This window comes from Mycobacterium sp. NGS58, from assembly GCF_059812385.1.
The window spans coordinates 56,640-158,045 of sequence record NZ_JCALCO010000012.1 but is presented as its reverse complement, the minus strand read 5'-3'; the positions used below and the strand labels follow the sequence as shown (position 1 = coordinate 158,045).

The following is a 101,406-nucleotide window of genomic DNA, read 5'->3' as shown; positions in this document are numbered from 1 at the left end:
TCGATTTCGGCTGCAGCCTAGCCGCGGCGTCCGCAGACCGGCCAGGCGCCGATGCCCTGCGAGTGCAACACGTTCTCGGCGACCCGGATCTGCTCCTCGCGGCTCGCGCCGGAGGGGGAACCCGACCCACCGTTGGCGCGCCAGGTGCTCGGGGTGAACTGCAGGCCACCGGAGAAGCCGTTACCGGTGCTGATCCCCCAGTTGCCACCCGACTCGCACTGCGCGATCGCATCCCAGTTCACGCTGTACGCCCGGTGGACGGGAGGCGGCGGGACGTCCGGTCCAGGCGGCGGAGCGTCCGGAGCCGGCGGCGGCGGAGCGTCCGGAGCCGGCGGCGGCGGAGCGTCGGGAGCCGGCGGCGGCGGAGCGTCCGGAGCCGGCGGCGGCGGAGCGTCGGGAGCCGGCGGCAGCGGGGCGTCGGGAGCCGGCGGCGGCGGAGCGTCGGGGGCAGGCCCGACGGCCGGTGCGTTCGGGTCGAAGCCCGCCGGCACCTCATCCGCGTGAGCGGTGGCCGATGGGATGGTCACGAGCGTGCCCGTGACCGCGGCAAGAATGAGCGTCTTTCGGACGTTCTTCAAAATTGTTCCTTTCGCGGTGCGCGCGCCAAAGCAAGCCCACGGATGTGGGCTGAAGCTGTCTGGTTGATGCCTGCTTTGAAACGTGCCGTCTGGGTCAGGCACGGCAGCGGCGGGCCAAGTCTGCCCGGCGGGTGTTACCCACCGACCACGGTCGGGCTTTCGCCGTCCGTGGCGCCGCTCGCACGCGGGTCCGTGGATTCAATTATTTGATTACTCTTCCGTAACCCGTTGTGGGCTAACAGGGACCGTAGAGAACGTCGGCGCGTTCGTCATCTTCGAAAACGGATATCTCGTTTCGATAACAGGCCGATCACGCCGCGGCCGCGAGTCCATTTATGCAGGTCATCACTGCGTTTCCAGAAGCAACGGCCGATAGAATCAGCCAAACAGATGGTGAGCCGAATCACTGGCGTTTTGTGAGCTGGCGCACGTTTATTTGCGGCACTGCGAGCCGATTCGCCAGCGCTTCAACGGATCCGGATCCCCCGCCGAGAACCCGCAAAACGTACCGCAAGATACGCCCACTTCAAGGCTTCCAGGGAAGCGCCGGACAGGGGAACACTAGGTCTCTATCGAGTTACGCTGCGCACCAGCGCAATTCGATAGCGCATCATCGTGTGACCGAGCCTTGTCTGCCGAATGGGCAGAATCGATGTATTCGCTTGATAAATAACGTTTTTCATTCAATCACTCACGACTGCAAGGCCTTTCGGCCGAGATCCCCCGTGGAGCCCTCTTCATGGGGGCAGCGTAGCGACGCCCACTTCGGATGACCGCTATCCACATGGGCGAATGCGCTCATTGCAACCCCGATTTTGCTGAGATGGCCGACGTTTCTATGTCAGAGCCCGGCCGCATCTCCCTATGTCCAAATCGGAAACGGCTCCGCTAATCGTTGAAATCACCACCGCCGCAACAGATCACGGCCAGCGGTCGCCGAGCTTTAGATTACCCGGGGCCGCTACGTCGTTGCGAAATTACGCAATGACCATTGCGGAAATAATAAGAAGCGACGGATGCCGTTTTTCAGCGCGATTTTATTCGGGGCGCCGAATTCGCCGAATTGCGACCAAGTGAAGTCCGTCGCGCGATCAGCCCGGCGCCCTTCAGCTCCGCGACTGCGCCAGAGCGAGCAGGTCGCTCTCCGTGTTGACGTTGGCCAAAAAGCGCGATTCCGGCAGCACGATCTGCTGCGCGTCCGAGGCGTCGATCAACGCGCGCATCGAGCGGGCACCGCCGGCGACCAGGCTGTCGATCCGCTCGGCCAGATCGGTGCGGTACACCGCGGCCAGGTAGTGGCTTCGACCGTCCCACGGCAGCACAATCTCGGCGTTGGTCTCGGTGGCCAGGCGCACCAAATCGTCGATCAAGTCCGCAGACAGAAGCGGCATGTCGACGGCGCAGACGAAGGCGTACCGGGCGCCCGCCTCCGCGGCCGCCCGCAGCCCACGTCCGGTCGCAGGCAGCGGCCCCTGGCCGCGCACCTCGTCGCGGATGACTTTCGCCCGGACGGCCGGCAACGGTTGCCCCGGCGCGGCCACCACGAAAACCGGCTCACAGCGCTGCGCGAGCACCCCGACGACATATTCGAGGAGCGTGGCGGCGCCCCCAGGGCCGGGCAGGGTGGCTTTGTCGCGGCCCATGCGCCGCGATTCACCGCCGGCCAGCACTACCCCTGCTAGCGACACGGCATGCTCCACTGTGTCGAGTACCTGGTCGCCCACGTCAGTCGACGGTCCAGGTGTCGCGCCCGCGCAACAGCGATTGCAGCGCGGCGGAGTCGAACGCCTTCGCGGACTGGGCCGCCTGGACCTGCGAGCGGGCAGCGTCGTCGTAGGTGGGCCGGCTGATGTTGCGGAAGATGCCCAGCACGGTGTGTTCGAGGTTCTGGTCCGACAACCGCGACAGGGCGAAGGCGTAGGCCGAGTTGTCGCTGTGCGCGTCGTGCACCACGATCTCGTCGACCGACACGTCGGCCGTCTTGGCCACCTCCAACCCGAAGCCCGACTTCACCACGCAGTATTCGCCGTTGGCGCCGAACACAATTGGCTCGCCGTGTCGAACGTTGATGACCCGCTCCTCGGCGCCTTCCTTGCGCAGTGCGTCGAACGAGCCGTCGTTGAAGATGGGGCAATCCTGCAGGATCTCGACCACGGCGGCGCCCCGGTGCCCGGCGGCGGCGCGCAGCACCTCGGTCAGCCCGTTGCGGTCAGAGTCCAGCGCGCGGCCGACGAAGGTCGCCTCGGCACCCAGGGCCAACGACACCGGGTTGAACGGGTGATCCAGCGATCCCATCGGGGTCGACTTGGTGATCTTGCCGACCTCCGATGTCGGCGAGTATTGACCCTTGGTCAGGCCGTAGATCCGGTTATTGAACAGCAGAATGGTGATGTTGACGTTGCGGCGCAACGCGTGGATGAGGTGGTTACCGCCGATCGACAAGGCGTCGCCGTCGCCGGTGACGACCCACACCGAGAGGTCCTCGCGGGCGAGTGCCAGGCCGGTGGCGATGGCCGGCGCGCGGCCGTGAATCGAGTGGAAACCGTAGGTCTCTAGGTAATACGGGAACCGGCTCGAGCAGCCGATGCCGCTGATGAACACGATGTTCTCGCGGCGCAGCCCGAGGTCGGGCAGGAAGTTGCGGATGGTGTTGAGGATGACGTAATCCCCGCAGCCCGGGCACCAGCGGACCTCTTGATCACTGGTGAAGTCCTTGGACTTCTGCGGCTGGTCCTCAGAAGACAACGTGGGGACCCCGTCGTTTTTGGTCAACTTCGCGGTCACACCGAGGTCTTTGCCCGCCAAATTGCCGATTACGTCAGTCACGAGCGTCGCTCCTCCTCATCGCTTCGCTCTCTGTTGTTGCCGGCCAAGCCCGTTGAGCTCATGCGCCGGCTCCAACCGTTGCTGCCGCCATTCTGGCGACCATCGTCTTGTCGTTCTCGACTTCGGCCAGCGTCCCGCCCAACGCGGCGCGGATGACGCGGCCGATCTCGTCGGCCAGGAAGGCGACACCCTGCACCTTGCTGACCGATTGCACGTCCACCAGATACTTGCCGCGCAGCAGGAACGCCAACTGGCCCAGGTTCATTTCCGGCGCGACCACCTGCGGGTAGCGCCGCAGCACCTCACCGAGGTTGGCCGGGAACGGGTTGAGGTAACGCAGGTGTGCGTGCGCCACCTTGATGCCCTTGCGCCGCGCGCGCCGGCAGGCTTCACCGATCGGGCCGTAGGAGCTGCCCCAGCCGATGAGCAGCAGCTCGGCGTCGCCGGTCGGATCGTCGACTTCCAGATCGGGGACCGAGATCCCGTCGATCTTGGCCTGCCGTAGCCGCACCATGAGGTCGTGGTTGACCGGCTCATAGGAGATGTTGCCCGACCCGTTCGCCGCTTCCAGGCCGCCGATGCGGTGCTCAAGGCCGGGGGTGCCGGGCACCGCGAACTGCCGGGCCAGCGTCTCCGGGTCGCGCGCGTAGGGCTGGAACGGCTCGTCCGGCTTGGCGAAGGTGTGCGTGATGCTCGGCAGCGTGCTGACGTCCGGAATGCGCCACGGCTCCGACCCATTGGCAATCGCGCCGTCGGACAACACGATCACCGGGGTGTGGTACGACACCGCGATGCGCGCCGCCTCGAGCGCGGTCTCGAAGCAGTCCGAGGGTGAGCGCGGCGCCAGCACCGCAACGGGTGACTCGCCGTTGCGACCGAACAGCGCCTGCAACAGGTCGGCCTGTTCGGTCTTGGTGGGCAGGCCGGTCGAGGGCCCGCCGCGCTGCACGTCCACAACGAGCAACGGCAGCTCGGTCATCACGGCCAGCCCGAGCGCTTCGGACTTCAGCGAGATGCCCGGGCCGGAGGTGGTGGTCACGCCCAGCGCACCGCCGTACGAGGCGCCGATCGCCGCGCAGATGCCGCCGATCTCGTCCTCGGCCTGGAAGGTGATGACGTTGAAGTTCTTGTGCTTGGACAGCTCGTGCAGGATGTCGGAGGCCGGTGTGATCGGGTAGCTGCCGAGCATGACCGGGATATCGGCCAGCTGGCCCGCCGCCACGATGCCGTACGCCAGCGCGGTGTTGCCCGAGATCTGGCGGTATTCGCCCGACGGCAGGGTCGCCCGGGACACCTCATAGGTGGTGCCGAAAGCCTCGGTGGTTTCGCCGTAGTTCCAACCCGCCTTCAGCGCCAGCACGTTGGTCTCGGCGACCTCGGGCTTGCGGGCGAACTTCTCCCGGATGAACTTCTCGCTGGTTTCGATCGGCCGCCCGTACATCCACGACAAGAGGCCCAGCGCGAACATGTTCTTGGCGCGCTGCCCGTCCTTCTTCGTGGCGCCGATCGTCTCGACGGCGCCGAGCGTCAGCGTGGTCATCGCGACGGAATGCACCACGTAATCCGACAATTCGTCGGTCTCGAGCGGATTGGTGACGTAGCCCACCTTGGTCAGGTTGCGCTTGGTGAACTCGTCGGAGTTGGCGATCACCATTCCACCGCGCGGCAGGTCGCCGATATTGGCTTTGAGCGCAGCGGGATTCATGGCGACCAGAACATCGGGCCGGTCGCCGGCGGTCAGGATGTCGTAATCGGCGATCTGGATCTGGAAGGACGAGACGCCGGGCAGGGTGCCTGCAGGGGCGCGGATCTCTGCGGGGTAATTGGGCTGGGTCGCCAGATCGTTGCCGAAAAGCGCCGCTTCGGACGTGAACCGGTCTCCGGTGAGCTGCATGCCGTCGCCGGAGTCGCCGGCGAAGCGAATGACGACTTGTTCGAGGCGCTGACGGGCAGATCCGTTGGGGGAAGCACCATGTGAGTCTGATGCGGCTCCGCTGCCGTTCGGATCCACGTCGTTGCCCTCCACTTTGCTCACCGGACAGATACTCCGCCGACGTTCCAGGTTACGCGCCGTCGGAGCGGCCCCAGCGCACTCGCGCTTTATGTCACTGCCGGTATCAATTATGGCATTTCTTTGAGGGTTGTATGGCGGTCCCTTATGCGTGGCACGCCGCCGTTTTGTCGGGAAAAGCCGAAGTCAGCACAGGGCTACTGGCCAGTACAAAACCAAACTGTGTTGTTGGTCACGTCTTGCGCGTTAGCTACTGTCGCCCATACCGTGCCGGTCTCCGGCAGCCGCGATTTCGGCGCCGGATTTCCTCGCCGCCGTTTCGGGCATCGCGATCAGATACAGCATGAAGCCGGCCGCGGCGAGGGCACCCAGGAAGGCGAACGCGGCGTTGTAGCCGGCCGCGACGACGATCCAGCCCGCGACGAGGTTCGACACCGCGGCGCCGATGCCGGTCGCGGCCGTTATCGCTCCCAAGCTGATGTTGAATCGACCGCTTCCGTGCGTGACATCCTGCACGACCAGGGGAAACAGAGCGCCGAACACGCCGGCGCCGACGCCGTCGAGCAGTTGCACACTCACCAGCCAGTAGGAGTTGTCCGAGCACGTGTAGAGGAATCCGCGGGCGGCCAAGACCGCGAATCCGGCCAGAAAGATCGGCTTTCGCCCCCACGAATCGGCCTTGGCCCCCGCGAGGTAGGCCACCGGCACCATGACGACCTGCGCGGCCACGATGCAGCCGGCCATCAGCGCGGTGCCGACGTCTTTGTTGTGCAAGGCCAGGCGCTGACCGACCAGCGGCAACATGGCCGCATTGGCGAAGTGGAACGCGATCACAATCACGGCGAAGATCATCAGCCGCCGATTGCCCAGCAGCGCGGTGAGCCGGAACGGAGTCGGGTGCGGTTCCCCCGGGAAATGGTCCATGCCGCGGGCCACGTCGTGGTCGATCGCATCACCCGGAATCCACAGTGTCGCAAACACGCTGGCGGCCGCCATGACAGCCAGCACCCAAAACACGACCACCGGTCCGAACACGTAGGCCAGTCCGCCGGTAATCGCCGCGGCGCAGGCGTTTCCGGCGTGGTTGAACGACTCGTTACGTCCGATCCGCCGGGAGAATCGACGGGAGCCGACCAGGCCCAGGGTGATCGCGGCCAATGCGGGAGCGAAGACAGATCCGGCGATTCCGGTGAGCGCCTGCAGTACCGAGATCGAATAGAACCCGGGGAACAAGGGCATCGCCAACGACGCCACGGTGATCGTCAGCGCGCCGCCGATGATCAGCGCACGCTTGGCCGTGCTCCTGTCCACCAAGGCACCGGCCGGACCCTGGGCCACGATCGCTCCGATGCCGCCGACCGCCATGACGAAGCCGATCGACCGCTGATCCCAATGATGGGTCAGCAGCAGGTAGATCGACAGGTACGGGCCCAACCCGTCGCGGACGTCGGCCAGCAGAAAATTCAGCAGGTCCAGGCCGTGCGCAAGACGCCGAGGAACGGCGTCGCTCGGGATGCCGTTGTGCTTCAGGGTCTAGTTAGGCGCTCTTGTCCCGACGCTCCGAACGGGACGGCTTGCGCGGCACGATCGTCGGCAACACGTTGTCCTGGACGGTCTCCTTGGTCACCACAACCTTGGCGACGTCGTCGCGGCTCGGGATGTCATACATCACCGGCAGCAGGACCTCTTCCATGATGGCCCGCAGGCCACGGGCCCCGGTGCCGCGGTGGATCGCCTGGTCAGCGATGGCTTCAAGAGCGTCGTCGCTGAATTCGAGCTCCACATTGTCCATCTCGAACAGTCGTGTGTACTGCTTGACCAGCGCGTTCTTCGGCTCGGACAGGATCTTGACCAACGACTCGCGGTCCAGGTTGGTGACCGAGGCGACGACCGGCAGCCGGCCGATGAACTCGGGGATCAGACCGAATTTGATCAGGTCTTCGGGCATCACCTCGGCGAAGTGATCGGTGGTGTCGATCTCGGCCTTCGAGCGCACCTCGGCGCCGAAACCCAGGCCGCGCTTTCCGACGCGCTCATAGATGATCTTCTCCAGGCCCGCGAAGGCCCCGGCGACGATGAACAGCACGTTGGTGGTGTCGATCTGAATGAATTCTTGGTGCGGGTGCTTGCGGCCACCCTGCGGGGGAACTGAGGCCTGGGTGCCTTCCAGGATCTTCAGCAGGGCCTGCTGGACGCCTTCTCCGGAGACGTCGCGGGTGATCGACGGGTTCTCGCTCTTGCGGGCGATCTTGTCGACCTCGTCGATGTAGATGATGCCGGTCTCGGCACGCTTGACGTCGTAGTCGGCGGCCTGGATCAGCTTGAGCAAAATGTTCTCGACGTCTTCACCGACGTAACCGGCTTCGGTCAAGGCGGTGGCGTCGGCGATGGCGAAGGGGACGTTGAGCATCTTGGCGAGCGTTTGGGCCAGGTAGGTCTTGCCGCAGCCGGTCGGTCCGAGCATCAAGATGTTGGACTTGGTCAGCTCCACCGGCTCGTGCCGCGAGTCCCGGCCCTTTTCACCCGCCTGGATCCGCTTGTAATGGTTGTAGACGGCCACGGCCAGCGTCCGCTTGGCAGTGTCCTGCCCGATGACGTATCCCTCGAGGAACTCCCGGATCTCGATCGGCTTGGGAAGTTCATCGAGCTTCACGTCGTCGGCGTCGGCGAGCTCCTCTTCGATGATCTCGTTGCAGAGATCGATGCATTCGTCGCAGATGTACACGCCCGGGCCAGCAATGAGTTTCTTGACCTGCTTCTGGCTCTTCCCGCAGAACGAGCACTTCAGCAGGTCACCGCCGTCTCCGATGCGCGCCATGGTGCTGAGGGCCTACTTCCTGTTCGCCGTTGGTCTTGCCTGTGCCCGGATGTATTAATCGACGCTACCCGTTCGATCGGGCCCGACGCGACCATAAGGGCCGAATCGCGTCGGTGGTATTCGTGCATGTCCGTATGGATGAAACATATAGCCAGACGGTGCCCGTCACTCGCCAAAGACGCGCTTTGCGTGTCCTTGGCGTGTCGCGGTCGTAACGCGGCCGAGGCCAACCGGGCCTACGACCCTGCTTCCGGTGGAGGTGCCAACCAACGCCAAAGATCACGCGAGGCCTGAGCGGCCCCCCAGGAAATCACCCTACAGTGGCGGCGTGGGTTTGGCTGTGGGCTTCGAATGGCCCAGCGGATCCGTGCTGCTCGACGGCGGCTTGGCCACCGAGCTGGAGGCGCGAGGCCATGACCTCTCCGATGCGCTCTGGTCGGCGAGGCTGCTCGCAGACGCCCCGCAGGACATCACCGCTGTGCATGCCGCCTACTTTCACGCCGGGGCCACGATCGCGACGACGGCCAGCTACCAGGCGTCGTTCGAGGGCTTCGCCGCCCGCGGATTCGATTCGCGCGAGACCACCGTGCTGTTACGCCGCAGCGTCGAACTCGCCAAGGCGGCACGGGACGAAGCCGCGGTCGACGGCCTGCTCGTCGCCGCATCGATCGGTCCGTACGGCGCGGCGCTGGCCGACGGATCGGAGTACCGCGGACGCTACGGTCTGTCGGTCGCGGCCTTGGCGCGATGGCACCGGCCACGCCTGGAAATCCTGGCCGACGCCGGCGCGGACGTGCTCGCGTGCGAAACCGTGCCCGACGCCGACGAAGCGCAGGCCCTCGTCGAGCTGGTCGAATCGGTCGGGAAGCCGGCCTGGCTGAGCTACACCATCGACGGCGACCGTACCCGCGCCGGGCAACCGCTGGCCGACGCGTTCGCGGTGGCGGCCGGCGTCGATGAGATCGTCGCGATCGGGGTGAACTGTTGCGCGCCCAGCGATGTGTTGCCCGCCATTGCGGGCGCGGCGGTCGTCGGGAAGCCGGTCATCGTGTACCCGAACAGCGGCGAGCGCTGGGACGCGTTGCGGCGCACCTGGATCGGTCCGTCGCGATTGAACGCTGACCTCGCGGCCGAATGGGTCGCGGCGGGGGCGCGGATCGTCGGCGGATGCTGCCGGGTCGGGCCCGCCGATATCGCCGAACTGGGCCGAAGACGCTAGGCGCTTTGCGCCGAAAGCTTCCGGTACTCCAGCACGGTGTCGATGATTCCGTAATCCTTGGCCTCTTCGGCGGTCAGGATCTTGTCCCGGTCGGTGTCCTTGCGGACCGTCGCGGCGTCCTTGCCGGTGTGGCGGGCCAGCGTGGTCTCCATCAGCGTGCGCATGCGCTCGATCTCGGCGGCCTGGATCTCCAGATCGGAGAACTGCCCCTGGATCACGCCCTGCAGCGACGGCTGGTGAATGAGCACCCGGGCGTTGGGCAGTGCCATGCGCTTGCCCGGCGTCCCGGCGGCCAGCAACACCGCCGCCGCCGAGGCGGCCTGACCGAGGCACACCGTCTGGATGTCGGCGCGCACGTACTGCATGGTGTCGTAAATCGCCATCAGCGAGGTGAAGCCCCCGCCGGGCGAGTTGATGTACATCGTGATGTCCCGGTCGGGGTCCAGCGATTCGAGCACCAGCAGCTGGGCCATGATGTCGTTCGCCGACGCGTCGTCGACCTGGACACCGAGGAAGATGATGCGTTCCTCGAACAGCTTGTTGTAGGGATTGGACTCCTTGATCCCGAAGCTGGAGTGTTCGATGAACGACGGCAGGATGTAGCGCGCCTGGGGCTGGGTTTCGGGGTTCACTGGGCTTCTCCATTGGTGATGTGTGCGGCGCGGGTGATGATGTGGTCGACGAAGCCGTACTCGAGGGCTTCCTGCGCGGTGAACCAGCGGTCGCGATCGGAATCCGCCTCGATGCGCTCGATCGACTGGCCGGTGAACTCCGCGTTGAGCCGGAACATCTCCTTCTTGATGACCGTGAACTGCTCTGCCTGGATAGCGATGTCGGCCGCGCTACCGGTCACGCCGCCGAGCGGCTGGTGCATCAGGATGCGAGCGTGCGGCAACGCGTACCGCTTGCCCTTGGTGCCTGCGGCCAACAAGAACTCACCCATCGAGGCGGCCATGCCCATCGCGTAGGTGGCGATGTCACACGGCGCCAGCACCATGGTGTCGTAGATCGCCATCCCGGCGCTGATCGATCCGCCCGGCGAATTGATGTACAGCGAAATGTCCTTGGTGGCGTCCTCGGCGGCGAGCAGCAGTATCTGCGCGCACAGCCGATTGGCGATTTCGTCGCTCACCTCCGAACCCAGGAAGATGATGCGCTCGGACAGCAAGCGCTCATAGACCGAGTCCGTGAGGTTGAGACCCTGCGAGTTTGAACGCATGTCAGTCACGACGGGGTTACCTGCTTTCTCGAGATCTGTATTCACGACACTAACCAACCGAGCCCGCTGTTTCGCGGCCGCGCACCCCTGAAACGGGCACGTTCGCTCACAGCGTCATGGCGCGGTCACTCCCCTGCGTCGACGGCTTCGGACTCGGCCTGCTCAGGTTCGCCAGCCGCCTCGGCCTCGTCGCCCTCCGAGCTCTCGCCGAAGAATTCACTGGTGTCGATGGCGTTTCCGGCGGTGTCGGTGACGGTCGCCGCCCGGATCACCTCGGCGATGGCGAGCGACCGGCGCACATCGGCGAACATGGCCGGCAGCTGGTTGTTCTCCTGCAGGTAGGCCAACAGCTGCTGGGGCTCAATGCCGTATTGCTGCGACGTGGCGGCCAGCCGCTCGGTCAGGTCGTTTTGGCCAACCTGGACCTGCAGCTCGTCGGCCAAGGCGTCCAGCAGGAGCTGGCGCTTGACGTCCGTCTCGGCGGCGGTGCGCGTCTCGGTCTCGAACTCTTCGCGCGACTTGCCCTGCTGGGCCAGCACTTCTTCGAGCTTGGACTCGTCGTGGTCAAGGCTGTGCAGGGCGTTGTGCAGGGCGCTGTCGACCTGGGCCTTGACGATCGCTTCCGGCAGCGGCACGTCGACCTGCTCGAGCAGGGCGTCGAGGGCGGCTTCGCGAATGTTTTCGGCTTGTTGAGCCCGCTTGGTGCGGCCGACCTGCTCGCGCAGGTTGGACCTGAGCTCCTCGATGGTGTCGAACTCGCTGGCCAGTTGCGCGAACTCGTCGTCGGGCTCGGGCAGCTCACGTTCCTTGATCGACTTGACCGTCACGGTCACCTGCGCGTCCTTGCCCGCGTGCTCGCCGGTCGCCAGCTGCGCGGTGAACTCCTTGGGTTCGTCGACGGACAAACCGATCAGGGCGTCGTCCAGGCCCGCGATGAGCCGGCCCGAGCCGACCTCGTGGGACAGACCTTGCGCGGCGGCGCCCGGGATCTCTTCGCCGTCGATGGTGGCCGACAGGTCGATCGAGACGAAGTCACCGTCGGCGACCGGTCGGTCAACACCCGTCAGGGTGCCGAATCGGGCTCGCAGAGACTGCAGTTCGGCGTCCACGTCGTCGTCGCTGACCTCGATCGGGTCCACCGAAACCTTGAGCGCGCCGGGGTCCGGCAGGGTGAGCTTGGGGCGGACGTCGACCTCGGCGGTGAAGGCCAGCTTGCCGCCGTACTCCTTCTTGGTGACCTCAATCTCGGGCTGGCCCAGCGGGTGCACCTCCGACTCGGCGACGGCCTGCCCGTACCGCGCGGGCAGCGCCTCGTTGACGACCTGATCGAGCATCGCCTCGCGACCGAACCGCGCCTCCAGCAACTTCGCCGGCGCCTTGCCCGGCCGGAAGCCGGGCAGTCGCACCTGCCGGGCCAGCTCCTTATAGGCCCGCTGGAAGTCGGGCTCGAGTTCCGAGAAAGGGACCTCCACGTTGATGCGCACCCGGGTGGGGCTCAACTGCTCGACGGTGCTCTTCACGGGTGTGCTCCTCAATGCTCGTTCGTTGCTCGTCATTGGCGCCGGTGGGTCCTGCTCAGGGCACCGGGCCGGTCGTGCTGGTCGGGGTGACAGGATTTGAACCTGCGGCCTTCCGCTCCCAAAGCGGATGCGCTACCAAGCTGCGCTACACCCCGCGCTGACCTCGATGATCCTAAGGCCCCTGAAAACCGGGTTGGCCACGGGCTTCGCAGCGACGTCGCAGACCTCACGGAGCGATCACAAAACCGAGTCGATTAGATTTGATCTTTGTCGCCAGCTACAGTCACGCTCGACTGAATGCATGCGGGCGTAGCTCAATGGTAGAGCCCTAGTCTTCCAAACTAGCTACGCGGGTTCGATTCCCGTCGCCCGCTCGGGCTAACTATCTGCTCGATAGAAAGGCGCCATGAGCGACCTGAAGACCGACGCGTCAATCCATGGCTCGTGCGCCTCGGACTTCGTCGGCGTTCGCGACGCGTTCGAGCGCAATTTCACCCACGGCGATGAAGTCGGCGCGGCCGTCGCCGTGTGGGTCGACGGGACTCTGGTCGTCGACCTGTGGGGTGGCTGGGCCGACGCGGCCCGCACCCGGCCGTGGCAGCGCAACACCCTGACCACCGTGCTGTCGGGCACCAAGGGCCTGTCGTCCACCTGCGTGCACCAACTCGCCGACCGCGGGGAGCTGGACCTGCAGGCGCCCGTCGCGCACTACTGGCCCGAGTTCGCCCGGGCGGGCAAACAAGACATCACGCTGGCGATGGTGATGAGCCACCGATCGGGGGTGATCGGTCCGCGCGTCCCGATGAGCTGGCAACAGGTATGCGACTGGGACTACGTCTGCGACCAGCTGGTCGCCGCCGAACCGTGGTGGGAGCCCGGTACCGCCCAGGGTTACCACATGACCACCTTCGGTTTCATCCTCGGCGAGGTGTTTCGCCGGGTGACCGGGCGCACCATCGGCCATTACCTGCGCGCCGAGATCGCCGAACCGATAGGAGCCGATGTTCACATCGGCCTGTCCCCCGCCGACCAGGCCCGCTGTGCCGAGCGCGTCAACAAGCCGCATATGCGCGACTTGCTGACGCACATCCCGGGCAGCCCGACCAGCCTGGCCGATCACCCGAAGGCCGGGCTGGCGGTCGCGATGGGATTCGCGCCGGACGACGAGGTCAGCTCCTACGACCTCGACCGCTGGCGAGCTCTTGAGTTCCCCGGCACCAACGGGCAGGTTTCGGCGCTGGGGTTGGCGACGTTCTACAACGCGCTCGCGCAGGAGAAGGTGCTCAGCCGCGAGCACATGGATCTGGTGCGGGTGTGCCGGGGCGGGCTGGACACCGATCTGGTGCTGGGGCCGCGGGTCGCCGATCACGGATGGGGGCTGGGTTACATGCTCAACCAGCGGCGCGTCAACGGGCCCAACCCCCGGATCTTCGGCCACGGCGGCCTGGGCGGCTCGTTCGGCTTCGTCGACCTCGAGCACCGCATCGGCTACGGGTACGTGGCCAATCACTTCGACGCGACCAAGGCCAACGCCGACCCCCGCAGTCTGGCGCTGTCCAACGAGGTCTACTCCGTGCTGGGAGTCATCTAGAGCTCCACGCAAACGCGCCCCGCCGGGTATGGCAGGGCGCGTTTGGTTGACGAGCTATCGGATCAGGGGTGCCAGCCGGGGGGCGGCGGCGGTCCGCCCGGACCCCACTGGCCGGGGCCGCCCGGACCCCACTGGCCGCGCGGGTGGTCGCGGTCCCAATCGGGATTACCCGGTCCCCATCCCTCGTGATGCCAGTCGTGGCAGTTGTTCCAGTCCCAGTTATTGCCCCAGCCCGGGTCCCACCACTCACCCGGGCACCATTGCGGGAAGGGTCCGGGGTGAGCCTGCGCCTCGGTTGCGACGCCCAAGCCCGCCAAACCCAGCCCGCCGATTGCGAGAGCCGTTGCGGCCAAACGTGGAAGTGTCTTCACGCGATCATTTCTACCCACATCGATGCTTCGGCTAAACAATTGACGCCGGTGTTTCGTGCCGGCAGTACCCGGGAGTCCGGATCGCGCCACGTACCACTGCGGGTGCGACGGCCCGCCGCGCGCTCACTTTTGGCATGTCGGGCACCAGAAGACATTCCGGCCCTCCAGCACCGTCGTCCGGATCGGATCGCCCGATACCCGGCAGGGTTCGCCGGTACGCCGATAGACGTAGGTGCGGGGCCGATCGGGCCGATACGACGGCGCGCCGTGGTCGTGTTCGGGCCGCACCACGATGATCTTGCCCCGGCGCAACCCGACCTTCATCAACGCGACCAAATCGGTCCAGGCCGCATCGAACTCGTCCTCGCCGACGTCGCGGCCGGGCCGGAACGGGTCGATCCGGTGGCGGAACAGCAACTCGCTGCGGTAGACGTTGCCCACACCGGCCATCACTGTCTGATCCATCAGCAACCCGCCAATGGGCCTGCGGGACTTGGCAATCCGCTTCCACGCCCACGATGGATCGGCGTCGGCGCGCAGCGGGTCGGGGCCCAGCCTCGCCAGGACGACGCTGACCTGACCCTCGTCGATGACCTCGCACACCGTCGGGCCACGCAGATCGGTGCCGTGATCGGTGCCGATCATGCGCATTCGCACCTGCCCGACCGCCTCGGGCAACATCCCGTCGGCGGGCCGCTCCCATTCGGTGAAGGCGCCATACAGCCCGAGATGCACGTGCACGATCGGTCCGCCGGTGTAGTGGTGGAACAGGTGTTTGCCCCACGCGCTGGTGCGCTGCAGCACGCGGCCGTCGACCACGCCGGCCGAGTCAGCGAAGCGGCCCTGTGGGCTGGACACCGCGACGGGAGCGCCGGCGTAACGGCGTTGGTGCAGCCGGGCCAACCGGTGCAGGGTATGCCCTTCGGGCACGCGCAGACCTTTCCGGCGTCAACCCGCCGCGCCGGGCACCGGCGGGGCTTGGTGGGTGCGTTCGTATTCGGCGAGGATGTCGATACGCCGTTGGTGGCGTTCGGCTTTCGACCACGGCGTGGTCAAGAAGGCATCGACGATGGCCAGCGCCTCAGCCACGGTGTGCATGCGACCGCCGATGCCGATCAGCTGGGCGTCGTTGTGTTCACGGGCCAGCGCCGCCGTTTCGACGCTCCAGGCCAGCGCGCAACGGGCGCCGGGGACCTTGTTGGCGGCAATCTGCTCGCCGTTGCCCGACCCGCCCAGCACGATCCCGAGGCTGTCCGGATCGGCGACGGTGCGCGTCGCGGCGGCGATACAGAAGGCCGGGTAGTCGTCTTCCGCGTCGTAGCTGAAGGCACCGCAATCGATCGGCTCGTGCCCGGATTTTTTGAGGTGATCGATGATCTGCTGCTTGAGCTCGAATCCGGCGTGGTCAGAGCCGAGGTAGACGCGCATGCCCGCAATCCTTACACAGCCACCCGGCCGGGCCGGTGGCGGCGATCCCGCGGGATCGCCGCCCGACCGATCTAGTCGAATTCAGGCTTCTCGGTGCGCGTGCGCTTGAGCTCGAAGAAGTGCGGGTAGGACGCGAAGGTGACCGAGGCGTCCCACAGCTTGCCCGCTTCTTCACCGCGCGGGATCTTGGAGAGCACCGGCCCGAAGAACGCCACATCGTTGACGTGAATGGTCGGTGTGCCGACGTCGTCGCCCACCGCGTCCATGCCGGCGTGGTGGCTCTTGCGCAGCGCCTCGTCATACTCGTCGCTGTTCGCGGCCTCTGCCAACTCCGCCGGCAGACCCGCGTCGGCAAGCGCCAGCTTGATCACGTCCTCGAGCTCTTTGTTGCCCTCGTTGTGGATCCGCGTTCCCATCGCGGTGTACAGCGGCCGCAGCACCTCGGCCCCGTGGGCCTGCTCGGCGGCGATCGCCACCCGCACCGGCCCGAACGCCTTCGCCATCCGTTCGCGGTATTCCTCGGGCAGATCTTCACGATTTTCGTTGAGCACCGCCAGGCTCATCACGTGGAAGTTGACGTCGATGTCGCGGACCTTCTCCACCTCGAGGATCCAGCGCGAGGTGATCCACGCCCACGGACACAGCGGGTCGAACCAGAAATCGGCTTTGTTCTTCGCGGCGGCGGTCTCAGGCATGGCGGATCCTTTCCTCGGTTGAAAGTCTGATCTGCACAACCGTAGGCGTCTACATCCTGTTCCCGATTTGCCCGACCCGTAAGTTGGACACGTGGCTCTCCCCAACCTCACCCGCGAACAAGCCGTCGAGCGCGCCGCCCTGATCACGGTCGCCAGCTATCAGATCGACCTCGATCTCACCGACGGCTCCGGCGCCCCCGGCGAACGGACCTTCCGCTCGGTCACCACGGTGGTGTTCGACGCGCTCGCCGGCGCCGACTCGGTCATCGACATCGCCGCGGACACCATCCGCAGCGCCACGCTCAACGGCCGCAATCTGGACGTCTCCGGCTATGACGAGGCGACGGGTGTCCCGCTGCCGGGCCTGGCCGACCGCAACGTCGTCGTGGTCGATGCGGACTGCCGCTACTCCAACACCGGTGAGGGTCTGCATCGATTCGTCGACCCGGTCGACAACGAGACCTATCTCTACTCGCAATTCGAAACCGCCGATGCCAAGCGAATGTTCGCGTGCTTCGACCAGCCCGACCTGAAGGCGACATTCGACGTGCGGGTGACAGCGCCCACGCACTGGAAGGTGATCTCCAACGGCGCGACGGTGTCGGTGAACGACGGCCTGCACACCTTCGCCACCACGCCGCGGATGAGCACCTACCTGGTCGCCTTGATCGCCGGCCCATACGCCGAGTGGAACAACACCTATACCGACGAGCACGGCGAAATACCGCTGGGCATCTTCTGCCGGTCCTCGCTGGCCCAGCACATGGACGCCGAGCGGTTGTTCACCCAGACCAAGCAGGGATTCGGCTTCTACCACAAGAGCTTCGGCATGCCCTACGCATTCGGGAAATACGATCAGCTGTTCGTCCCCGAATTCAACGCCGGCGCAATGGAGAACGCGGGCGCGGTCACATTCCTCGAGGACTACGTCTTTCGCAGCAAGGTCACCCGGGCCTCCTACGAGCGGCGCGCCGAGACCGTGCTGCACGAGATGGCGCATATGTGGTTCGGGGATCTCGTCACCATGGCGTGGTGGGACGATCTGTGGCTGAACGAGTCGTTCGCGACCTTCGCATCGGTGCTGTGCCAAAGCGAGGCAACCGAATTCACTGAGGCCTGGACGACGTTCGCGACCGTCGAGAAGTCGTGGGCCTACCGGCAGGATCAGTTGCCTTCGACGCACCCGATCGCCGCGGACATCCCCGACCTGGCCGCGGTCGAGGTGAACTTCGACGGGATCACCTATGCCAAGGGCGCTTCGGTGCTCAAGCAGCTCGTCGCCTACGTGGGGTTGGAGCACTTCCTGGCCGGGCTGCGTGATTACTTCCGCGCCCACGCCTTCGGCAACGCCACGTTCGACGATCTGGTCGCCGCCCTGGAGCAGGCTTCCGGGCGTGATCTGTCCGACTGGGGCCAGCAGTGGCTGAAAACGACCGGACTGAACACCTTGCGGGCAGAGTTCGACGTCGACGGCCCGGGCGCTGAGGGCAAGTTCACCCGGTTCGCGGTGACTCAGAGTGGCGCGACGCCGGGTGCGGGCGAGACCCGGGTGCACCGGCTGGCGGTCGGGATCTACGACGACGACGGAACCGGGAAGCTGGTGCGGACGCACCGCGAGGAACTCGACGTCGAGGGCACAGTCACGGAAGTTCCTGCGCTGGTTGGTGTTTCGCGGGGCCGGCTGGTGCTGGTGAACGACGACGACCTGACCTATTGCTCGTTGCGGCTGGACGCCGAGTCGCTGCGGACCGCGCTGGAGCGCATCTCCGACATCGCCGAGCCGCTGCCGCGGTCGCTGGTCTGGTCGGCCGCCTGGGAGATGACGCGCGAGGCAGAATTGCGCGCACGCGATTTCGTGGCCCTGGTGATGGGCGGCGTGCACGCCGAGTCCGAGGTGGGCGTCGCACAGCGGCTGTTGCTGCAGGCGCAGACCGCCCTGACGTCGTACGCCGAACAGGGTTGGGCGCACGAGCACGGGTGGCCGATGTTCGCCGACCGGTTGCTCGAGCTGGCGCGTGGCGCGCAGCCCGGCTCGGATCACCAACTCGCCTTCGTCAACACACTGTGCTCGTCGGTGCTGTCGGCCGGTCACGTTGCGACGCTGGCGGGCTTGCTCGACCGTGACCCCGCCGAGTCGGGGCTCGCCGGCCTCGAAGTCGACACGGACCTGCGGTGGCGGATCGTGACGGCGCTGGCCACCGCGGGCGAGGTCGACGCCGACGGGCCCGCGACGCCGTTCATCGATGCCGAGATTGATCGCGACCCGACCGCCGCCGGCAAGCGCCACGGCGCCCAGGCCGCAACTGCTCGACCTCAGTTGCCGGTCAAGGACGCGGCCTGGACGACGGTGGTCGAAGACGACACCCTGGCGAACATCACCGCTCGATCGATCATCGCGGGCATCGCCCCGCCCGGGCAGGCCGGGTTGCTCAAGCCGTTCACCGCGCGCTATTTCGAGGCGATCTCCGGAGTCTGGGCGCGCCGGTCCAGCGAGGTGGCCCAGACCGTCGTAATCGGCCTGTACCCGCACTGGGACATCAGCGATGACGGCATCGCCGCCGCGGACAAGTTCCTGTCCGACCCACAAGTGCCCGCCGCGTTGCGGCGCCTCGTGCTCGAGGGCCAGGCCGGAGTGAAGCGTTCGTTGCGGGCGCGCCGATACGACGCCGGCGAGGGCTGAGCCCCCACAGCAGAGGTACCGGCTAGGCCGGCGAAATCCCGGCGCTCAGCACGCGAATCGCGCTGACCAGGCCGTCGACCAGGTCACCGCGCTCGAATGCCGAAGATGCTGCGGCGACGCCCAGCGGCGCGGCCGTCTCGGCGCCGCGGCCGCGAACCTGCGTGCCGTACACCACCTCGATGACCTTCTGGTCGGGCGAGACGGCCAGCAGCACCGCGTTGTCCGGCGTCGGCACGTCGGCCAGGATCTCGCGGGCCCGCGCGGCGGTGTCGCTGCCCAGGTCGCCCAGATAGATCGCGAAGCGCGTCTTGGACGCCCGTGAGCCGAACTTCAACGCATCGTCCACGGCGACCAGGTCCTTGGTCGAAAACGGGAATTGCACCGACAGTTCACCCGGCTCGGTGACGCCGGAGATCCGTCCGCTCGTGGTGATCACCGAGCCGTGGGGCAGCTCGGCGGGCTCCTTCGTCGCTACCTCACCACGTGCCACTGGCGCCACCTCCGACTGCGAATTCCGACCTACCCTGCCCACCATGCCCGCCGTGGGCGTGGCCGACGTCTTCGCCGGTGGCGGCCCACAAGATCGGCGGATGCGTCCACTTCTCGCCCAACTTGTAGGCGGCTGGGTGGGGTCCCTTGTGGGACCAGATCAGCACCGACAGCGTAATCACCAGCAACAGCGGTATTCCGACGATGAACAGATGGACATGCATAGGGCTCACGACGCAAACCGTATCCCACGAAGCGATCTGGCGGCGCGACCGGACACCAGATTGCCGATCAGGCCGCGCCCTCGCCGAGATAGCGGGCCCACGCCGGATCCAGTTCCTTGACCGTCGACAGCAGCCGCCAGTGCTGACCGGTAGGCGGCAGCGGCGGGCGGCGCAGCGCCCAGCCGAGCTCGCTGAGCAGCTTGTCGCCCTTGCGGTGGTTGCAGGTGGAGCAGCATGCGACACAGTTCTCCCACGAATGGTCGCCGCCGCGGCTGCGAGGCAGCACATGGTCGACGGTGTCCGCCTTCGCGCCGCAGTAGGCGCAGCAGAACCGGTCGCGGTGCATTAGCGCGGCGCGGGTCATCGGGACGCGCGCCCGGTAGGGAACCCGGACGTAGGACCGCAGTTGGATCACCGAGGGCACCACGATCGAGCGGGTCGCCGAGTGGATGACGGGGCCGGCCGGGTCGTGGTGGACCACGTCGGCCTTTCCGCAGATCACCATGACGATCGCACGCCGCAGCGGCAGCGCGGTCAGCGGCTCATAGGTGGAGTTCAGCAGCAGGACCCGCCGGCGACTCCAAATGGAAGCACCCTCGGCACGGGCGGGGGGATGGATCTCAACACTATGCAGCGACGACGCGGTTGTGGGTCCGGTTGACCCTGCCGCGGCTACCTGACTGCGGTGGCTGCGGCGTCTCTTGCCCTGCGCCATAGATCCTCCGCGAACAGTCCACCATGATTCGCTGCCAAACGCACCCTATCGCAGGTGAACGCCGTGTCGATCCGGTGAACACCAGGCATGGGGCGAAGCCGCCTCCGCATGCCGCCGCGAGGATGCACCACAATGGACGGCGATGGATCAGGTGACAGAGTCCTTCTACGACGCGGTCGGCGGCGCCGAGACCTTCCACGCGATCGTGTCCCGCTTTTACGCTCAGGTTCCCGAAGACGAGATCCTGCGGGACTTGTACCCGCTGGACGACCTCGAGGGCGCCGAGGAACGCTTGCGAATGTTCCTCGAGCAGTACTGGGGCGGCCCGCGCACCTACTCCGACCGGCGCGGACATCCCCGGCTGCGGATGCGTCACGTGCCGTTCCGGATCACTCCCCTGGCGCGCGATGCGTGGCTGCGGTGCATGCACACCGCCGTTGCGTCGATCGATTCGCAGACGCTCGACGATGAGCACCGTCGCGAGTTGCTCAATTACCTGGAAATGGCTGCCGACTCATTGGTCAACTCGCCCTTCTAGATACCTCGCAACCGAACGGAGCAGCATGAGCCCCGCAGCATGGTGGTCGAACGCGGTCTTTTACCAGGTCTATCCGCGATCGTTTGCCGACAGCAACGGTGACGGGGTCGGTGACATCGACGGAGTCGTCGCCCGTCTGGATCACCTGGAGCGACTCGGAGCCGATGCGATCTGGCTCAGCCCGGTCACCGTCTCACCCATGGCCGACCACGGTTATGACGTCGCCGATCCGCGCGACATCGACCCATTGTTCGGCGGGTTGCCCGCGATCGATCGGCTGATCGCCGCGGCGCACCAGCGGGGCATCAAGATCACCATGGACGTGGTGCCGAACCACACCAGCTCTGCGCACCCGTGGTTTCAGGCGGCGCTGGCCGCCGGCCCGGGTACGGACGCCCGGGAGCGCTACCACTTCCGCGACGGCAAGGGGCCCGATGGGGCGCTGCCGCCGAACAACTGGACGTCGGTCTTCGGCGGATCCGCCTGGACGCGGGTGGTCGAGCCGGACGGCAACCCCGGCCAGTACTACCTGCACCTCTTCGACGCCGAGCAGCCGGACTTGAACTGGGAGAACCCCGACGTTTTCGAGGACTTCGCGACATCGCTGCGGTTCTGGCTGGACCGCGGGGTGAACGGCTTCCGCATCGACGTGGCGCACGGGATGGCCAAGCCACCCGGCCTGCCCGACGCCGAGGCAGACGTCAAGGTGTTGAGCCACACCGACGACGACCCGCGTTTCAACAACGCGGGCGTACACGACATCCACCGCAAGATCCGCAAGGTCGTCGACGAGTACCCCGAAGCGGTGACCATCGGCGAGGTGTGGGTGATGGACAACCAGCTGTGGGCCGAGTATCTGCGGCCCGATGAACTGCACCTGGGCTTCAATTTCCGGTTGACCAAGATCGATTTCGACGCCGGCCAAATCCGTGACGCGATCGAGAACTCGCTCGCGGCGACCGCGGTTTATGACGCCGTCCCGACCTGGACCTTGTCGAACCACGACGTGGAACGCGAGGTGACTCGCTACGGCGGCGGCGACGTCGGGCTGCGCAGGGCCCGGGCCATGGCGATGGCCATGCTGGCCCTGCCGGGCACGGTGTTCCTCTACAACGGCGAAGAACTGGGCCTGCCCGACGTGCTGGATCTGCCCGAGGAAGTGCTGCAGGACCCGACCTGGGAACGGTCCGGACATACCGAGCGGGGCCGCGACAAGTGCCGGGTGCCGATGCCGTGGTCGGGCGAGGAGCCCCCGTTCGGATTCTCGTCGTCGTCCGAGACGTGGTTGCCGATGCCCGCGCAATGGGCGGCGCTGACCGTCGAGAAGCAGAGCGGCGACCCTGACTCCACCTTGTCGTTCTTTAAGCGGGCACTCGAATTGCGAAAGCGCCGCGCGGAATTCGACGGTGCGGGCGTCGAGTGGGTGGATGCGTCCGGCGATGCGGTGATCTTCCGGCGTCCCGGCGGGCTGGTCTGCGCGCTCAACGGCGGCGAATCGCCGGTGCCCCTGCCGGCGGGCGAGCTGATGCTGTCGAGCGCACCGCTGCTGGACGGGAAGTTGCCACCCGATTCCGCGGCCTGGCTGGCGTAGCCGGCTCGGGTCACGCCGCCGAAGTCACGGTGAGCATTTCGCGGCGGACTGCTCTATATGTTGTGCATGGCTTCCTACGAGTGGGCAGTGATCGGTGCCGGGCCGGCGGGCATCGGCGCGGTGGGAAGGCTGTTGGATCACGGAGTCGCGGGCGAACGGATCGCCTGGATTGATCCGGCCTTCGCGGGCGGCGACATCGGCCAGAAGTGGCGGTCGGTTTCCAGCAACACCCATGCCGCGCTCTTCCTCGAGTACTTCAACGGCTCCAAGGCATTTCGGTTTTCCGAGGCACCGCCCATGCCGCTCAAGGAGATCGATCCCCAAGAAACCTGCGCGCTCGGCCTGGTCGCCGAACCCCTGGTGTGGGTCACCCAGCGGCTGCGTGAGCAGGTCGACGCCGTGCGGACGACCGCCACCGCGCTGTTCTTGGAAAACAGGCAATGGCGGATCGCGACGGAACAGCGCGGCGTCTTCGCCAAGAATGTGATCCTCGCCGTTGGCGCAGATCCCAAGAAACTTTGCTACCCCGACCTCCGCGAAATTCCCGTCCAGGTCGCCCTGGATCCCGGCAAGCTGGCCGAAGAACCACTCGAGGGCGCGACGGTCGCCGTATTCGGCTCGTCACACTCGTCGATGATCGTACTGCCGAACCTGCTGCGCCACCCCGTCAAGCGCATCGTCAATTTCTACCGGAGCCCACTGAAATACGCTGTATATCTGGATGATTGGATCCTGTTTGACGATACCGGGCTGAAGGGCCAGGCGGCGGTCTGGGCGCGCGAGAACATCGATGGGTTGCTTCCCGACCGCCTCGAGCGCTGCTGGGTGTCGAGCCCGGAATTCGCCGAGAAACTGGCGCAGTGTGACCGCGCGATCTACACCGTCGGTTTCGAGCGCAGAAAGTTGCCCGAGACACCGCAGTGGGGGCGGTTGGACTACAACCGGGTCAACGGAATACTGGCCCCCGGGCTTTTCGGGGTGGGCATCGCATTCCCTCAGTACGCCGAAGACCCGTACGGGTACGGGCAATTTCGGGTGGGCCTGAAGAAATTCATGGACCATCTCGACGCCGTACTGCCGCTGTGGCTGCGCTACGGCCCCTGATCTACGCGAGCGAATCCGCACCGCGATCGCTTTTAACTCAGCCTGATCCGTTCTCAAATCGCCTCCGGCCGGGCGCGTCAGCCCAGCAGCAGCGCGGGATCGCCGCGGCGGCGATACACCGAACCGAACCGGGCGTCCAGACGCAACCACGTCGGCATTATGCGAACCCGAATCAATTCGTCGACGGCGACCGCATCGGGTGACTGCGGCAGAAATCCCATCGCGGTCAACGCGAATACGCAGCGCATGGGTAGCCCGACCTGCACGCCGGCGGAGCTGACCTTGATGACCTCTTGATCGAGGAGCGAAACGGGCGGGCCATGAGAACTGCTGTGCTGCTTGGCAAGTTGCGCACCGCGTTGCGCCAGATCCAGCATCACCCGGGCCGGTATGTCCTCGAGATGGGTGAAGCCGGACTCCGGTGGCAACGCGCCGCGCCACGCCGAATCCATCGCGAACCCGGGATCGACGTAGCCCGAGGCGTCCATCGCGGAAAGACCGCGCGCCAGCGCGTCCGCGCCCACCGACAGATCGCCGGGCCGCACCTCGCCGACCACCACCCTGCTGGCCAGCACGTCGAAAGCCGTTGCGATCCAGGCCGTCAGCAGCCCCGGGGATCGGGCCCGGAACCGGATGATCGCGGCGTCGTCGAGTCGCAGCGCGCGGTCGACGAACGCGGCGAGATCCGTTCGGTGGGCGTCCCTGGAGTCGGCACCCAGCCATAGTCCTCGGTCGGCTACCTGATCCACCGTTGCAGATACTCCCGATGTTGTGGCGAGAGGCGCACCAGCCGCTCCTCCTTGATGTGGACGGCGGCCAGTTGCGACTCGGCGATGACGGCGGGCTTCGACTCTGGATCGGCGCCGACCGAGCGAACCTCGTAGCCCAGCGTGAAGTCGACCGCGCGCAGCCGCTTGGTCCACATGGTGACCTGCAGCGGTGAATCCACCAAGCGCAGTTGACCTTTGTAGGTCACCTTGACCTCGGCGATGAGCAACCCGACGGTCAAGATGTCGACCTCAAACGCCTCACGCAGGAACTGGACGCGCGCCTCCTCCAGGATCGTGACCATGGTGGCGTGGTTGACGTGCTGATACATGTCGATGTCCGACCAGCGCACTGGCACGGGCGCGACGAAGCCGACGCTCAACTTGAAGATCCTCTTCCACTGGTGCGGGTCATGCGACGGATTTGCCGCGCGGCGACGGACAGTGTCGCGAGATCCCTGTTGCCGCTTTCCTGGATCTCGATCAACGTTCGGCGGGCCCGCTCGACTCTAGAGGCGCTCAGGTGTTCCCACTCGGCGATCTTCTCTTCACCACTTTCGTCCGGCTCCCCTACGGCGAGCACATCGAAGCACAGCGATCGCAGCGAAGCATAGATGTCGTCTCGAATCGCCAAGCGAGCCAAAGAGTGCCAGCGGTCCCGTCGGGGCAGTTCGGATACCGCCGTCAGGAGCCCGTCGGTGCCGAGCCGATCCATGAGCGCGAAATAGGTGTCGGCGACCTCGGCGGCGTCGATGTCGCTGATGTCGCCGATGTCGATGATGTCGAGCAGGCTGAAGCGGTACAGCCCGGCGGCCACCGAATAGGCGAGGTCTTCGGGTGCGCCCTGGGAGGTGAATTCCGCGGCTTCTTTGTCGACGATGGCCTTGTCGTCACCGCGCAACCACTTTGACATGCGCGGGGTCAGCGCCTGGACTTTGGCGGCGAACCGGTTGATCTCGGCGCCGACCGCCAGCGGCTGTGGACGGTAGTTGAGCAGCCAGCGCCCGGCGCGGTCGATCAGCCGCCGGGTGTCCAGCGTGAGCCGATCCGACAGTGCGACGGGCAGATTCGCCGCTCGGATGCGCCGCCAAGTCTCTCCGACCCCGAAGATGGCGTCGGTGGCGACGTAGGTGCGCACCGCGTCGACCGACCCGACGCCTACGTCTTCGACGATCCGGAAGGCGTAGCTGATCCCGGCGGCGTCCACCAGGTCATTGATCAGCATCGTGGTGACGATCTCGCGGCGCAGCTGATGCGTGCGGATCTCCGGAGTGAACCGTTCGCGCAGGGGTTTCGGGAAGTACAGCGGCAGTCGGGAGGCGAACACGTCCTGCTCGGTCAGCTCGGTCTCGAGCATCTCCTCCTTCAGCCCCAGCTTGACGTGCGCCATCAGGGTGCACATCTCCGGTGAGGTGAGTCCGATGCCGGCTTCGGCCCGCCGCGCGATCTCCTTCTCCGAGGGCAGCGCCTCCAGGTCGCGGTGGATGCCGCGCTGGTCGACCAGGTACTGAATCATCCTGGCGTGCACCGGCAACAGGCTCGGCGCGTTCGCGCGGCTGGTGCCGATCAGGTCGTTCTGGTCGTCGTTGTCGGCGAGCACCAGTTGCGCGACCTCGTCGGTCATCGACTCCAGCAGCGCTTTGCGCTCCTCGGGCTTGACCTTGCCGGCGGTCACCAGCGAGTCGATCAGGATCTTGATATTGACCTCGTGGTCCGAACAGTCCACACCGGCCGAGTTGTCCATGGCGTCCGTGTTGATCCGGCCACCCGCCAAGTCGAACTCGACGCGCCCCAGCGCGGTCACCCCCAAGTTGCCGCCCTCGCCAACCACCTTGGCGCGCACCTGGCTCCCGTTGACCCGCACCGGATCGTTGGCGCGGTCGCCGACGTCGGCGTCGGATTCGGACTCCGCCTTGATGTAGGTGCCGATGCCGCCGTTGAAGAGCAGATCCACCGGCGCCTGCAAAATCGCCTTGATCAGGTTGGGCGGAGTCATCTCGGTGACCCCATCCCCCGACCCCTCGATGCCCAACGCGGCGCGGACCTGGGCGCTGACCGGGATCGCCTTGTGCTCACGGCTGTACACGCCGCCGCCCTCACTGATGAGCGACGCGTCATAATCTTCCCAGCTGGACCGCGGCAGGTCGAACATCCGCTGCCGTTCCTCCCACGAACGCGAGGCGTCGGGGTCGGGGTCCAGGAAGATGTGCCGGTGGTCGAATGCGGCGAGCAGCCTGATGTGCTTGCTCAGCAGCATGCCGTTGCCGAAGACGTCGCCGCTCATGTCGCCGATGCCCACCACGGTGAAGTCCTCGGTCTGGGTGTCGACGTCCATCTCCCGGAAGTGCCGTTTGACGGCCTCCCACGTGCCCCTGGCGGTGATGCCCATGGCCTTATGGTCGTAGCCGACCGAGCCGCCGGACGCGAACGCGTCACCAAGCCAGAATCCGTACGACTTCGCGACGTCGTTGGCGATGTCGGAGAAGGTGGCGGTGCCTTTGTCCGCCGCCACCACCAGGTACGCGTCGTCGCCGTCGCGGCGGATGACTTCCGTTGGCGGGCTTACCTTTCCGGTCGCGTGGTCGACGTTGTCGGTCACATCGAGCAGGCCGGAGATGAAAAGCTGGTAGCAGGCGACGCCCTCGGCGCGGCTGGCGTCGCGGTCGGCGGCGGCGTCGCCGGTAGGCAGCGGGGGCCGCTTAAGGACGAACCCGCCCTTGGCGCCCACCGGCACGATCACCGCGTTCTTGACCGCCTGCGCCTTGACCAGGCCCAGGATTTCGGTGCGGAAGTCGTCGCGACGGTCCGACCAGCGCAGGCCGCCGCGGGCCACCGGACCAAACCGCAGGTGCACGCCTTCGACCCTGGGCGAGTACACGAAGATCTCGTATTTGGGCCGCGGCAGCGGTAGCTCATCGACCAGCTGGGCGTCCAGCTTGATCGCCAGCACGTTGCGGGCCCGGGCCGAACCCTCGCTCGTGACAAAGTAATTGGTGCGCAACGTGGCCTGCACCAGCGACGCGAAGGCGCGCAGAATGCGGTCGGTGTCCAGGCCCACCAGCGCGTCGATGTCGGCGGCGACCGCCGCCGCGGCGGCCTGCGCATCGCGGTTCGCCGATGAGTCGGGGCTGGGGTCGAACAGCGCCTCGAAGAGCGCGACCAGTGATCGTGCGGTCGAGGGGTGTTCGTTGAGCACCGACTCTATGTGGGACTGACTGTAGGGAAAGTTCGCCTGCCGCAGATACTTTGCGTAGGCCCGCAACAACACGACCTGCTGCCATCGAAGGCCCGCGCGCATCACCAACTCGTTGAACCGGTCAATCTCCAGGCGGCCTTGCCAGATCGCGGTGACCGCATCCGCGAACCGCTCCGCCATCGCGTCGCGCTCGGATTGCGTCGAGGCCAGCCGGATGGTGGGGTGCGGTGAGATCTTGAACTGATAGATCCACACCGGCAGCCCGTCGGACCGGTTGACCGTGAACGGGCGCTCCTCGAGCACCACCACACCCATGCTCTGCAGCATCGGCAACAGCTGGCTCAGCGAGGCGGTGCGTCCGCCCATGAACCAGGTCAGCTGCGCGGTCCCGTCATCACGTTCGACGAACACCAGCTTGACCGAGTTGTCTTGCAGCTCATTGATGATGGCGATCTGGTCGATGGCATCGGCCGGCGTGACGGCTTGCTTGTAGACCTCGGGGAAGGCGGCCGCGTAGTACTCGGCGTCGCCGTGGCCCACCGAGCCCTCGGCGGCCGCGGCGACCAGCCGGTCGGTCCAGGTTCGCGCGGCCTCACTCAGCAACGCCTGAATGCGGATCCGGTTGTCTTCGGAGACGTCGACCGGCGCCGCGGCAGGTCCGTCGGAAGGCAGGCGAACCATGAAATGCATTAGCGCCCAGGGTGATTCGCTGACTCGCGCGGTGAATTCCAATCGGGTGCCGCCGAATTCGTGCACCAGGATGTCTTCGATCTGCAGCCGCACCGCCGTGGTGTAGCGGTCGCGGGGCAGGTACACCAGGCAGGAAACAAAATACTGCAGGCGATCGGCGCGCAGAAACAGCAACGCGTTTCGTTGCGGCCCCAGATCCACCACCGCCTTGGCCATCGCCAGCAGTCGTTCGGCGCTGAGGGTGAACAGCTCCGAGCGGGGGACGGTTTGGATGACGTCGAGCAGCAGCTGGCCCGGATGGATCGGGTCGCTGTCGGCCATTGCCAGCGCATCGCGGACCCGGCGCGAGATCATCGGTATTTCCAGGACGTCGGCGTTCATCGCGGCTACCGTGAACAGCCCGACGAAACGGTGCTCGATCACGGCGCCGTCTACGTATTCGCGGACCGCGATGGCATACGGGTAAGCGCCGTAGCGCAGATAGCTGCCCACCACGGACTGCGCCAACACCAGCAGTCTGTCGTCGTCGGTGAGCCGCGGGCGCGAGCCGGTGCGGGTGCGCAGGACACCGAGGCCCGGTGTCCCGTCGCCCGAGACCTGCCCGTCGTGCACGTGGCAGCGCTGATAGCCGAGCAGCAGGAAGTTTCCGTTGACCAGCCAGCGCAGCAGCGCCGCGACGTCGGCGCGGTCCGGCGCCGAGAAGTGGTCGTCTGCGTTGGCCTCGACTTGTGCGGCCAAGTCATTCAGCGCCGCGATCAAACTCGACGCGTCGCTGGCGACCTGCTGAACGTCGGCCAGCACCTTGGGCAGCAGCCGTTCGACCTCGGCGAGCCCCTTGCTGTCGACCGAAGGCAGCAGCTGCACGTGTATCCACGCCTCGCCGGCGTACTGCGACGCGCCTTCCGCTTTCGCCTCGACGCCCAACAGGTCGCCCTCGGGGCTGCGCTTCACTTCGAAAACCGGCGTCATGATGGCCGTGTACGGGACGCCGAGCCGGTGCAGCAGCACGGTGACGGAGTCCATCAGCATGCCGCCGTGATCGGTGACGACCTGCAGGGCGGGCCCGAAACCGGCGGGGTCTTCCGCTGGGTACACCGCGACGCGGCTCTCGCCGTCGGGGCGGTGCAGGCCGAGGCGATAGTGCGCGCTCAGCATGGCCGGGGTCACGATCGCCGCCGGCACGGTCAGGTCGATGGGTCTGGTTTCCGCGCCCCCCGACTCGTCGCTATGCGGGCCGCGATAGCTCTCTACGTAGGCTTTCGAGATCCACGCGGGGATGTCCTGCTGTTGGGTGAAGGTGGTCCACGGCTCGAGACTTTGTCTGGCTCGGGGATCGATCGTCATGCCGATAGCTCCCAACTCGAGACGGTTGTCAATGCGCTCGGTCGCCCCGTTCCGTGGCAGTGCGGGGCAGAGCTGACACTAGTCGCGCGTCAGCTTGCGGTGGGTCACTCTGTGCGGCCGTGCCGCTTCGGCTCCGAGCCGCTCGACTTTGTTCTCCTCGTAGGCGCCGAAGTTGCCCTCGAACCAGAACCACTTGGCCTCGTTGTCGTCGTCACCCTCCCAGGCAAGGATGTGCGTGCAGGTGCGGTCCAGGAACCATCGGTCGTGCGAAATCACCACCGCGCAGCCGGGGAATTGCTCGAGTGCGTTCTCCAGTGAGCTCAGCGTTTCCACGTCGAGGTCGTTGGTGGGCTCGTCGAGCAGGATGAGGTTGCCGCCCTGCTTGAGGGTCAGGGCGAGGTTGAGCCTGTTGCGCTCGCCGCCGGATAGCACGCCGGCCGGCTTCTGCTGGTCTGGGCCCTTGAACCCGAACGCCGACACGTAGGCCCGCGACGGCACCTCGGTCTGGCCGACGACGATGTGATCCAGCCCGTCGGAGACGACTTCCCACACATTCTTGGTGGGATCGATCCCGGCGCGGGTCTGGTCGACGTAGCTGAGCTTGACGGTCTCGCCGACCTTGACCGTGCCGCTGTCCGGCTGCTCCAGGCCGACGATGGTTTTGAACAGCGTCGTCTTTCCGACACCGTTGGGTCCGATGACGCCGACGATGCCGTTGCGCGGCAACGTGAAGGACAGGTCCTTGATCAGGGTGCGGCCGTCGTAGCCCTTGTCGAGATGGTCGACCTCGACCACCACGTTGCCCAGCCGCGGACCGACCGGGATCTGGATCTCCTCGAAGTCGAGCTTGCGCGTCTTCTCGGCCTCGGCGGCCATCTCCTCATAGCGCTGCAGCCGCGCCTTGCTCTTGGCCTGACGCGCCTTGGCCCCGGAACGCACCCACGCCAGTTCCTCGGTCAACCGCTTCTGCAGCTTGGCGTCCTTGCGTCCCTGCACCGCCAGCCGCTCGGCCTTCTTCTCCAGGTACGTGGAGTAGTTGCCCTCGTACGGATAGGCGCGGCCGCGGTCCAGCTCCAGGATCCATTCGGCGACATTGTCCAGGAAGTACCGGTCGTGGGTGACCGCCAGGATCGCGCCCGCATAGGAGGCGAGGTGCTGCTCGAGCCACTGCACGCTCTCGGCGTCCAAGTGGTTGGTGGGCTCGTCGAGGAGGAGCAGGTCGGGCTTGGACAGCAGCAGTTTGCACAGCGCGACGCGGCGACGCTCACCACCGGACAGGTTGGTCACCGGCTCGTCGGGCGGGGGGCAGCGCAGCGCGTCCATCGCCTGTTCCAGCTGCGAATCGAGGTCCCACGCGTCGGCGTGGTCGAGCTCCTCCTGCAGCCGGCCCATCTCCTCCATCAACTCATCGGAGTAGTCGGTCGCCATCAGCTCGGCGACCTCGTTGAAGCGGTCGAGCTTGACCTTGATCTCGCCGAGGCCTTCCTCGACGTTGCCGCGAACGGTCTTCTCCTCGTTCAGCGGGGGCTCCTGCAGCAGGATGCCGACGGTCGCGTCGTTGGCCAGGAAGGCGTCACCGTTGTTCGGCTTGTCCAGGCCCGCCATGATCCGCAAGACGCTCGACTTGCCGGCGCCGTTGGGCCCGACGACACCGATCTTGGCGCCTGGATAGAAGCTCAACGTGACGTCGTCCAGGATCACCTTGTCGCCGTGCGCCTTGCGGACCTTTTTCATCGTGTAGATGAACTCAGCCATGCCGCGGTTATGCCTTTCTGATTTGCGAAGCGATCTCGCGGACCATCCTAGGCATCGCCCGGCACCGGCAGCCCCGCCGCTAAGCGGTCAGCGGCAGCGAGCCGGTGTCAGCTGAGTCGACGTCATCGGCATCAGCGTCCTCACCAGCGGCGTCGGACGCATCCGCTGGCGGTGTGATGGCCTCGGCGGCCGTCGGGCCGGTGTAGCCCGGCCGCTCGATGCGCACAAACGCACGGGACACATCCGGCCCGACAGAGGTGGCGCGCATCTCCAGCGACGACCGGCGGTTGCCGTCGCGGTCCTCGTATTCGCTGGTGTACACGTGGCCCACCACGATCACCGGCGCGCCCTTGCCCAGCGCGGCACCCACGCCGGTGACCAGCTTGCCCCAGCAATTGACGTTGATGAAGAGCGAATTACCAGGCTCCCAGCCGCCGTCGGCGGTGCGGCGCCGCGAATTGCTGGCGACGCGGAATTTGATGACCTCCTGGCTGCCGACCTGACGGCGTTCCGGGTTGTTGACGATGTGGCCGACGACGGTAAGCGGGGTTTCGAACATTGGGTGATCCCTTCTCGATTGCATTGGCTATGGCTGCCAGTAGGCGCGGCGCCACCGACGAACGCGGTGAGAAACAGCGACTGAAGCGGACGGGCCGGGCGTCGCTGGGGAAGAAACGGGGACTGTGGATCAGTCCGGGTCGGCGCCGGTCTGGCCGGATCGGCTGGGCTTGTCGCCTTGCGCCAGCTGCGCCAGCATCGCGTTATAGGCCACCAGCTCGGCGTCATCGTCGCGCTCGGCGGCCCGGTCCAATCGCGTGGCGGTGCGGCGATCGCTGCGCGCCCACTGGATGAGCAGCGCGAGCATGACGATCACCAGGGGGAATTCCCCCGCCGCCCAGGCGATGCCCCCGCCCAGCCGCTGATCGCCCAGCAGATCCGTGTGCCAACTCAGGCCCAGCGAGCGGTAATAGTCGGCGGCGAGCACCTTCTTGGTGCCCATCAGCACCACCCCGAAGAAGGCGTGCAGCGGCAGCGATGCGAACACCACCGCCACCTTCGCCAGCGGCGGGATCGGCCGCGGCGTGGGATCCACCCCGATCACCACCCAGTAGAACAGGTAGCCGCTCAGCAAAAAGTGCAGGTTCATGGCCAAATGGCCGGCATGGCTGCTCGCGGTGATGTCGAAGAGGTTCGACAGGTACAGCCCGTAGAACCCGGCGACGAACAACACGGTGGCCACCACGGGGTTGGTGAGAAACCGGGACAGGCGGCTGTGCAGCGCGGCCAACAGCCACTCCCGCATGCCCGGCGGGTCGTCACGGCCCGCCGCGGGCAGCGCCCGCAAGGCCAGGGTGACCGGGGCGCCCAACACCAGCAGGACCGGGATCAGCATCGACAGGCACATGTGGACCACCATGTGCATGCTGAACATCGCCGGCATATAGCGCCCAACGCCCGATGACGTGGCGAACAGCAACACCAGGCAGCCGAGCAGCCAGGAAAAGGTCCGCCCCGGCGGCCACTTGTCGCCGCGGCGGCCCAGCCGCACCAGCGCCGCCACATACAGGGCGGCGAAGACGAGGGCAGCGGAGCCGAAGATCAGGTCGAATCGCCAGTCGAACAGGATGCGGGCCACGGTGGGTGGTCCGTCGAAGTCGTAACCGATCTCGGCTTCGGGAATCGACGGCAGCCGGGACGGCGGTGGCGGCGGTGGGGTGCGGCCCAGCCCGACGGCGATGCCGAACGTGAGGCCGAAGATGGCGGCCTCGATCAGACTCAGCCGCAGCAACGCGGCCCGCGCTCGCGCCGGGGTCGGATCCGCTTGCAGCGCGGCCACACTCACGCGCCGCTGGCGCCAGCCGAGCCCGCCCAGCAGGCACAGCGCGACGAACTTGGCGGTCACCAGCCGGCCATAGTCGGTGCTGAAGGGGTCGGAAAGCTGGACCCGGACCAGGGCGTTGACCAGCCCGCTCACCGCCATCGCGACCCAACACCACAGCGCGATCATCGAAAATCGCCGAGCGGCCAACGCGAGATGACCACCGCCGCGCAGCGCGTGGGCAAGCAGGGCGAGCAGGCCGCCGGCCCACAGGCTGGCGGCGACCAGGTGGATCAGCAGGCCGTTGGTGGCCAGATCGTGCGAACCGCCGGCCGACGAGTGACCGGTCAGCCCCAGCGGAATCAACGTCGTCACCGACGCGGCGACCAGCACCGGCGTCCACGACCAGCGCAGCACCGACAGACTCGCCAGCGTGATCACCGCGGCGAGGATCGCGGTCCAGCGCCAGGCCGACGCATTGGTGATCAGACCCGCCAACGACCACATCCGCAACGGGGAAATGTCGGCGACGGAATGGCCGGACACATCGGAGATGGTCAACGGGACCAGCAGGGCGGCGCACACCGCCCATACCCCCGACGCGACCGTCCCGATCCGAAGGGCCCGATAACCGCCGGCGTCGAGGACGCCGTTGGGCTGCGGCGGCACCAGAAAGGCGGCGAACAGAAACGACCCGACCGCGAGCACCGCGGCGATCTCACCCGCCGCGCGGACGAAGGGCAGCCCCAACGTGGTCACCTGGCCCGGATCGGGCAGACCGGTCAGGGTCAGGGCGCTGGCCAACGAGAGCGCCCCGATGCCGGCGGCCGTGCAGCTCGCCAGCACGGCCACCCCGACCAGGACCGGCCACACCAGCGTGCGGCGCTGGGCAGAGGCCTCGGTCGGGGCCTTGCCGGCCGGCGGGGCGACAGTCATACGTCCCAGGGTATGAGCGTCGCCCGCGGCTACAGGGTCTGGCTCTCCAGAAGGTCGCGACGCGCCCTATCCTCCCGGGCCACGAACTGATCGCGCGCGATCTGCCCGACGTAGTTGAAATCCTGCAGGATGTCGCGCAGCTCCTGCAGGAAGGCGCCTCGCCGCTCCGCCAGATCTGGGGCGGGCGCGATCAAGTTCTGGTCGTCGACGACCTGGCGGGCGGTGGCGAACAACAGCGTCGACACCGATTCGCTGCTGCGGACCCGGGTCTGCGCCACGTACTGCCGGCCGACCCCCAGCGCCAAGGCGGTCAGCTCCTTGTGTCCGATGTCCGGCGGTGCGTCACGCAGCACGTCGGCGACGATCTCATAGGCCTCAAAGAACACCCGCAGCATCGCTTCCGCCATCAGCGGACGCTTCGCGAACAACAGCGAGCGGATCTCGTCACCACCGGCGGCGACGTGTGCTTCCCAATTGTTGTGCCAGGCCATCTCTTCGGCGATGTTGTCGCGGAATGTCGCCGAGTCCGCGAAATAGAAGTCGAATTTCAGCAGATCGCGCAGCCGCATCGCCTGGGCCCAGAAGGCCTCCATCCGGTCGCCGTCGGCGTGGCGGGCGTGTGCCAGCGCGAGCTCGACGATCGACGTCTCCAGGAAGGCGTGGATCACCGAGTTGCGGTAGAAGGCCGCGGCGTGCTGTTCGTCGGGCGCGATGCGCCACACCGGTTCCCGGCCGCCATCGACGCGGGTGATGGGGTGCCCATGGGACAGCGCATCGACCGCCGCGCGCACCCCGTCGTGCGTGCGCAGCCGCAAAGCGCTGGTGGACATCGGGTCTTGTTTGCGTTCCAGGTAATCCAGCGAGTCCTGCAAGGTGTGGTGCAGCTGACCGAGCGTCAAGGCTGCACCGCGGGTGGTCAGCAGCAGTGCACAAACCAGGCCCGTAGCGGTCACCGGCGTCGCCTGCAGGATCCGCCAGGCGACCTCGAACGACATCTTCTGCAGCGCAAGGCGTTTGGCGTCCGGGTCTTGGGACAGCGGGCCGTGCGGTGCGCCCAGGTACTGGCGCATCGACACGGCTTCCGGAAATCGGACGTAGATCTTGCCGTAGTTGCGTTCACCCTGCGCGCGGATGAAGTTGTATAACCAGCCGACGCCTTCGGGTGTCTTCTCACCGCCGCGGGCGTAGGCGGCGTATTCGGCCGTCTCGTGCAGCTGGTCGAAACTGATCGAAACCGGTTGCAGCAGAATATCTTCGCTGCGACCGTCAAGGTAGGCGTCGGCCACATAGGCCAGCAGGCCGAGCTTGGGTGGCAGCATCTTTCCGGTTCGCGACCGGGTGCCCTCGATGGACCAGCTCAGATTGAACCGCTTCTCGACGATATAACCGACGTACTCGCGCAGCACGTACTTGTAGAGCTGGTCGTTGCCGATGTTGCGGCGGATGAAGATGACGCCGGAGCGTCGCAGCAACGGCCCCATCGCGCCGAACGACAAGTTGATGCCGGCGAACACGTGCACCGGCGGTAACCGGTTCTCCTGCATGGCGACCGGCACCACGGCGCCGTCGATGTAAGAGCGGTGCGAGAACAACAGCACCGCCGGGTGAGCCTCCAGGCCGGCCCGCATCGCCGCAACCTGATAGCCGTCGTAGTCGATCTCGGGATCGAACCCGCGGCTGAGCATCCTGCCGAGAACCCCGACGAGGTCGACCGATGCCCGGCTCCACCCGGTGGCGAGCTCGTCCAGCATTTTTCCGGCCTCATCGACGGTCGCGCCGGGAATCTTGGCCAGTCCGGCGCGAAACCGGTTGGAGGCCAGGATCTCGGGCTTCAACAACCGCGGCGACTTGTACTGCGGCCCAAGGATCCGGTACTCGACGCGTTCCATCGCCAAGATGGCGCGGCGGATCACGAATTGGGCGAAGTCGTACTTGTCTTCTCCCACCGTGGTGTCGCGCCATTGCCGGCGCAGTTCGGAGACGGTGGCGGCCTCACCGGCCACCACCCGCGCGCGCTGCGGAGCGGTCCGTACGATCTGTTCTTGCTGACGGTGGTTGGGGTGGTAGGGATCCCGGCCGGGGAGGAGCCCGGCCAGCTTGGCGAATCGGCCGCGATTCGGCTCCGGCAGCCAGAACACTCGCACCGGCACGATCGAACGGTCCTCCCCGGATTCGAGCTGTTCGGCCAGGGCTGTCATCGCTTCCGGGGGCGCGTCGAGCGCCGGCAGTTTCACCAAGCCGAAATTCGCTCCGGGATGGTCGGTGCGCTGGTGTTCCAGCCACGCCGTCACCAGTTCGATCTCGACCGGCGAGGCCATCGACGCCAATACCAGCGAGTCTCTTCCGGTAAGAACCGCGCTGCTATCCGCAGCCGGTTCGGTCACGGATGCCCTCGGGGCGGCGAGTCCGGTGGCTCGGCGCCGGCGGCCGCAGCCTCCGCGGCGGGTCGTTGCGCCTCGCCGTCTTTGAGGGCGGCCTGGGATTCATGCGGATTTGCCTGGGACGGGGCGGCTTTCGGCGCGGCCTTTTTCGCCGGCGCCTTCTTCGCCGCCTCCTTCTTCGCCGCCGCCTTCTTCGCCGGCGCCTTCTTCGCCGCTGCCTTCTTTGCCGCTGCCTTCTTCGCGGGTGCCTTCTTGGCGGGTGCCTTCTTGGCGGGTGCTCTGGCGGCCCGGCTCTGCGCCCTGTCTGCGGCCTTCTTCTCGACGTACAGATCCACCTCGGGAAGTTCGTCGACGGGCCAGTTGGCGAGCGTGTCCAGGTACAGCTGGCGGACCTCGGCGATGCGCTCCGGCAGTGTGTCAAGAGTCCAGTCCTGCACCGAGATCGGCGGAAAGACCGCGACGTCGACGGTGCCCGGGTTGATGACGGTCGAGTTCCGGGCGGCGACGAGTTCGGCATTGCGGATCACGATCGGGACGATCGGGACGCCGGCGGCCATCGCAATCCGAAACGGCCCCTTCTTGAACGGGCCGACCTCGGTGGTGTCGACCCGGGTGCCCTCCGGGGCGATCACGATCGAAAGACCCCTGCGCGCACGGTCTTCGACCTCGTGCAGCATCTCCACCGCGGCGGCCTGATCATCGCGGTCGATGAACACACCGTCCAGCAGCCTGCCGAGCGTGCCCATGACGGGGTCTTTCTGCAGCTCCTTCTTGCCCACACCGACCCAGTTGTCGCGCACCAGCGCGCCGGTGATCACCGGGTCAACCTGGTTGCGGTGGTTGAAGATAAAGACCGCCGGACGTTGCGCGGTGAGATTCTCCTCGCCGATGACGTTGAGATGCACGCCGGCAATCGCCAGCGACAGCTGGGAGAAGTTGGACGTGAAGAAGTTGACGCCGCGACGCCGGTTGCGGGTCAGCACACCGACGCCGACCGCGCCCGCGGCGACCGGGAACATCGAGCCGAAGCCGGCGAGAGTCCGCAGCTGCCGCCGCAGGCCCACAGGGCCGCGGCTGTTGAATCGCAGGATCGGCCATCCACGGCGCTTGGCCACCGCGGCCATCTTGCCTTCCGGGTTCGTCGGGCGCGGATTGCCGACCAGGTACATCAGGGCCACGTCCTCGTCACCGTCGGCGTAGAAGTAGCTGTCTTTGAGATCGATGTCGTTCTCGGCCGCAAAGCGTTGCACCGCAGCGGCTTTGCCCGGACCCCACAGGATCGGCTTCTCGACGCCACCGGTGAGCATGCCGTCTTCGGTGGTCTCGAATTTGTTGGTGAGCATGTTGGGAATTCCGAGGAACCGCGCGACCGGGTTCACCTGGATGGTCAGCGCCGACGAGCTGAGCACGACGGTGTGGCCACGAGCCATGTGAGCGCGCACCAACTCGCGCATCTCCGGATAGATCCGCGACTCGATCCGCTGGATGAACATCCGCTCGCCGATCTCTTCCAAGTCGTCGAGCAGTCGCCCGGTCAGCGCGGTGGCGGCCTTGCCGATAAGGTCTTCGAATTCGATACGACCGAGGGTGTGGCTCAGGCCGGCCTGGACCATGCCGAGCAGCTCCCCCACACCCATGTCACGGCGCAGCAGCCGCTCCTGGGTCAGGATGAGCGCGGTGAACCCGGCGACCAACGTACCGTCCAGGTCGAAGAAGGCGCCGATCTTGGCGCCGGCGGGGCTGGCCATGATCTCGGCCACCGAGCCGGGCAACCGCATGTCCTGCCCGGCGCTGCGAGTCCCGCGGTCGTCGGGCTGCTCCGTCGAGGCGCTCATGAGCCCGCCGCCGATCGCGAGGATACGGCCGGCTCGGTGAACGAGGCGGGCACCGCCCGCGGTTGCGGGTCGCCGGCCAGCGCCAGGACCTCGTCGAAACCTTCGAGCAGGCATTGTGCGAACAACGCCTCGTTTTTCACCGAGGCCCTGTCGTAGCGCACCGTGATGGTGCACCACCCACCGCGTGAAATCAGCACCACCATCATCGCCACTCCGGGCAGCGGGCCGAGACCGTACTGCCGCAAAACTTTTGCGCCGGCGATGTACGTGTCGCCCGGGAAGACCGGGACGTTGCTCGCCTGCACGTCGGATCCGACCACCGAGCCGGTGATCCCTTCGAGCACCGCGGTGGGCAGGACGCTGAGCACCGGAGCGATCGAACCGATGATGTTCATGGCGGGCTCGTCGCGGCGCTGCGTCATCTGAGCGCGGATCTTCTTCATTCTGGACACGGGATCGGCGGTGCCGATCGGCGCCGCCAAGTTGACGCCGGTGAATCGGTTGCCGCCGGCCGTATCCGCTTCGGCCCGCAGGTTGACCGGCACAGCCATCGGCAACGTGCTGATCGGCACGCCGAAAGCCTGGTGGTAGCGGTGCAGGGCACCGCACAGTCCGGCGAGGTAAGCGTCGTTGATTGAACCGCCGCCGGCCTTTGCGGCCTTGTGCAGGTCGGCGAGCGGGATATCGATCGCCTCGCTGCGGGTGGCTAGGCTGCGCCGCCGCAGCAGCGGCGAGGGCTCTGCGGCCCGGTTGAGGACACGTATGCCCGACATGGCGTAGCCGACGATTCCCGAAACGGTGGCCGTCGGCTCCAGGACCACCCGCCCGGCCGCCGATACCGCGCCCGACAGCGCGCTCATGACGCCGCCAACGACGGCGAATGGCAGGTGGTTAATGCCTTGGCGCATCAGATCATTGGATGTCAGATCCTGCGGGACAGGCAGCGGCAGAGTCGGCTTGGCCGGCGGATCGCGCTCGAGGTCATAGATCTCGGCGAACATCTGGACCCCGCCCACACCGTCCGTGACGGCGTGGCTGACATGCAGGAGCGCGGCGGCCTTGCCGTCGGCCAGGCCGTCGACCAGCGTGGCCGTCCACAGCGGCCGCGAGATGTCCATCGGCGACTGCAGGATGAGCTCGGCTAGGTCGAATACTTCACGCAGCGTGCCGGGCTCGGACACCCGCACCCGGCGCACGTGGAAATCCAGGTTGAAATCGGGATCGACCACCCAGCGCGGAGCCGCCGTCGGCAGGGATGGCACGACCACCTTCTGCCGCAGCCGCAGCACCCGTCGCGATGCGTTTTCGAATCGGCTTCGGAACTGTTCCCAGTCCGGCGTGGTGTCCAGTAGCTCCAGCGCCATGATCCCCGACCGGGTGCGGGGGTTCGCCTCTCCCCTGTGCAGCAGGTAGTCGACCGGCCCGAGCTCGTCGGACATCTTCATCGCCTCGACGGGCTCAGTCATGGTCATCAGTTCGACGCGCCAACCTTGTCACCGTCGATCAAGCCTCCTGCCTTGGACCCGAAAGTCCCAATGGTCTACCCAACGCTAGTCGGGTTACCGCGCTGGTGAAAGGATCGGCGAGTACCGGGACGCTCAGCTGGCCGACGTGGCCGCCAGGGGCAGCGAATCCAGAAACGCGCTGACGCGCCGCCCGTAGACGACACCGAGGAAATCGGCGACGGCGTCAGCGGCCAGCCGCGATCGAACCGTCGGTGTGATGTCGAAAGCGTGGTGGGCATTGCCGAGTTCGGCGTGGGCCACCGTGGCCGCGCCCGCCACGCGCAGCGCCGCGCAGAACGCGCGAGCCTGTCCGCTGGGCACCAATTCGTCCTTTGCGCCGTGCAACACGAAGAACGGCGGTGCGTCGCGGTGCACGTAGGAAATCGGCGACGCCGCCGTGAAGCGCTCCGGCTCGTCGGCGAAGCGGGCCTTCATCACGAATTGCTCGAGGAACGGCAACATCAGTTCGTGCATGTTCTCGAAGTCGGTGAAGTCGTAGACGCCGTAATAGGGCGCCACCGCTTGCACGGCGGTGTCCGCGTCTTCGAAGCCGGGCTGGAAGGCGGGGTCGTTCGGGGTGAGCGCCGCCAGGGAGGCCAGGTGCCCGCCCGCCGAGCCGCCGGTGATCGCGATGAAGTCGGGGTCGCCGCCGTAGTCCGCGATGTTCTCCCGCACCCACGCGATCGCCCTTTTCACGTCGATGAGGTGCGCGGGGAACGTGGCGCGCGGGCTCTTGCTGTAGTCGATCGAGACGCAGATCCAGCCGAGTTGCACCATTCGACTCATCAACGTGTAGGCCTGCGGACGCCGGCCATTCAGCGCCCACGCTCCGCCCGGCACCTGAATCAGCACCGGCGCCCGGCAGCCCGGCGCCAAATCATCGCGCCGCCACACGTCGAGCAGGTTGTCGCGTGGACTCGGACCGTAGGAGATGTCGGAAGTCTGCGCCGCATAACGGCGGTGGGGCCCAGGCCTGCTCAACAGTCGACCGCGCGGCGCGCACAGGGCCCCGACGGCGGACGGGTGGCATATCTGCTCGCGAAATTCGGGTCCGAACGAGTCCTCGAGGGCAGCGGTGAGGGTTCGATCCGCCCGCTGCGCGGCCAGCGTCGTACCAACGCGGCCGACGGACGGATGCGAAACCCGTGACAGCGCGTGCCCGGTCACCACGTGCGGAGGGAACTCCGTGAAAAGCCAGCCGGCGAAGCAGCCCAGCGCGAACGGCCCGCCGCGCAACACCAGATTGCCCACCTGATAGACGTCGCGAGCTTCGGCCGCCAGGCGTGCCGCCCACGAGCAGTGTGAAGTCAAAGTGCTGGCCACGCTCATTGCAACGCCACCCCTCGACGTTATGCACACGCCTCGTTGCGGTTAACGGCCGATTGCCGGCCGATGTTGAACGTGTGTCGAGGGTCCCAACGATAACCGATAATTGCGGCGCGGGAAGGCTTTTCGCGCGCGTGGCGGCGGGGAATCGGGTCGGCGAGCGCGGTTGGATAGACTGACCTGCACATTGCCTCCGTAGCTCAGGTGGATAGAGCAAGGGCCTTCTAATCCCTAGGTCGCACGTTCGAGTCGTGCCGGGGGCACCGACCGCCTGCGTGCCCGGGGGCGCTGCCTAATCGACGAAATGTCAATTAGCATCTAGAAGATGAAGGCGCGCCGATTTGCGCGTTTGCTGGGTATCGCCGTGATGGCAACCTGGGCGGCGCTCCTGTGTCCACCCATTTCCGCGCCCGCCGCGTCCTGCCCCGACGTCGAGGTTACGTTCGCCCGCGGCACCGCCGAGCCGGCCGGCGTTGGCGGGGTCGGACAACCGTTCATTGACTCGTTGCGCTCCCAGGTGGGGAGTCGGTCCCTCGGGGTGTATGCGGTCAGCTACCCCGCCGACGAGGATTTCGCGTCATCAGCGTCCGCGGGCGCCGGCGACGCGCACGCTCACGTTCAATCCATGGTGACCAACTGCCCCAATACCAAGCTGGTGCTCGGCGGATTCGGCCAGGGCGCAATGGTGATCGACCTGATCACCATCGCCCAGGCACAGATCGCGGGCCTGGTCCCTCAGATACTGACCGCGGACGAGGCGGACCATGTTGCCGCGCTCGCCCTGTTCGGGAATCCGTCGGATCGGTATCTGGGTGCACCGGTGAGCGTGGTCAGCCCGTGGTACGGGGCGAAGGCCATTGACCTATGTGCGCCCGGCGATTCGGTGTGCACCCCGGGCGGGCCTCTCGCGGTTCCGACGCACGACGAGTCGTTCTCGCCCGCGCATCTGTCCTACCAGCGGTCCGGAATGCCCGCTCAGGCCGCCACTTTCGTAGCCGGCCACCTCTGAAGTCGGCTAACCGAGTTCTTTCATGAATTCGCGGGCCAGCGGCCCGGCGGAGGCCGGATTCTGGCCGGTGAACAGGTTGCGGTCCTTGACGGTATAGGGCTTCCACATCTCCCCGCGAGAGAAGTCCACGCCCATCTTCACCAGCTCGTCCTCGGCGGTCCACGGGGCTTTCTCCCGCAGCCCAACCGCGTCCTCTTCATCGTTGGTGTAGGCCGTGACCTTATAGCCGGCAAAGGGCGAAACGCCGTTTCGCCGTGTCGCCATCATGGCCACCGGCGCGTGACAGACGATCGCCAGCGGCTTGCCGGACGCCAGAGCCGCGATGAGCAGTCGGCCGGAGTCGGCGTCGCGCCACAGGTCCTCCATCGGGCCGTGCCCGCCCGGGTAGTAGACGGCGTCGTAGTCATCGAGGCGGGCGTCGGCCAATTCGATCGGCCTGCGCAGCTCCTCGGCGGACTTCAGGATCTCCTCCAGCTCCAAGGCGATCTGCTCGCTGCCCGCCATCGACGGACGCAGGCTCATCACATCCACATGCGGCACAACACCATTCGGTGTGGCCACCACGACCTCATGACCGGCGCCGGTGAGCTCGCGGTACGGCGCCGCGAACTCCTCCGCCCAGTAACCGGTCGGATGCCTGGTGCCGTCCTTCAGGGTCCAATAGCTTGCGCCCGTGACCACGAACAGCACCTTCGCCATCGCATATCTCCTGGTTCGCTTCGCAGAGATGGATCCGCTCAAGCGTCGCCCATCCGATGACCGTGGTCAAACGCCGGCACCCACCTGCGCTTCGCGCATGAGTGGTGGGATGGTGGCGCCCGTTCGTTGTTGCCCAACCACATATTCCAGCGGCACTCCGCACGGCCGAAACACGTTCTAGCAACGTATTTATCGAGGCTACGACGCCGGGGCATACTGCCACACCGCGTCATCGCTACCCGCCGGGCTACACGACAACGTGAGACCGGTCGCGTCATGGACGGTCGTGTTCGGTACCGAACAATGCCGGCCGGCCAGCGGTCGATCGAGGCTGGCAAAGCCAACGCCGAGGCCGATCAGCCCGGCCGTGGTGACACAGAGCAACACCAGGCGCAGGTATCCAATTCTTTGATCGCGTGACCTTGTGCCGATTCGGTTCGCCGGTGTCCCATACCGCATTGTCCGATAGCCCGTTGTCCGCATGAGGTGCTCCTAGCGTCGATGCCGATTGCGATGCTCGTTTGAACCTGAGCTTGCGGAACGCACCTTGGCGGATACTCAACGGATCCTTGGTTGCGCGGTCGATCCGCCGAAGGCGCTCACGCGGCGCAGCCTGACGCTCTGGAACTCGCTATCGGATTCGCAGGTCGCCTCATGATGTGCGCAAGGCGCCCGCGTGACCCATAGGGCAACGCACGATCACAATTTTTCGGTGGGGACGGCTGCGGCAAGGTCGGCGGGGCTCCGGCGCGGGCGGCGGAGCGTCGGCGAAGTGACGCAGGTCACGCGCAATTTTTGCGGTCGCCATCGGTGCAATGCGCTACGCGGGACCGCCGGTATTGGCATTTGATCGGTTTCCATACCTCCCGGTAACTGGGCAAAAAGCCGAAGCCAATGCCCAAAGAATGCGGTTTAATAATCTCCGACACCGTTGTCAAACGAGCAGATGGCGCTTACGGCCAGAACTTGGCCAGAGCGCCTTCTCTTCGAAAGGGTTGGCGATCTATGGCGGCGAATGAATGGCAGCCGGTGGTGCGCGTCGGGGAGCCGAGGTTCATAGCTGGCGTTGGCAACCGAATCAAAGTTGAAGTCAAGACGAGAGGCTGGTTGAGCCGCGACTGGCGCTGTTACTTCGGGACACAGGTCTCCCAACAGCAGCTTGACGCCCGGTACTCGTCCTACCCCTGCTGGGACGAAGTCCAGCGTATCGAGGGTTCCTGCGCAGAGCACGACGCGGAGCAATACATCGAAATGATCGACGCCGCAATCCATTATGCGAACAACCAGTTGCGTAGTAACGCGCTGCCGAGGGCGATTCCGCATGGAACGCGCATCGAGCGGCGGGGCTGTGCGGTGCGTGAGCGCCAAGCCGAACTCGATGAGCTAGCCAAGAAGCTAGCGAAACCCGAGCTGTAGGCGATCCCGCAAATTTCGGCGGCTCAACCGAGCCCGCAGCCGGCGCCGGCACCCGGCCGGCGGGCCGGTGTCCCTCTCGACGTTTTGCCAGGTCGACCGGGGGATTCGACCGAAAGACTCAAATGCGGCAGATAACGTTTTGATAAATCCTTTATTACTGAAAAGTTCCGATTTCTGCCACGCGCCCCGCAAAGACTTTTGCCTTCAGGCCGCGGCATCGAAGATGCTTCATGCCCAGGCTAATGCCGTTCGGCCAATGGGAGGAGCCAATATAATCGATAGTCGGCTTTAATTTTCGTTATCCTGCCGATTCTCGCTGATGACGCTGACACCGGTCCGCGCCGCGCCGGCCGGCCCGAAGTAGTCTTACCTCGCCCGTGGCGCCGCCGCGATGAGCGGTGTGGCCGGGTGGATCCACAGCCACAAAGCGAAGCCGGAGGTGCCCGATGGCCCAGTCCGAAGCGATCCTTTTCCAGGTCACCAACCGCGTCGCGCTGATCACCGTCAACGATCCCGATCGGCGCAACGCGATCACCGCCGAGTCGTCGGGATTGCTGCGCGAGGCCGTCGAGCGGGCCGAAGCCGACCCCGATGTGCATGCCGTGGTGGTCACCGGATCGGGCAAGGCATTCTGCGCGGGCGCCGACCTCAGCGCCCTCGGGGCCGCCGGCGATCATGCGGCCGAGACCGGCCTTCAGCAACTTTATGACGGCTTCATGGCCGTCGGTAGCTGCCGACTGCCCACCATTGCCGCGGTCAACGGCGCGGCAGTGGGCGCGGGCCTGAATCTGGCCCTGGCGGCCGATGTGCGCATCGCCGGACCCGGCGCCGTCTTCGACGCGCGATTCCAGAAGCTGGGGCTGCACCCCGGCGGGGGCGCGACGTGGATGCTGCAGCGGGCGGTCGGCCCGCAGGTCGCCCGGGCGGCCCTGCTGTTCGGTATGCGCTTCGATGCCGACGCCGCCGTGCGGCACGGCCTGGCGCTGAGGGTCGCGGAGGATCCGGTCGCCGCGGCGCTGGAGCTCGCCGCCGGTCCCGCGGCGGCGGCGCGGGACGTGGTGCTGGCGACCAAGGCCACCATGCGCGCCACCGCCAGTCCGGGATCGCTGGACAACGAGCAACATCAGCTCGCCATGCGAGCGGAACTCGGGCCGCAATCCGACTCGATCCAATCACCGGAATTCGCCCAGCGTCTGGCCGCGGCGCAACGCAGGTAGGCAGTCGGCGCGCAGCAAGTTGGGATCGGTAGCCCGGCGCACAAACTGCACTTGCTGTGACGCCGACCTCCGGCCTGGCGCATGAGCAAAGGAACGCAGCGTGCCCATCCACCACCCCCTCGTCCGATTTGTCGCGCAGGCCCTGCTATCCAGCGGACTCGCCACGGCGGGATTCGCGCTGGCCGCCGGCACGGCCCACGCCCAGCCGGCTCCGGCCCCGCGAGTGTATTGGTGCCCGAATCAGCCGTGGAATCCAGCGTGGGGTGAGAACAAGTACTGGAACCAGTGCTGGGACACCGACCACCCGCCGACGAACCCACCGCCGCCACCATTTCATCAGCCCAATTTCAACTGCGGCCTGTTCTGGTGCCCGGTTCCGCCGCACTCCTGACCCACGACTTACAAATCGAGCAGCGCGGTTTCGGGCGATTCGATCAAATCCCTTAATGTACAGACGAATTGGGCCGCTTGCGCACCGTCGGCGATGCGATGGTCGAACACACACGCCAACGACATCGTCGGACGCGCCACGATCCGCGTGCCCACGACCACGGGTCGCGGCCTGATCGCGCCCATGCCGAGGATGGCCGCCTCGGGATGGTTGATCACCGGCACGCCGTCGTCCACGCCCAGCGCCCCGAAATTCGTCACGGTGAACGTCGAGCCCCGCAACTCCCCCGGCCCCAGGCTGCCGGCGCGGGCGCCGGCGATCAAATCGGCTGCCCGGGCTGCCAGTTCGCGGGTCGTCTTGCTGTGGGCGTCGGTGATGACCGGGACCAACAGCCCACGCTCGGTGGCCACGGCGATGCCCAGGTGCACACGATGCTCCACGCGCACCTGCGGCCCCTGCGGGGATTCGACCCAGGTGGAATTCAACATCTCGTTGTGGCGCAACGCGATGACCAGCAACCGCAAGACGAGCACGAAGGGCGAAATCGTCTCCTCCGCCGAACTGAACCGGTCCGACAGCCGGACCAGCTCGGCGCAGTCGACCTGGACAGCGACCTTCGCCGCCGGAATCTCTTTGTGCGATACCGCCATTTTCTCCGCCATTCGGGCCCGCACGCCCTGGACCGGCCGGACATCGCCGCCATTGCCTTTCCCGCGAGCCGCCGACACCACGTCCTCCCGGGTGATGATGGCGCCGGGCGCGCGCTGCACCGAATTGAGGTCCACCATCAACTCTTTGGCCAGCTTTCGCACCGGAGGGGCGGCGAGCGGGCGGGCGGGCCGCCGGCTGGTGTCGATGCCGGAGTCGGCACCATAACCGACCAGGGTGGGCACCGCGGTTTCGACGGCAGGCAGGTCACCGCTGAGCGGCGCCGTGTCGATCCGCAGCAGCACCGCTCCCACGTTGACCACATCGCCTTCGGCGCCATTGATTTCGACGATCCGCCCGGCGTACGGGCTCGGGATCTCGACCTCGGCCTTGGCGGTCTCCACCGTGCACAGCGGTTGGTTGAGCTCGACTTCGTCACCGAGCGCCACGTGCCACTGCGTCACCGTGACATCTTCCAGTCCCTCGCCGAGGTCGGGAACCCGAAACGCCTTGACCGGCCGGTCGTTCATGGCTGCGCCAACACGCGTTCGACACAATCCAGCAGCCGGTCGGGACCGGGCAGCCACCACTTCTCCAGCCGCGCCGGTGGGTACGGGGTGTCGAACCCGCACGCACGCAGTACCGGCGCCTCCAACTCGTAGAACAACTCCTCTTGGACGCGGGCGGCCAAACCCGCTCCGTACCCCAGGCTTCGCGGTCCCTCATGCATCACCACGCAGCGCCCGGTGCGATGGATCGATGCGGCGACGGTATCGAAGTCGAGTGGCACCAGGGACCGCAGATCGATGACCTCCAGGCTCCAACCACGTTGCCGCTGCGCCTCTTCGGCGGTGTCGACCGCGGTGCTGACCAAACTGCCATACGTCACGACGGTCACGTCGCTGCCGGGCCGGCGCACCATCGCCTGCCCGATCGGTGGTTCGGGCCGGGTGATGTCGACCGGTCCGCGCCTCTGATACCGGCGCTTGGGCTCCAGGTACATGACCGGGTCCGGACAGGTGATCGCGTGACGCAGCAGCCAATACGCGTCAGCCGGGCTGGACGGCACCACCACCTTCAACCCGGCGGTGTGTGCCCAGTACGACTCCGTGGAATCCGAATGATGCTCGGCGGCACCAATTCCCCCGAAGGACGGAATGCGCACTGTCACCGGCATATTTATTTCGCCGCGCGTGCGGGTGCGATACTTCGCCAGGTGGCTGACCACCTGATCGAAAGCGGGGTAAGAAAACCCGTCGAACTGGATCTCGGGTACGGGCACGAAGCCTCGCAGCGCCAGACCCACCGCGACCCCGACGATGGCGGACTCCGCGAGTGGCGTGTCAAAGCAGCGGTTCTCGCCGAAAGCCGCGGCCAGTCCCTCGGTTACCCGAAACACGCCTCCCTCGACCGAGACATCCTCGCCGAATACCAGTACCCGATCGTCGGCGGCCATCGCGTCGTGTAACGCGCGGTTGAGCGCCTGCACCATCGTCAACGACTCAGTGCCGAGCGCGACGTTCTGCACTGCCGGGGTGAATGTTTCGTCTTGGCCGGCCGGGCGATCGGCGAGCTGGGTCATGAACGCCTCTCAATCACTTCGGTCGAGTTCGGCCCGCAGCTGCAACCGCTGCGCCTGTAGCCCCGGAGGGGTTTCGGCATACACCGACGTGAACACCTCGTCGATGTCGAAATCGGGTGCGTCAACCACCGCGTCGCGCAATTCGGCCCGCATCCGCTTTGCGCGGCCCACGACCCTTTCCTCCAACCGTTCCGACCACAGGCCCTGGCCCCGCAGGTAGCTGCCGTACCGCGCGATCGGTTCCAGCGCCGCCCAGTGATCGACTTCGTCTTGCGTCCGGTATCGACTCGGGTCATCGGATGTGGTGTGCGGGGCTAAGCGATAGGTGACCGCCTCGATCAACGTCGGGCCACCCCCGGCCCTGGCCCGCCCAGCGGCTTCGGCCGTCACCGCATAGCAGGCCAGGACGTCATTGCCATCTACCCGGATTCCGGGCATTCCGTAACCAATCGCCTTGTGCGCCAGCGACGGTGCGGCGGTCTGTTTCGATATCGGCACCGAGATCGCCCACTGGTTGTTCTGCACGAAGAACACGCAGGGCGTTTCGAAGACGGCTGCGAAGTTCAGCGCCTCGTGAACGTCTCCCACGCTGGTGGCGCCGTCGCCGAGGAAGGCCACCGTCACCGAATCCTCGCCCAGGCGTTGGGCGGCCATGGCCGCGCCCACGGCGTGCAGGGTCTGGGTGCCGATCGGAATCGACAGCGGCGCGCAGCATTTCTTGGTGAAGTCCAGCCCGCCATGCCAGGTTCCGCGCCAGGCGGCCCCCACGTGTCCGGGCGGGATGCCGCGCACCAAAAATGCTCCGAGCTCCCGGTATTGGGGGAACAACCAGTCCGTCTTACGCAGGCACGCGGCGGCACCGACTTGTGCCGCTTCCTGACCGTGGCAGGAGGCGTACAGACCCAGCTCCCCTTGCCGCTTGAGGTTGACGAATTCGCCGTCCAGTTCGCGGGTGATCACCATCATCTCGTAGAGCCAGCTCAGCGTCTCCGCGGGAAGCTCACGGCCGTAGCGGTTTTCGAACGTCGGCGAACCATCGGGCGCGACGAGTTGTATCGGCTCGAGATCGACAGTCATGGGCGTCGAAGACATCTGCGCCACACCGCCTCCCTCGTCGGGTGCCGCTGTGGTCCCCTAGACCACAGCGGGTCCCGGCACGGTCAGCCGGGATCTACCGCGAGCGGAGATCGATCGCCAGTTACACGAAAGGCTTCGCTCGCCGCGACACTGACGTACTCACCATTATGCGCTCAAAGCCGAAGAGACCGGTTGATTGCGAAGGCGACACAGCGTGTCGCGCTTCGGCGCCCGGGCGCCGTCCGATCGTCGTGCAGCCGTCACTCGGGGACGGTCTCACCCGCCCTGCGTAGCGTCATTTGTGCGTGCTTGAGCACCGGGGAGTCGACCATTTGTCCCTCGAAGGCGAAGACTCCGCGCTCGGAGCGCGCCGCCGTCAGCACCCGCCGTGCCCAGTCCAGTCGCTCCTCGGTGGGGCGATACGCCTCGCGCACTACCGGGATCTGGCTCGGGTGGATGCACACGGTCCCGCCGAAACCCAGCGCGACGGCGTCCTCCGCCTCGTCCCGCAAGCCGTCGAGATCGCGGATGTCCAGATGCACCGCGTCGAGCGCAACCCGGCCGAAGGTGGACGCCGTGAGCAGAGTGGTCGACCGCACGTGATGGGCGACGTCGCGGTACGTGCCGTCGGCCTTGCGGCTGGAGCTCCCGCCGAGGGCGGCGACCAGGTCCTCGGCGCCCCACATCAGGGCCACGGTGTTCTGCGCGGCCGCGATTTCGGCGGCGAATACCGCACCGCGCGGCGTCTCGAGCAGGGCGATCACCTGGCGTGGCGCGAGCGCCAACACCTGCGCGGCCGATTCGGTCTTGGACAGCATCACCGTCGTATACGCGGTGCCGGCCAGGACCTCGAGGTCGAGCGGGTACTCGGCGGTGCCGGCCGCATTGACCCGCACCACGGTGCGCTCGGGGTCCAGCGGTGTCTCCTGCAACGCCTTGCGCGCCGCGGGCTTGTCCGCCTCGGCCACGCCGTCCTCCAGATCGAGGATCACCACATCGGCGGCGGCGGCCGCCTTCGCGAAACGTTCGGGGCGGTCGGCCGGGCAGAACAGCCAGCCGGGACCGGCGGCCTGCAGGTTCACTCGGATTCCTCGTTGCTCGGGCGCTTTTGCACCAGCGTGGTGCGCACGGCACGCGCTACGACCTCGCCGTGCTGATTGCGTCCCGTGTGTTCGAGCGTGACGATGCCCTCGCCCGGACGGCTCTTCGATTCGCGCTTGCCCGTGCATACCGTCTCCGCGTAGAGGGTGTCGCCGTGGAAGACGGGCTTGGGGAAGGACACCTCGGAGAATCCGAGGTTGGCCACGATCGTGCCCAGCGTCAACTGCGACACCGACAGCCCGACCAGCGTGGAGAGGGTGAACATCGAGTTCACCAGCCGCTCACCCCGAAACCCGGGCTGCTCGGCGGCCCAGGCCGCGTCGAGGTGCAGCGACTGGGTGTTCATCGTGAGCGTGGTGAACAAGACGTTGTCGGCCTCGGTGATCGTGCGGCCCGGCCGGTGCAGATACGTGGTGCCGATCTCGAATTCCTCAAACCACAAGCCGCGCTGGACAACCGACTTGGCATCCGTCATGACAGTCCCAGCGACCGCGCAATGAGCATCAGCTGCACTTCGGTAGTCCCTTCGCCGATCTCGAGGATCTTGCTGTCGCGGTAGTGCCGCGCCACCGGGTATTCGTTCATGAAACCGTAGCCGCCGTGGATCTGGGTTGCGTCGCGGGCGTTGTCCATCGCCGCTTCCGAGGCAATCATCTTCGCGATCGCGGCCTCCTTCTTGAATGGCCTGCCCGCCAACATATTCGCGGCCGCGTCGTAGTAGGCGGTCCGCGCTACGTGGGCGCGCGCCTCCATCCGCGCGATCTTGAAGCTGATCGCTTGATAGGCGCCGATCGGCTGGCCGAACGCCTGGCGCTCCTTGGCGTACTTGACGCTTTCGTCGACGCAGCCCTGCGCCGCCCCGGTCGCGAGGGCGGCGATGGCGATGCGGCCCTCGTCCAGGATGGACAGGAAGTTCGAGTAGCCGGTGCCCCGGCCACCCAACAGATTCTCCTCGGGGACGCGGACATCGTCGAAGCTCAACGGGTGCGTATCCGACGCGTTCCAGCCGACTTTGCTGTAGACCGGTTCGACGGTGAATCCGGGTGTGCCGTTGGGCACGATGATCGACGAGATCTCTTTTTTGCCGTTCGCGGCGGTTCCGGTGACGGCGGTGACGGTGACCAGTGAGGTGATGTCGGTGCCGGAGTTGGTGATGAATTGCTTGCTCCCGTTGATCACCCAGTCGCCGTTGTCGAGCCGGGCCGTGGTGCGGGTTCCTCCGGCGTCCGAGCCCGCCCCGGCTTCGGTGAGTCCGAAGCCGGCCAGGGCGCGGCCGGCGGTCAGGTCCGGCAGCCAGTTCTGCTTCTGCTCTTCGGTGCCGAACCGGTAGATGGGCATCGCGCCGAGGCTGGCACCGGCCTCCAAGGTGATCGCCACCGACTGGTCGACTTTGCCCAGTTCCTCGAGCGCCAGCGAGAGGGCGAAGTAGTCACCGCCCATGCCGCCGTATTCCTCGGGGAACGGCAAGCCGAACAGACCCATCTCCCCCATCTTGGCGACGACCTCGTACGGGAAGCTGTGCTCTTCGTCGTGTTTGGTCGACACCGGCGCGACCACGGTGCGCGCGAACTCGGCGACCGTGTCGCGAAGATCCTCGTATTCTTTGGGCAGTGTGCCCGCGGTAATGGATGTGGTCATGATGCGTCCTTACTCGAATCGGCTGCCGCGCTGGACCCTTCGGGCTCCAGTCGGGCCAGCACCTGGTCCACCGTCACCTGATCACCGACGGAGACCAGTACTTCCACCTGTCCGGAGACCGGTGCGGCAAGCGAATGTTCCATTTTCATCGCCTCGACGACGACCACCACGTCGCCTTCGGAAACGTCGGCGCCCGAGGACGCCTGAACCGCGATCACGTTGCCGGGCATCGGGCTGACGATCTCGGCCCGTTGCGCGGCCGCAGCGCGGTGGATCTTGTTTTCCTCGGCTTCACGCAGGTGCCAGGTTCCCCGCTCGTCGGCGATCCACAGGTGCCGGTCGGCTTCGGCCCAGCGGTACTCCCGCCGTACACCGTCCAGCGTCACGCTCATCCGGGTCGGCTCGACTTGCACGGCGGCGGAGTGGGTTTCACCCTCGCCGACCTGCACCGTGGCCGCCTCGGGAAGCCCCCGCACCGACACCGTCTCGCTGCGCAGCGGGGTGCGCATGTCGGTGCGGACCGGCGCCGGGCTACCGCCGACGCGCCATCCGGTCGGCGCCGCCCAGGGATTGTCGCCGAAGCGGCGAGCGCGGAAAGCCAGGGCCGATTGCCGATAGAGGCCCGCCGCCGCGAGCACGTCATCGGGAGCCGGCAGCGGAGCGAAGTCCGCCAAGCGCTCATCCAGCAGCGCGGTGTCCAGATCGCCGGCCCGCACCCGCTCGTCGGCGAGCAGGAAGCGAAGGAATTCGATGTTGGTCTGGACGCCCAGGATCACGGTTCGGCTCAACGCCCGGTCGAGTTTCGCCAATGCCTCGCCGCGGTCGGTTCCGTGGGCGATCACCTTGCTCAGCATCGGGTCGTAGTCGCTGCCGACGAGCGTCCCCTTCAGCAGCGAGGAGTCGACCCGCACACCGTCACCGGACGGCTCGGAAACGTCCAGCACCCGCCCGCCGGTGGGCAGGAAGCCCCGCGCCGGATCCTCGGCGTACACCCGCGCCTCGACGGCGTGGCCGCGCAATTCGATGTCGTCCTGGGCGAATGCCAGCTTCTCGCCGGCGGCCACTCGCAGCTGCCACTCGACCAGGTCGAGCCCGGTGACCGCTTCGGTGACCGGATGCTCAACCTGCAGGCGGGTATTCATCTCCATGAAGAAGAACTCGTCGGGCCGGGCCGCGGAGACGATGAACTCGACCGTGCCCGCGCCGACGTAATCGACGCTGCGTGCGGTATCGCAGGCGGCCGCTCCGATGCGCGCCCGCGTCGCCTCGTCAAGCAACGGCGAGGGCGCCTCCTCGATGACTTTCTGATGGCGGCGCTGCAGGCTGCACTCACGTTCGCCGAGGTGCACGATGTTGCCGTGCGTGTCGGCGAGCACCTGCACCTCGATGTGCCTGGGCCGCAACACGAATCGTTCCAGAAACAGGGTGTCGTCACCGAACGACGAAGCGGCCTCGCGTCGCGCCCCCACCAGCGCCTCGCGCAGCCGGCCCGGTTCTTCCACCAACCGCATGCCCTTGCCGCCGCCGCCCGCCGAGGGTTTGATCAGCACCGGGTACCCGACCTCGTCCGCGGCCGCGACCAGTTGGTCGTCGCTCAGCCCGGGCTTGGCGATACCGGGCACCACCGGGACGTCGAAAGCGGCGACCGCGTTCTTGGCGGTGATCTTGTCGCCCATCACCTGGATCGCCCGGGCCGGCGGGCCGAGGAACACCACCCCGGCTCGCTCGCAGGCGGCGGCGAAATCGGCGTTCTCGGAGAGGAATCCGTATCCCGGATGGATCGCTTGAGATCCGGTGCGCACGGCCGCCTCGACGACCTTGTCGATGTTCAGATAACTTTCGCGGGCAGCGGCGGGTCCCAGCCGCACCGCTTCGTCGGCTTCGAGCACGTGCCGCGCGGCGGCGTCGGGATCGCTGTAGACGGCGACCGATCGGATCCGCAGCCGGCGTAGTGTCCGGATCACCCGCACCGCGATCTCGCCGCGGTTGGCCACTAGAACGGTCTCGAACACTGCACTCACATCCGAAAGACGCCGTAGGAGACGGGTTCCAGCGGTGCTTGGGCGCACACCGAAAGAGCCAGTCCGACAAATGTTCTGGTGTCAGCCGGGTCGATGATCCCGTCGTCCCACAGCCGAGCCGTGGAGTAGTAGGGGTTGCCCTGGCTTTCGTACTGTTCGCGAATGGGCGCCTTGAACGCCTCTTCCTCGTCGTCCGACCACGGTTTGCCCGCGCCGGCGAGTTGCTCACCGCGCACGGTGGCCAGCACCGATGCAGCCTGTTCGCCGCCCATCACCGAGATGCGCGCGTTCGGCCACATCCACAGGAAGCGTGGCGAATACGCTCGGCCGCACATCGAATAGTTGCCCGCCCCATAGGATCCACCGATCACGACGGTCAGCTTGGGCACCCGCGCGCACGCGACGGCGGTGACCATCTTGGCGCCATGCTTGGCGATGCCGCCGGCCTCGTAGTCGCGCCCCACCATGAAGCCGGCGATGTTCTGCAAGAACAGCAGCGGTATCTTGCGCTTGTCGCACAACTCGATGAAATGCGCACCCTTCAAAGCTGATTCGCTGAAGAGCACGCCGTTGTTGGCCACGATGCCCACGGGGTGGCCGTGGATATGCGCGAACGCGGTCACCAGAGTCTTGCCGTAATTGGCCTTGAATTCGCTGAATTCGCCGCCGTCGACCAGGCGCACGATGACCTCGTGCACGTCGTAGGGGACCCGCGGGTCCGGCGGCACCACGTCGTAGAGCTCCGTCTGCGCGCACGTCGGCGGCAGCGGGGACCGCACGTCCCACGGGCTGGGCTCGCGCGGGCCGAAGGTGGCCGCGATCGTGCGAACGATCCGCAGGGCATGCTCGTCGTCTTCGGCGAGGTGGTCGGTGACACCGGAAACCCGGGAATGCAGGTCGCCGCCGCCGAGTTCTTCGGCCGACACGATCTCCCCGGTCGCCGCCTTCACCAGGGGCGGCCCTCCCAGGAAGATCGTCCCCTGCTCGCGGACGATGACGGCCTCGTCGCTCATCGCCGGCACGTACGCGCCGCCGGCCGTGCACGATCCGAGCACCGCCGCAACTTGCGGAATTTCCTTGGCGCTCATGGTCGCCTGGTTGTAGAAGATACGGCCGAAATGCTCGCGGTCGGGGAAGACCTCGTCCTGCCGTGGCAGGAACGCGCCGCCGGAGTCCACCAGGTAGATGCAGGGCAGCCGATTCTGCAGCGCCACCTCTTGGGCTCGCAGATGCTTTTTGACTGTCATCGGGTAGTAGGTACCGCCCTTGACCGTCGCGTCGTTGGCGACGATCACGCACTCGCGGTCCGACACGCGCCCGATGCCCGTGATGATCCCGGCCCCGGGAGACTCGTCGCCGTACATTCCGTTCGCGGCCAGCGGTGAGAGCTCCAGAAAGGGGCTGCCAGGGTCGAGTAAACGGTCCACCCGCTCGCGGGGCAACAACTTTCCGCGGCTGATGTGACGTTCCCGTGCGCGCTCGTTTCCGCCCAACGCCGCCGCGGCCAGCTTGTCGTTCAGCTCACCCACCAGCCGGCGGTGCTCTTCGGAGAAGGACGCCTCGGCCTTGGCGGGCGAGGTCACCACGTTGTCCATCGCCGCAGCAGCCTCCTTGCCGTCGTGCGATCGGGCTTTTGAGTTAATGCCGATTAACTCAAGACGAGAGAATACCATTGCCGTCGTTGCCGGTCCAGGCAGGACCATACCCGGCGAAAAGCGCGAGTTAATCACGAATAACTCGTGCTACGTTAGGGCCAATTGACCAAACGGAGGTCCGTCATGACAGCGTCCGCCTCCGAGGGCCAGGCCGGGCCCGCCGAAGCTCCAAATCGCCGGAGCCGGTTGAAGTCCGACCGTCGCTTGCAACTGCTGTCCGCCGCCGAGCGACTCTTCGCTGAGCGCGGTTTCCTCGCGGTGCGGCTGGAAGACATCGGTGCGGCCGCCGGGGTGAGCGGCCCGGCCATCTATCGGCATTTTCCGAACAAGGAGTCGCTTCTCGTCGAGTTGCTGGTGGGCATCAGCACCCGGTTGCTCGCCGGTGCCCGCCGGGTGCAGACCGACAGCCCCGATGCGGCCGTCGCGCTGGACGCACTGATCGACTTCCATCTGGACTTCGTGTTCAACGAACCCGACCTCATTCGCATCCAAGATCGCGACCTCGCGTACTTGCCCGAGGCCGCCGAAAAGCAGGTGCGCAAATCCCAGCGTCAATACGTCGAGGTGTGGGTGGGTGTGCTGCGGGAGCTGAACCCCGAGCTGGCCGAAGCCGATGCCCGGCTCACCGCGCACGCCGTGTTCGGCCTGCTGAATTCGACACCGCACAGCATCAAGGCCGCCGATACTTTGCGCAGCAAATCCGGCCGCGCCTCGAGGTCGCGCACCGTCATGCGGGCGATGACGGTGGCCGCTCTCGCGGCCGGAAATCAGAGCCCCTGAGCGTTCCGTCGTAAGCTGGCTCAGGCCTTCGACCCCGGGTCCAGGTACCCTGCAAGCCATGAGGTGGACATGAGCGATTCACGTCCTACCGAGCGGTTTCCTACATCGCAGCCGGGGCCACAGCAGCCGAGGTATTCGCCCTCCGCTGATCCCGCGTACGCCGACCAGACTCCCTACGCGCAGAGCTATGGCGGGACGACCCCGCCCTGGGCCCCCACCCCGAACGAGACGAACACGACCAGGCCACTGCCGGCGTACTGGCAGCAAGGCGTTCCTCCTTCGGGCGATATACCGGCGGGCATGGCTCCGCCGCCGCCCGGCGGGCCGAAATCGTCGAGATGGTTGTGGCTCGGCGCCGGCGCGGCGGTGCTGCTGGTCGTCGCCCTGGTCATTGCGCTGGTGCTGGCGAACGACGCGATCAAGACGCAGACCGCCGTCCCGCCGTTGCCGGCGATGCCCGAACCGAGCCCGCAGACCCCGACGACGTCGACGCACCGGTCGCCGTCCTTCATTCCGGCCCCGATACCGCCGACCAGTGGCCCCGAACTGCCGCCCGAGACGACCGGACCGGGCGCAATGCAGGACGTCGTTTACACCGTCTCGGGTGAGGGCCGCGCGATCAGCATCATGTACATCGATACCGGCGGACTCATCCAGACCGAATTCAACGTCGCGCTGCCATGGAGCAAGGAGGTCAGCCTGTCGAAGTCGGCTACCCACCCGGCCAACGTCACGATCGTCAACATCGGTCACAGCGTCACCTGCACGCTCACTATCGACGGGGTTCAGGTCAGCAAGCGCGTCGGCGGCGGTCTGACGGTCTGCGACGCCCGCGGCTAGACTCCGCCCGCTACGAGCGATCGGCCGCCGGTTCGGCCACGGCGGCGCCGCGCAGCGGGACCCGGACGGCCAGCATCGCCAGCAGTCCGGCAATGAGCACCAGCAGAATTCCGCCGAGGCCGGCGCGCACGGCACCGAAGATGTCGACGAACAGCGAGAAGAGCCACGGCGCCACGAACGCCACCGCCCGCCCGGTCATGGTGTACAGCCCGAACGCCACGCCTTCCCTGCCGTGCTTGGCCATGTGCAGAAGCAACGCGCGCGACGACGACTGCGACGGCCCGATGAACATGCACAAAACCAGCCCGCATACCCAGAAGGCCACCGGCCCGGACAGCGCCATCAACGTCAGTCCCAGGACGACGATTGCGAACAGTGACGCAACGATGACGGGCTTCGATCCGACCCGGTGGTCGACGAATCCACCCAGCACCGCGCCCACCGCGGCGATCACGCTGGCCGCCACCCCGAAAATCAGCACATTGGCCTGCGAGATGCCGTACACGTTGACGCCGAGCACCGCACCGAACGCGAAGATCGCCGCCAGCCCGTCCCGGAAGAGGGCGCTGGCGAACAGGAAGTAGACCAGGTTGCGATCGCGCCGCCATTCCGCGGCGACCTCGGTCCACAACTTGCGATAGCCACCCAGCATGCTCGTCGACGGCTGAGCCTCCGCCGACTCGGGGAGCCGGTGCGCGACGAACAGCAAGGGCAGCGCCAGTACGCCGAACCAGATCGCGGCCACCACCATCGCCTCGCGGACATATAGCCCGTCCCGCAAGGGAACTCGCAGCAGACCGCGCGTCGCAGTGGGCCCGCTGCCGGACCCGGAGATGAAGCCGGTGTAGATCACCAGCAGGAGCAGCACGCTCCCGACATAACCGGCCGCCCAGCCGAATCCGGATATCCGCCCCGCGGTCTGCGGCGTCGAGAGCTGACGCAGCATGGCGTTGTAGGGGACGCTGGCAAGATCGCCGCAGGCCGCTGTGGCTCCCAGGAGAACCAGACCGGCCCACAGGTAGCCGGGGCGCTCGCGGATGAAGAACATCAGGCAGGTCAGCGTCACCGCAGCGGCCGTCAGCACACTCAGCGCCAACCGCCTGCGATGCGCGGACTCCACCCACACGCCGACGGCCGGTGCGAGCACCGCGACGGTCAGCCCCGCGATGGCCGCCGCCCGGCCCAGCCAGCTCGCCGGCGTGGTGGCGCCGGATATGCCCACCCCAACGCTGCTGGTCAGGTAGACGGAGAAGACGAACGTCGCCACGATCGCGTTCAGACCGGTCGAGCCGCAGTCCCAGAGCGCCCACGCCACCACCCGCGATCGCGCGGGGGTGGCGGAACGCGGCGCCGGCTGGCTCATGCCCGGCACTCTATAGGCGCCCGCGATCGGCTGCGGGCCGCGTTTGGACCGCTGTCTACGATTGGCGGCATGCCGCTACCCGCTCCAAGCCCCGAGGCGCGCGCCGTTGTCACCGGAGCTTCGCAGAACATCGGTGAAGCGCTCGCCACCGAACTCGCCGCACGCGGACACAACCTGATCGTCACCGCGCGCCGCGAAGACCTGCTCAAGGACCTCGCCGCGCGCCTCACCGACAAGTACGGCGTCACCGTCGACGTGCGCCCCGCCGACCTGGCCGACCCGGGCGAACGCGCGAAGCTGTGCGACGAGTTGGCCGCCCGCCCCATCTCGATCCTGTGCGCCAATGCGGGCACCGCGACTTTCGGCCCCGTCGCCACGCTCGATCCGGCCGGCGAAAAGGCCCAGTTGCAGCTGAATGTCCTTGGGGTGCACGATCTTACGTTGGCGGTGCTGCCGGGAATGGTCGAGCGTGGGTCCGGCGGTATCCTGATTTCCGGTTCGGCGGCAGGCAATTCGCCGATCCCCTACAACGCCACCTATGCGGCTACCAAGGCCTTCGCGAACACCTTCAGCGAATCGCTGCGTGGCGAACTGCGCGGATCCGGCGTCAACGTGACGCTGCTGGCGCCGGGCCCCGTGCGTACCGACCTGCCCGATGACGCCGAGGCCTCGATCGTCGAGCGGCTGGTGCCGGATTTCCTATGGATCTCGACCGAGCACACCGCACAGGTGTCGCTGGATGCGTTGGCACGCAACAAGATGCGCGTCGTTCCCGGCCTGACGTCGAAGGCCATGTCCGTTGCCAGCGGGTACGGTCCGCGGGCCATCGTGGCGCCGATCGTAGGCACGTTCTACAAGAAACTCGGCGGCGGATAGGCGCTATTTCCGGCGGCGTCCGGAACCGAAGATGCCTTTCACCGCTTCGCGTATTGCGGTGTTGATGCCGCTTTTCACCGTCGGGTTCTGCAAGACTTCCTCCCACATCGAGGGCCCCTTTGCGCCCTTCGGCTCGGCCGGCTCCGGCATTGGCGGAACCGGTTCGTTCGGCGGGACCGGCGGGTATTCGGACCGGGATTGCGGCGGCTGCGGCGCGGACGGGGCTTGCGGATCCGGCGGGCCGGATTGGGGCTGCGCGGGTTGGGAGAGCGTCTGACCGTACTTTGCCTGCAGCGGACTGTTTTTCGCCGCCGCCACGATCGAATCGTTGCCGATCGACGCCATCAGCGAGCGCGGCACCCGCATGCGGGTCCACGCGACCGGCGTCGGCGCGCCCTTCTCAGACAACACCGTCACCACCGCTTCGCCGATTCCCAGCGACGTCAGCGCCGACTCCAGGTCGTAGACATCGGTTTTCGGGTAGGTGCGGACGGTCTTGCTCAGCGCCTTCTGGTCGTCGGGTGTGAATGCCCGCAGCGCGTGCTGAACCCGCGCGCCCAGCTGCGAAAGGATGTCGTTAGGGATGTCCGTTGGCAGCTGGGTGCAGAAGAACACCCCGACGCCCTTGGACCGGATCAACTTGACGGTCTGCTCGACCTGCTCGAGGAACGCCTTCGACGCGTCAGCGAACAACAGGTGCGCCTCGTCGAAGAAGAAGACCAGCTTCGGCTTATCCACGTCGCCGATCTCGGGCAGCTGGGTGTAGAGGTCGGCGAGCAGCCACATCAGGAAGGTAGAGAAGATCACGGGGCGCACCGACTGACCGGTGAACTCGAGCAGCGAAATGACGCCCTGGCCCTGGTCGTTGGTGCGCAAAAGATCGTTCGGATCGAGCTTGGGCTCGCCGAAGAAGGTGTCGCCGCCCTCGGCATCGAGGTTCACCAGCGCCCGCAGGATGACGCCCGCCGTCGTCGCCGACACGCCGCCCAAGGATTTCAGGTCTTCCTTGCCCGCATCGCTGGTCAGGTAGCCGATGGCACTGCGTAGATCGTCCGTGGTGATCAGCCGACGGTTTTGATCCTTTGCCCAGTGGAAGATCAGCCCGAGTGTCGACTCTTGAGTAGCGTTGAGCCCCAGCACTTTTGATAGCAGGACGGGACCGAAGCTGTCGACGGTGGCGCGGATCGGAACGCCGATTCCCTTGGTGCCCAGCGACAGGAATTCGGCCGGAAACCCCGTCGGCTCCCAATTGTCACCGGTGTCTTTGGCCCGTGCGGCGGTCTTGTCGTTACCTTCGCCGGGCCGTGCCAGACCGGACAGGTCGCCCTTCACGTCGGCCATCAGCACGGGGACGCCGGCGGCACTGAGCTGCTCGGCGATCAATTGCAGCGTCTTGGTCTTGCCGGTTCCGGTGGCCCCGGCCACCAGGCCGTGCCTGTTGATGGTGGCCAGCGGAATGCGGATCTGGGCCGCCGGATCGGCCGCGCCGTCGATGACGACCGTGCCCAATTCCAGTGCCTGGCCGTCGACGGCGTAGCCGTCGGCGATCCGCGTCGCGGCCGTGGCCGCTGAATCGGTGCTCATCGTGCTGCGCCTCGCTTCCCCGATGAATCGGCGTGCGGTTCGACAACGCTCACCCTACTTCTCGATCTCAGCCGGGGGCGAGGTCCGGCGCGCGCGGCACCTGGGCGTGGTCCGATGGTGGCAAACCGTCGCGCCCGGCTCCGCCGCACTTGCGATCGCCACTAGTCTGAGCGCTGTGCGAGACGAATTGGTGTGGATCGACTGCGAGATGACCGGGCTTGATCTGGGTTCGGACAAGCTGATTGAGATCGCGGCGCTGGTGACCGACGCCGATTTGAACGTTCTCGGCGAGGGAGTCGACGTGGTGATTCATGCCGACGACGACGCACTCGCCGCGATGGGCGACGTGGTCACCGAAATGCACTCGCGCTCCGGGCTCACCGACGAGGTGCGGGCGTCCTCGGTCGACCTGGCGACCGCCGAGGGGATGGTTCTGGATTACATCGGCGAACACGTCAAACAACCCAAGACCGCGCCGCTGGCCGGCAACTCGATCGCCACCGACCGCGCCTTCATCGTGCGCGACATGCCGGCCCTGGATTCGTTCCTGCACTACCGCATGATCGATGTGAGCTCGATCAAGGAATTGTGCCGGCGCTGGTATCCGCGGATCTACTTCGGTCAGCCGGTCAAGGGGCTGGCCCACCGCGCACTGGCCGACATCCATGAGTCCATCCGCGAGCTGCAGTTCTACCGGCAGACCGCATTCGTCTCGCCGCCGGGGCCGTCTACCAGCGAAATCGAGGCGGTGGTCGCCGCCCTTGACGGCCCAGAAGGCGCACCGGGGCCAAGCGATTCGGCCAGCGCGCCGCCGACCGGCTAGTATCGACGTCGCCGCTCGTTGATCGTCATCGTGCGAAGGTCGGCTGGCGGCCGTGGTGGGTGTAGTTCAGTTGGTAGAGCGTCAGGTTGTGATCCTGAATGTCGCGGGTTCGAGTCCCGTCACTCACCCCACTAGGTCAGGGAGCGTCACCGCTCCCTGACCTTTTTTGACGCGCGAAGGCGGCCCCGATGTTCGGCTGCCCGATTCCGTCAGGTGTTGGCGTTGCCTGCTTTCCACTGCGGCCAGGGGATGTTCCAGTCGCCCAGACCCTCGATCCCCGGCAGCGTCGACCCGACCGTGTGCACCACCTCGACGATGTCGCCGCTCTTGCTGTGGTCGTAAAACCACTCCGCGTTGCTCGGGCTCACGTTGAGGCATCCGTGGCTGGTATTGGTGTGGCCTTGGGCGCCGACCGACCACGGGGCGGAGTGCACGAAGACGCCGCTGTAGGACATCTGCGTGGCCCAGTCGACTTCGGTGCGATACCCGTTGGGCGAGTTGACCGGAACGCCATAGGTCGAGGAATCCATGATGATGTGCTTGAACCGCCCACCAATGATGTAGATGCCGTTGGCCGTTGGGGTGCTGTCCTTACCCATCGACGTCGGCATGGTCTTGACGACATCACCGTTGACCCGCACCGTCACCGTCTTCGTGGTGTCGTCGGCCGTCGAGATCACCTCATCACCGATGGTGAAGTGCGACTTGACGTTGTCCTGGCCGAACATCCCGTCGCCCAGGTCCACCCCGTAGGTGTTGACCGCCACATCGATGGTCGTCCCCGACTTCCAGAACCGCTCCGGGCGCCAACGAACTTCGCGATTGTTCAGCCAGTAGAACGCGCCCTCCACGGGAGGGTTGGTGGTGATGTTGATGGCTTTCTGGGCCGCCGCGCGGTTCGCGATGTTCTCGTCGAAGCGGATCGCCACCGGCTCACCGATGCCCACCACGTCGCCGTCGGCCGGACTGACGTAGGGCATGGTCAGGTGCGCGGGCGAGCTGGTCTCGAAGGTCATCTGCTTGCTGGCCGCGCCGCCGAGGCTGGTCGCCTTCGCGTTCAGCGTGTAACGCCTGTTGTAGCCGAGCTGCTCGGTGGTCGACCAACGCAGGCCGTCGGGGCTCAACTGCCCACTGATCGACCTACCGTTCTCGTTGACCATGGTGACCGACGCGAGCACGCCGTCGGCGACGGTGACCGTCACAGGCGCATCCACCGTCACACCGACGGCACCGTCGGTCACCGAGGCGGTGAGCTTCGGCACCAGCAGGTCAGCCAGTGGCGTGCCCTTGTCGAAGATGACCTTCGCCGGTGCCGCCGCGTGGTCGCCGTTACAGGCCTCGCTGAGCACAGCAAGCGGTACGATCACGGCCACCAGCCAGAATCGTCGTTTCCGCAAACGCGCCATCCCAGTGACCTTCCATCTGATTCGCTAGTTGGTCACCGCTGACCAGCGAGGTAGCTGCAGGCATTCTAATGGCTTTTGCCGACACCCCCGCGCGTATGCGTGCCGGGGCGGCCTATCGGTGTCGCCACCGCAATGAATTCGTCATCCGGCGAGGTCCAGAGCCCGCCAGGGACCCATTACGCCGGCGAGCCGACCTCGTGGTGTCGCTGCGCGTCGACGCTGTCGCGGGTGCTGACCGCCTCGACCCGCGCGAGTTTGACGATGGCCGCCGTCATCACCAGCGCCGCCGCCACCAGGGCGATCGCCCCGGTGCGACCAGTGTTCAGCGTCTCGCCGAGGACGACGACGCCGAGCACCGCCGCCACCACCGGCTGCGACATCTGCAGAGTCGGCATCGACGCGGTCAACGGGCCCGCCCGAAACGCCGACTGACTCCACGCCACGCCGCCAAGAGCGACCAGAATGCAGGCGTACAGCTCCGGGGCCCGGACCACCGCGCCCGCCCCGTCGCCGAGCCGGGCGACGACCTCTTTGGCGAGCACCGCGAAGACGCCCCACAACGACCCCGACGCGAAGGCGTAAAGCGCCGCCGCAGCGGCGCCGCCCCATTTCCGGCCGGCGACGACGCAGCCGATCAACAGCGGCCCGAGACCGGCGACCACCGCCGCCCAGGTCCGCAGCGACGCGCCCGTATGCCCGGCCTGCGGATTGCCGACAACTACGACCACGATCACCGCCGTGGTCAGCAGTGCGGCCCATAGCCACTCGCCACCGGCCACGGTGCGGTGCAAGAACCAAGCATTGATCGGCAGCGCGAACAGCACCGAAGTCATCAGCAGCGCCTGCACCAACAGCACCGAGCCCTCACCGAGCGCGGCAGCTTGTAATGCGATGCTGGCCACGAGAAGTAGTGCGCCCCACCACCACCGTTGGTTGCGGAGCAGGCCGGCGAACAACTCGACGGGGCCGACCGCCTGATCGGCGATGCAGTGCGCCGCGCGCTGCTGCAGGACGTCGCCGATCGCCACGCATAGCGCGGAACTCAAAGCCAAGAGTGCGGCGATCTGCAATTGGGTCATAAAGGTATCTCCGTCGATATCCACCAGCTAGGGCGCTATGTGTGCGAAAGCGCTTGCCCCACATGGTGCTTCGCCTTATCAACTGCGGCCGGGCGCGGCTCTGGTGGGCCACCTCCTGGTCGTGGGCACTCTGGGCGCATCGGCCGCCCAGCGACGTCGGCCCACCGCAACGGCCTCGCCCTCTCCCGTCGCGGACCGGTCCCGCAACAAGGCCGACCACCGGGGAGCCCACCACGTCCATCGGCCTAGCAGGTGAATGAAGGCCGGCACCAGGACCATTCGCACCAGGGTGGCGTCGACGAGCACACCGAGTGTCAGACCCAGGCCCAACATGCGCATGAACGACACGTGCGCGGGGATCAACGCGGCGAACGAAATCGACATCACCACCGCGGCGGTGGTGACCACTCGGCCGATGCCGGCGATGCCCAGCGCGGTGCTCTCGTCGGTGGCGGCGCGTGCCTCGGCAGGGGTCGGTGGCGTCTCCCGGGCGGCTTGCGACGCCAGCCAGTACTCGTGGATGCGCGAGACCAGGAACACCTCGTAGTCCATGGCCAGCCCGAAAGCGATGCAGAACAACAAGACTGGGATGTTGGCGTTCAAAGTGCCGTTGGGCGTGGTCCCCAGAGCGCCCAGGTGGCCGTCCTGGAATATCCACACCATCGCGCCGAATGCCGCCGTCAGTGACAGCACGTTGCACACCAATGCCTGCAGCGGCAGCACCACGCTGCCGGTGAGTAAGAACAGCAGCGCGAAGGTGATGAGCGCGATCAGCCCGAACACCAGCGGCAGTCGCTTGGTGATGGCATCGACGCTGTCGCGGTTGATCTGCGCCAGCCCGGTCATCTCCACGGTCCGCCCCGCCGGCCCGGCGACCTGATGCAGTCGGTCGAGCTGGGTGTTCGAGGCGTGCGAGTAGAGCGGCGCGGCGCTGTCCACGGTGATCAATGCGCTGCCGTTGGCCATGCCGGTGGCGGCGGCGGGCGGCCCCGCGCGGCTTCCCGCCACGAACGTCCCCGTCGGTGCGGTTACCGCGGTCACGTCGGGCAACCGGGACAGCTCGGCGGCGTAGCGCTGCAGCTCGCCGGGGGTCACCCCGTTGGCGTCGGGAACGACGACGGACACCGAGGTCCCCAGCCCATTGGCGAAATCGTGGTCCAGCATGTCGGCGACCTGCCGCGCCGAGGCCGATCGAGGAAGCACGCGTTCGTCGGGAAAGCCCCACTTCACGCCGAGAAACGGCACCCCAAGCAACAGCAGCAGCGCGACGACGCTCAGGCCGACGGGCATGGCACGACGCAGGACGAACTTGGTCGAGCGGTACCAGAACTGCGCCACGAGCGGCTTGTGCGCGTGGTCACGAAATGGCCGCTGCCCGTGCAGGATGCGGTGCATCACCCGGCGGGCGTCCATCGTGTCCAACCGGGGCCCCAGTAGCACGATGGCAGCCGGGGTGACCACCACGGTCGCGACCGCGACGATTGCCGCGGTGGCCACGATGGTGTAGGCGGAGGACTTCAAGAAATACATCGGGAACAGTGCCATCACCGCCATCGACAGCCCGACCGTGGTGGCGGAGAACAGCACCGTCCTTCCCGCGGTGGCCATCGTCCGCATCAGGGCGTCGTGCCGGGCCATCGTCCGCATCAGCTCCTGGTTCCGTTCCCCGGTGCGCGCCAGTTCCTCCCGGTAGCGCGTGATGATCAGCAGGTTGTAATCGATGGCCAGGGCCAGGCCCATCGCGATGCTGAGGTCCAGGGCGTACGTCGACACGTCGGTGGCGAAGCTGATCAGCCGCAACACCGACATGGTGCACACGATGGCCAATGCGCCCAAGACGATCGGCATTGCCGCCGCCACCACTCCGCCGAGCACCCACACCAGCACCGCGAAACTCAGCGGAATCGCGATCGACTCCATCAACAGGAGGTCGCGCTGGTTCTGGTCGTTGATCTGCGCATAGGCCACGGCCATGCCGCCGGCGCGCACGGTGACGCCATCGCGGTCGTGTACCAGGTCCTTCGTCAGCGCGCTGGCGTATTTCTGCGCGTCGTTCTCGCCTCCCTTGAGGCCGGCCACGATCATCCCGGACTTGTCGTCCTTGCTGATCAGTTGCGCGGCGGCCGCGGGTGGTGACGTCCACGCCGACGACACGTTCAGTACCCACGGCGAACGTTTGAGCTGGTCGGCGATCTCACTGCCGACCTGTCGCGCCTGAGCACCTCGGGCACCGGTGGGCGCGGTTACCACGATCAGCATCTGCTGATCGGTCTGATTGAACCTGTCCCGCAGGGTGTCGCTCGCCCGCGAAGACTCCGAGGTGGGGTCCTGAAAACCACCGCCGGAAAGGCTGTTGACCACCGGTAGCCCGAAGATCGCGGCCCCAAGCAACACCAGAACCGCGATCGCGATGATGCGGCGCGGCGCGGCGATCGCAAGTCGGGTGATTGCTTGCAGCATGGCGTATCGCCTACCCGAAACCGCGCCGGTTGACCCGCCCGCTGAGGAATTGCTCACATCGGCCCGTCGTGACGGGGGTGCTATCGGCGATCTTCGAGTGCAGGTTTGACCTTCTGGCACTCGGGTATCGAATCTAAAAGCACTCGGTACCTGGATTCGCTGTGCGCTGTGCCGGTTTGCCTGGGTCACAAGCAGATTGGATGTGCGATGGACGAGAAGGACGACGGCACCAATATTCGGCATCCCACCGAAGCCGACTGGCAGGCGGTTTTCGAGAATCAGGCACGGACTTTCGGCGATCCGGTGGGCCCTGAAGACCTCGAGGCGTGGAGACGTCGGGTCAGTCTCGACAATATCTTGATCGCCGAGGATGTCTCCGATCCGGCGCATCCGAATCTGGTCGGAACATCCATCATCTACCCCTCGCGGCTGACGGTGCCGGGTGGAACCCAATTACGGGTCGCGTGGCTGACGATGATCGCCGTCGCGTCAACGCATCAGGGCAAAGGGCTGTGGGCGCAGCTCAGCGCGCAGGGACTCGGAATCCTTTTGGACCGCGGCTATCCCATCGTTTGCGGCGTGCCGACGCAGACCGCGATGTACGACGGCTTTGGCGCCGGTGTGTCGAGCTACAGCCATACCTACTCCATTGACCGCCGCTTCGCGAAGTTGCGCGCCGCGCCGGGCCGGATTCGGGCGCGTGAGGTCAACGCCGCCGAGGCGCGGGGGCATCTGCCAGAGATCTACGAACGATGGTGCGCCGCAACGACCGGCGCGATCTCCCGCGACGACGCGTGGTGGGCCGACTACATGGACGACCGACCGACCCAGCGCGGCAACGGATCTGCGCTGCATTACACCATCCACCCCGACGGCTTCCTGACTTACCGGGTGGTCGGCTCGCACCAGCATGCGTTCCGGCCGCCGCTTGGCACCGTGGTCGTCGAAGACTTCTGCCCCATCACCGACGAAGCACACACTGAGCTACTGCAAACGCTCCTGGTGTTGGAGATGTTCTATCGCATCGAGATCGACGTGCCCCCCGATGATCCGCTACCGCTCAAACTCGTTGACCAACGCGCCGCGGAAACCAAGGGCACGAGCGACTTTCTGTGGGTGCGCATCAACGACATCCCCGAAACGCTCGGCACGCGCAGCTATGCCGCCGACGCCGACATCGTGCTGGAAGTCACCGACCCGCTCGACCTTGCCGGAGGCACCTTTGCGCTACAGGCCCGCGATGGTGTCGGCAAATGCACCCCGCACGACGGCTCCCCGGACATCAAGATCGGTCTGGCCGACCTGGCCACCGTCTACATGGGGGCGCATCGGGCATCCCAGCTGGCCCGCGCCGACCGCATCACCGAGGTGCGCCAAGGAGCGTTGGCCGAGCTGGACGCCGCCTTCAGCACCGGCCGGACACCGTACACCGGCACGGTGTTGTGAGGGAAAACGCTGATCTTGTTGCGCGACAATTCGTTTCGTTCGCGCGGTGAAGCGTCGTGACTCAGACGATGCCGCGGCCGGCGGTGGCCACCAGCGGCCGAAGGGCGGTTCCGCCGCACGGCCGGCTATCCTAGGAAAGGTCGGGATTTCACTCCGTGGCGCAACGCCTGTTATTGTCGCCTACGCGGTCTCGGCCGACCACAAGCGCCGTTAGCTCAGTTGGTAGAGCAGCTGACTCTTAATCAGCGGGTCCGGGGTTCGAAACCCTGACGGCGCACCAGCCCACCGAATATGTCAATATTTGGCGGCTTCTCCACTTCAGGGGGTGTACCCGATGGGTCACGATCTCCGAGCAATCCGCTTCACCCCCGCGAGCCCGACGATCTTCATGACGCAGATTTCCGGCGGGGACCTGTGAAAACGGAGCTGAAGTGGGTCGAACCCCACGAGGGCCACTTCCACGCCAACATCGACGACCGCAGCGAGTACCGCGTCCATGCGGTCTCGACGGGCGGCTTCCGCGCCGAGCGTGTCGATGACGGCTTCGTGCACCACGACCTAGGCCGGGCCACCACCGCCGCCGACGCGAAAGCGATCTGCCAGGACCTGCACACCCGCGCGATGCGCCGCGCCGCGTGGGAGGCCTACATGGCCGAGAACGACCCGCCGGGCTGGGAGTAGCGGTCGCGGCCCAGCAAAGGTGTCCCCAGCGGCCATGCCGAGCGCAGACCGCAGGAAGCCGGCGGTGCGGCTAACCGGACTGTTTGCCGTCGTATCCCCCCACCGAGGGCCCTCCTGCAGGTAATTTCTTGCTGACACCGATTAGCGCCGCAAGCGCCGATCGGCTCCCCAGTGAGACACGCTGCGTCGAAGGAGCCGCAATGGGGTTCATCCGGCCCAACCTGCCCGTCGTCGACATGCCCGAGTGGAGCACCCGCTCACGCGCCGAACGGATCGTCCCGATGGCGCGCCACATCGCCGAGCACGGATTCGGCACCCCGCTGGTGATGCACGTGATGTACGGCGTGAAGATCGGGCTGTACATCCTGGGCGGCTGGCTTTTCGCGTGGTCGACTCGCGGCATTGGCGGCTTCACACAGGTCAGCGCGTGGTGGTCGGAGCCGATCGTGTTCCAGAAGGCCGTGCTCTACACGATGTTGTTCGAAGTCGTCGGCCTCGGCTGCTGCTTCGGGCCGTTGGCCGGGCGCTACTTCCCCCCGATGGGTTCCATCCTGTACTGGCTGCGGCCCGGCACCATCCGCTTGCCACCATGGCCCGCCCGGGTGCCGTTGACCAAGGGCAGCGACCGCACTCCGTTCGACGCGCTGCTCTACGGCATCCTGCTGGTGTTGCTCGTGTCAGCGCTGCTGTCGGAAGGCAACGGGCCAATTCCGGCCCTGGACACCATGATCGGTGTGCTGCCGTGGTGGCGGACGGTCGCGATTCTGGCGGTGCTGGCAGTGCTCAGCCTGCGCGACAAGGTGATCTTCTTGGCCGCGCGCGGCGAGGTGTATGCGCCGCTGGCGCTGACGTTTGTGTTCGCCGGTCCGGACATCGTCGTCGGGGCCAAGGTCGTGTTCATGGTGATCTGGCTCGGCGCGGCGACCTCCAAGCTCAACAAGCACTTCCCCTTCGTGATCTCCACCATGCTCGCGAACAACCCGTTCATCCCGTCGGGCCCGCTCAAGCGGTCGATGTTCAAGCACCATCCGGACGACCTGCGGCCCAGCGCGTTGGCGGGCTTCATCGCGCACTTCTCGACCGCGGTGGAGGGTCTGGTGCCGCTGGTGCTGCTCTTCTCCCATGGCGGCTGGCCGACGGCCCTCGCGGCCTTCGTGATGATCGTGTTCCACCTCAACATCCTGCTGGCCTTCCCGATGGGGGTGCCGCTGGAGTGGAACGTATTCATGATCTTCGGGGTCTTATGGCTGTTCGTCGCGCATGCTCACCTAGCGCTGTCGGACATCGCCCACCCGCTGCCGATCGCCGTCCTGTTCGCGGTCATCGCCGGCACTGTCGCCCTCGGCAATCTCTACCCACGCAAGGTCTCGTTCCTGCCGGGCATGCGGTACTACGCCGGCAACTGGGACACCACCCTGTGGTGCGTGCGGCCTTCGGCCGACGAGAAGTTCCGCGTGGGTTCCCGCGCCCTGGGCCCGATGCAGCATTTGCAGCTCGAGCGGTTGTACGGCAGCAAAGAGGAAACCCTGATCCCGCTGCACCTGGCGCTGGCGTTCCGGGGCATGAACACCCACGGACGCGCACTGCTGACCCTCGCTCATCGGGCAATGGCCGGCTATGACGAGGACGATTACAACCTGTGTGAGGGCGAAGTCCTGTGCGCGATGGTTCTGGGCTGGAACTTCGGCGACGGGCACATGCACAACGAATGCCTGATCGAGGCGCTGCAGCAACGGTGCGGGTTCGAGCCGGGTGAGGTGCGGGTCGTCATCCTGGACGCCCAGCCCATCCACCAACAGCGGCAGGAATACCGGCTGGTCGATGCGGCGACCGGCGAATTAGAACGGGGCTACTGCAACGTCGACGACATGGCCACCAACCAACCCTGGGCCGACGACATTCCGGTGTACGTCCAGGCCGGTCGCGTCACCGATTCCTGACGCGGCGCACCGCCACCACGACGACGAGGGCCCCTACCCCGGCCAGCGACGCCAGCACGACCGGCTTCTGCACGAATCCGATCACCCGAATCTTCAGGTCGTCGGCGAGGCGCCGGGGGTTGGCCCGCTCGGCAAGCGAGTCGACGGTGGCCGCCAGCTGGTCACGGGCGACGTCGATGTCCTGCTTGATGGCTTCGGGGTCCCGGTCCGCCACTGTGTCCTCCAAGTCGCCCACTATCGAAGCTCCTACACCTGCCCGAACTACCCTAGATCAGCTGGCGGTAACCCCGACGCTCCGGTGAACAGAAAGGTAGTTACCTTGACCGAGACCACGCGACTTGCACCGGGCGACAAAGCGCCCTCGTTCACCCTGCCCGACGCCGACGGCAACAAGGTGTCGCTGGCCGATTACAAAGGACGTCGCGTCGTGGTGTACTTCTACCCGGCCGCATCGACGCCGGGATGCACGAAGCAGGCGTGCGACTTTCGGGACAGCCTGGCCGAGCTCAACGGCGCCGGCCTGGACGTCCTCGGGATCTCCCCCGACAAGCCCGAGAAACTCGCCAAGTTCCGTGACGCCGAGAAGCTGACGTTTCCGCTGCTGTCCGACCCCGACCGCAAGGTCCTGACGGCCTATGGCGCCTACGGCGAAAAACAGATGTACGGCAGGACCGTCACCGGCGTCATCCGCTCCACCTTCGTCGTCGACGAGAAGGGCAAGATCGCGGTCGCGCAGTACAACGTGAAGGCGACGGGCCATGTGGCCAAGCTTCGCCGCGACCTGTCGGTCTAGTGGCGATCGCAAGCGCGGCGGAGCCGGGCGCAGCGGGTCGCCACCATCCGGTCTAGCCGATGACGGCGGCCTCGGTGTACTCGGTGATGGGCCGCGCGATTCCTTGCTCGTCACATACCCGCTGCAGATTCTCCAGCGTCTCGTCGATCCCCGGGCCAAGCCGCTCGCCGGGGGTGAAGGTCGCCGGAAGGTGCTGCATGCCCTGGATCACGGCGATCGTCGCATAGTGCACCGTGCCCTCGGGGTCGCACCGATAGTCGGGCATCCGATCGAGCACCGCCGTGAGCATCGACTTGAACACCACACGCGCGACATTGGAGCCGATGCAGCGGTGGATGCCGAGCCCGAAGCTGAAGTGCCGGTTGTTCTTACGGCTCAGGTCCAATCGATTCGGATCGGGGAACACCGCGGGATCGCGGTTGGCCATCGCCCAGGACAACCACAGGCGATCGCCCTCCTTGAATTGCGTGCCCGCTATTTCGAGGTCGGCGGCAATGGTGCGACCATCGCCGGGAGCGGGCGTGAAGTAACGCAGGAATTCCTCGGTCGCCGAGTCGAGCAGCGTGTCTAACTCCCGCTTCAGCAGTTCGCGCTTTTCCGGATTTTCGCCCAGCCATTCGAGTGCGTGGGCGGTCAGCGCCGTCGTTGTGTCGAAGCCTCCGCCGATGATCAGGCCGAGCATTCCGAGCAGTTCGGCGTCGGGCGCGGGTTCACCGTCGATCCTCAGTCTTGCCAGCGCGTCCACGATGCCGGGGCGCGGGTTCTCGCGGATCTCGAGGAGGTGGTTGAACAGGTCGGCTCCCATTGCCAGCGTCTGCTCCAAAACCCTTGGGGCATCTGGGGAGTCGGCCGGGGTATAAACGCCGGCGTGGGCCGGCTCGCAATAGAGCTGCCACTTCTTCAGCGGAACGCCCATCATCGCCAGAGTCAGGACGGCGGGCACGACGTTCGCGAGATCGTCGACAAAGTCGATCCGCCCGACTTCGATCTTCTCGTCGATGCTGGCCCGCACGATCTCGTCGACAAATGGCTTCCAGCGCTTTACGGCTGCCGGCGACAGATAGGGGTTGAGGATGCTGCGGTAGGCGGAGTGCTCGGGTTCGTCCATCTCGAGCATGCCGCCACGGACGCCGGTGCCCTGCGGCAGCGTGGGGATCGTGATGCCTTTGTACCCGGTGCCTTCACCGGTGACGTCGTGGTCGTTGGACACGTGCGGGCAGCGAGCGAGCTCGAAGACTGCCCGGTTGCCCGCGGCCACCCAATGCCCGTCGTAGGTGTCAGTCCACGCCACCGGGCACCTGGCGTGCATCTCTTCGGTGATTGCGGTGAACCGCTCGCGGTACTCCGGGGTGTGGCGATCGAAGTGGTAACGGTTGGTCTTACCGGCGTCGCCGGTCAGGGTGTTCTCCGTACTCACGGTGGCGTCTCCCGCTGACGAGTGGCTGCATCTCAAAGCAGTATGCGACGAGACGACCGGTCTACAAAGGCAATCGGGGGTCGAGTTCCGGCGCAATCCATCCGGCACAAGCGCTTATTGCAGGCCCCCAACGACGTCGCGGCGAGGTTCTTCGCCCGCGGGCCCGAACACGGATCCCGATTTTTTCAGGCGGCGTTCGAACACACGCTGCAGTGGGGTGGCGACGAATGTCGTGATGATCGTCATGACCGCCAGGATGGTGTAGGTCTTGCCGGTGATCAGTCCCGCGTCCAACCCGATGTTGATCAGGATCAGTTCCATCAGGCCGCGGGCGTTGGCGAGTGCCCCCATCGCGCCGGCTTCGTTCCAACTCATGCCCTGCCAACGCGCTGTCAGGCCGATGGCAACGAACTTCGCGGCGAACGACACGACCAGCACGATGATCGCCATCAGGAGGGTAGATCCGTCGAAGATCAGACTGAGCTGAGTGTTCAGGCCCGAGTAGATGAAGAACGCCGGAATCAGCAGGTATGCGACCAGCGGTTCGAATCGATCACGGAGTGAATCGAGCAAGGCGCCGCGGGGCATAACCGTCCCGGCCACGAAAGCACCGAAGACGGAATAGATTCCAACCAGATCAGTGAACCAGCTCGCAGTCAGCACGACCAGAAGGACGATGGACAGATGCGCGATCGGCAATCCACCCGTGCGTTCAACGCTGCTGCGGCGCGGGGCCCAGGTTACCAATCTGGCAAGTAGCGGCCGGCCGACGAACACCATGAACAGCAGGTAGGCGAGCCCGCCCCCGACCGCCACGACCGCACCGCAGAGGCTTCCTTTCGAAGTCGCCACCAGCGTGGCCAGAAGTATCCACGAGCAAGCGTCGTCGATCGCGGCGCATGACAACGACATCGTTCCCAGTCGAGTGTTGAGCAATCCGGAATCGTAGACAATCCACGCCAGCATCGGAAACGCCGTGATGGCGACCGCGGATGCAACAAACAAGCCGCCTTGCCAATGCGCCACCTTGCCCGTGAAATAGCCGCCGAGGCTGACCATCGACCATCCGGTGACACCACCGAGTACCAAGGGAATACCGATACCGGCGGCCGAAGTTGCACCGGCCTGCTTCACATGTGCGCCCAGAATTTCGAGCTTGAAAGATGCGCCCACCAGGAACATGTAAAGCACAAGCCCGAGCTGGCCGACGACGTAGATCGCCGTGAGGTTCGGATGCGTGAAAGTTTCCGCCCCGATCGTCAGCTTCGTCGGAAACAGCCACCGCTGCCCGGCCGGCCAAATCCAGCCCAAAACCGAAGGACCGAGCACGAATCCAGCCACCATGATCGCGACCACCTGCACCTGTCCTAACCGGCGGAACAGCGGCCAGAGCAGGCGGTAGGTGAGCAGGATGAAGGCAATCTGGAGGAAGAAATGCGACGTGATACCGAGCAGGGAAGGCATCGTGGCTACCTCGTGTCAGACCAGCGAAAAACTGCGAGGCAGGCGATCAATCCGCCGATACTCCACGCCGCCAGTATCAGGAATGTCGTCCAGTGTTCCCAGCTGCCGGCCGGTTCGAATGCGGCCATGTTCGGTGGGAGGAGCACCGACCGGAAACCTTGGGCCATCCACTTCACCGGAAATACGGAGCCGAGGATCAACATCCACGTCGGCAGGGCCATCAACGGAACGTATGTGCCCGACACGAACTGCAGGGCCACCGCCGGGCCGTTGGTTATCACGGCGGCGGAAACGGCGTTACTTGCCAGGTTGCTGACGAAGATGCCCAGCAATGAGCAGCTGACGATACCCAGGATGAATACCCAGGACAGGGTGAACCATCCAAAACCATTGGTAGGCAGGCGGAGTTTGAAGACGAGCACGCCTACCGTCAGGAGGACAACGGCTTCGGCGAGGCTTGCGACGGCGACCAGGGCGATCTTCCCAATGAAATACGAGGATGCGGTCGTCGGCGTCCCGCGGAGGCGTCTCAGCGCACCACTTTCTCGGTCGGCGGCAATGCTGATACCCAGGTTGATGAATGACGTCGAGAGAATGCCGTAAGCGAGGATGCTGGCCGCGATCACAGCGCCGGTGCTGGTGTCGCTATGCGGCAGTTTGGACGAGAAGATCGAACCCAACAGAATGCCGATTACGGCCGGCATCGAGAACGTCAGAACCAACTGCTCCGGTCGGCGGTAAAACATCTTCAGCTCGGGCACGATCCGCGATACGCCGATGCGCAGCGGCGACGGAAGTGGTGACTCCACTACGGTCGTTCCGCGAGGCGGCGGCGACGCACGTTTCATTTGGTCGATGTCCATCACGCCAGTCCGATCAACTGAAGATAGGCGTCTTCGAGCGTCGGGCGGGAAACCGTGAGCTGAGCCAACTCTGCCCCGTCCCTGGAACGGCGTCTGATCAAATCGGTGGGGTACTTTGTCTCCTCCACGTGGAGCCGGTCTCCCTCCATCCACCGCACCGTCGCGGCGGAGTTCACGTATTCGGTCAGCTTCGCCGGCGAGTCGACCGCTACCACGCTGCCGCCGGCCAGGACTGCAACTCGGTCTGCCAGCGCGGCGGCTTCATCGAGGTAGTGGGTGGTTAACAGGATGGTCGTGCCATCGATCGCCAACAGCCTGATGAGGTCCCAGAATCGGCGTCTGGCGTCTGGGTCGAACCCCGTCGTCGGCTCGTCCAGGAAGAGCAATTCGGGCATGCCGATGATGCCGAGGGCGACGTCGAGCCTGCGGCGTTGTCCTCCTGAAAGAGTCTTTACTCTGCGATCGGAAACTGCTGCGAGACCGACGAGTTCGAGCGTCTCGTCCGGACGACGTGCTCTTCCATAGCATTTCGTGAAGATTCGCACGGTCTCCGACACTGTCAACATGCCAGAGTCGCTGGCTTCTTGAAGCACGATGCCGATCTTGGCCCGCCAGCTCCGCCCTGCCGTTCCGGGGTCTTCGCCCAACACACGCACGTGTCCAGAATCGCGGTGCCGGTGGCCTTCGAGGATTTCGATGGTCGTCGACTTGCCCGCACCGTTCGGCCCGAGGATTGCGAAGATCTCGCCATAGCCGACGTCAAGGTCCACATCCCGCACCGCGTGCAACTGCCCGTAGGTCTTCGACAAACCCCGGACGTGCACCGCGGACGAATGGTCGGCCGTCGTCATCGCCGAACCCGCATCGTTTGGCCCGTGCCGGCTACGGTGCCCGCCGTTACCGGTGTCGGCGCGCGTAGGCAGCGCGGGCGTGCTTGGGGGTTATTCACGACGGTGAGCCCCCGTCCCCTGCCCGGTGGTGCGTGTGTGAAGATCGGCCAGCACTTCTCGGAGGTCCGCCTCGGACAACTGCTCGATGAGTCGGTCGACGTCATCGAAGCTTGTGGCTTCTGGTCGCTGTTCGTTGACCTCGAGGTCGTTGGCGTCGCCTGGTTGGAGCTCACCGAGTATGCGAGCGGCCAGCGAGTTGACGCTTACACCCCTGAGCAGTTCCAGCACGGGCAGATCGATCGCGAAGTTCGCACTGATCCTTGTCCTGAAATCCATTGCCATCATTGAGTCCAAGCCAAGATCCTCGAGGGCGTCGTCGGGCCCGATTTCGGTCACCGCAACTTCGAAGACCGCCGCAGCGATTTGCCGGACGAGACGTGTCACCATGTCCAGTTTCTCGGCTGCTGGGCAACTCGAGAGGGCGTTGATGATGGACGGTTCGGAATCGGTGTCATCGGGCGCAGCGTCACCCGCTCCCAGTTCGCGGAACATCGGCGGTAGTTGTCCGACAAGCCCGGCGCGGCGGGCCCGCGTCCAGTCGGCGCTGATGGCGATGACGTTGGGCGCTTTCTGGTTGATGAGCCGATCGAGGATTTGAGTACCCGCCGCGGGCGTGATCAGCTCGATCCCTCGCTGTGCGTAGATCTTTTCGAGCTTGAGCTCCTCGACCATGCCCACCGACCAGGGGCCCCACCCGATGGTGAGCGCCGGCAGTCCGTTGGCCTGTCGGTAGTGCGCAAAGGCGTCGAGGTAAGCGTTCGCCGCGGCATAGTTGCCTTGACCGGGCGACGCGATGACCGATCCGGCGGACCCGAACATGACGAAGAATTCCAAATCGTGGTCCCTGAAAGCGTTATGCAGCACCCGCGTTCCGGCGACCTTGGGGGCCATCACTTTGCGGAACGTCGCTTCGGTCATGCTCACGAGAAGTTGATCGTCGACGGAACCGGCGGCGTGGACGATGCCACGAACCGGTGGCCCGCCCTCCCGGATGTGCTTCGCCAACCACGCCTCGACCTGGTCGACGTCGGTGATGTCAACACTGGCGGTGACTACTCGAGCACCGAGGTGTTCGATTTCCCGGATGGCGTTGACGGTCGCATGGTGTTTGTGTTCCGGAGGTAGCGATGGCCAGTGGTCCCTCGGCGGGATTTCGCTTCGGCACAGCAAGGCGATGTGTCGCGCGCCTCGTTCGGCAAGGTACGTCGCGACGGTGCGACCAAGGGCACCTGCTCCACCGGTGACCACGTAGGTGGCGTCGACTGTGAGCTTGGTCGGGAAGGCTTTCGTGAGGCTGCTGCTCGAGCGCAGACGCGGGACAAACGTTGCGCGGCCGCGGATTGCGATCTGATCTTCGGGGTCGTCTGCGAGAATATGCTTGCAAATACACGCTGCGGCCTCGAGGCGGTCGCCGTCGTCGATATCGATGAGGCCGCCCCAATATTTGACGAGTTCCTGATGGCCTACGACGCGCCCAAGTCCCCAGATGGCGGCTTGTTCGACAACCGGTGCCTCGGTTGGAAGTACCGGTTGCGCGTTAGCGGTGACAAAGTAGAGGCGCGGCTGAACCATGTCGTTGTCCGCAAGCGCCTTGACGAGATGAAGGATCGTGAAAACGCCAATCTGGTCATCGGCTGCAGCGGCATCCTGGTCCTCCGACCGGCTCTGCCGGCCGACGTGCCCGCTCGGGTCCGGGCGAGGTGTTTGACCTTCCAGATGTCGGTGAATATCCAACGGCCAGCAGTCGATGATGCCGGCGAGGTCGCCGTGTTTACCGAAATCCGTTTGGAGCAGCTGACGTAGCTGCTCGGGACGTCGCGGGTTCAGCACGTACCCGTCGTCGAATTCTGTCAAGGCGGTCACGGATTGATGTTCGACCGTTCGGACGCGCTGGCCGCGCCGGCGCATCCGCTCCGCGAGCGCTGCTCCCACGCCGGCGCCATCGATCAAAATGAGCCACGACGCGTCGGCGGTCGCGGCCGGTCCCTCGGGTCGTTCTTGTCCGATGTCGCCGCGCGCGACCCACTGGATTTCGTAGAGACCCTTGTCGACTCGCTCGGGTGACATGCGAGATGACGCGCTGAGGGATTGCACCACGAAACCGCCGAAGGCTGCGAGTGGCCGCCCGTCTTCGCCTGAGATCACGATGTCGCTTTCGATCTCGTCTTGGTCGGCCGACACCACACGCACGTGAACCGTCATGTTTTTCTGCGGCGAACGGTATACGGCGCACTGCCGGATCCGAACGGGGAGGTAGGGACTTTCGTTCGTGTCTTTCGCGAAAAGCGGTGTGCCAAGCAGTGTTTGGAAGGCGCCGTCGATAAGTGCGGGATGGAAGCGATACCTGTCGACTTCGTCAGCGAGCTGCGCGGGGATCGCGATGCGGGCCGTTGCCCACCCATTCCCCGCGGTCACCCCGGTGATGGTCTGGAACGCGTCACCGTAAGCCAACCCGACGGCTCGGGTACGCGCATAGAATTCGTCGCCATCGATGGTGGTGACCTGCCCCGCCCCGGGAACCTCGTCGTGGTCAGGCGATTTGGGCAGTGTGTTGAGTTCGGCGGTTGCCGTTATCGTCCACTTCAGGTCCCCGCCGGTTGTTGCCGTGAATGCGGCGAACTCGAGGGCGCCGGTGTCCTGATTGAGGGTCGTCCTGAGAATGGGGTCGCAGGTGTCATCGAGGATGAGGGCGCGCAGCAGCGCCAGATTGTCCACTCTGAGGTCTGCCGACCCGTAGGCTTCCCGCCCAGCGGCTAAGGCCATTTCGATGTATACCGCCCCGGGAACAAGAGTGCTTCCCTGCACCTGATGATCCGTGAGGAAAGGCACGGCCGCCGTGCTCAGCTCCACTTCCCAGGTGGGGTGCACCGCGCTCACCGCTTGCCCGAGCAGTGGATGCACCGGATTGTAATGCAGGTCCTCCGCGGCTTCCTGGGTCTCGTTCCAATACCGCTTGGATTGCCATGGATACAAGGGAAGCCTGACCAGCCGTGCAGCCTCTTGAGGATAGAGAGCGTCCCACCCCACCGGGTAGCCGTGACAATGCAGTGCGGCAATGCAATTCATGAGCGTCCGGCTATCGTCATCCCCGCGACGCTGGCTCGCCAAGACAACAACGTCGGTCTTCTGGGCTGCCGCGATCTCGACAATCGATGTTGCCAGCACAGGATGCGGTCCCAGCTCGACGAAGTGAGTGTATCCCTCATCGAGCATGCCGCTGATCGCCGGCTCGAAAAGGACTGTGGCGCGGGTGTTCTGCCACCAATAGGCGGCGCCGGCCGTGTATCCGTCCAGTCGTTCGCCGGTCACGGTGGAGTACAGCGGGATCATCGCGTCGCCGGAGGACAGCCCCTCCAATGCGGCGTGCAGGTCATCCCGCACCATTTCCATGTAGTGGGTGTGATACGGGACTTTGACGGTGAGGAAGCGGTTGAAGATCTTGAGTTCGTCCAGTCGGCGACCGATCTTGTCCAGCACGTCGCTATCGCCCGCGACGGTGACGGCTGACGGGCTGTTGACCGCGGCGATGGATATCCGTCCCCCGTCATCGAAGCTTTCGTCGTCGATCGTCTCGATAAGCGCCTGGGCACTGAGCCCGACGGCGAGCATGCGGCCCAGTCCGGTTGTGCGCTGCTGGAGGCGACTCCGGTGATAAATGACCTGGATTGCTTGCTCAAAGGTCAGGAGACCGGCCAGGAAATGGGCGGCCACCTCGCCGGCGCTGTGCCCGATGACGGCGTCAGGGCTGACACCGAACTCCTTGAGTTGCGCGGCCAGCGCTATCTGTACGGCGAAGTTAGCGGGCTGCGCGACGCTCGTTTCCGCCATACGAGAATCGATTTCGTCCGCTCGGAGCTCATCGATCAAAGACCATCCGGTGTACTGCGACAACTCGCGGTCACTTCGCACGATGCTGTCGGTGAAAGCGGGATAGGCGTCGAGCAATCCTCGGCACATCTTCCACCACTGCGGTCCCATCCCAGTACAGACGAACGCCAACTTCGGCACAGTTGGTGGCGTGCGGCCCGCCGAGCCCCGTCCGATTTCGGCGAAGGCGCGGAGTTGATCCAGTGCCTCGGCGATGCCCCCCGCAACGATTGCACGGCGATGATTCAGGTGCGAGCGCCGTTGGCTGAGGGTGTATCCAAGGTCCAGCAGCGCGATGTCGGGGTTAACGCTCACGTGCCCGGCCAAACGGTCGGCCGTGTCTGCCAACGCCTCTGCAGTTCGCGCTGAGATCGGCAACACGGCCAGCGGTAGTGGCTTAAAACGATCCGGGGTGTCGTCGCGAACCGCGGCCGGCGGTTCGGTGAGCACGACGTGGGCGTTGGTGCCGCCGAAGCCAAACGAGTTGACTCCCGCAATGCGCCGTTTGCGTTCAGGAAACGGCCGGCCGGCGCGCGCAATCTCAATTCCCGGGGTGTCTGTCGTAATTGGGCTGCTCACATGCAGACTGGCCGGGATGTACGCGTGCTTGAGCACCAGTGCTGCTTTGATCAGTCCTGCTATCCCCGCCCCCGCCTCGAGATGCCCGATGTTGGTTTTGACCGATCCGATAAACAGCGGGTCGGAAGTCGGACGGTCCGCGGCGAGCACATTGGCAAGGGCCCGGACCTCGATTGGATCTCCGATGGGCGTTCCGGTGCCGTGTGCCTCCACGTAACCGACTTCATCGGGCCGAACCTCCGCAATTCGCAAAGCTGTGGATATCGCGGCTTCTTGAGCCTGCGCACTGGGCACGGTGATGCCGTCGGTGCGACCATCCTGTGACACCGCGGTGCCGAGGATCTGGGCGTAAATCTCGTCGCCATCAGCTAGCGCCTGATCCAGCGGTTTGATGACGACGACCGCACCACCTTCACCTCGTCCGTAACCGTCCGCGGAAGCGTCAAAAGCCTTGCAGCGCCCGTCCGGGCTGAGAAATCCGCTCTTCGATTCGGCGACAGCCGTGTTGGGACCGATCATGATATTGACGCCGCCGGCCAATGCCAGATCACATTCGCCGTTCCAGATGCTCAGCGATGCGAGGTGTACCGCGACGAGCGAGCTCGAGCAGGCCGTGTCGACCGTCAAGCTTGGTCCGCGGAAGTCGAATGCGAACGAGATCCGGTTGGCCAGCATTGTCATCATCATTCCGGTGGAGGAATGGCTCTTGAATCGATACCGGCTGGCGCGCCCCTGATTCTGCAGAAGCTGGTAGTCGAGGGTAAAGCCCCCGACGAATACACCGACTTCAGTCCCGGCGAGGCGGTCCGGAGGTATCCCGCCGTCTTCCAACGCCTCCCAGGTGGTCCGCAGCAAAAGGCGTTGCTGCGGATCGATCAAGTTCGCCTCCCGTGGCGAGATACCAAAAAACTGGGGGTCGAATTGGTCGATGTCGCTCAGGAACCCGCCTCGCCTGGTGGCCATCTTGCCGACTTTGGCGGGGTTCGGATCGTGGTATTTCGCGGCGTTCCATCGCGTCTCAGGGACATCGCACGTGGCGTCGGTTTCACCGCATAGCAGACTCCAGTAGCTTTGCGGCGTGTAGGCACCGCCCGGGAAGTGACACCCGATTCCGACGATCGCCAACGGCTGGCGAGTGCCTTGTGTGCCGCGCATGTTCATCCTTTCGCCCCAACGCCTTTCCCAGGTTCACGCCGGATGATCGCCGCTGATACCGTCGCGTGCGAATCTCGGTTCGCTGTGCACCGCAAGGGCTTCGGCGCCACAGGTGCCTGACTGTGGCAAGTACGTATGCCGGTGCGCCGGTAAGTTCGTAAATTGCGAGAGTCACAAACCGGGCGCAAGAAATTGTTCTTCGGGGTCAACTTGCTTCTAGTGCTGGGGCGGCGCCAAGAATCCAATCGTGGCGAATCGGGTTGGTCGTTTGTTCGCGGCGGTAGATCGATCGAAGGTCTCGCAGAAGAGCGTCTCGTTGCCAGGCCTGCACCTGCCGCATGACGCCATCTTGACCAAAATCACCACATTTCGCCGACACCACGGTGTCAACCAGCTGGCCCGCGAGCTGATGTAACAGCCGGGTATTCGCATCGAATTGCGCCGCGAATTCCGCGGTTTCGTGCATCATGGCCGTGTGCAGCGTCACCATGAACTCGAAAGGTGAGTACAAGTCTATGAAACCCGTAGAGGCAGGCGACGTTTCAACGGCCGCCCATTCTCGGAAGAACCTCTGTGTGCGGTTACTGAGACTGATAAGCCCCTTCAGGTGGGGAACGACCTGAGGATCATCAGCGACACTGACGAAGCGGCCATTTCTATAAAGCAAACCTATGAATCCCCAATAGAATGCGATATCCCAGATCACTTTGGCCGACATCACGGTCGGCGACCCCATCAGCGTGTACTGGTTGCAATACACCGCAAGCCACATGTCGGTGAGGGACCGGAACAGCGAGTCGCTGATGCCGGCTCGTGCGACGACGTCTTCACCGTCGAGATCGCGGACGATCATGTCGGTGATCAGGCCGTTGCCGATCGCGATGAGGTCGAGTCCCGATGAATACAGGGGATCCAGGAAGATGCCCGAGTCCCCGGTGAGACACCAACGGTCGCGACCGTCATACACCTTGGTGGCGCCGTGGCTGTAGTTTTTCATCACCCTGAAGTCTTTGATCAGGTGTTCTTGCTCCGAGAGAACCGCTGCGCACTGCGGTTCGTATTCGCGAAGCCACGTTCGAGCTTTGGCGAGCGTGTTGAACCGATCGAACTCATGGAACGCGGGGTCGGCGACGATCCCAACGCTGGTCGATCCCGATGCGAGCCGGATCAGCCATACCCAATACCCCTCCCCCATCAGATGATTCGTAGACAGCGCGCGATCACCCTCGATGAGGCGCGCCTGCCAGCCGGGGTCGTCGCTCCACTGGCCTATGTCTAGTTCGGCCGCGACTCGGAGCCACACCGCATTGCAGTTGTGCTCATTCACCCGCGTTAGTCCCAGCCGCCGCGGCAGCAGGCGGTTTCGCCCGGACGCGTCAACTACCCAGCGTGTCGTCTTGCGAGTCACCGTGTGATGGCTCTGCACGGAAACGATGTGTGAGCGGCCTCCGGGTCCGCCGTCGACCGAGACCACCCGCCCGCATTCCATGTCGACACCATCAGACAGGCACCGTCGGTTGAGCTCGTTCTCCAGCCGGCCCCGGTCGATTTGATACGTTACCTGCGGTATGAACGAGGAGCTGCCGAGCTCCAGGCGCCGGGCAATGTCGGTGTTTCCGTCGTTCGAGAAAAACATTCGCAATCCCATTTTGCGAAGTTGCGCGCCATGCAGATGGTCGGCCAATCCGAGGCGATCTCGAAGGTAATGCGCCGAAACCTCGACCGTCGACTCGCCGACCGTGTGCGTGACCTCCGGCACCGGGTGAGAATTTGACGAGATGACGAGAATCCGAGCTCGCGGACGCGCCTTGCCGATTTCGAGCGCCAACGTGAGCCCTGCGACGCCGCCTCCGAGAATGGTGACGTCGTGATCGACGCCCGCGTCATCGGCGACCAGCCGGGTCTCAATCCTGGCAGCCAGGGCTTCGCGTGCCTCCGAGCTCAACTGCGATAGTTGCGCTCGCACGTCCACGCGTCCACCTCTTGCATACCGGTCGATTCACTTACTTAATAGTTAAGTACCTTACACTAATTGTCGTACGTGGCAAGCGGACCAACCTGCCGGGGTGGTTGAGGAACCGATCCGCCAGATACGTTGTGGGGAAGGCTTTCTCGATGACGCGGCGGGGGATGTCGCCGAAGGCATAGCTGTTGCCTGGCTAGCCTGGCCTGAATGACCAAAAAAGATCTTTAAGTGACCAAGTTGTCCAGCAGCAGCGCTTCGGCGATGGCCGCGCGTTCGAGCACCCCCAGGTGCAGGCTCTCGTTGACGCTGTGGGCCTGGGTCGCGGGATCTTCCACACCGGTGACGAGGATCTTCGCCTCCGGAAACGCGTCGGCGATCTCGGCGATGAACGGGATCGACCCGCCCATGCCCATGTCGATCGGATCGGTCCCCCACCCCTGCCGGAACGCGGCCCGCGCCGCGTCGTACACGCTGCCGGTGGCGTCGATGGCGTAGGGCTCGCCGACGTCCCCGCGGGTGATTGTGAGGTGTGCGCCCCACGGGACATGCCGCTGCAGGTGGGCGGTCAACGCGTCCAGGTGGGCCTCGGCGTCCCCGCCCGGCGCGACCCGCATGCTGATCTTGGCCCGGGCCCGTGGGATGAGCGTGTTCGACGCCTTCTCGATGGGCGTGGTATCGATCCCGATCACGGTGATCGCGGGTTTGGCCCACAACCGCTGCGGGGCCGAATCCGACCCGAACTCGGACACCCCGTCCAGCAGACCGGAGTCGGCACGCACCCGCTCCGGTGGGTAATCGACAGCGGCGGCGGCGCTTTCGTGCAGGCCGGCGACGGCCACGTTGCCGTCGTCATCGTGCAGGCTGGCCAACAACCGCACCAGCACGCTCAGCGCGTCGGGCACCACGCCGCCCCAGATGCCGGAGTGCAGGCCATGGTCGAGCGTGGCCACTTCGACGACACAGTCGACCAGGCCACGTAGCGTCACCGTCAGCGCCGGGACCTCGGTGCTCCAGTTGTCCGAGTCGGCAATGACGATCACGTCAGCCGCGAGCGCGTCGCGGTGGGCGGCCAGCAGCCGGCCCAGGGACGGGGATCCGGATTCCTCTTCCCCCTCGACGAACACCGTGACGCCCACCGGTGGCTGACCGCCGTGGGCGCGAAATGCCGCCAAATGCGTTGCGATACCCGCCTTGTCGTCGGCGGTTCCGCGGCCGTAGAGCCGGCCGCCACGTTCGGTGGGCTCGAAAGGCGGCGACACCCATTGGCCGCGGTCGCCCTCGGGCTGCACGTCGTGGTGGGCGTACAGCAGTACGGTCGGCGCACCGGGCGGCGCGGGATGGCACGCGATGACCGCCGGTGCGCCTCCTTCGCTGACGATCCGTACGTCGCCGAAACCCGCCTGCGACAACAGATCCGCTACGGCCTGCGCGCTGCGGTGCACCTCGTCGCGGCGGCCGGGGTCGGCCCACACCGATTCGATGCGCACCAGGTCTTCCAGGTCGCGCCGCACCGACGGCAGCACCTCGCGGACGCGCTCAACCAGATCGCTCATGCCCACGAGGCTAGTCGGCAGTCGTCTCCAGGATCGCCACCGCGGCGGCGGTATCGCCCTCATGCGTCAGCGAGACGTGAATGATCACGTCGGCGAGGTGTTTGGCGATTTCGCCGCTCAGCCGAACCCGCGGGCGGCCCCACATGTCGGTGACCACCTCGATGTCGCGGTGGATGTCCTCCCGCAGCACCGGACGCTGGGCGAACCGCGACCCCGACCAGGCCTTGATCACGGCCTCTTTCGCGGCCCAGCGGGCCGCCAGGTGGCGCGCCGCCGACGAACTCTTGTCCGAGGCGTCGCGGCGCTCCCCCGGGGTGAACGTCTCGGAGAAGACGGTTCCCGGCTGGTCGACCTGCTCGGCGAAATCAGGAATGGAGACGAGATCGATCCCCACACCGACAATTCCCATGGGTCGCCAGGCTAACGGATCGCCGAGCCCGGCGACGATGCGGTCGGCGCGGCGGAGCGGGAAGGAGACGGGCAATACACCGATGTCATCCGGCAGAGACCTGGTAAGCCTCGCCGTCACCCAGGCGCGAATCCGGGTTCAGCAGCATCGCCGCCTCCTGACGCTTCTCCGGCACGTCGCTGTCGAAGCGACGGTTCGGCGGCCGCTCGTACATCGGCGCGCCGCCGGCGATCGCCGACGCGAGCCGCCGTTGGCCGGCGAGCACGCGTGCGTCCGCGCGCCGCTGGTAGTCCGCACGCTGCTCCGGGTCGAGCGCAGCCACGAATGCCTGCGGGTGCACCAGCGCGACCAGACCCGAAACATGGCCGAATCCAAGGCTTGTCACCAACCCCGCCTTGAGCGGGAACTTGTCCCCGAGTCGCAGCGTCTCGCGAACCCATACGAAGTGGGCCGAGCCGGCCAGTTCGTCGTCGACGCAATCCAGGCTGCGGTTGGGCGGGATCACCCCGTCGCGCAGCATCTGGCACATCCCCATCATCTGGAAGACCGCCGCGCCACCCTTCGCGTGCCCGGTGAGGCTCTTCTGCGACACCACGAACAGCGGAGCGCCCTCGGAACGGCCCAGCGAGTCGGCAAGCCGCTCGTGCAGTTCGGTCTCGTTGGGATCGTTGGCCAGGGTCGACGTGTCGTGCTTGGAGACCACCGCGACGTCGTCGGCACCCACTCCGAGTTTGGTCAACGACCGCGCCAGCAGCGAATCCTTGCCACCGCGACCGGCGCCCAGCGCGCCCAGCCCCGGCGCCGGGATCGAGGTGTGCACACCGTCGGCGAACGAATGCGCGTAGGCCACCACGGCCAGTACCGGCAGGCCCATCTTGAGCGCCAGGTCGCCGCGCGCCAACAGGATGGTGCCACCGCCCTGGGCCTCCAGGAATCCAAGCCGGCGTCGATCGTTGGGCCGGGAGAACTTCGAGTCGTCGATGCCCCGGCCCCGCATCATGCCGGTGTCGGCGGTGGCCGCCATGTCACCGAAGCCGATGATGGCTTCCAGCGTCAGGTCGTCGAATCCGCCGGCGACCACCAGCTCCGCCTTACCGAGACGGATCTTGTCGACACCCTCCTCGACCGACACCGCCGCGGTCGCGCACGCGCCCACTGGGTGGATCATCGCGCCGTAGCTGCCGACATAGCTCTGAATGACGTGGGCGGCAACGACGTTCGGCAGAACTTCCTGCAGGATGTCGTTCGGCTTGCTCCGGCCCAGCAGGTTGCCGTGATACATCGTCTGCATCGAAGTCATACCGCCCATGCCGGTGCCCTGCGTGCTGGCCACCAGGCCCGGGTGCACCCACCGCATCAACTCGGCCGGGGTGAATCCCGACGACAGGAACGCGTCGACGGTCGCGACGATGTTCCACAGTGCCACCCGGTCGGTCGAGCTGGCCATGTCCTGGCTGATGCCGAACACGGTCGGGTCGAACCCGGTCGGTATCTGCGCACCAACGGTCCGCGACAGCTTCGTTTTTCGCGGAACCCGAATCTCCGTGCCGGCCTTGCGGATGACCTGCCAGTCGCTGGACTCGGGCACCGGCCGGATGACCGTGTGCTCCGGGTCGAACTCGACGAAGGCGCGCGCGTCGGCCTCCGACGACACCACGAACGCGAAATCCTTGTCCAGGAACACCGACACCAGCAGCGGCGCGGCGTGGTCGGGGTCGATCGCGCCGTCGTCGACGAATTCGCGGATGCCGCAGCGCTCGACGACGGTGTCGTGGTAGCGCTCGACCAGCTCCGACTCATCGACCAGATCGCCGGATTGGGTGTCGTACCAACCGGGCTGCGGGTCGTCCTCCCAGCGGATCAGGCCGGTCGTCCAGGCCAGCTCGAGGACGCCCGCCGCCGACAGTTCGTTGTCGACCTCCATCTCGAAGCGGGTCCGCGACGAGCCGTAGGGGCCCAGTTCCGCGCCACCGACGATGACCACCAGATCGGCCGGGTCGACGTCGAGGTCCGCCCATTCCGGCGGCGGTGCGGGGGCGAAGCCGCGCGGTGGAGACGGCAGCGCGGCAATGGTGTCCTCGCCCCCGGAGCCTTCGGCCTCGTCGTCAGATGTAGAGGTGGCTTGCTCGCGGGCCTTGGCGGCCAGCTCGGCCATGTCGAGGTTGGCCTCGCCCAACCCGCCGGTGAGGTCGGCCTTGATCGGCGCAGCGGCCGCGGCGACCTTGGACTCGATGTCGCAGAGGGACAGCAACATTGCGGCCATCTCGTCGGTCGAGTACGTAGTGACGCCGGCCTCCTCGACCGCATCGACGATGGCGTCGTTGTGGCCCATCAGCCCGGTGCCGCGGGTCCAACCGATTAGCGCGTGCGCGAGGCTGACCCGTGCCGCCCACGAGGACTCGGCGTGCCAACGGCTCACCAAGGCGTCCAGCGCCGACTTGGCTTCTCCGTAAGCGCCGTCACCGCCGAACATTCCGCGGTTCGGTGAACCGGGCAACACCACGTGCAGCCGCGACGCGATGTCACGCTCGGCGCCGATCTTCGACAGCCCGCCGATCAACCGCTGCACCGCCCAGAGCAGCACCTTCATCTCCATCTCGGAGCGAGAGCCGGCCTCGGACAGATCACCCGCGACCCGCGGCGCGGCAAACGGGAACAGCAGCGTCGGGGTCTGGGCGTCCTTGATGTGAATCGACTGCGGCCCAAGGCTTTCGGTTTGCTCGGTGCCCACCCACTCGACCAGCGCGTCGATGTCGGAGTAGGACGCCATGTTGGCCGCGACCACCCACAGCGCCGCGCCGAACCGGGCGTGGTCGCGGTAGAGCCCGCGATAGAACGCCAACCGCTCGTCGTCGAGCTTGGACGTCGTGGCAATGACGGTGGCACCACCGTCGAGCAGTCGCCCGACCACCGACGCGGCGATCGAGCCCCGGGATGCGCCCGTCACCACGGCGACTTCGCTGCTGTACGGTCCCGGGTCCGGGTTCTCGGCGCCGGCCGCGATGCGGCCGTACAACGATGCGTGGATCTGGCGGCCCGCGGACAGGGCCTTGCCCTGCCACCAGGTGGCCTGCGTGGCCACGACATGGCCTGCGCCCTCGAATCTTTCGGACAGTTCTCCCCAGCGAGCGTCGATGTCTCCCTCGTCACTGAGCCAGAGCTTGACCAGGTCTTCGCGCGCGCTGGCCCACCGGTCGTCGAACAATACGGCCTTCTTCGGCTCGAACACCGGCGCGACCAGGCGTGGCCAGTCGGCGCCGAGTTCGGCGGTGACCAGGTCGATGAGCTCGGCGTCGGTGGCCGCCGGCGAAGCGCTGACCGGGTCGTCCAGACCCAGCTGGTTGAGCACCAGGCGGGCCGCCGAGGCCAGCACGCCGTCGCGGCCGGTGATCTGGTCGGTGAACTCGCCCAGTGCGGTGGCGTCGATGGTCGCGCCGCCACCACTGCCAGAAGACGGCAGCGCGACCGCGATGCCGCGCCGCGCGGCGACCGAAGCCACCGCGGCATCGATCGCCTTATCGACGGCCCCGGCGTCGGCCAGTGCGCCTTCGTGCAGGTGGCCCATGGCGCCACCCCGGACACTGGTCCCCTCGCGGGTGCCCAGCGCGACCTCGACCGTGACGTGCTTGGCCCAACCCTCGCCCAGCTCCCAGGTCTTCTTGACCCGCTCGGCGATGGCACCGGGCCGCTTGCCCGACGGCCCCAGCACCGTGCGGAGCTGGTCGTTGATCGCGTCGGAAAGCACTGGGCCATAAGGCTTGTAGGTGCGTGCCAACTTAGTCACCTGCGCGCGCAACCCGGCCAGGTCGGCTTCGGCGGCGCCGTCGATGGCCCCGAGGTTCAGCTCCGAACCCAGGTCAACCAGCAACTGGTTGCGCCGCGACGACGCGCCGTCGGTGATGGATTCGATGGAGTCCAGCTCCTCGATCTGATCGATGCGCATCTTGGCCGAGAGCGCGATCAGCGCGAGTGTGGCATCCGCGGCGTCGAATCCGATGTCGTCGGGCCGGGCCGCGCCCGCCGGCGCGGTCGGCGCCGCGGCGGGAGCCGGGGTGGCCGCCGCCGCCTCCGGCGCCGACGCGCTTTCGGCGGGCACCTCCGGCTCGTCCTCGAGCTCAGGCTCGGGGTCGGTGTCGGTGGCGAACAGCACCGCCGCGTCGCGCTCGGCGTTGAGCACTTCCACTGTGCTGTGCGCGTATTCGGGCAACTTGAGGGTGTTGGTGGCCAGGCCGGCGACGGTCGGTGCGGACTTCACGCCGATCTCGACGAACCGCTCCACGCCACGACCGCCTGCGGCCTCTTCGGTGAACAGCAGGTCCTGGGTTTCGATCCAGCGCACCGGGCTGGCGAATTGCCATGCCAGCAATTCGATGAGGACGATGCGCGCCATCTCGATCCGGCGCTCGGCAATCCAGGTGTCGTAGTCGGCGAGGATCGGATCGAGCGGCTCGGCCGGCACCAGGTCGCGGATCTCCTGGATGAAGTCGCGGTCCAGGGTGAACGGACGCGGCACCAGGTTCGGGATGTAGCGCCCGATGATGACATCGGGATCCTTATCGCGCGGCATCACTCGGTCGAGTGACCGCCGGAACTCCGCCACACCGACTCGCAACACACGCGAGTGGAACGGCACGTCGATTCCGGGCACCAGAATGAACGAGCGCTTGCCGCCGGTGATCTTGCGGCGCCGCTCCACTTCGGCCTCGAGCTCCTCTAGGCCGCGCACGGTGCCCGCGATCGCATACTGTGACCCGCGCAGGTTGAAGTTGACGATCTCCAGGAATTCGCCGGTGCTTTCGGCGATTCCGGCGACGAATTCGGGGACCTGGTCGTCGGGCAGGTCGATCTGCGAGGGCCGAATGGCCGCCAGCCGATAGTTGGACCGGCCCAGCTCGTCGCGCGGCACGATGTCGTGCATCTTCGATCCGCGGTGAAACACCGTCTCCAGCAGGGCTTCCAGCTCGTAGATGCCGGTCACGCAGGCCAGCGCGGTGTACTCGCCGACGGAGTGACCGCAAGCGATCGCATCCTCGACGAACGCGCCTTGCTCGCGCATCTCGGCGACCTGCGCCGCGGCCACCGTGGCCATCGCGACCTGGGTGAACTGGGTCAGGTACAGCACGCCCTCGGGGTGGTTGTAGTGCACACCGCTGGCGATGATGCTGGTCGGGTTGTCGCGCACCACGTGTAGGACCGAGAAGCCCAACGTGTCGCGGGTGAACTTGTCGGCTTTGTCCCACACCTTGCGGGCGGCCTTGGACCGGGCCCGGACGTCCATGCCCATGCCCTTGTGCTGAATACCCTGTCCGGGGAACGCGTAGACCGTGTGCGGGGCCGCCAGGCGTGCCGTCGCCGACATCACCAGGTCCGATCCGATCCGGGCAGCAACCTCCAAAACCTCTGCGCCCTGGTCGATTCCGACGCGATCGACGCGGAACGCGACCTCGTCGCCGGGCCGCACCATGCCCAGGAAGCGCGCGGTCCAGCCGATCAGCCGCGCCGGCGGGCGCGCCTGACCATCGGTGGCGGTCACCGCGTGCTGCGCGGCGGCCGACAGCCACATGCCGTGCACGATGGGCGATTCCAGGCCGGCCAGCAGCGCGGCGGCCCGGTCGGTGTGGATCGGGTTGTGGTCACCGGAGACCACCGCGAACGGGCGCATGTCGACCGGGGCGGTGATGGTGACGTCGCGGCGGCGGCGGCGCGGGGTATCGGTCGCGTTCTGCGAGACCGCACCACCCGCGCGCGTCGGGTCCGTCAGTTCGGCGGCGCCGGTGCGCCCCAGGATCGCGAAACGCTCCTCCAGGGTGGCGATCTCCTGACCGTCGGTGTCGGCGATGGTCACCGAGACGGGAACGACGCGCCCCATGTCCGTGTCGCTGGCCACCGAAGCCGTTGCACTGATCGTCAATTGCGACTGGGTGTTGGGCAGCTTGCCGACCATGTGGGCGGCGTGGTCGAGATGCACCAGGCTCAGCAGGCCCTCGACCACCGGAACACCGGCGTCGGTGACGGCCGAGCCGATCGCGGAGAATACGGCGGGCCAGCACGGTCCCACGAGCGCGTCGGGCACGGTGGTGAGGCTGGGCGCCAACGGTTCTCCGAAGGTGGCCGTGACACCGGTGTGGTCGGCGACCCGCTCGGGATCCCAGTCCACCGTGACGGTGGCGGTTCCGTCGGTGACCGCGGGCAGGAACTCGGGCCCGTCGACGCCCGCGGCGATGGCCAGGACCGACCGCATGGCGGTGGCGGCATCCTCCGTGGAGACCACCGGAGTCGCGCCATCAACGGTGTTGGGCGGCAACGTGAATGGGATGTCGATCCACGTGCCCGACACGGGGACACTGAGCACCACGCGGTCGCCGTCGACCTGAAGCTGCGCCCCGGTGGACGAATGCGTGGCGCGGCGGCTCTCGGGCCCGTCATGCACCAGCCAGTCGGCGGGATCGGCGATTCGATGGACGGGGTTGGTCGCGGTGCGGCCGGCCCACTGCACATCGGGGGCGTCCAGCACGACGGCCAGCGGCCCGGTGACGTCGGCGCGGCCGGTCCGCCGTGAGGTGACGGCCGTGGGTTCCGCACCTGCGGCGAGCGCCTCGTCGATGGCCGCCTGCTCGAAGCGGTCCAGCAGTTCGCCGACGGGCTCGTCCATCCGGGTGATGCCGGCGACTGCGGCGGTACCCGGAATGATGCACACCTGATCGGCGTCGTAGCGCGCGTCGTGCGCCTGCCACAGCGAATCGCTGCGCCACCACCGCCGCACATCCTTGTCGATCACCGGCACGAAGTTGACCGGCTTGCCCAACAGCTTGCACAACGAGACGAAGAAGGGGACGTCGGCCGGATGCAGCTGCACGCGCTCGGCATCGGGGTAGTGCGTGAGCAGGGTGGCGATGGCCTCGGAAGGATTCTCCAGCAGGCGCGCACCGTCGTCGGTGGCACCGTCGAACAGCGTCTCAATCGGACCGAAATCCTGTGCATGCAAACGCGCCTCGGCCCGCTGCAGCATCTGCTCGAAACGGTCGCGCCAGGTGTCGGCCAGCCAGGGGCTCCCCGGCGACGCGGTGTCCGCGGTGGAATCACCGTCCCCGATGGACAATTCGACGTAGCGCTGCAACCACTGCAGGTAGGTCATCTCACCGGCGTCGCCGAAGTACGGCTTGGCGGTGTTGGCCATCGCCGCGATGATCTCGTCGCGACGCTCCGCGACGGCATCCGCGTCACCGGCGACCTCGTCGAGAAGACGGCCGCACCGCGACGCGCTGTTGTCGATCTCATGAATATCCGCGCCGAGCTGGCTACGGCTGGAAGCCATTCCGCCCGAGGCTTTTCCGGCGCCGATCCACCGATCGGTCCCCTGCGTGTCCACCAGCATCCGCTTGACCGACGGCGACGTGGTGGCCTCCTTGGCCGCCATCGCCGCGGTGCCGACAAGGATGCCGTCGATCGGCATCAGTGGGAAGCCGTATGCCTGCGCCCAGCGTCCGGACAGATATTCGGCCGCCCGCTCCGGCGTGCCGATGCCACCGCCGACACAGACGGTGATGTTGGAGCGCGACCGCAACTCGGAGTAGGTCGCCAACAACAAATCATCGAGGTCTTCCCAGGAGTGGTGGCCACCGGCGCGTCCACCCTCGATGTGTGCGATCACCGGCTTGGTGGACACCTCGGTCGCGATGCGGATGACGGAGCGGATCTGCTCCACGGTGCCCGGCTTGAAGACGACGTGACTGATGCCGACCTCGCCCAACTCCTCGATCAGGTCGACGGCGTCCTCGAGGTCGGGAATGCCGGCGCTGATCACCAGCCCGTCGATGGCCGCGCCCGACTGGCGCGCCTTCTGCACCAACCGCTTGCCGCCGACCTGCAGCTTCCAGAGGTACGGGTCCAGAAACAGCGCGTTGAACTGGTAGGTACGACCGTCTTCCAGCAGCCCGGACATCTGCTCGATGCGGTCGGCGAAGATCTCCTCGGTGACCTGCCCGCCACCGGCCAGCTCCGCCCAGTGTCCGGCGTTGGCCGCGGCGGCCACGATTTTGGCGTCGACGGTGGTCGGGGTCATGCCCGCCAACAGGATCGGCGAGCGGCCCGTCAGCCGGGTGAATTTCGTCGAGAGCTTGACCCTGCCGTCGGGCAGGCGGACCAACGTGGGAGCGTAGCTCGACCAGGCCCGCGCCACCTCGGGAACGGCACCGACGGTGAAGAGATTTCGTTGTCCGCCGCGGGTCGCAGCGGGCACGATGCCCACACCCAGACCACGGATCACCGGCGCGGTCAGCCGGGTCAATATGTCGCCGGGCCCCAGGTCCAGGATCCAGCGAGCCCCGGCGTCGTTGACCCGGGTGATCTCCTGCACCCAGTCGACCGGGCGCACCAGAATCGACTCGGTCAGCTGCCGGGCCAGCCCGACGTCCAGGCCGACCTTCTCGGCCCAGCCACCGACGATGTCGATGCCGTCGGCCAGCCGGGGCGTGTGGAAGCCCACCTCGACCTGCACCGGATCGAAGACCGGCGCGAAGACGTCGCCGCCGCGTAGCTTGTTCTTGCGGTCGGCTTCCTCCTTCTCCGAGATCTGCTGGCAGTAGAGCTCGAAGCGGGACAGCTGTTCCGGGGTGCCCGTGATGACGACCGAGCGGCGGCCGTTGCGGATGGACAAGACGGGCGGCAGCACGGTCCGCACGTCCTGCGCGAACTCGTCGAGCAGCCGGCCGATGCGTTCGGGATCGGCGTTGGTGACCGACACCATCGGCGGGCGGTCGCCAAGCACCGAGATGCCGCGCCGACGGGCCACCAGCGTCCCGGCCGCACCGATCAGCTGGGCCATCGCCAGCAGCTCGACATCGCGGCTACCGCCGGCCTTGAGCGCCTCGACGGCGAGGACCCCTTGGGAATGTCCTGCGACGGCCACCGGCGGCGTCGCCTTCAGGTCCATGCCCTGCCGCGCCAACGCCCGCACCGCGGCGATCTGGGTGAGCAGCACGCCCGGAATCGACACCGCGGCCGAAGTCAGGTGCTTGTCGGAGGGGATCGGATCCTCGGCCGCCAGCGCACGCACCCACGACAGCGGCTCAAAGCCGATCGGCCGCACCACGACCAGCTCTCTGGCCACCGGTTCCAGGAGCAGATTGACCTCACCAACCAGCGTTGCCAGCTCGGACTCGATGCCGGCCGACGACACCAGTTCTTCGAGGGTCTCCAGCCAGGCGCTGCCCTGGCCGCCGAATGCCACGGCATAGGGCTCGCCGGCCGTCAGTCGGTCGACAAGAGCGACGGTGTCCCCGGCTTGGGGGTTTTTGCTCCCCTGCGGGCCCCGCCCATCGCGGTCAGTGGACACCCGATCGTGCTCGTGGATCGTCACCTTGTCTGTCTCCCCTGTATGCGTCTTTAGGTCTCGTTCGTCTGGCGGTTCACCACCGCAGGGCGGGGTCCTGTTGATTCCGCGTCGAATCACAGCCGGGAAACGGCCGGCCGGTGTGTTGTCGGCGGACCGCTCGGGTGGCGCTGAGCGGCGCGACGGACTCCATCGGCTGCACTAAGAGTGTCATAAGGATCGGCCCTCGTTTTGCGTGCTGATCGGTTACTGGTGAGTTCTACGCATGGGTAACCGTGTCCTGGGTAACACGCGGTTTCACCGACGGCGCGGAGCCGATCAACAAACCCGCTGCATGCAGGTGGTTACGGTCGAGTAGCTATAACTGCGCAGATCAAAGCTGTCTTGTTATCGAATCGTTACATAAAAATTTTTGGTCACACAGCGGCGTCGCGGCGCCGCCGGCCGTGGCTGACGGCGAACGGCCGCCCGTGCGCATCCGGAAAATGAGCGAACGAGTGTTTGCTGGAATTTTTAAGAGGCCGCGCCCCGGCCGCGCCGGCCGACCGCATCGGGCGCTAGGCCCACTGCCCGAACTGGGGCTTGAGGATCTCGTTGATGTCCACCCCGACTCCTCCGACAGTGCGTTTGTCGATTTCAACCTGGTGCAGATTGGCCGCCGGGTGGGCGTAACCCTTGGGCGAGCCCCAATTGTGCTGCCAGAAGTAGGAGCCCAATCCGTCGTGCAGCGCCCAGTCGATGGTTTTCGAATTGGCGTACACGCCTGTGCGCTGATGGCCGATTACCGATTCCCACGAACGCAGGTAGGGCGCCACTTGGCTCTTGTACTGCTCGTATGAGGGGTCGTCGTCGATCGAGGCATAAATCGGCGCGCTGGCCGGCCCGCCGGCCGCGGCGTGTAGCTGCATCCCACGCTGCGCGTGCTGCAGGCCGGCGTTGGCACCACCCAGCCAGTCCGCGGTGCTGGCCTTGCCGTACTGATAGCAGGACACGATTTTGAGCCCGTTGCTGTCGAGGTCGCGCGCTTCGCCGACTTGGATCGGCTTGCCGAGCATCCAGTTGCCGCCTGGGCGCCGGTCCGACACGTACCGAATCGACCCCACCGCGCCGGCCGCCCGGATCTGGCTGGCCGGAATGACTCCGGCCGCATAGTCCAGCAGGGTGCCGAGCGACGCCGACGCCGTCGGGGCGCGCAGCGACGCGCCCGCGACGCCCATCCCAAGCAGGGCCGGGGTTGCGGCCGCGAATTTGAGCAGGTCGCGTCGTGAAACGGAGGACACACGCCACAGAGTACGACAGAAACCCCATATACCACGTTGATCACGCGAGTCACATCTGCATCACGGTGCCGCATCGTTCGTTTGAACCGGGTGGCGGACGGGCAGCACGATGACGCTCACGGCTTCCAATCCGCGGCGGGCGATCTGCCGAGCGATTTCATCGATGAAGTGGGCGGCCGCCGGGCTGATCGATCCTGCCCAAGCGCGGAATCCCTGCACGATCACCGGGTCGCGTTCCAGCAGCGGCTGCACGCCCCGCAGCACGCGAACCACGTCGGCCGGCAGGGGGTCTGCCAGCTGGTGGTCGATCCAACGACAGGCGAGCTCTCGCGCCGCGGCTTTGCTTTCGCCCAACCCGATGATGTCGGCGGCCAGGTTGCGCAACCGATCGAACAGCGTGTCGCGGCCCGGGGTTTCGGCCAGTTGCGACAGCAGGGTGCTGGCGGCGGGCGGGAGCACCATTTGCCCGAACAAAGCGGGGACCGGTAGGTCCCACTCGTCGAACAAGTCGGCGTACATGGCGGCGACGGGCGCCGGCAGCGGGGCGCTGAGCCGCCCGATCACGCCGATGCTGTCGCGGTGCGTGGTGGCCAACCGGTGCAGGATGTGTTCGCTGGGATCAGCGCCGCCGCACCCGGTTGCGGCATCGATGGCTTGAATCAGTTGGTCGAGCCGCTCCCGTTGCTGCATCAGTAGCGCGCGGTGCTGGTCGAGCAGGCCCGCCAGCGTGCTGTGCCCGCCTTCGATCAACCGCTGAATGTCATTGATACCCACGCCGAGGCTTCGCATCAGGTCGATGCGCAACAAGTCGAGGACCTGCTCGACGCCGAAGACCCGATAGCCGTTGGACAGGTGCTGCGCGTGCAGCAATCCGATTTTCTCGTAATGGCGGATACGGCCGGAGGCGATGCCGGTCAAGGCGGTGACGTCGCCGATCAGCAACTGCTCAACCACCCCTTGACCTTACAACTGTCACAAGGTCTGTACTGGGCGGATGGAACACGACCAACTCATCGACCTGACGCGGCGCGCGTTGAAGTTGGCGCGGGACAAGACGACCGATCTCGCTCCGACGCAGCACACGGTCGACGCGCGTGACTACACGGGTATCGAACGGCACAACCGGGATCGGGCCATGCTGCTCGCCAGTCCGCAGTTGGTCGGCTACGTCTCCGAACTTCCCGCTCCGGGTGCGTATTGCACCAAGACGGTGATGGGCCGGTCCATCGTGTTGACCAGAACGTCAGAGGGAACGGTGAAGGCGTTCAACAACGTGTGCCTGCACCGCCAGTCGCAGGTGGTGACGGGATGCGGCGCCGCCAAGCGGTTCACCTGCCCCTACCACGCCTGGACATACGACAACACCGGTCGCCTGGTGGCGGTTCCCGGACGCGAGGGATTCCCGGACGTGACGGTCAAGTCCGATGGTCTGACCGAACTCCCGGCCACCGAATTCGCTGGATTCCTCTGGGTGGCATTGGATCCCGGATCCACGTTGGACGTGGCCGGACACCTGGGTCCGCTCGCCGAGGAGCTCGACTCGTGGGGCATCGGGCGCTGGTCACCACTGGGCGAGAAGGTGTTGGACTCCCCCATCAACTGGAAACTGGCCATCGACACATTCGCCGAAAACTACCATTTCGCCACGGTCCACCAGCAGACGTTCGCCACCATCGCACGCAGCAACTGCACGGTCTTCGACTCCTACGGGCCGCACCATCGGCTGATCTTCCCGCTCAACACCATTCTGGAGCTCGACGATGTGCCCGAGGATCAGTGGAATCCGTTCCACAACATGGTGGTGATCTATGCGCTGTTCCCCAACATCGTGCTGTCGGTGACCATCGCCAACGGTGAACTGTTCCGCGTCTACCCCGGGGATCGGCCCGGTCGGTCAATCACCGTCCACCAGAACGCGACACCGCAGGACCTCGCCGACGAATCGATGGCCGCCGGCGCCCAAGCCGTCTTCGACTATGCGCACGCCACCGTGCGCGACGAGGACTACCGGCTGGTCGAGGGGCTGCAAGCCAACCTCGAGTCCGGAGTCCGCGACCACTTGGTGTTCGGCCGCAACGAGCCCGGGTTGCAGCATCGTCACATCGCGTGGGCCCGGGCGCTGTCGCGGTCAGCTGACGTCGGCTGACAGGACCGCGACCAGATCGTCGAGAAGCTTTGCCAGCGTGTCATTTTCGACGGCCACCGAGCCGGACAGCAGTTTGGCGGCGTCCTTGCGTCGGCCTGCCGCCACCAGCGGCGCGATCTGATCCACCATGGCCTGCAATTCGGGTTCCGGCGGTGCCAGGCTCGCGACGGTGGTCGATAGTACTTCCACCAGTTCCCAATCCCGGTACAGCGCCAGCGAGCGTTCGTTGAACGCGAACCCCGTCACCGGTTTTCCCCACATGCTCCCTTGGTAGCGATAGGGGCCTTCCATGTACTCGATCGGCAGCCCGTGTGCCGGGGCCGCCACCAGCGGCTCGCCGATGAGGTCCAATTGCAGACTGGGACAAGTGATCCGGTGCCGATCCGGCATGTATCGGGCCGGCGCGAGAGGCCGCACCAGGGGCCGAATGGCCTCCGGCCACCGCACGTAGCTACTCACCGTGACTTCGATGTCTTCGGCACATTCCGGCGCGATCGCGGGGTCCGGGTGGCTTGTGGTAATACCGGTAAACGGCTGCAGCGCATTGCCATCTGCGCGGTCGAACTGTCGCCAGATGCTCAGGTCGACCCCGTTGTCGAAGTTGATCGTGCGCCATTCATGCGACCTGGCCCGCGGGTCTCCCCCGGATCCCCCGCCGCCGGCGTACTTGGGGAACCATTGCCGATCGACGTGCCCGCTGGTCCCGGAGACCTGCTGGACCACGTCTCCCCAGCGCAGGGTGCCGGTCATCGCCATGCCGGTCTGGAAATAAGAGTAGGTGTCGTTTTGACCGAAGCAGACGATCTTTCCGTTGTAGGTCGATGCACCCACCGGTGTCGGTGCGCGCGTTGGGGTTACGGCAAGATCCAGCCGCATGGGCCGACCGGATTGATCCCGTCCGACCAGGCTGACGCGGTAGGTGTACGGCAGCAGTTCTCCATCGCCGTCGCGGCTGGTCGTCCACGACGCGGTCCCCGCGCTGCTGTGGTAGTTGATGTCGAGGTGGCCCACCGCCATCGTCAGCTTGCGCTGGGCGCCGGGCTCCATATTGGCCGGCGGCATGTCGTAATCGGTGAAGGTGCCGTAATCACCGGTGTCGAGGTCGAACAGCGCCATCGTGTAGAAGTCCGCGACGACCGTTCCCCCGGGCCGGTTCTTGTTGAAGATGGTCAGGAAGGCGAACGATCGATCGGTCTCGGCGGCGTCGAGCTGACCGGCGATGAACCACGTGTCCGACTCCTGGTCGGGGTGTTCGCCCTCGGCGGAGGGGAACTCCAATTGGCCGTCGCCGGGCACCAACTGAAACGGGTAACTGCGCCAATCGCTGGTCATATGGGGCCTCGCTGCTTTTTTCGCTATGTTAGCGTGAATAGCGAAAATGCGGCCACAGTCCGATCCCCTGAGGAAGTGCCCCGATGACAGAGACTTCCGGCCATCGCTCCTATAACGAGTTGTTCATCGGGGGCCAGTGGCGCAAGCCCGCCAATCCCCAGCAGCTCGCCGTGATCTCGCCGCATTCCGAAGAGCCGGTCGGGCACGTCCAAGTCGCGGGGCCCGAGGATGTCGAGGCCGCCGTCGCCGCCGCACGGCAGGCGTTCGATCACGGTCCGTGGCCACGGATGAGCCATGCCGACCGGATGGCCAAGGTCGAACAGCTCGCCGCGATCTACGCCGGCCACGCCGACGAGATGGCTGATCTCATCACCGACGAGATGGGGTCGCCGCGCAGCTTCAGCCGGATGGGCCAGGGGGCGGCCGCCGTAGCGCTGATCCACCTGTCGCTGGCCGCCGCCCGCGAGTTCCCGTGGGAGGAACGCCGCCAGGGTGTGCTCGGCGAAGTACATCTGCGCAGGGCCCCTGTCGGGGTGGTCGCGGCGATCGTGCCGTGGAACGTGCCGCAATTTTTGATCATGCCCAAGCTGATCCCGGCGCTGATCGCGGGCTGCACGGTCATCATCAAGCCTGCTCCCGAAACCCCTTTGGACGCTTTGTGGTTGGCCGAGATGATCGAGCAGATCGGGCTGCCGGAAGGCGTGGTGTCGGTGCTACCCGGAGGCCCCGAGATCGGGGAGGCGCTGGTGCGTCATCCCGGGGTGGACAAGATCGCGTTCACCGGGTCCAGCGCAGTCGGCCGCCGGATCGCCGCCCTGTGTGGCGAGCAGCTCAAGCGGGTGAGCCTGGAGTTGGGTGGCAAGTCCGCGGCGATCATCCTCGACGACGCCGACATCGGCAAGACGGTGGCCGGCCTGAAGTCCGCCGGCCTGATGAACAACGGCCAGGCCTGCGTCGCGCAGACCCGGATTCTGGTCAGCGACCGCAAACATGACGAGGTCGTCGACGCGCTGGCCGACATGATGTCCACGCTGAATGTCGGCGATCCGGCCGACGAGTCGACGGACATCGGACCGCTTGTGGCCCAACGCCAACAGCGCCGTGTGCAGGACTACATCAAATCGGGCCGCAGCGAAGGTGCCCGCGTCGTGCTCGGTGGCGAGAAGAGCCCGTCCGAGCGCGGCTGGTACGTGCAGCCGACGCTGTTCACCGACGCCAACAACGACATGCGCATCGCCCGGGAGGAGATCTTTGGTCCGGTGCTGACCGTGCTTCGCTACCGCGACGAGGACGATGCGGTCCGCATCGCGAACGAGACCGATTACGGCCTGGCGGGTTCGGTGTGGACGGCCGATATCCAGCACGGTCTGGACGTCGCGGCCGCCGTCCGCACGGGAA

Annotated in this window: 73 protein-coding genes and 5 tRNA genes (1 of these 78 cut by a window edge); 24 read left to right on the top strand and 54 right to left on the bottom strand. The window is 66.2% G+C overall.

Annotated features, from left to right (window positions below):
- Positions 1-17: 17 nt before the first annotated feature.
- The 6 genes from AC5Y4H_RS14020 to clpX all read right to left on the bottom strand — a co-directional run bounded on the left by AC5Y4H_RS14020 (position 18) and on the right by clpX (position 8,233).
- Positions 18-578 (bottom strand): transglycosylase family protein, encoded by a 561-nt coding sequence (locus AC5Y4H_RS14020; protein WP_499982573.1) that lies wholly within the window; start codon positions 576-578, stop codon positions 18-20.
- A gap of 1,106 nt (positions 579-1,684) precedes the next feature.
- Positions 1,685-2,278, bottom strand: coding sequence for a molybdenum cofactor guanylyltransferase (gene mobA / locus AC5Y4H_RS14015; RefSeq protein WP_499982594.1), 594 nt, complete (start codon positions 2,276-2,278; stop codon positions 1,685-1,687).
- 25 nt (positions 2,279-2,303) lie between these two features.
- Positions 2,304-3,404 (bottom strand): 2-oxoacid:ferredoxin oxidoreductase subunit beta, encoded by a 1,101-nt coding sequence (locus AC5Y4H_RS14010; RefSeq protein ID WP_499982570.1) that lies wholly within the window; start codon positions 3,402-3,404, stop codon positions 2,304-2,306.
- 58 nt (positions 3,405-3,462) lie between these two features.
- A complete protein-coding gene (locus tag AC5Y4H_RS14005; protein WP_499982591.1) occupies positions 3,463-5,415 on the bottom strand; it encodes a 2-oxoacid:acceptor oxidoreductase subunit alpha in 1,953 nt (650 codons plus the stop codon).
- A gap of 246 nt (positions 5,416-5,661) precedes the next feature.
- Positions 5,662-6,930: an MFS transporter gene (locus AC5Y4H_RS14000; protein WP_499982589.1), complete on the bottom strand. Its 1,269-nt coding sequence runs from the start codon at positions 6,928-6,930 to the stop codon at positions 5,662-5,664.
- 22 nt (positions 6,931-6,952) lie between these two features.
- On the bottom strand, positions 6,953-8,233 hold the full coding sequence (clpX, locus tag AC5Y4H_RS13995; RefSeq protein WP_499982568.1) for an ATP-dependent Clp protease ATP-binding subunit ClpX: 1,281 nt from the start codon (positions 8,231-8,233) through the stop codon (positions 6,953-6,955).
- Positions 8,234-8,561: 328 nt separating this feature from the next.
- Here clpX and mmuM point away from each other — a divergent pair, with 328 nt between their 5' ends.
- Complete coding sequence (mmuM, locus tag AC5Y4H_RS13990; protein ID WP_499982566.1) at positions 8,562-9,452, top strand: homocysteine S-methyltransferase; 891 nt, start codon at positions 8,562-8,564, stop codon at positions 9,450-9,452.
- Here mmuM and clpP2 read toward each other — a convergent pair.
- From clpP2 to AC5Y4H_RS13970, 4 genes are all read right to left on the bottom strand, one after another.
- Complete coding sequence (clpP2, locus tag AC5Y4H_RS13985; protein WP_067171181.1) at positions 9,449-10,084, bottom strand: ATP-dependent CLP protease proteolytic subunit ClpP2; 636 nt, start codon at positions 10,082-10,084, stop codon at positions 9,449-9,451. The two genes, mmuM and clpP2, sit on opposite strands and share 4 nt — an antisense overlap.
- Positions 10,081-10,671 carry an ATP-dependent CLP protease proteolytic subunit ClpP1 gene (gene clpP1, locus AC5Y4H_RS13980; RefSeq protein WP_007774150.1) on the bottom strand — a complete coding sequence of 197 codons (591 nt, stop codon included), beginning with the start codon at positions 10,669-10,671 and terminating at the stop codon, positions 10,081-10,083. Before clpP1 ends, clpP2 begins: the two co-directional genes overlap by 4 nt.
- Positions 10,672-10,796: 125 nt before the next feature.
- Positions 10,797-12,191, bottom strand: coding sequence for a trigger factor (tig, locus tag AC5Y4H_RS13975; protein ID WP_499982564.1), 1,395 nt, complete (start codon positions 12,189-12,191; stop codon positions 10,797-10,799).
- Between the two features lie 78 nt (positions 12,192-12,269).
- Positions 12,270-12,346 (bottom strand) — tRNA-Pro (locus tag AC5Y4H_RS13970).
- A gap of 148 nt (positions 12,347-12,494) precedes the next feature.
- Between AC5Y4H_RS13970 and AC5Y4H_RS13965 the strand changes: the two genes are divergently transcribed.
- A tRNA-Gly gene (locus AC5Y4H_RS13965) sits at positions 12,495-12,565 on the top strand.
- A 32-nt stretch (positions 12,566-12,597) separates the two neighbouring features.
- The gene (locus AC5Y4H_RS13960; protein WP_499982562.1) at positions 12,598-13,782 is read left to right on the top strand and encodes a serine hydrolase domain-containing protein; all 1,185 of its coding nucleotides are present in this window, start codon (positions 12,598-12,600) and stop codon (positions 13,780-13,782) included.
- A gap of 62 nt (positions 13,783-13,844) precedes the next feature.
- Here the strand turns inward: AC5Y4H_RS13960 and AC5Y4H_RS13955 are convergent, their stop codons facing one another.
- From AC5Y4H_RS13955 to AC5Y4H_RS13940, 4 genes are all read right to left on the bottom strand, one after another.
- Positions 13,845-14,153 carry an Mtp family mycobacterial-type pilin gene (locus AC5Y4H_RS13955; RefSeq protein ID WP_499982560.1) on the bottom strand — a complete coding sequence of 103 codons (309 nt, stop codon included), beginning with the start codon at positions 14,151-14,153 and terminating at the stop codon, positions 13,845-13,847.
- 123 nt (positions 14,154-14,276) lie between these two features.
- Positions 14,277-15,083, bottom strand: coding sequence for an Fpg/Nei family DNA glycosylase (locus AC5Y4H_RS13950; RefSeq protein ID WP_499982558.1), 807 nt, complete (start codon positions 15,081-15,083; stop codon positions 14,277-14,279).
- An 18-nt stretch (positions 15,084-15,101) separates the two neighbouring features.
- On the bottom strand, positions 15,102-15,581 hold the full coding sequence (locus tag AC5Y4H_RS13945) for a ribose-5-phosphate isomerase (protein ID WP_499982557.1): 480 nt from the start codon (positions 15,579-15,581) through the stop codon (positions 15,102-15,104).
- A 71-nt stretch (positions 15,582-15,652) separates the two neighbouring features.
- Positions 15,653-16,276 carry a mycothiol-dependent nitroreductase Rv2466c family protein gene (locus tag AC5Y4H_RS13940; protein WP_499982555.1) on the bottom strand — a complete coding sequence of 208 codons (624 nt, stop codon included), beginning with the start codon at positions 16,274-16,276 and terminating at the stop codon, positions 15,653-15,655.
- A 91-nt stretch (positions 16,277-16,367) separates the two neighbouring features.
- Between AC5Y4H_RS13940 and pepN the strand changes: the two genes are divergently transcribed.
- Positions 16,368-18,956 carry an aminopeptidase N gene (gene pepN / locus AC5Y4H_RS13935; protein WP_499982553.1) on the top strand — a complete coding sequence of 863 codons (2,589 nt, stop codon included), beginning with the start codon at positions 16,368-16,370 and terminating at the stop codon, positions 18,954-18,956.
- Between the two features lie 22 nt (positions 18,957-18,978).
- Here the strand turns inward: pepN and AC5Y4H_RS13930 are convergent, their stop codons facing one another.
- The 3 genes from AC5Y4H_RS13930 to AC5Y4H_RS13920 all read right to left on the bottom strand — a co-directional run bounded on the left by AC5Y4H_RS13930 (position 18,979) and on the right by AC5Y4H_RS13920 (position 20,384).
- The gene (locus AC5Y4H_RS13930; protein WP_499982552.1) at positions 18,979-19,446 is read right to left on the bottom strand and encodes a DUF5130 domain-containing protein; all 468 of its coding nucleotides are present in this window, start codon (positions 19,444-19,446) and stop codon (positions 18,979-18,981) included.
- Entirely contained in the window at positions 19,433-19,669 is a 237-nt protein-coding gene (gene ctaJ, locus AC5Y4H_RS13925) for an aa3-type cytochrome oxidase subunit CtaJ (RefSeq protein ID WP_499982587.1), read from the bottom strand. The genes AC5Y4H_RS13930 and ctaJ overlap by 14 nt, the downstream gene beginning before the upstream one ends.
- Positions 19,670-19,736: 67 nt before the next feature.
- Positions 19,737-20,384, bottom strand: coding sequence for an HNH endonuclease (locus AC5Y4H_RS13920; protein WP_499982550.1), 648 nt, complete (start codon positions 20,382-20,384; stop codon positions 19,737-19,739).
- Between the two features lie 151 nt (positions 20,385-20,535).
- Here AC5Y4H_RS13920 and AC5Y4H_RS13915 point away from each other — a divergent pair, with 151 nt between their 5' ends.
- The 3 genes from AC5Y4H_RS13915 (at position 20,536) to AC5Y4H_RS13905 (ending at position 23,617) form a co-directional block, all read left to right on the top strand.
- Positions 20,536-20,922 carry a globin gene (locus AC5Y4H_RS13915; RefSeq protein WP_499982585.1) on the top strand — a complete coding sequence of 129 codons (387 nt, stop codon included), beginning with the start codon at positions 20,536-20,538 and terminating at the stop codon, positions 20,920-20,922.
- Between the two features lie 25 nt (positions 20,923-20,947).
- Positions 20,948-22,513 (top strand): glycoside hydrolase family 13 protein, encoded by a 1,566-nt coding sequence (locus tag AC5Y4H_RS13910; RefSeq protein WP_499982548.1) that lies wholly within the window; start codon positions 20,948-20,950, stop codon positions 22,511-22,513.
- 87 nt (positions 22,514-22,600) lie between these two features.
- Entirely contained in the window at positions 22,601-23,617 is a 1,017-nt protein-coding gene (locus AC5Y4H_RS13905; protein WP_499982584.1) for an NAD(P)/FAD-dependent oxidoreductase, read from the top strand.
- Positions 23,618-23,694: 77 nt separating this feature from the next.
- Here AC5Y4H_RS13905 and AC5Y4H_RS13900 read toward each other — a convergent pair whose 3' ends face one another.
- The 10 genes from AC5Y4H_RS13900 to lipQ form a co-directional block, all read right to left on the bottom strand.
- A complete protein-coding gene (locus tag AC5Y4H_RS13900) occupies positions 23,695-24,366 on the bottom strand; it encodes a DUF8185 domain-containing protein (protein ID WP_499982544.1) in 672 nt (223 codons plus the stop codon).
- The gene (locus AC5Y4H_RS13895) at positions 24,354-24,767 is read right to left on the bottom strand and encodes an acyl-CoA thioesterase (RefSeq protein ID WP_499982542.1); all 414 of its coding nucleotides are present in this window, start codon (positions 24,765-24,767) and stop codon (positions 24,354-24,356) included. The genes AC5Y4H_RS13900 and AC5Y4H_RS13895 overlap by 13 nt, the downstream gene beginning before the upstream one ends.
- Positions 24,764-29,614 (bottom strand): NAD-glutamate dehydrogenase, encoded by a 4,851-nt coding sequence (locus AC5Y4H_RS13890; RefSeq protein WP_499982541.1) that lies wholly within the window; start codon positions 29,612-29,614, stop codon positions 24,764-24,766. Before AC5Y4H_RS13890 ends, AC5Y4H_RS13895 begins: the two co-directional genes overlap by 4 nt.
- A 78-nt stretch (positions 29,615-29,692) precedes the next feature.
- Positions 29,693-31,369: an energy-dependent translational throttle protein EttA gene (gene ettA / locus AC5Y4H_RS13885; RefSeq protein WP_499982539.1), complete on the bottom strand. Its 1,677-nt coding sequence runs from the start codon at positions 31,367-31,369 to the stop codon at positions 29,693-29,695.
- Positions 31,370-31,448: 79 nt separating this feature from the next.
- Positions 31,449-31,928 carry a single-stranded DNA-binding protein gene (locus AC5Y4H_RS13880; RefSeq protein WP_499982537.1) on the bottom strand — a complete coding sequence of 160 codons (480 nt, stop codon included), beginning with the start codon at positions 31,926-31,928 and terminating at the stop codon, positions 31,449-31,451.
- Positions 31,929-32,057: 129 nt separating this feature from the next.
- A complete protein-coding gene (locus tag AC5Y4H_RS13875; RefSeq protein ID WP_499982535.1) occupies positions 32,058-34,124 on the bottom strand; it encodes a bifunctional copper resistance protein CopD/cytochrome c oxidase assembly protein in 2,067 nt (688 codons plus the stop codon).
- Between the two features lie 29 nt (positions 34,125-34,153).
- Positions 34,154-36,508 carry a glycerol-3-phosphate 1-O-acyltransferase gene (locus AC5Y4H_RS13870; protein WP_499982533.1) on the bottom strand — a complete coding sequence of 785 codons (2,355 nt, stop codon included), beginning with the start codon at positions 36,506-36,508 and terminating at the stop codon, positions 34,154-34,156.
- A complete protein-coding gene (locus AC5Y4H_RS13865; protein WP_499982531.1) occupies positions 36,505-38,340 on the bottom strand; it encodes an HAD-IB family hydrolase in 1,836 nt (611 codons plus the stop codon). Before AC5Y4H_RS13865 ends, AC5Y4H_RS13870 begins: the two co-directional genes overlap by 4 nt.
- The gene (locus AC5Y4H_RS13860) at positions 38,337-39,812 is read right to left on the bottom strand and encodes a WS/DGAT/MGAT family O-acyltransferase (protein WP_499982528.1); all 1,476 of its coding nucleotides are present in this window, start codon (positions 39,810-39,812) and stop codon (positions 38,337-38,339) included. Before AC5Y4H_RS13860 ends, AC5Y4H_RS13865 begins: the two co-directional genes overlap by 4 nt.
- 126 nt (positions 39,813-39,938) lie before the next feature.
- Positions 39,939-41,174 (bottom strand): esterase LipQ, encoded by a 1,236-nt coding sequence (gene lipQ / locus AC5Y4H_RS13855; protein ID WP_499982526.1) that lies wholly within the window; start codon positions 41,172-41,174, stop codon positions 39,939-39,941.
- Between the two features lie 186 nt (positions 41,175-41,360).
- Here lipQ and AC5Y4H_RS13850 point away from each other — a divergent pair.
- A tRNA-Arg gene (locus AC5Y4H_RS13850) sits at positions 41,361-41,434 on the top strand.
- A 62-nt stretch (positions 41,435-41,496) separates the two neighbouring features.
- Positions 41,497-42,180: a cutinase family protein gene (locus AC5Y4H_RS13845; RefSeq protein WP_499982523.1), complete on the top strand. Its 684-nt coding sequence runs from the start codon at positions 41,497-41,499 to the stop codon at positions 42,178-42,180.
- A gap of 6 nt (positions 42,181-42,186) precedes the next feature.
- On the opposite strand, the gene AC5Y4H_RS13840 is transcribed toward AC5Y4H_RS13845, so the two are convergent.
- Positions 42,187-42,879, bottom strand: a complete 693-nt coding sequence (locus tag AC5Y4H_RS13840) for a type 1 glutamine amidotransferase domain-containing protein (RefSeq protein ID WP_499982521.1) — start codon at positions 42,877-42,879, stop codon at positions 42,187-42,189.
- A 1,005-nt stretch (positions 42,880-43,884) separates the two neighbouring features.
- Between AC5Y4H_RS13840 and AC5Y4H_RS13835 the strand changes: the two genes are divergently transcribed.
- The 3 genes from AC5Y4H_RS13835 to AC5Y4H_RS13825 all read left to right on the top strand — a co-directional run bounded on the left by AC5Y4H_RS13835 (position 43,885) and on the right by AC5Y4H_RS13825 (position 45,903).
- Positions 43,885-44,295: a hypothetical protein gene (locus AC5Y4H_RS13835; protein ID WP_499982520.1), complete on the top strand. Its 411-nt coding sequence runs from the start codon at positions 43,885-43,887 to the stop codon at positions 44,293-44,295.
- A gap of 446 nt (positions 44,296-44,741) precedes the next feature.
- On the top strand, positions 44,742-45,512 hold the full coding sequence (locus AC5Y4H_RS13830; RefSeq protein ID WP_499982518.1) for an enoyl-CoA hydratase: 771 nt from the start codon (positions 44,742-44,744) through the stop codon (positions 45,510-45,512).
- A gap of 100 nt (positions 45,513-45,612) precedes the next feature.
- Positions 45,613-45,903, top strand: coding sequence for an Mtp family mycobacterial-type pilin (locus AC5Y4H_RS13825; protein ID WP_499982516.1), 291 nt, complete (start codon positions 45,613-45,615; stop codon positions 45,901-45,903).
- Between the two features lie 8 nt (positions 45,904-45,911).
- Here AC5Y4H_RS13825 and AC5Y4H_RS13820 read toward each other — a convergent pair whose 3' ends face one another.
- The 8 genes from AC5Y4H_RS13820 to AC5Y4H_RS13785 form a co-directional block, all read right to left on the bottom strand.
- Positions 45,912-47,081 carry a dihydrolipoamide acetyltransferase family protein gene (locus AC5Y4H_RS13820; protein WP_499982514.1) on the bottom strand — a complete coding sequence of 390 codons (1,170 nt, stop codon included), beginning with the start codon at positions 47,079-47,081 and terminating at the stop codon, positions 45,912-45,914.
- The gene (gene bkdB / locus AC5Y4H_RS13815) at positions 47,078-48,133 is read right to left on the bottom strand and encodes a 3-methyl-2-oxobutanoate dehydrogenase subunit beta (protein WP_499982513.1); all 1,056 of its coding nucleotides are present in this window, start codon (positions 48,131-48,133) and stop codon (positions 47,078-47,080) included. Before bkdB ends, AC5Y4H_RS13820 begins: the two co-directional genes overlap by 4 nt.
- Positions 48,134-48,142: 9 nt before the next feature.
- Positions 48,143-49,225, bottom strand: coding sequence for a pyruvate dehydrogenase (acetyl-transferring) E1 component subunit alpha (pdhA, locus tag AC5Y4H_RS13810; RefSeq protein ID WP_499982582.1), 1,083 nt, complete (start codon positions 49,223-49,225; stop codon positions 48,143-48,145).
- Positions 49,226-49,470: 245 nt separating this feature from the next.
- Entirely contained in the window at positions 49,471-50,292 is an 822-nt protein-coding gene (locus AC5Y4H_RS13805; RefSeq protein WP_499982512.1) for an HpcH/HpaI aldolase/citrate lyase family protein, read from the bottom strand.
- Positions 50,289-50,786 carry a MaoC family dehydratase gene (locus AC5Y4H_RS13800; RefSeq protein ID WP_499982510.1) on the bottom strand — a complete coding sequence of 166 codons (498 nt, stop codon included), beginning with the start codon at positions 50,784-50,786 and terminating at the stop codon, positions 50,289-50,291. The genes AC5Y4H_RS13805 and AC5Y4H_RS13800 overlap by 4 nt, the downstream gene beginning before the upstream one ends.
- Complete coding sequence (locus AC5Y4H_RS13795; RefSeq protein ID WP_499982508.1) at positions 50,783-51,949, bottom strand: acyl-CoA dehydrogenase family protein; 1,167 nt, start codon at positions 51,947-51,949, stop codon at positions 50,783-50,785. The genes AC5Y4H_RS13800 and AC5Y4H_RS13795 overlap by 4 nt, the downstream gene beginning before the upstream one ends.
- Positions 51,946-53,961 (bottom strand): acetyl/propionyl/methylcrotonyl-CoA carboxylase subunit alpha, encoded by a 2,016-nt coding sequence (locus AC5Y4H_RS13790; RefSeq protein WP_499982506.1) that lies wholly within the window; start codon positions 53,959-53,961, stop codon positions 51,946-51,948. The genes AC5Y4H_RS13795 and AC5Y4H_RS13790 overlap by 4 nt, the downstream gene beginning before the upstream one ends.
- Positions 53,962-53,966: 5 nt before the next feature.
- A complete protein-coding gene (locus tag AC5Y4H_RS13785; RefSeq protein WP_499982581.1) occupies positions 53,967-55,553 on the bottom strand; it encodes a carboxyl transferase domain-containing protein in 1,587 nt (528 codons plus the stop codon).
- A 195-nt stretch (positions 55,554-55,748) separates the two neighbouring features.
- On the opposite strand from AC5Y4H_RS13785, the gene AC5Y4H_RS13780 reads away from it, so the two are divergent.
- Positions 55,749-56,405: an SACE_7040 family transcriptional regulator gene (locus AC5Y4H_RS13780; protein WP_499982502.1), complete on the top strand. Its 657-nt coding sequence runs from the start codon at positions 55,749-55,751 to the stop codon at positions 56,403-56,405.
- Between the two features lie 63 nt (positions 56,406-56,468).
- Positions 56,469-57,245, top strand: coding sequence for an MmpS family transport accessory protein (locus AC5Y4H_RS13775; protein WP_499982501.1), 777 nt, complete (start codon positions 56,469-56,471; stop codon positions 57,243-57,245).
- A 10-nt stretch (positions 57,246-57,255) separates the two neighbouring features.
- Here AC5Y4H_RS13775 and AC5Y4H_RS13770 read toward each other — a convergent pair whose 3' ends face one another.
- Positions 57,256-58,608 carry an MFS transporter gene (locus tag AC5Y4H_RS13770; RefSeq protein ID WP_499982500.1) on the bottom strand — a complete coding sequence of 451 codons (1,353 nt, stop codon included), beginning with the start codon at positions 58,606-58,608 and terminating at the stop codon, positions 57,256-57,258.
- Positions 58,609-58,677: 69 nt separating this feature from the next.
- On the opposite strand from AC5Y4H_RS13770, the gene cmrA reads away from it, so the two are divergent.
- Positions 58,678-59,484 carry a mycolate reductase gene (cmrA, locus tag AC5Y4H_RS13765; protein ID WP_499982498.1) on the top strand — a complete coding sequence of 269 codons (807 nt, stop codon included), beginning with the start codon at positions 58,678-58,680 and terminating at the stop codon, positions 59,482-59,484.
- A 3-nt stretch (positions 59,485-59,487) separates the two neighbouring features.
- Here the strand turns inward: cmrA and AC5Y4H_RS13760 are convergent, their stop codons facing one another.
- Positions 59,488-61,068, bottom strand: a complete 1,581-nt coding sequence (locus AC5Y4H_RS13760) for a helicase HerA-like domain-containing protein (RefSeq protein WP_499982495.1) — start codon at positions 61,066-61,068, stop codon at positions 59,488-59,490.
- Positions 61,069-61,243: 175 nt separating this feature from the next.
- Between AC5Y4H_RS13760 and orn the strand changes: the two genes are divergently transcribed.
- Both orn and AC5Y4H_RS13750 read left to right on the top strand, forming a co-directional pair.
- Entirely contained in the window at positions 61,244-61,891 is a 648-nt protein-coding gene (gene orn, locus AC5Y4H_RS13755) for an oligoribonuclease (protein WP_499982493.1), read from the top strand.
- 55 nt (positions 61,892-61,946) lie between these two features.
- Positions 61,947-62,022 (top strand) — tRNA-His (locus tag AC5Y4H_RS13750).
- Between the two features lie 78 nt (positions 62,023-62,100).
- Here AC5Y4H_RS13750 and AC5Y4H_RS13745 read toward each other — a convergent pair.
- The 3 genes from AC5Y4H_RS13745 to AC5Y4H_RS13735 all read right to left on the bottom strand — a co-directional run bounded on the left by AC5Y4H_RS13745 (position 62,101) and on the right by AC5Y4H_RS13735 (position 66,836).
- Positions 62,101-63,297 carry a L,D-transpeptidase gene (locus tag AC5Y4H_RS13745; RefSeq protein WP_499982492.1) on the bottom strand — a complete coding sequence of 399 codons (1,197 nt, stop codon included), beginning with the start codon at positions 63,295-63,297 and terminating at the stop codon, positions 62,101-62,103.
- 176 nt (positions 63,298-63,473) lie between these two features.
- A complete protein-coding gene (locus AC5Y4H_RS13740) occupies positions 63,474-64,376 on the bottom strand; it encodes a DMT family transporter (protein ID WP_499982491.1) in 903 nt (300 codons plus the stop codon).
- 78 nt (positions 64,377-64,454) lie between these two features.
- Entirely contained in the window at positions 64,455-66,836 is a 2,382-nt protein-coding gene (locus AC5Y4H_RS13735; RefSeq protein WP_499982490.1) for an MMPL family transporter, read from the bottom strand.
- 207 nt (positions 66,837-67,043) lie between these two features.
- Between AC5Y4H_RS13735 and AC5Y4H_RS13730 the strand changes: the two genes are divergently transcribed.
- The 4 genes from AC5Y4H_RS13730 to AC5Y4H_RS13715 all read left to right on the top strand — a co-directional run bounded on the left by AC5Y4H_RS13730 (position 67,044) and on the right by AC5Y4H_RS13715 (position 70,903).
- Positions 67,044-68,282, top strand: coding sequence for a GNAT family N-acetyltransferase (locus tag AC5Y4H_RS13730; RefSeq protein ID WP_499982489.1), 1,239 nt, complete (start codon positions 67,044-67,046; stop codon positions 68,280-68,282).
- Positions 68,283-68,486: 204 nt separating this feature from the next.
- A tRNA-Lys gene (locus AC5Y4H_RS13725) sits at positions 68,487-68,562 on the top strand.
- A gap of 134 nt (positions 68,563-68,696) precedes the next feature.
- Positions 68,697-68,963: a hypothetical protein gene (locus tag AC5Y4H_RS13720; RefSeq protein WP_499982488.1), complete on the top strand. Its 267-nt coding sequence runs from the start codon at positions 68,697-68,699 to the stop codon at positions 68,961-68,963.
- Between the two features lie 200 nt (positions 68,964-69,163).
- Positions 69,164-70,903 (top strand): DUF3556 domain-containing protein, encoded by a 1,740-nt coding sequence (locus tag AC5Y4H_RS13715; RefSeq protein ID WP_499982487.1) that lies wholly within the window; start codon positions 69,164-69,166, stop codon positions 70,901-70,903.
- Here AC5Y4H_RS13715 and AC5Y4H_RS13710 read toward each other — a convergent pair.
- Complete coding sequence (locus AC5Y4H_RS13710) at positions 70,890-71,117, bottom strand: DUF3618 domain-containing protein (RefSeq protein ID WP_112706656.1); 228 nt, start codon at positions 71,115-71,117, stop codon at positions 70,890-70,892. The genes AC5Y4H_RS13715 and AC5Y4H_RS13710 overlap by 14 nt on opposite strands.
- A gap of 105 nt (positions 71,118-71,222) precedes the next feature.
- Here AC5Y4H_RS13710 and bcp point away from each other — a divergent pair, with 105 nt between their 5' ends.
- A complete protein-coding gene (bcp, locus tag AC5Y4H_RS13705) occupies positions 71,223-71,696 on the top strand; it encodes a thioredoxin-dependent thiol peroxidase (protein WP_499982486.1) in 474 nt (157 codons plus the stop codon).
- 52 nt (positions 71,697-71,748) lie between these two features.
- On the opposite strand, the gene AC5Y4H_RS13700 is transcribed toward bcp, so the two are convergent.
- The 11 genes from AC5Y4H_RS13700 to AC5Y4H_RS13650 form a co-directional block, all read right to left on the bottom strand.
- The gene (locus tag AC5Y4H_RS13700) at positions 71,749-73,113 is read right to left on the bottom strand and encodes a cytochrome P450 (RefSeq protein ID WP_499982483.1); all 1,365 of its coding nucleotides are present in this window, start codon (positions 73,111-73,113) and stop codon (positions 71,749-71,751) included.
- 114 nt (positions 73,114-73,227) lie between these two features.
- Complete coding sequence (locus AC5Y4H_RS13695) at positions 73,228-74,577, bottom strand: cation:proton antiporter (RefSeq protein WP_499982482.1); 1,350 nt, start codon at positions 74,575-74,577, stop codon at positions 73,228-73,230.
- Positions 74,578-74,582: 5 nt separating this feature from the next.
- The gene (locus AC5Y4H_RS13690; protein ID WP_499982481.1) at positions 74,583-75,440 is read right to left on the bottom strand and encodes an ABC transporter permease; all 858 of its coding nucleotides are present in this window, start codon (positions 75,438-75,440) and stop codon (positions 74,583-74,585) included.
- Positions 75,440-76,291 carry an ABC transporter ATP-binding protein gene (locus tag AC5Y4H_RS13685; RefSeq protein WP_499982479.1) on the bottom strand — a complete coding sequence of 284 codons (852 nt, stop codon included), beginning with the start codon at positions 76,289-76,291 and terminating at the stop codon, positions 75,440-75,442. Before AC5Y4H_RS13685 ends, AC5Y4H_RS13690 begins: the two co-directional genes overlap by 1 nt.
- A gap of 90 nt (positions 76,292-76,381) precedes the next feature.
- Positions 76,382-81,991, bottom strand: coding sequence for a type I polyketide synthase (locus AC5Y4H_RS13680; RefSeq protein ID WP_499982478.1), 5,610 nt, complete (start codon positions 81,989-81,991; stop codon positions 76,382-76,384).
- Positions 81,992-82,196: 205 nt separating this feature from the next.
- The gene (locus AC5Y4H_RS13675) at positions 82,197-83,963 is read right to left on the bottom strand and encodes an NAD(P)/FAD-dependent oxidoreductase (RefSeq protein ID WP_499982475.1); all 1,767 of its coding nucleotides are present in this window, start codon (positions 83,961-83,963) and stop codon (positions 82,197-82,199) included.
- Positions 83,964-84,181: 218 nt separating this feature from the next.
- Positions 84,182-85,510: a dipeptidase gene (locus AC5Y4H_RS13670; protein ID WP_499982474.1), complete on the bottom strand. Its 1,329-nt coding sequence runs from the start codon at positions 85,508-85,510 to the stop codon at positions 84,182-84,184.
- Positions 85,511-85,520: 10 nt separating this feature from the next.
- Positions 85,521-85,919 (bottom strand): holo-ACP synthase AcpS, encoded by a 399-nt coding sequence (gene acpS / locus AC5Y4H_RS13665; RefSeq protein WP_499982472.1) that lies wholly within the window; start codon positions 85,917-85,919, stop codon positions 85,521-85,523.
- Positions 85,920-86,004: 85 nt separating this feature from the next.
- Positions 86,005-95,277, bottom strand: coding sequence for a fatty acid synthase subunit beta domain-containing protein (locus AC5Y4H_RS13660; protein ID WP_499982471.1), 9,273 nt, complete (start codon positions 95,275-95,277; stop codon positions 86,005-86,007).
- 530 nt (positions 95,278-95,807) lie between these two features.
- Positions 95,808-96,530: a DUF1906 domain-containing protein gene (locus AC5Y4H_RS13655; protein WP_499982469.1), complete on the bottom strand. Its 723-nt coding sequence runs from the start codon at positions 96,528-96,530 to the stop codon at positions 95,808-95,810.
- 60 nt (positions 96,531-96,590) lie between these two features.
- Entirely contained in the window at positions 96,591-97,484 is an 894-nt protein-coding gene (locus AC5Y4H_RS13650) for a MerR family transcriptional regulator (RefSeq protein ID WP_499982467.1), read from the bottom strand.
- 40 nt (positions 97,485-97,524) lie between these two features.
- Here AC5Y4H_RS13650 and AC5Y4H_RS13645 point away from each other — a divergent pair, with 40 nt between their 5' ends.
- A complete protein-coding gene (locus tag AC5Y4H_RS13645) occupies positions 97,525-98,676 on the top strand; it encodes an aromatic ring-hydroxylating oxygenase subunit alpha (RefSeq protein WP_499982466.1) in 1,152 nt (383 codons plus the stop codon).
- Here the strand turns inward: AC5Y4H_RS13645 and AC5Y4H_RS13640 are convergent.
- Positions 98,659-100,008 (bottom strand): lipocalin-like domain-containing protein, encoded by a 1,350-nt coding sequence (locus tag AC5Y4H_RS13640; protein ID WP_499982465.1) that lies wholly within the window; start codon positions 100,006-100,008, stop codon positions 98,659-98,661. The two genes, AC5Y4H_RS13645 and AC5Y4H_RS13640, sit on opposite strands and share 18 nt — an antisense overlap.
- Before the next feature lie 83 nt (positions 100,009-100,091).
- On the opposite strand from AC5Y4H_RS13640, the gene AC5Y4H_RS13635 reads away from it, so the two are divergent.
- Positions 100,092-101,406, top strand: the 5' portion of a protein-coding gene (locus AC5Y4H_RS13635) for an aldehyde dehydrogenase (protein WP_499982463.1). 152 nt of this gene lie beyond the right edge of the window; the window shows 1,315 of its 1,467 coding nt (coding positions 1-1,315); the start codon lies at positions 100,092-100,094; the stop codon falls past the right edge of the window.

What these genes read in the sequence shown, in the direction of transcription:
- clpX (WP_499982568.1), bottom strand. Translation starts at nt 8,233, where the DNA reads ATGGCGCGCATCGGAGACGGCGGTGACCTGCTGAAGTGCTCGTTCTGC.
- clpP1 (WP_007774150.1), bottom strand. Translation starts at nt 10,671, where the DNA reads ATGCGTTCAAACTCGCAGGGTCTCAACCTCACGGACTCGGTCTATGAG.
- AC5Y4H_RS13960 (WP_499982562.1), top strand. Translation starts at nt 12,598, where the DNA reads ATGAGCGACCTGAAGACCGACGCGTCAATCCATGGCTCGTGCGCCTCG.
- AC5Y4H_RS13945 (WP_499982557.1), bottom strand. Translation starts at nt 15,581, where the DNA reads ATGCGCGTCTACCTCGGCTCTGACCACGCCGGATTCGAGCTCAAGCAG.
- AC5Y4H_RS13940 (WP_499982555.1), bottom strand. Translation starts at nt 16,276, where the DNA reads ATGCCTGAGACCGCCGCCGCGAAGAACAAAGCCGATTTCTGGTTCGAC.
- ctaJ (WP_499982587.1), bottom strand. Translation starts at nt 19,669, where the DNA reads ATGCATGTCCATCTGTTCATCGTCGGAATACCGCTGTTGCTGGTGATT.
- AC5Y4H_RS13920 (WP_499982550.1), bottom strand. Translation starts at nt 20,384, where the DNA reads ATGGCGCAGGGCAAGAGACGCCGCAGCCACCGCAGTCAGGTAGCCGCG.
- AC5Y4H_RS13910 (WP_499982548.1), top strand. Translation starts at nt 20,948, where the DNA reads ATGAGCCCCGCAGCATGGTGGTCGAACGCGGTCTTTTACCAGGTCTAT.
- AC5Y4H_RS13890 (WP_499982541.1), bottom strand. Translation starts at nt 29,614, where the DNA reads ATGACGATCGATCCCCGAGCCAGACAAAGTCTCGAGCCGTGGACCACC.
- ettA (WP_499982539.1), bottom strand. Translation starts at nt 31,369, where the DNA reads ATGGCTGAGTTCATCTACACGATGAAAAAGGTCCGCAAGGCGCACGGC.
- AC5Y4H_RS13880 (WP_499982537.1), bottom strand. Translation starts at nt 31,928, where the DNA reads ATGTTCGAAACCCCGCTTACCGTCGTCGGCCACATCGTCAACAACCCG.
- AC5Y4H_RS13875 (WP_499982535.1), bottom strand. Translation starts at nt 34,124, where the DNA reads ATGACTGTCGCCCCGCCGGCCGGCAAGGCCCCGACCGAGGCCTCTGCC.
- AC5Y4H_RS13865 (WP_499982531.1), bottom strand. Translation starts at nt 38,340, where the DNA reads ATGAGCGCCTCGACGGAGCAGCCCGACGACCGCGGGACTCGCAGCGCC.
- AC5Y4H_RS13860 (WP_499982528.1), bottom strand. Translation starts at nt 39,812, where the DNA reads ATGACCATGACTGAGCCCGTCGAGGCGATGAAGATGTCCGACGAGCTC.
- lipQ (WP_499982526.1), bottom strand. Translation starts at nt 41,174, where the DNA reads ATGAGCGTGGCCAGCACTTTGACTTCACACTGCTCGTGGGCGGCACGC.
- AC5Y4H_RS13845 (WP_499982523.1), top strand. Translation starts at nt 41,497, where the DNA reads ATGAAGGCGCGCCGATTTGCGCGTTTGCTGGGTATCGCCGTGATGGCA.
- AC5Y4H_RS13840 (WP_499982521.1), bottom strand. Translation starts at nt 42,879, where the DNA reads ATGGCGAAGGTGCTGTTCGTGGTCACGGGCGCAAGCTATTGGACCCTG.
- AC5Y4H_RS13835 (WP_499982520.1), top strand. Translation starts at nt 43,885, where the DNA reads ATGGCGGCGAATGAATGGCAGCCGGTGGTGCGCGTCGGGGAGCCGAGG.
- AC5Y4H_RS13830 (WP_499982518.1), top strand. Translation starts at nt 44,742, where the DNA reads ATGGCCCAGTCCGAAGCGATCCTTTTCCAGGTCACCAACCGCGTCGCG.
- AC5Y4H_RS13820 (WP_499982514.1), bottom strand. Translation starts at nt 47,081, where the DNA reads ATGAACGACCGGCCGGTCAAGGCGTTTCGGGTTCCCGACCTCGGCGAG.
- bkdB (WP_499982513.1), bottom strand. Translation starts at nt 48,133, where the DNA reads ATGACCCAGCTCGCCGATCGCCCGGCCGGCCAAGACGAAACATTCACC.
- pdhA (WP_499982582.1), bottom strand. Translation starts at nt 49,225, where the DNA reads ATGTCTTCGACGCCCATGACTGTCGATCTCGAGCCGATACAACTCGTC.
- AC5Y4H_RS13800 (WP_499982510.1), bottom strand. Translation starts at nt 50,786, where the DNA reads ATGACGGATGCCAAGTCGGTTGTCCAGCGCGGCTTGTGGTTTGAGGAA.
- AC5Y4H_RS13795 (WP_499982508.1), bottom strand. Translation starts at nt 51,949, where the DNA reads ATGACCACATCCATTACCGCGGGCACACTGCCCAAAGAATACGAGGAT.
- AC5Y4H_RS13780 (WP_499982502.1), top strand. Translation starts at nt 55,749, where the DNA reads ATGACAGCGTCCGCCTCCGAGGGCCAGGCCGGGCCCGCCGAAGCTCCA.
- AC5Y4H_RS13770 (WP_499982500.1), bottom strand. Translation starts at nt 58,608, where the DNA reads ATGAGCCAGCCGGCGCCGCGTTCCGCCACCCCCGCGCGATCGCGGGTG.
- cmrA (WP_499982498.1), top strand. Translation starts at nt 58,678, where the DNA reads ATGCCGCTACCCGCTCCAAGCCCCGAGGCGCGCGCCGTTGTCACCGGA.
- AC5Y4H_RS13760 (WP_499982495.1), bottom strand. Translation starts at nt 61,068, where the DNA reads ATGAGCACCGATTCAGCGGCCACGGCCGCGACGCGGATCGCCGACGGC.
- AC5Y4H_RS13745 (WP_499982492.1), bottom strand. Translation starts at nt 63,297, where the DNA reads ATGGCGCGTTTGCGGAAACGACGATTCTGGCTGGTGGCCGTGATCGTA.
- AC5Y4H_RS13740 (WP_499982491.1), bottom strand. Translation starts at nt 64,376, where the DNA reads ATGACCCAATTGCAGATCGCCGCACTCTTGGCTTTGAGTTCCGCGCTA.
- AC5Y4H_RS13735 (WP_499982490.1), bottom strand. Translation starts at nt 66,836, where the DNA reads ATGCTGCAAGCAATCACCCGACTTGCGATCGCCGCGCCGCGCCGCATC.
- AC5Y4H_RS13730 (WP_499982489.1), top strand. Translation starts at nt 67,044, where the DNA reads ATGGACGAGAAGGACGACGGCACCAATATTCGGCATCCCACCGAAGCC.
- AC5Y4H_RS13715 (WP_499982487.1), top strand. Translation starts at nt 69,164, where the DNA reads ATGGGGTTCATCCGGCCCAACCTGCCCGTCGTCGACATGCCCGAGTGG.
- AC5Y4H_RS13695 (WP_499982482.1), bottom strand. Translation starts at nt 74,577, where the DNA reads ATGCCTTCCCTGCTCGGTATCACGTCGCATTTCTTCCTCCAGATTGCC.
- AC5Y4H_RS13690 (WP_499982481.1), bottom strand. Translation starts at nt 75,440, where the DNA reads ATGGACATCGACCAAATGAAACGTGCGTCGCCGCCGCCTCGCGGAACG.
- AC5Y4H_RS13685 (WP_499982479.1), bottom strand. Translation starts at nt 76,291, where the DNA reads ATGACGACGGCCGACCATTCGTCCGCGGTGCACGTCCGGGGTTTGTCG.
- AC5Y4H_RS13680 (WP_499982478.1), bottom strand. Translation starts at nt 81,991, where the DNA reads ATGCGCGGCACACAAGGCACTCGCCAGCCGTTGGCGATCGTCGGAATC.
- AC5Y4H_RS13670 (WP_499982474.1), bottom strand. Translation starts at nt 85,510, where the DNA reads ATGAGCGATCTGGTTGAGCGCGTCCGCGAGGTGCTGCCGTCGGTGCGG.
- acpS (WP_499982472.1), bottom strand. Translation starts at nt 85,919, where the DNA reads ATGGGAATTGTCGGTGTGGGGATCGATCTCGTCTCCATTCCTGATTTC.
- AC5Y4H_RS13645 (WP_499982466.1), top strand. Translation starts at nt 97,525, where the DNA reads ATGGAACACGACCAACTCATCGACCTGACGCGGCGCGCGTTGAAGTTG.
- AC5Y4H_RS13640 (WP_499982465.1), bottom strand. Translation starts at nt 100,008, where the DNA reads ATGACCAGCGATTGGCGCAGTTACCCGTTTCAGTTGGTGCCCGGCGAC.